Here is a 115,343-nt window from a genome sequence, read left to right on the forward strand (position 1 = left end):
GCGGATAATCTTTAAAGACTAGTTTATGCTTTGTTGTACTCATGCTCTAAGTTACTAATTTTTGAGCTGATTACAATGACTTCAATAGGCATAATAATGAGAGAGGGCATCCTTTTGGGACACCCTCTTTTTTATGGATCAAATCGTCGATCTGAAAGAATATTAATAATTAAGACTAAATCTCAGCACCCCTAAACAGAAAGGACAGGATAGCCCTTACCTTCCGTGAGGACACTAAAAGCTTTTAGTTTTGTAATAAGAGTTCAACAAAAGCATTTGTGCTCCGTCCATCAAAGAAGCCGTGAATGCACTGACAATGCGAATAGATGCAGTAATCATCATAGATGAATAATAAACAGTTTGAACACATAAGAGGAGAAGAAGTTTTATTTAACGGCTAATATTCGTTTGAGAATATCGTTGTCTGATTGTTTTCAACAGTGAAAATATAAATTCATAACCCATCCAACAACTTTTCTGTTTGATTCAAGAAACTCAGCTATTTTACACAAAGTCATAAAAACAAGAAAGTCCGAAAACAAAATGTTTTCGGACTTTCTTGTGTGCCCAGGACGAGACTCGAACTCACACGGGCTAACGCCCACTACCCCCTCAAAGTAGCGTGTCTACCAATTCCACCACCTGGGCAAGGGTATTTTGCTTTTTAATGGTGCCCAGAACAGGACTCGAACCTGCACGTAATTACTTACACTAGTCCCTGAAACTAGCGCGTCTACCAATTCCGCCATCTGGGCAAACATTTCATAAAGCATCTGACAACCACCGTTGTCGCTTTGAGCGAAAGACGGGACTCGAACCCGCGACCCTAACCTTGGCAAGGTTATGCTCTACCAACTGAGCTACTTTCGCGATTTATCTTTTACGATTTCATTATTTGTTTGTCTTAAACTCACCAAGGTTAATTCACCTTTTATCTTTGGGGGGCAAGGTTACGCTCTACCAACTGAATTACTTTCGTATAATATTTTCTTTCAAAGTTCGCTTCACAATTTCCAGCGTGTTACCGTCTCAATTGCGAGTGCAAAGGTAGCGATTGTTTTTTATTCTGCAAATTTTCGGACGAAAAAATTTAACTATACATCCATTTTTTGCACCTGTCAAAATCACGTCCAAAGCCCTCCGGCAGGCTATTCACTGATAATCAACCCATAACATCACAAACTGTTAAAACCATCCCTTTGAAAGAATTTTCAAATTATTTCTTCTCCGATTCTGGTTTCCGGAATAAATCATGCAACGCGTTGAAATCTTTCTTATAAATAATACCTAACCCCTGGGTAGTGAGAGATGATTTCAGATAATAATAACGGTCATTGGAGTGATTATACACTTTTGCCCGCCATTCTCCGGACTTGGTCAGTTTATATTCAAGGTCAAAATCACCGATAAAAGAGGTCTTGGTTGCAATATTATCCCGGTATCCGAAGTTCCCGTTAATCAATAACCGATTATTTAGTAACTGGCTAGAGAGAGCAACCTGCACCTCCATATTATTATAGTTATTGGTATTATCCAGTTTCACGTTAGTTCCGATATTCACCTTATCGGTTACCTGCGACAGCAAATTATTGAGCTGTGAGCCGATTGTTGCCGATGCTATTGACCCAATCTGACTCTGACGGTTAGTCGAGCCGGAGTTAGAGTAATCAAGAGTGTAAAAACGATTCATGAGCATCAAATAGACAATCTGACGGGCCATCATATCCTCAGTGTTTACAATACTCTTCACCCGACGATTAACCTCTTCAGAATTATTCGGGAAATTCAGGTCAAATTTCAAATCCGGTTTATTCATATTACCTGTTGCCTTGAGCAGGCATTGCACCTGGGTACTTGTCCGGCTTAGCTCTTTGTCATTCACGAAGTTTTCATCAAGGTCTGCCAGGTCGGCAGTCGTCGTGTACATCGCATTTATATCCAAATCTGCCGAATAAGGACTTCCATTGAAAGAAACACTACTCCCCTCACTTATCGTAAATTTCTTCTTAAAAACATTCTGCCAATTGAAGCCATAAGTACCACGCTCAATAGTATATAGCCCAAATAATTGTACATCTTTATTGGTACTATATACCAACTTCATATTTCCCAATCCGTGACTTTCAATCATATCTCCCAACACTGGATCCATCAAAAGATTGAGATTCGCCGCCGGATTTATATCAATAAAGAGGTTCAGATTCAGAATTGAAGACGATGCCGGAGGGGCTTTTTCTACAGGTTGGGATTTTACGGCAATATCCGAAACCTCTTCTCTCCGTCTTTGAAGCTCCAGTAATTCCTGTTTCTTATTGCGGAACGTAATAAAGTTATATTCTGTTGCTGACCTTTCATCATTCAGAGAAATAGTGAAATTTGTCCCCGCATTTGTCTGCATATTCACATCAATATCTGTAACTTTTTCGTCCCCTTTAATTGTTACATTTCCGGAGCCATAGACAGGCCCGTAAAACATCGGATTATTTTTACGAGCAGCATCATATACCAACATTTTAGGCGTTGTCATCTGTATAGAATAGCGCCAATTCGATAAATCGTTATGACGAATCATGCCCGATGCAATAGCTACATTCTTTTCTTTATCCAACACGTTGATATTATTGAAATAAATCTGGTTACGTCTCAAATGCAGACTATCGCTGATTGAATAATAGGTATTCAGATAATCAACCTTGAAACGTAACTTGTCTGTCTTGACATCACCGGACAGATTTAGATTACTGAAATGACCAAAGAGTTGCGCATTGCCACTCGCCTGCCCTGACAGGTCTTTTAATATTCCGCCCAGATACGGCTTCAAGAACTCGACATTTAATTGCGAAGCATTGAAGTTCATTGAAATGGAGTCCTTTGTTGGGAAAATATATCCGTTTACCTTCGATTTATTTCCCAAATACCCCATAATACCACCTTGCATTTGGATACCATTATTTTCGGAGTTCCACCGACTAAACAGATTCAGCCTTCCAAAACGAACCTGGTTAAATGAAAAATCCTCGACCTCAAAGTTTTCAGTAAGTAAAACAGGAGTGCGCATAAGATTGGTTAGAATAAAATCTCCGGTAGCCTTACCGCCAAAATTTACATTTTTAATATTCAGCGTATTAAAAACATATTCCAGATTGATATTTTTCAATGAGAGATAAAGCGTATCTTCAGGGTTCTTAGACACACTACCATCAATCTTGACGAATTGGTTCAGCTTCGATAAAGAAAAATCACGAACAGATACCCTGCCGGAATCCACTACAACTGTTGACTGTGCAATATTCCATGTTGAATCATTTAGAATAAACGAACCAGGCATAATGGTAAAATTCATTCCAGGAGCTCCTTTAAAACGCTCTTTAAAAGCTGTTTTAAAGTTTAATTCTCCACTATACGTGTGTTTTGCAGAGTTGCTCCAGTCCAATTTACATTCAGCCATATCACTCTGAGCCATCATATTAAATGAGAAACTGATATTATCTTTCTTTTTATTCTGAAAATAGGTTCCCGCAGACAAATGTAATTGCTGATTCTCATTATCAACAAATAGCTTTACATCATTGTAGGTTTTATTTTTCATCGTAAATGTCGGCACATAGGCTTCAGTAAAAAATTTGTGAGAGAAATCACTGTAAGCCCCTTTTACATAACTGTCATCTGAAAAAGTAACGGGCAGATTAAATACCGAACCAACTTTTTCAGTGTTGGAAATCTGAAATGAAAAATCAAAATCATTTGTCGGCGCAACAGGAAATACCTTATGGGTAAGCGATGGAAAATATTGTGACGCAAAAAACAGTAAACTGTGTGGCAGTGCAGAGATCTGGTATTTCCCCTTCAACTCCCCGTTAATCAAAGGAGACGCGATTCGTAATCGTTGCAATCCCCCCTCTTTCAGAGATTGAACTGTAATGCGCCCTAAGCTAAGGTCATTCCGGCTATCCTGAAAATGCAAACTATCTATGGAGACTTCTCCCAATGCCTGGTCAGGTAATTTTCCATTCAGGTCAGCTTTCATTGTAAAACTCAATCGGGAACCTCTGTACTGCTTCGAAAGATTCAGCGCATTCAAGTCCAGATTACGTACTCTGCTGATTAACTTAAACTTTTGATTGCGAGGATTGCTGTCCACAATTCCTCCAAGATAGAAATAGCCATTCGGGTCATTTAGTTCCAGATTACCTTTGTAAAGACTACCCTGGAAGTCTCCGTTTATCCGGATATTCCGGTACTGGTAGTTATTAAAATCAACCTTAAAAATCTCGCCTTTTACTTTCCCCTGGGGCAATTGTTTCGGATCCTGATACCCATCAAGTTGAAGATTAAGACCAATATTACCCAATGACTGGTTGGCCAGCAATCTTCCCAAAGCAAAATCCTGAGTTACGAGTTTTCCGTTAAAGGTCATACGTTTTGACTCGGTATCCTGGCCTATTTTTAAGTCTGTTTTTAAAACTCCCAGACTACTTTTAATCATTCCAAATGCCACAAGATCCGACAAGAATCCAGATACTTCACCGCTAAATTCAATCACACCTGCACGTTGTGCCCATTCACCCAGATCTGTTCGGCGCGCTGACAAATTACGAACCAGCTCAGTCGTACCGGCTGGATCAATCCGAAGTTTATTGATTTTACCAAACAAATAGGCATTGGCCATATCTGATGTTCCATCAAGCCTCAGTCTTGCACTTAGACTGAGTTTATCGCCCGAGCTAACATTTATCTTACTAATATTCAAATTATTGACAGTTCCTTTTACAGCTGTTTCAAGATGCAATACCGAATAATAGTAACGAAATGTCGGTACAAATGCGGCAATATCATGCGGACATAAGGTTCCGTCCGGAATTTCCACATTAAATCGTGCTACATCATTGAATTTATGTGTAGCATCAACCTTGCTATAATCCAGTGAAACATTATCAAATGCCAGATTAGATTGAGGCATTTCAAGTTTAAAATTATTCAATGACACCTTTTTATGCGTGGAAATCAGGTGCATGGTGAGTTTTTTCACTGTAAAGCCGGAGTTTTCCTCAAAGGCAAGACGCTTAATAACAGCATCAATATTATCTTGTGTAAATGTATGCAGGGAAATATTGGCCAATAAATTTCTCAGACGGACGTGGGTCGCATTAAACCGACCAAATTTGTATGGTTCTGAAAAAACATCGTAGTTTACATTTCCCCGACGGATAACAATGGATTTGATCTGCACCTCAGCCAACGGTTTGGTTTTTTTCGTAGAATCCGACTTAAAAGCGTCAAGAACAAACTGATAATTAGGTTTTGACTTTGGGGTATCTTTGGAAAGATAAAGGTGAAAACTATAAAGCTGAATAGTATTAATAATCAACCGGTTGTACAACAGTTCAATCGGATTTAAACCAACTGCAATTTTATTGGCATCCAGTAATACTCTGTGACGCTGGTCTTCAATATAGACCTCTTTCAAAGCCACTTTATTCATAAATGCAAAATCAACACTTTTGATTCTGACTTCGGTATTCAGCTGTTTTTTAAGTGTCTCGGTTGCAAAAGTTGTAATCTTTCGCTGGATTGACGGGATATTGAGCAATATATAGAGAGATGCATTTATCACAACGATAAATACAAGGATAGATATAAGAGTATATTTGATGAATTTAATCACGATAGCAAAGGGTATATTATTTGACAAATTTACACATATTCGCCCATTCAACCGTCATTTTCTCTCCGAATAATTGTGTACTTTTGCCGAAAATAAAGGACAATGGATACAATCATACTAGGCATAGAATCATCGTGTGACGACACCTCAGCGGCTATTATCCGCAATGGAGTCATGCTTTCAAACGTAATTACCAATCAGGACGTTCACCGTGAATACGGTGGTGTGGTACCCGAGTTAGCTTCGCGTGCCCATGAACGGAACATTATACCTGTAGTGCATGCAGCACTGACTCGTGCCGGAATTGAAAAAGAACAATTGAGTGCTGTCGCGTTTACCCGCGGACCGGGATTAATGGGGTCCCTTTTGGTCGGAACCTCTTTCACCAAAGGGTTTGCTGCCGGATTAAACGTCCCAATGGTAGATGTAAACCACCTTCATGCACACGTATTGGCCCATTTTATCAAAGAGCACGAAGAGGATGACAACCAACCTAAATTCCCTTTTCTATGCCTGTTGGTTTCGGGGGGTAATTCACAGATTATTTTGGTAAAAGCTTACAACAACATGGAAGTTGTGGGACAAACCATTGACGATGCAGCAGGAGAAGCTTTCGATAAATGTGCCAAAGTGATGGGACTCGGTTATCCGGGAGGTCCTGTAGTGGACAAACTGGCAAAAGAGGGCAATCCAAATGCTTTTACTTTGAATAAACCCCATATTCCGGGCTTCAATTACAGCTTTAGCGGACTTAAAACCTCATTTCTCTACCTGTTGCGTGATGAACTGAAGAAAGACCCCGATTTTATAGAGAAAAACAAAGCTGATCTTTGCGCTACTTTACAAGCAACTGTCGTTGATATTCTGATGAATAAACTGCGTAAAGCAACTAAGGAATACGGCGTAAAAGAAGTCGCTGTGGCAGGCGGTGTTTCCGCCAACTCCGGTCTCCGTCAGGCATTTGAGGATCATGCAGTGAAATACGGATGGAAGATCTATATTCCGAAATTTGCATTTACAACCGACAATGCAGCAATGGTAGCTATGGCGGGCTATTTCAAATATCAGGATAAGCAATTTTGTGGCATGGACGCTACTCCTTATTCAAGAGTAGAAATATAAATCACCAATTATAGCTTTGACCTCCGGAGGTAATCTTCCGGAGGTTTTTTATGGCCCATTCCGTCCGTTACAATTTTTCATTTTATACCGGTAAATACGGTAAGTCTTAATTCTCTCTCCTCCCAATTTCTCAAGAATTGCGTTCATCGTTTCGTTGTTCTCCAGTACATAGCAGGCTTCACAACGAAATATACCATTAGCCTTCAGATTTTCCTGAATCTTTTCGTATAGGTAAATATCAATGCCTTTATTTCTGTACTCCTCGAGCACACCAAGAATCAGAATGCGGGAATTATTAACTTTTCGTTTATGCCAAAACATCTGCAATAAGCCAAACAATCCCAGTTTGCCGGATTTAATCCGTATAAGTATCTGATTAATATCAGGAACTGCTACTACAAAACCAATGAATCGGCTATCTTTCTCGGCCACCAGAATCAGCTCTTCAGTTACCAACTGCTTTAGTTGCATTGCTTTTTCATGAAACTCCTTCTCGTCCAGCGGGATAAATCCCCAGTTATCTTGGTTTGCCAGATTATACACCTCTCTTAGCCGACTAATTTCTTCCTCCTGATTTCCAAACTGAATGGGTCTGACGTTAATGCCGGAATCCATCAGATTGCTTTTTATCCTATGGCATAGCGTTTTCAAATAATTATGTTTGAAAGAAAGGTGATTCAGGCTATAAGAATAGAGATCAATCTCTTTCTGAAATCCGTACCGGGTGAGAAATTCCTCATAATAGGGTTTATTATAAGGCATCATCACCACAGGTGGGGTGTCGTATCCGGAAACCAGGATGCCACAGGAATCGTTTGTTGTAAAATTCTCAGGCCCGATCAGGCAATCCAGCTTTTCGTTTTTAAGCCACATAACAGCCTGATCAATGAGGCGTTTGGCAATCTCGTAATCTTCTACAACCTCAAAAAAGCCAAAGAAACCACATTGCTCTCCGGTCTGACGGATATGAATGTTATTGCGGATAACCGCAATTCGTCCCACAACCTTACGATCCTGAACCGCCATAAAAAACTCAGCTTTGGAATGTTCAAGGAATGGATTTTTCTTCCTGTCCAGGATCATTTTCCTTACAATACGCAATTCCGGGACATAGTTAGGATCATCTTTATAAAGCCGGTCAGGAAAACTGATAAAACGGCCCAAATTCCGACATGACCTGACCTTAATGACAGCTATCATCTTTCTGAATATTATCGGTTTGATTTTCAAAAAGTTTGTACTCTTCCAACCCACACGACGGTACCAGTTTCCCGTTATACAGGATTGCATCGGGACATCCGTCACACTCATCGCGCATACCATCAACCAATCCGGGCGGTATGATGTAGCAAAGCAGCTGAACAGTTGCCCGTTGAAACAAATTCAACGGATTACTGATTATTTCTTTGATGAAATTACGGGCAACACCCCGAAAATCAGAAAGGAAAACACTGATTATCAAAATCTGGAAGAAATTCAGATAGCTTCGTCCCTGACCAAATTTATAGGCATATTTACCTTTAAACAGATGGTGCAGCATCTGGAAAGACTCTACGAATTTCGGACCGGTATAACCAAGAATGCGGTTATTCATCACAATCCATGGAGATTGCAGCCACTTCATCGCTGTGTTTTCGACTTTACTTCCCAAATATGAAGCATACCGAATGTTTGGGATTACAGATTGTATCTGATCGCACAAATCCTGTAAATAAATCCATTTAGAGCTGTCTATCACGTCTGTTTTCTGAAAAAGAACCTGCCGCATCGGGATAAAAGTAATGAAATCCACCAACTTAGCATTGGTAATCGACCATTTCACCACCGAATTGATTTCAGCGATATTGTCCTTGTTAACCACACAGAGAAAAGTAAGGTGAATCCCCCCTATTGCATTTACCATTTCCCCGTACTTTTGCCTGACACTATTCAAGGCCTCCTCGGTTGTTGCACGATTGCGGCTCAGTGAATCGACCCGAATGATAAGCCCGGCAAGTCCGGCTCTTTTTAATCTGGTTATCAGTTCCGGGGTCAGCAGCAATCCGTTAGTATGAACAAAGGGGAACATTTGGTTATCACGGATAAACCGGACAATGCTTTCCAGATCGGGATGCAACAGGGGCTCTCCCCCACTCAGAGAGATGATCTGACAATTACGTATTCGTTTCATTTCCAAAACGTTTACTTTCACCTGTTCAAGTGGTACATGAAGAGCAATATTATCGTCTCTGTTGCATCCGCGGTAACACCCGGGGCATCTGAGATTACAATCGGTGGTAATCTCCACCCACCCGTTGGGGTTATCATTCTTGGAAAATGGAAGACGGTAAAGTGTTGAGATATCGGGTATTGCAGAACTGTTTTGCATAGCTTCATGAATTAGGTTCGAAAATCATATAATCAGCGGGGTTTCTCCTCTTTTGACATAAGATCTGTAATGCAGATTTACGAAAAATGCAAACAGGTGCTTCAACGGGTAATGCAGAAATTGCTTGTTCAGCAATGTTCGTGATACGATGCCATTTATCGAAAATATCCTACCATTCAACCAGTTATACATATATGTGAGTTCTTCCGGCGTCATCTTCTCCGGATAATAGACGCATTCTGACGAATTGTAATGACTGAAGTCTTCATGTATCAGTCTTCCTGAATGTTTTAACTCGACATAAAGCTTTGTGGCAGGTGCCGGAGTGAGAAAATAGATGCGCAACAAAGGAATCCTGCACTCTTTGATAAAATCGTAAGTCGCTTTTAATGACTCAATTGTATCACCATCCGTTCCGATAATCATCTCTGCACTAATCATAATCCCGGCATCGTTAAATGCCTTTATCAGCGTCCGGTGATCATCTACCCTAAGCCAGCTTTTATTCAGTTTATCCAGTCCTTCCTGAGAAATACTTTCCAGTCCCAGGCTCAGTATCTCACAACCAGACTTTGCCACCTGTTTGAGTAATGAATCGTTTTTGGCTAAATCCATCGTACATTGGCTTGACCATTTCATCCTTAATGGCTCTATGCGTTGGCACAACTCCTCCAGATAAGCAGGATTATTCATGATGTTGTCATCAATCATATAAAACTTGCGATACCCCAAACTCCGGATATATTCTATATCGCGAATAACTTCATCAATCGGACGCATCATGTGCCGGCCTTTATAGATGCAGGCTATCGAGCAAAAACTGCAACCGTGTGTGCAGCCCCGACCAGCCTGAACAGGCAGCATATCTCCTATCGGTTTTGCTGTTAGCATTTCATATCTCGGTATGGGTAAATGCTTTAACTCTGTCAGTGGATTATCATATATCGGCTTTAGTTGCCCTGTTTTCTCAAAATCATCCACCAGTTGCGGAAAAGAGAGCTCCGAATCACCAATCACCACACTATCTGCATGTTGCAATGCCATCTCTGGCACCATCGAAGCCATATAACCGCCCATAAAAACAATCTTTCCCCGCTTTCTGAATTCATCCGCCAAATCAAACGCCCTGAAAATTGAGTGCCCCATCGCTCCAATACCCACTATATCGGCATCCGCATTGAAATCAATATCATCAATCACCTCCAGCCTGACTTCCACCTCCCAGTGAATAGGAAGCATGGCCGCAAGAAGCGGAAATACCAGTCCCGGCAGGTAAAGTTTCTTTTGTTTGACAATGCCGCCCCGAACCAGGTATTGCGAAGGTTGTATGAAGAGAACTTTAGGCATCTTTTCCGGTCTCCATGATTTTATTTCGATATTGTTGTTGTACCTTTTTTACGCCTACCATCATTCTGAGTTGCAAATAGAGCGGATATTTTGCATGCCTAAGCAAGGTTTTAGGATTCAGGATAATGCGTTGATACAACTTCATAATATTTCGGTAATAATCGGTTACACTCATCTTTTCCGGACGAATGGTTACATGAGCCAGATCCCATTTGGCGTATTCATCACGTGGAATAATCAGGTTTCTATCATCAATCTCAATTCCGGTTCCCCGCAACGGAGTCAGCGGTTGCAGATTGACGAACTTAATTCCCAATTCCAGCATCACATCACCAGCTTTACGAAAATCATTTTCACTCCACGAAGGTGAAACTATTACGGCAGCATAGCAATCCACTTTGTTTTGATTCAAAACCGCCATTGCCTGCATATTTATATTACTATCCGACTCTTTATGAAAACCACTGAGTTCCTGGTCATTAAATGACTCCAGGCCTACAATTACCGTCCTTAGACCAACCTCTCTGAAATCCTTTATCACATCCGGATTACAGACAATAAAGTCGGCTCTTCCGTAGATCAGATACTTTTTACTGATATTGTTTTCTTTGAGTAGTCGGATAAATTCAGCGACACGGTTTCTACTCACGAGGAAATCATCATCCACGATGTAAATTTCCTTTTCCCGAATGCCTGAAAGTTCTTCAATCACCTCCTCCAACGGACGGGTGAAGTAATGGTCGTCGGTTATTTTCCGGCAATAGCAGAATTTGCAATGATAGGGACAACCAAAGGAGGTTTTCACCAGAGCCACCTTATCATGGAAAACGTAAAAGTATTTGCCCCGGTATTTCTGCGTCAAAGAGCGGTCAGGAATAGGAAAGTAGAAATCATAATCGGGCAGGTTCCGACTAATCACTATTTCATTTTTCCTTAATACACCCTGTGGAAAATCAGCCTTTTGAGCTAAAAAGGAGATCAATTGAGGAAACGTCCGCGTGGCATTCCGGATCACCCGGTAATCGACAGCCTGATGCTCTATATCATCCGGGAATTTCTCTATATGCACTCCTCCTACAATCGTTATTATATTGTCGTTAAATAGCTTGGCCTCATGGCAACACTCAATCATGACGGGAATGTGCGTAATGTATCCGGTTACACAAACCGCCTGAGGCACAAACTCTTTCAGAAAATATACAAGCTCTTTTTTCTCCAGAATCAGATCCACAATCCGCACTTCATGCTCAGCCTGTATCAGCGTTGCTAATACTTCAAGTTCCAATGGTTCAACAATCATGACATGTTGTAGTCCAATGGTTTCAGGAGACGGTTTAGGTCGCACAAACAGGACTCTCATAAGGCAGAAATGATCGATTCATTTAAAAACCCGGCATTTTACAGTCTTTGACTTATAGGTAATAAACCGGGATAATAATCTGAATAAAAAGAGAATAACCGGATTCCGATGGTAAACGAACATCCGGCGCAGGCTCAGTTCACCTCCCAAACGGGTTTTGGCGGTTTCTGCAGTCTGACCGAAGTCTACTATTGGAAATTTATATTCAAAAGCAGTTTGTAAAATGCCCAGCAAATTATTGTAATACGAATGATATTTATCGCGCAATTCGTAATTCATCCCTCCAAAATAGAAAAAGAGTACCTTTTTATCTTTACAAATGATATGCCAGCAAATCATTTCATTACCTGAATAATAAGTGGTTAACTGAAACTTTTCTGGAAGTTGGCGAAACGATTCATAGCTCAGTTCCTCCAGTTTGGTGGTGGATCTTTTCATGATCGCCAGATAGAGCTCATAGTGCTTTTGCGTGAAACCGACACATGACGATGTCTCAGCTCTGACGCCGGAGAATTTCTCCCGCGCCTTGCGAATGCGCCGCCGGTATTGATGCCGAAGAGACAAATTATATACCTCAAGGCTATCGTATCTGACAGGAAATATCACCGTAGGCAATGTATTCATATTTAAAGCTTTGCCTGACAAATAATCCCGGAGAAAGTTGAGTCCGAGGATTAATCCCGATTCAATTTTAATGAGTTCCGAGAGCAAAAATTCAAATTCCTCAGATTCGCCAATAATGGGTGGAGTAGCCACCGAAACAGGCAATCCAATTACTTGGACTTTAAGCGGGCTGGGAATATTTGAAAAGGTCAAAGCATTTACAGTCAGCGAATAAACAATCGCGCCTGCCACCAGATGCTCATTGCGATACAGTTCATAATAGCGTTGATTACAGGGATTATGAAAATGCAGATGAGCCAGGAATTCCTGTTTCTGGAAATAAAATTCAGCCAGATTATCCCATCCGGAATTTAGCTCGTCCGGAGTATTGACTCTTTTGATCAATTTTTTCATGGTCAGGCTTATGTTTTTGACCAACCGTTTTTGATATATGGAAAGAATTTAAACCGGATTTCAGAATCAAAAACGGATTCACACATTTATAACAATCATTCATCCGAAAATAACTGAGAATTGAACTATTATTTTAAATTCACTGCATATCAGATGAAATTTCATCCAAGAAAATAACTTCAACCCTAAAGCAGATTACACTTTTCATTTGTTTAAAGTAGAAAGTCAGTGCGTTGTGAACAAGGTGGTGGATTATCTGGCAAACAAAAGGGGACTGAATTTTGCAATTATTCTCCTGCTTATCCTGATTATATCGGGAATGCTTAAGCCTATACCTATCAATGAGGACTTTAAATCTTACTTTATTGAAAACAATCCCTACACTACCGCGTATTACAAAATCAGGCAGTTTGAACCCTACAAAGACAATATACAGATTCAGATTACTCCTCAAAAAGGTTCGATAGAACAGTTTCTGAAAGGCCTCGGCCAACTGGAGCAGTCGCTTAAATCCTCCTTCCCCGATTCAAAGATTGAATCGCTCTATCGGGCCAAAGCCTACATCCAATATAAATACAACGCGACCGATCAAACTCAATCTGTCCTCACCGGGTTAAACCAAATACCGCTTATGCTGCAACTGATCTCGGTAGATTGCAGGCATACACTGACTATTCTATATCTGAACGGCAAGGACTTTAATCCCGATAAGCTCAACTCAATCATTGCCCGCCCTTATCCCGGTATAGAACGGATCAAAGCAATCAGCGAATTACAGGTGGAAAACCAGATTGAAAAGTCGATTGGCAAAGACCTGATGGTGAATTCATTCTATATACTTGTATTTTACCTGTTGGCTATGATTCTATTTTTCAGGAATCCCACTACCCTGCTTGTTGTCTTTAGTAATGCGCTATTTTCCATTATACCTCTGCTCTTCTTTTTCGGACTGTTCAATGTAAAGTTGAATATGGTGACAGTGATTGCCATACCGTTGGTTTTTATTTCCTCATTTACGGATACCATCTATCTACTGGTTGGCTATTATAATGCTCCTAACGGTATGAATAAAACAGATCGAATCCGTTATTCTATCCGCAAATATGTAGTGCCTTCATTCTTTACCTCATTTATTACGGCTATTGCCTTTCTCTCTTTTCTATTCAGTAATTTCGATTACATCCGTAACTTCGGGTTGATCAGCGGTCTCTCCATTATGCTGGAATTTTTCGTCACTTTCCTGACGGTACCTTTCTTTCTCAGTTTCTTTAAAGCGAACCGGATGCCCAATCATTCTCTCCATTTTGTGCTGAGCAAACTACTGAAATTCAACAAATCGCTCGGAACCATAATGATTGCAGTCATGATAGTATCCCTATTTTTTATCAACAAGCTATATTTTCACACTGACTTTGAATCCTTTATTCCTTTAAAGACCGAACTTCGCCCCACTTACAGAGAACTGACTACAAATTTCCATTCGCTCTTCGGAATGGATGTCCTGATTGAAAAGAAAAATAGTAACTCTTCAACCGGCATCAAACAATTTACGTTGGACTGGGTAAAAAAAGCCCAAAAGATTCCGGGAGTCCGCAATATCTATTCATTTAAAGATGAAATAGACTTTTATAGGAAAGAACTCGGAGGAAATCCATTCCTAACCAGACCGAAATCTGACAATGTCTATATCAGAGATAACCTTTCCCGGATCCGTATTGTCATCAAAGATCCGAATCAGATAGAAATCATTAAAAACCAACTGGATAGAATTTCACAGAATTCACAAAACGAGTTCCGGTTTTACTATTACAGCCCTGCATTGATATATGATTACATCAATACGATGCACTCCAAATCGTTGTTGCGCTCTCTGCTGTTTTCAGCTATCATCATCTTTCTGACCTTTATTGTCCTGACCCGGAGCATCCGTAATGCGAGTGTATGTATGCTGGCCAATGCCATACCCCTTGGCGCCCTGGTCATTATGTTTATTGTATTCGGGATAGATGTCAATATGGGTACGGCTATGACGGCTATCGTCTGCCTGGGCCTTATTGTGGATTACGCTATTCAGCTGGTCTATTGCCGCCTGATTCAGAAAGACAATCTGGAAGCATTGAGTTTTAGTCTGCTTATTACCTGCTTCGCATTAGTGGGTAGTTTTATTTGTTTCATTGTCAGTGATTTCAAGCCCAACCGGGTCTTTGGTATATTGAGCGCAGCTGTTTTCCTGATTGCCTTCCTGAGCGATTACATCATTATCAACTGGTTACTCAAAATTCCGGGAGAACCATCTACTGACAAGAAATAACAATTCCTTAAAACCTTAGCCATGAAAATTACCCTGATTATGCCGAATATCAGCCATTTATTCCCCGAAATAAAACTATATGACGGATGTATGGAGCCTTTGCAAATAGCTGTATTAGCCGGATTATGCAAAAGGAATGACCAGGAAGTCGTATTTTACGATGACAGGCTGGAAGAGATTCCTTATGATGAACCCACAGATTTAGTGGGTATTACGGTAGAAACTTTCAGTGCACGCCGTTCCTATGAGATTGCCCGGGAGTACCAAGAACGGGGAGTCAGGGTAATTATGGGAGGAATACACGTTTCGTTACTGCCCGACGAGGCCGAAATGCATGCTGACTCAATAGTCATCGGTGATGTGGAAAGAATATGGGACGAAATCATGGAAGATCTGAAATACAATCGTCTCCAGAAAAGATACTACGGAAATGGAATTCTTCCCCAATACCATTGTTTTCCTGACCGGGAAATATTTAAAGGGAAAAAATACCTGCCCGTAACCCTGATTCAGTTCAGCCGGGGCTGCAAATACAACTGCACTTTTTGCGCTGTATCGCAATACTTTAAACAGACGCATCGTTGCCGGAACAGCGCTGATGTGATCCGGGAAATCGAATCGGATAAGAAGCGTATGTATCTCTTTGTGGACGATAATATCACTGGTGAGAAAGAGATCCTGAAGCATTTCCTCCGGGAGCTTATTCCAATGGGAATCAAATGGGTGAGCCAGGCCAGTATCGAAATGACTGAAGACCGGGAGCTGATGAAACTGATGGCAGAAAGCGGATGTATGGGAAATCTGATCGGCTTTGATTCAATCACAACAGAAGGTCTGCGCAGTTACCATAAAGCGCCCAACCTGATTAATTTCAACAAGTACGAGGAGCCAATCCGGGTATTAAGAGATTACGGGATGCTAAACTGGGCAGCATTTGTCTTTGGCAATGATTGTGACTCCATCGACTCATTAAAACGTACAGTTGATTTTGCGGTATCCAACAGATTTTCCTTAGCCTATTTCAACCTTATGATGCCTTATCCCGGTACTCCCATTTACGAACAACTGAAAAAGGAGAACCGGCTGTTATATGACGGTCAATGGTGGAACCATCCGGATTACCGCTACAACCGGTCAGCATTTGTTCCCGCCCAAATGACTCCGGATGACCTCAGCGAAGCTACGATTAAGGCAAACCGGGATTTCTACTGCTACACCTCTATCGGAAACCGTTTGCTGGATTTAAAAACAAACTTCAGGAATCCGCTGCATGCCGTGGTTTATCTCTATTTCAATCTATTGCTTAAGAAAACGGGAACGAGTAAATAATCCGTTATTTTCTGACACAAAGGCCCAAAAGATAGTTCGCGCAGTTCATTCTCACTTCTGTATCTCCTGCCATACCGGCTATCTTATGCATGAGTTGGTGAAATGCCTCCCGGTCCTGATCGTTTAGAGAGTTTAGATGAACAAAACAATCGTATGGATTCAATCTGAGCGCTCCATTGAGGGAAAAACCGGGAGGTAAATCCAGCTCTTTCAGAGTCACATCTATGGCGTCCTGATCGCGTTCTTCATTAAATCCTCCGTCAGCCGAAGCTATCATCTGCAATATGCAGTGCAGGACGGAAAGTTTTTGTATCATTTCGATATCTTTCATTGTCGTGTCTGTTAATGTGCTGATTTTGTTGAAGAAAAGGTTTGTTTTGATCAGAATAAGGCAAAACAATTATACACTGACAGACCAAAGATAAATGGTCAAACCGTATAAAAACAGAAAAGGTTGTCTCACGACAACCTCAACCTTTTTGTTAACCTTAAATCTAATACCATGAAAAACATGATGCAAATATAACGGGCTTTTCTCACAATTGTTTTATCCATAAACATCATTTATGGCTATTTGACATTTTGTTAACACGAGGCGTATTTTAAGATAATACAAGTATGTATTTAACAAAGCAGTAAGTATAATCAGCCAATGCCATACCTACAAATCTTCATGTTTGACTTAATCTAAGCCCGTAAAGTGTAGATCAACGATCATGATTATCATTCTGACAGCCAAAAAGAGAAACAGGCAACTTTTTATAAGTATATCAACCTCTTTTTCTATTACACCTGTTTTCTATACCATCTCCGGAGGATCCCTGGAGCATCCCTGGAGTATCCCTAGAGGATCAGAAGATAGAAAAACACCTTATTTGGGAAAAATGGAGTAACAAAATGTCAGAAACAGAATTTTTCAGACAATCCGATCAAAAATCAAAGTCCGACACCTGTAAACACACAAATACCCCTACCTCTTTAGATACTTCATGGAATCAAATAAGAAAATCCCAATTTTGTCCTCCGCAGAACCAAACTTACAATCTACTACTTTAAGAAAGCAATAAATTACAGATCAACACAAAGCAACCAAGCAAAACATCTAACTATAAAAAACATCAAATATTCCATGATCGGAGCAGTATCGGAGCAGTATCGGAGGAGTATCGGAGCTAGAACGGAGGAGAATCGAAGCTGATATGTTCCGAGGTCAATTCATCTACAAATAATAAATACTCTCAGGAAACAACCCTAAATAAGTACTTATTATTTTCCACGTTATCTTGTGGTCGTTCATGGAATCTTCAGTTGTAGTTAAGGGGTAATACAGATTCTTCATGTAGTTAAGTGCAAGGCAACTTAAAAATAAGTCAAAGATAAAACCGATCCTTATATATAGGTTTTATCTGGGTTTCATCTGGAAGTTATGAGGAACTTATCTGGGTTTTATCCCTTCATTACTTCTGAATGAGAGTCAAAGGTAAACTAAGCTACGATCGAATTGCCTCCTGTTTTAGCTGATGGACCAGCAAAACTATCACAAGAGACTTTAGCCACTAATACAAATAAATTGGACGAAAGCGCCAGTTAATTCCGTTATTCATCCTGCTAAAAGCTGGAGGCTATTGAGCTATACTTGCAATGAATTAAAATGAGAGGACTGGATTCTGTTTAAATTTTATTGCGATACTTTTTCAGGTCAATTTTGATGTAACTTTTTGCTTTTCTCCTTAATATGAAAATGTTTCGGTAAAAATTAAACAAGCTCTAAGTACCAATAAATCTATACCCCAACCTCCTAAATGTAAAAAATAGCAATATATTGAAATGATTTTTTTTGTAGATTTGTGAGGAGAAACATGGATGGACAATGCAATCTTTGTAAATCAATGTAAATCAACAAGAAGCGTCTATTCAGTAAATCAGCTCATTCCGATGAACACAAATTACTTATCCTGTGGCAAAATTCAACAAAAAGAGCTTAGCGAATCTGATATCTGTGATAATTTCAACACTCCCTTCATGGAAAATAAAGGCCAGAGCATGACGCATTTTATCATATAATCACGCAACATATTGAACAAATAGGAATATGGCAGAAAAATATCAATCCTCCAATCTCAGTATAGAGCAAATCCTGGGATTGATCAAATCGAACGAAATCGCAATACCCGAAATACAACGCCCGTTTGTATGGAAGCCCAAACAGGTTAGGGATTTGATAGACTCCCTCTACACTGGTTATCCTACAGGATATATAATTATCTCGCAAAGTCCGAATATGCGTTTGAAAGACGGTACGTTGTCAGAAGGAAAAAAGATTATGATTGATGGACAGCAGCGTATCACGGCATTAATGACCTCTATTGTCGGTATGGAGGTGATCAATGCTGATTTTGAGAAACAGCGTATTAAGATCGCCTTTCATCCCTTTGCCGAAGATGATGAGGAACAATTCAAAGTACAAGACAATGCCATTAAAAAAGACAAAAGATGGATTCCGGATATTGCAGCCTTGTTTCACCATAACTTTAATATGTGGGAGTTTGTAAATGATTACTGCGTAAAGAATACCGACATCAATGGAGGCGAATTGAACAAAGTACTTATGAATCTTCTGGATATAAAGAACCGGCAAATCGGGGTAATCACACTTAATCGAGAACTTACTATTGATGAGGTTACAGAAATATTCATTCGCATCAACAGCCAGGGTGCTAAACTAAATCAGGCTGACTTCGCCATGTCCAAAATAGCAGCTAATACTATATATGGAGGAAATATGCTGCGTAAGACTATAGACTATTTCTCCCACTTAGCAGTTCAGCCTGACTGGTATCTCGAAATGATAAAGGATAAGGAGTTTATGGCTTCTTCTTTCGCTGCCAAAATCAAATGGCTAAAAGAGGACATTGGTGATATTTATGATCCGGATTATAGCGATATTCTGCGAGTATCATTTATGCATCAGTTTGGCCGGGGAAAAATGAAAGATCTGGTTAGCCTTTTAGGTGGCCGCGATTTTATAACCCGTGATTACAAAGAAGAGATTGCTGAGGGATCTTTTACCAAACTAACACAGGGTGTAAATAACTTCATTAACCAGTACTCTTTCTCAAACTTCGTATTGGCACTTAAATCGGCTGGCTTTATCTCTAATCGGCTGATCAATTCACAGATGACTCTTGACTTTGCCTATACGCTTTATCTATTGCTTAACAACGATCCGTCTATAGAGAAAACAAAAATAAGACATTACGTCATCAAATGGTATGTGCTAAGCACTCTGACCAGCCGTTACATAACCTCACCTGAGACGGTAATGGATATGGATATGCGTCGTATAGCAGAAAAAGGATTTGTCGATTTCTTCAAAGAAGTGGAAGAGGCTCAGCTATCTGAAACATTCTGGAAGGTTGGTCTTGTTCAAAATCTAGAGACTTCGGCGATCAATAGTCCATACTTTAATACATTCCTAGCAGCTCAGGTTTATTTTAAGGATGATTCCTTATTGATGCTCGGCACAAGGGTTAGTGACCTGATTACCATCATGGGAGATATTCATCATATATTTCCGAAAAACTATTTGGAGAAACATGGGGTGAAAGAAAAGTCGAAATATAATCAAATTGCCAACTTTACCTATTTGGACACACAGTCCAATATTGCTATTGGCAATCGAGCTCCCTATGAATATTTTGGCATGGTACACAAACAGTGTATAACTAAGGTACGTGTATTTGGTAACATTGACGATGAAGATGCTTTGTTTATCAACTTAGCCGTCAATTGCATTCCCCAACGGGTTCTAACAATGGATCATAACCACTTTGAAGATTTTCTGAAAGAAAGAAGGAAACTGATGGCTGAAAGAATTAGAAAGTATTACTATACGTTGTAACAAGGTACAGTAAATATGTCAAAAGCATCCCTAAAAAAAGAACTAATCAAACTGACTAAAGAGCAGTTGGTGGAGCAAATTCTGGATTTATACGATAAGAACAAAGCGGTAAAAGAGTTTTACGAATTCTATCTGAATCCACGAAATGAAAAAGAGCTGGCCGAGAAATATAAGAAGCTGATTCGGAAAGAATTTAATGTGGAGAGTCCGGAGCAGGCAGGATTGAAATATTCGGTTGCCAAACGGGCCATTGCCGACTTTAAAGATTTACAGCCTTCACCCGAAGCGCTGGCTGACGTGATGCTCACCTTGCCCGAGTGCGCCTGCGAGTTTACCTCCCGTTATGGCGATATGGATGAGGCCTTCTACACCGGCGCTTACAATAATTTTTTCGAGGCATTGAAATTTATGGCTAAACATAATATCCTGCAAGATTTCAGAATTCGCGTAGAAGATTGCGTGAAATGGGCTTCTTCATGCGGTTATGGTTTTGCAGATGGAATTGCAGATTTGTTTTACGAATACTATTGATCAGAATATCTAAATAGCATACTTATGAACTCAAACAATCAATTAGACGAAATACTCCGAATCATACATGCGGTAAAAGACGATAAACGGGAACTACAAAAAATCCTTGAGTTTCTGCAAGAATACGTCATCATTGAAGAACCGGATGATGATGAATTCACTTTACCGACTCAATACGACAAAATAATCAAAAGTATAGCAGGTAGTATTGATGCCGGACTTGTCTGTTTTTTGAATCCTGAGACCCTTGAAATAGAAGAAATTCCGCAGTGTCTTATTGATGATCCGGAAGAAGCAGAAATGCAAACAGGCCTATCGATTAATGAATTAGAACTGAAATATCCGGAATGGGAAAAGCGCGTTTGCATAGAACCTCTGGAATCGTACGAATCTTTTAAGATTATGGAAAAGTTCGTTCAAACTTTATCCAATGAAAAACTCAGGAATAAACTATCCGATGCTCTCCAAAGCAAAAAACCATTCGCCAAATTCAAACAGATCATAGATAATTCACCTTATCGTCAGGATTGGTTTGACTTTAAAAATAATTGGTTGCAGCGATATGTAAAGTATATTGTCATGGGGTAACACTAACAAGCAAGATGTGTAACAAAGAAAAGGTGAATACATCTGTATTATGCGAAATAAAGTAAGTAAATATATAGCAGGAGGTAAACCGGAAGGTTGGTTCTGGCTGATTGCCATCACTTTGCTTGCCATGACCGATCCGGACCAAAGTGGCCATTTTTCGCTTTGCCTGTTCAGGCACCTGGGCATCGATTTCTGTCCGGGGTGTGGGCTGGGACATGGTATCGCACTGTTATTCCGGGGCCGATTGATTGATTCATTCCATGCACATCCATTAGCACTTCCGGCTGTCGTTATATTATTGCGTCGCAGTTACCAATTACTCTTTGTCCGCAAGATAAAAACCAATCAGAAATGAAACAGAACTTTTAAAAATCAATACTATGAACCGAATCTTATCACAAATGCCTGAGCTTGAGCTCGACGAAGCAATGACCATTGATGCGCTGTTGAAAGACAAAACAGACGAACAAATCCGCAACTTTGCCATCATTTACCGCAGTCGCCGGAGGGATCCGATGATCATTCTGGTAACCACACTGCTTGGTTTTGCCGGTTTTTCGGGTATCCAACGGTTCCTGACAAATCAAATGGGTATGGGAATCCTCTATTTTTTCACCGCCGGACTGTGCCTGATCGGTACCATTATCGATTTGGTCAATTACAAATCGCTGGCGTTGGAATACAACAGAAAGGTAGCACAGGAAGCTGCGATGTTTATTTAGCATTTAGATAAGCCGATGAAACCGGGTTTGCCCCATTTCATCGGCATCGTTTTCAGTATCATCTTTCCCCGGAAAAGGATACGTTAATTCATTCCCTGCAACAACAAGCTACCGTTAAATGATGTTCTCTTTCAAACGATAAAAGTCGATATCACTTTACCCCCTATTCGTAAGTTTGTACTTTTGCAAAAAAACGAGCAATGCCGGTAGAACAGGGTGTTGAGATATCGTCAGTAGGTATTAAGCAGAAGATCGCAGGTTTTGTCTTGCTTACATTTATAGGGTATTTTTGTATAGGATTGCCGTTGGCTGTATTGCCCATATACATCCACAAAACACTGGGATACAGCGAACTTACCACGGGTGTCGTTATCAGCCTGCAATACATTACTACACTTCTGATGCGGGGCTACTCCGGAAAGATTGTTGACACCAGAGGGCCGAAACTGATCGTAAAACTCAGCATGAGCGGATTTGCTCTCAGTGGCCTGCTGTTACTGATCTCGTTTTATTATCAGTCCATCCCCGCTTTAAGCCTGTTAATGCTGATTATTACCCGGCTACTGACCGGTTGCACCGAAGGTATGATTGGGGCCAGTCCCATCAACTGGGCTATGTTAACATTGGGTGATAAGCACACAGCTACCGCCATTTCATTCAATGGAATAGCCAGTTACGGTGCTTTAGCTGTAGGGGCTCCGCTTGGCGTAGTTTGTGTTCAATACGGATCGCTTTACTCAATCGCATTTATCACATTTCTTGTCGGACTTATCGGCTGGCTCTATGCCTCTTCAAAAAAAGCAGTCAGACCCAATAAAAACAAAGGCGACTCAACCTCATTTTTCAATGTGTTGCGAATCGTTGCCCCCTTCGGCATTTGCCTGGGCTTATCCGCAATCGGTTTTGGCGGTATCTCCAATTTCATCACACTCTATTACGACTATTTTCACTGGACGAATGCAGCACTGTGCCTGACCGTCTTCAGTGTATTGTTTATTTTCGGACGGTTGTTTTTTGCAAAATATATAGATATAAAAGGAGGCTTACAGGTCGGGCTAATCTGTTTCATTACAGAACTTGCCGGGCTTATAATCTTATTCATGGCGTCCAATTCAACCCTTGCTTTGCTGGGATCTGGAATTACAGGGTTCGGATTCTCTCTGGTATTTCCCGCACTTGGGGTAGAAGCTGTACGTAGCGCTCCATCTGCCAATGCAGGAGCGGCGCTGGCAGGTTATGGCCTGTTTATCGATTTATCACTGGGGGTAACGGGACCGATGATTGGAGGAGTAATCCATTATGCCGGAATGCCCTGGCTGTTTGCTTTTTGCGCTCTCGCTATGCTGAGCGGGTTGATACTTCTGCTGAGCATCATGAGCAAAAGGGAGTCTGTGTCCACAAGCTTATGTTGATTGCCATTCATTCGAATCTCATCAAGAAACTATCCGAAACAAAAATACCAGATAGGTTTTCAAAACCTGTCTGGTATTTTTGTTTCGGGTAATCGGAAAGAATTTATTTTACCGGTTTTCCATCAAGAGTAACCTCTGCATTAGTTACGGACAGTTTATTCAGACCGTACTTAGTTCGGATTTTACAATTTTCCAAACGTACATTTTTCGCAAAATAGATACCCAAATCATTTTCCGCAGTGATATTTACATTCTGCAAAAGAATATTATCGGCAGGTGATTCCGGCAATCCCCATATCAGACCGGCTCGTTTCCCTTTTTCTACTGTAGCGGTAATATTGCTGAAGGTAATATTACGGAAAGCAGGCGTTTTTTCAGTCACCGTTTCTGACGGATAGGTAGCGGCAATCTCCGGAGTCAGTTTTTGCAGGTTTCTGTACTCCCCTTTCGCATTATAAGCTGCATAGATCAATATAGGAATGCGCACGTTATTCATCTTAAGGTTACGGTAAGTAAGGTTTTGCACAACCCCTCCGCGATCACGGTCTGATTTCAGACGAATACCGCATTCTGTATTGGTAAAAGTACAATTTTCAACAGTAATATTGGATACTCCCTGTGTGTAGCTACCAATGGAAACGCCATGACCGTAACCGTACTTGCAGTTGGTAATCAATACATCCGACGTACCTCCCGCACAGGTGTAATTATCATCACCGGTACTGATATCGCAGTTTTTGATTAAGATATTGTGACCCGTCACGTTACAGGCATCAGTATTGTGGCTTGGGTTTATCGTATCATCAGATGCCGGTGCGCGCACCGTTACTCCACTTACAGTTACATTGGTTGATTTTCCACCAATGGCAATATGAAACATCGGCGAGTTGGTCAGCGTGACATTTTCAACCAACACCTTATCACAATCCCTGAGGACGATCATTCGGGGACGTTTTGCTCCGGCCTCTTTGGCATGAGGCCACCACGGACTTCCCTGACCATCAATGGTACCCTTGCCTGTAATGGCAATATCATGCAGCTTTGTTCCACTGATAAAGCTGTTTCCTTCCGCCAATCCACCCGGGTATCTGTCAATAGGCAAAAAGCGGAGCGTAGCAGCTGAGTCAATCTGAAAATTCAGATTACTGGTAAACTGCAACGGTCCGCACAAATAAGTACCGGCAGGAATCACTACACGACCCCCTCCGGCTTTATCGGCAGCATTGATAGCATTCTGGATGGCCTGGGTATTATCTGTTTTCTTATCGCTAACAGCCCCGAATGACTTAATATCAAATACTTTGTCTGAAATTACGGGCAGCGCCGGAGCTTTATATTCCTGCGCGGTTACACCCTGTAGAGCTGCTACAAACAGGCTCAAAACGGTTAATACATAATAATGTTTTCTCATGTAACTTTGTTATTTTCGTTGCCAATGAAACCTTTATACATACCAGCTTCATAAAAAACGATGTTGGATGATTAGAAAATTTCAATGGCGCAAAATTACAGTCGTGTGGCACCGGCAAGGTGTAGATTTTGTTTAATAATGTGTCTGAATTGGTCAGGTTCATTCATTTTAGCCGACTAAGTCAGCATTTCCGGAATTTACCAGTACATGAGCGTTTAAATAGTAGGGAAACGGGATATCATCGGCTGAATCAAACAAACATTTTTCATTGATGTTGGAAAACAGAAGAGCCGTTGATGAATTAATCAGATTATTTTCCGGTTTCTGTGAATAAAATATTACTTTCGCACGAAATTAACAGGACAAGATAATTAGCATGAAAGAACAACTTCTGTTGGGCGCAGAGGCAGTAGCCGTTGCCGCCATCGATGCCGGTATCTCCGGCGTTTATGCCTATCCGGGCACCCCTTCAACTGAGATCACAGAATATATACAGAAATCGAAAGAAGCGAGAGAGCGTAAAGTTCGTTGCCGTTGGTCTGCCAATGAAAAGACGGCCTACGAAGCTGCTTTGGGTATGTCGTATGCAGGCAAGCGCAGCATGGTGTGTATGAAGCACGTGGGACTGAATGTGGCTGCCGATGCATTTATCAACTCGGCCATTACCGGGATTAACGGCGGCATGGTAGTCGTTGTTGCCGATGACCCGTCGATGCACTCTTCACAAAACGAGCAGGATACCCGTGTGTATGGTAAATTTGCCTTCTTACCATTGATGGAGCCATCTAATCAACAGGAAGTTTACGAGTCGGTACAATATGCTTTCGAGATGTCTGAAACCGTTAAGCTTCCGGTATTGTTGCGCGTAACCACCCGTCTGTCGCACTCTCGCGCCATTGTAAAACGCACCGAAATAAAAGCACAGAATGCGCTTAATCCCGATACAGATAAGAGGAAATGGATTTTGCTTCCGGCTATTGCGCGGATGCGTTATTCCAACCTGTTAAGTGCGCAAAGTGAGCTGGTAAAACTATCCGAAAGTTCAAAATTCAACCGTGTGGTAGAAGGAACCGGCTCCAAAGGAGTGATTGCTTTCGGTATTGCCTTCAACTATGTGATGGAGGTGAAACAGACTCAGAATCTGGACATTCCGGTGCTAAAAGTGTCACAATATCCTTTGCCCGAAAAGCAAATCAAAGAATTTATTGATAAATACGACGAAATACTCATCGCTGAAGAGGGATATCCTGTGTATGAGGAGTTCCTGAGAGGATTCAGTGATAACAAAAAACTGAGAGGTCGTCTGGATGGAACGTTGCCACGAATGGGCGAACTTTCACCCGATGCCATGGCGAAAGCTCTTGGCGTGGCGGGTATTCAACCTAAAGCAATTCCATCAGTAGTGGTAAGCCGCCCACCGGAATTGTGTAAGGGCTGTAGCCACCGTGATTTATTCGAAGAGTTGAATGCGGTATTGAGCGGATATGAGCAGAAACACGTATTCGGTGATATCGGTTGTTACACCCTGGGCGCACTAAAGCCTTATGAAGCAATCAACACCTGCGTGGACATGGGCGCTTCTGTTACCATGGCCAAAGGTGCTGCTGATGCCGGATTGCACCCTGCCGTTGCTGTCATCGGCGACTCCACATTTACCCATTCGGGAATCACCGGTCTGCTGGATTGCGTGAATGATAAATCGGCGGTAACCATTATCATTTCCGATAACTCTACTACAGCGATGACCGGTGGTCAGGATTCTGCAGGTACCAACAAGCTATTTGACATCTGTAAAGGTATCGGGGTGGACGAAAAACATATCCGGACCTTGATTCCATTGAAAAGCAACCTGGAAGAAAATATCGCAGCACTGAAAGAAGAATTTGAATATCAGGGTGTGTCTGTTATTCTGGCTACACGGGAATGTGTGCAGGTAGCAGCTCGTAATAAAAAGGCTAAAAAATAAGACAATGATCAAGAATATCATCATAGCAGGTGTAGGAGGACAAGGTATCCTCACCATTGCATCCATTATAGATTTGGCAGCCATGCACAATGGTTTGTATGTAAAACAGGCAGAGGTTCACGGTATGAGCCAGCGCGGCGGTGAAGTGCAATCGCATTTACGCATCTCGAATCAGGAGATCTATTCAGACCTGATTCCTATGGGAAAAGCCGATTTGATTCTTTCCGTTGAACCGATGGAAGCATTGCGCTACCTCCCCTATTTATCTGAAACCGGAACAATCGTAACAGCAACCGAAGCATTTAAGAATATCCCCAACTATCCCGATGAAGCAGAACTGGCAAAAAGCATTGATCAAAGTGCCAAAACGCTGTTTGTGAACGCTCACAACCTGGCGGTGGAAGTAGGTAATCCCAAGTCATACAACATTGTAATGCTTGGAGCCGCTGCACCATTTATCGGCATTGATGCTCAACAAATAGAATGGGCTATCGGCCAACTATTCGGCGCAAAAGGAGAAGAAGTGGTAACACTGAATGTAGCTGCTTTCCATAAAGGGCTGGCATTAGCAAAAGAATTTATAAAGTAACCTTCAATATCGGGAAGAAGAAGGCCGGTATGCCATGAAAAAGACAATGTACTGACCTGTATAATCTCCCTTGCATAAATATTAACCTATGTACTGGAATGAATCAATCGAGTGCGCCGACCGCCAGACGCTCGTCGAAATTCAAAATGAGCGGTTTCTAAAAATGATCGAACGGATACAGAATGTTCCGTTTTACCGTAATAAGTTTAAAGAACTGGGCATCAACCCGGCCGATATTAAAAGTATCGACCAGTTGAAAGACCTGCCTTTTACCAACAAATATGACCTGCGCGACAACTATCCGTTCGGGTTGTTTGCCGTACCGCAAAGCGAGGTAGTCAGAGTACACGCATCAAGTGGTACGACTGGTCGCCCTACGGTGGTGGGCTACACACAGAACGACATCGATATGTGGCGTGAAGTGGTGGCTCGCTCATTGACCATGGCCGGCGTTTCTAAGAAAGACCTGATTCAGATTGCATACGGTTATGGTCTGTTTACCGGCGGGTTAGGCATTCATTACGGAGCTGAAACAGTAGGCGCTTCAGTAATTCCCATTTCAGGAGGAAATACGATGAAACAGTTGCAACTGATGGAAGACTTCGGCTCAACCGTTATTGCCTGTACCCCGTCTTATGCCGCTTTTTTGGGCGAGAGTATCGAAAAATCAGGCATTGACAAAGACAAAATAAAACTGAAAACCGGTGTTTTTGGGGCAGAGCCCTGGTCTGAAGAGTTACGGGATGTCATTCAGAAATCGTTAGGGATAAAAGCATTCAACATCTACGGACTAAGTGAAGTGATCGGCCCGGGGGTTTCTATGGAATGTGAATGCCAGTGCGGCAGCCACATCCACGAGGATCATTTCATCCCGGAAATCATTAATCCTGAGACCGGAGAAGTATTGCCTTACGGCGAAGTGGGCGAACTGGTATTTACCACCATCACGAAAGAGGCAATGCCTTTGCTGCGCTACCGTACCCGCGACCTGACCCGACTCTTTATTGATAAATGCGATTGTGGCCGCACCCTCGTGCGTATGGACCGCATCATGGGCCGTACCGACGATATGCTGATTATCCGTGGGGTGAATGTATTCCCAACTCAGGTGGAATCGGTATTGCTGGAGATGGAAGAGACCTCGCCAAACTATCAGTTGGTGGTTAAACGCGAAAACAACCTTGATACACTGGAAATTAAAGTCGAAGTGAACGAGCAGTTCTGGACCGATGAAATCAAAGTCATTGAAGGACTGAAGAAGAAGATTCATCACAATATCTCAAGCCTGCTGGGCCTTAGTGCAACAATCAAACTGGTGGAACCACACAGTATTGAGCGTTCGGAAGGAAAAGCCAAGCGGGTGATTGATAACCGAAATCTTTAAGTCAAATATTAGTCAGCAATGAAGTCGAAGGCATAGGAACATTTACTTGTAGATTGTTTTAAGTTTATGTAAATGCAAAATCTTGCCTTTGACTCAAGTTTAAACCATATAATCTGATAAGGTATGAAAATTCAACAACTCTCAGTTTTTCTGGAAGACAGAAAAGGTCGTTTGACTGAACTGACAAAAATATTGGCAGCCAACGATATAAACATTACAGCATTGAGCATTGCCGATGCTACGGATTATGGAATACTACGACTAATTGTAGGACGTCCCGAACTGGCTTATAAAGTACTGAAGGAACAGGGTTTTTCGGTAAATATCACCGAAGTGGCCTGTCTTATTGTACCTAACGAACCAGGCGGATTACATAAGGCTTTGAGTATTTTGTCGGACAATAATATCGATATTGATTACATGTACGCCTTTGCAAACAATGGAAAAGCCCAGGTGGTGATCCGTTCGGCGTCAACGGATGAGTTGATAAAGGTGTTGCAGGAACATAAGGTAGAGTTACTGAAAGCAAGCCAGATCTATCAGGTGTAAAGCAAATCACAGGCATCGTTATGTCAATGCTGGATAAGTTTAAAAGCTATTTCAAAAACGACCGGTTTGCTGCGCACAACGGCATTGAGCTGGTCGATTGCCGACCGGGATTTGCCAAAGTACAGGTGCTCATCCGGCCACATCATCTGAATGCAGCTCATGTGGTGCATGGCGGAATGATCTTTACCCTGGCTGATTTTGCTTGTGGTGCTGCTGCCAATGCTCATGGACTGGTAACCCTGTCAATCAGTTCGGCTATTTCAAATCTGGCCAAAGGGACTATTGGAAAACTTACTGCTGAAGCTATTGAGATTTCACGCAGCAATAAGCTTTGTACTTATGACGTCAATGTTTATGATGATTTCGAAACATTGATCGCCAACTTTAAGGGAACTTGCTACATTACCAAAGCTGAAATCGATTTTGATTCTCCTGTAAAGGAGAAGTCATTTCAGCCTACCAGTGCTGAAATAACACAAGAACGAGACTAAAATAATATTACAGATAAATGACACGATTTGCCAAAGGTGTCGCAAATCTGCGCTCTTCACAGATACGCGACCTGATGAGCCTGGCTACCAGACCAGGCATTATTTCATTTGCCGGGGGAATGCCGGGGAATGATCTTTTCCCGTTACAGGAACTGGATACCATTTACAACAATCTGACCGAAAAAGAGAAACAGGTAGCTATGCAATACGGCCCAACCTGTGGATTACCATCATTACTCGAATCGCTTGCCGCTTTTCTGGAAAAGAAAGGTCTGAAAGTCGGTGATAACCGATTGATGATTACCACCGGTTCGCTTCAGGCTATTAATATCCTGGCACATGCATTTGTGGATGAAGGAGATGACATCATTGTAGAAAACCCGAGCTTTATCGGAGCTATCTCAGCGTTCAAATCTTATCAGGCCAACATCATTAGTGTGCCCCTGAAAAGCGATGGGATCGATATCGAAGCCTTGCGTCAACAGCTGGATTCAATGCCTCGTAAGCCTAAATTCCTCTACATTACACCGAGCTTCCATAATCCTGCCGGGATTGTTTATTCGAAGGAAAACCGTAAGGCACTGATCGAACTGATGGAAGGACGCGATATTCCGGTGATTGAGGATGATGCGTACAGCGATCTTTATTTCTATGAAGAAGACAAAGAGCAGTTGAAAACCATTCAATCCATGGAACGCAAGGATCTGGATGTCTGTTTCACCGGATCATTTTCCAAAATTATCGGACCGGGACTGCGATTGGGCTGGATGCTTGTTCCGCAACACATCTACGAGAAATGCGAACTGATCAAACAGTCGATTGACGCCTGTTCACCAAGTTTCACTCAGGTGATTGCCGATAAATTCCTGCGTACCGACGTGATTCACAGCTACCTCGAAAGAGTACGCGAAGAGTATAAAAAGCGCGGACTGGCTATGATTGAATGCCTGAAGGCAAACTTACCTTCATACGTTACATTTGTGGAGCCACGCGGCGGATTCTACATCTGGCTGCAATTACCGGAAGGAACTGATGCTACCGAGATTCTCAAAAAAGCAATTGACAAAGGTGTGGTGTTTGTATCCGGGGTAACCTTCGATCCACACGAAACACGGAAAAATGCCATCCGGGTATCTTATTGTAACACAGCCGTTGATGTGATCCAGAAAGGAATACCGGTAGTTTGCGAAGCCATTAAAGAAGTTTGCGGACAATAATTGTAATCTCTTCAACCATCTGAATTAGGTTAAGTAAAATACGAAAGCCCGACTGGAACATTTTCCGGTCGGGCTTATTTATTGAATTTGAGTCATTCTCTTATTCGCAGTTTAAAGGATATTCATAGACGCCCTTCCTAACAATATAGCCTCCATTGGAATTATTATTCTTGTAAAAGATATGACCATTGGAACATCTGTAACAGCTAAAATTAAGTTTAGCTAAAGAACAATAGGCGTCGCAATTGTCACAGTTCTCCCCTTTTTCACTGAATAACATTACCCGGACTTGCTTTTTACAATCGGGACACTCCACGTCTAATACTCTAAATTGTTCAGATTCTGACTTTTTCATGATGAATGTATTAGTAAGTTTTAATTCTATCTAATAAAACCCATTACTCTGTTTATCCTTAAAAGACCATCGACCTACTCTTACAAAGATAAACATCTTTTTTGCTTTAAAGCACCGGATTCATAATAAATATGGTCTAAACTAGAACTCTCCTCTCCTTTCAGATAACTCTGTCACCTATAGTTTATCAGAACACAAGCCAGAGTATTAAATATCAATAATTTACGATGGTTTAGCAATACTCTTTTGAAGCAGTTTATAGCATCCGATTGTTATTATATATACTATTTCCTACACCTATATCGCGGATTTGCTCCCGGAATTCGCCGTAAAGGCCTTCTATTCTAAATAGAAATTTTGAAAGGCTCTACGAGGAACTCCGCCCTGTGATTTCGTTACATCTATATTTGCCCATCGAAATACAACAAATATCTGGAGGATAATAAGATGAAAAACTTTGAAAAACTGAACGAAACAGCCAGATTATTGGTAGCCGGGGATAAAGGCTTACTGGCTATGGATGAAAGCACATCAACCTGTAACAAACGCTTTGCAGCTCTTAACATTCCTCAGACATCGGAAATGCGCCGTATGTACAGGGAGATGCTGATTACCACTCCGGGATTGAATCAATGCATCAGCGGAGTAATATTGTACGATGAAACCTTACGGCAGCAACTCGATGACGGGCGCTCTTTTATTCAGGCAGTCAAAGACGCCGGACTTTTGCCGGGTATCAAGGTTGATGCCGGGTTGAAGGACTTTGCCGGACACCCGGGTGAAAAAATATGCGAAGGACTGGACGGGTTAGGCGAACGTCTAGCTGAATATGGTAAAATGGGTGCCCTTTTCAGTAAATGGCGTGCTGTAATTACCATTGGCGAAGGCATCCCCAGCCGCGCCCTGATAGAAGCCAACGCACACATACTGGCTAGATATGCGGCATTGAGTCAGGAAGCCGGACTTGTACCGATTGTAGAACCGGAAGTGCTCATGGACGGAGAACATACCCTCGAACGTTGCGGAGAAGTAACTGAAGAGATGATAAAGAATCTATTCTATCAGCTTCACATCCAGGGTGTATGTCTGGAAGCAATGTTGCTGAAGTGTAACATGGTTGTGCCGGGTCTTGCTTGTCCGGTTCAGAATCCGGTGGATGAAGTGGCCAATGCAACAATCAGGTGTATGTTGCGGGCTGTGCCGGCTGCTGTTCCGGGGATCGTCTTCCTTTCAGGCGGACAAACCAGCGAGCTGGCGTCTGCACGGCTAAATGCCATGAATGCAAAATACAAAAATCAGGTTCCATGGCAATTGTCATTTTCATATGCAAGAGCAATTCAACAACCGGGCATGTCTGTCTGGGCAGGAAATCCGGCAAACATTGAAGCTGCACAAAAGGCGATTTACCACCGGGCAATGTGTAACTATTCTGCCCGAAAAGGAGAATACAATGACGAGATGGAGAAATAGTTATTGGATGTAAGGTATTCTTATGCTCCTGAAATAACGGATACAACTAAGACATTAAGGCGCAAAGGTGTATTTATAAAAACGCCTTTGCGTTTTTGTTTTCAATAAAAACCTACTTTTGCACAAACAAAAACCACATCAATACATGAAGAAGACAATTGTAACTACCTGTGCGTTGTTACTGGCGACAGGTTTTGAAGGATCTGCCCAACAAGCAGTTCAGAAAATTACACCCAAAATAGAGGTGACAGCAGGTGAAAAAACGCTGCAAAGTCAATGGAAAGGCAAGCGGGTAGCTTTTCTGGGAGATTCGATGACCGACAAGCGCCGTGTAGGCACTACCTACCTGTACTGGGAGTACCTGACCGAATTATTAGGTATTGAGCCTTCTGTATATGGCATCAGCGGCAATCAGTGGGACGGTATTTACAAGCAGACACTGAAGCTGCATGACGAAAAAGGAGCTGCAGTGGATGCTATTCTGATTTTTGCCGGCACAAATGACTTTAATCATGGCATACCCATGGGCGAATTCTTCAGTGAAACCACAAAAAAGACCAATCACAATGGAAATCAGGTAACACGAAAATACCGCATACCAATCATGAATGACTCGACTTTTTGCGGTCGCATCAATAAAGTGATGTCATACTTAAAGACAACCTATCCTCAGCAACAGATTGTTATCATGACTCCCATTCACCGCGGTTACGCAAAGTTTAGCGAAAAGAATGTGCAACCTGATGAAAACTTCGCTAACGGACAGGGATTATATATCGACGCTTATGTGAATGCGCTGAAGCAGGCAGCCTCTTATTGGGCTGTTCCGTTGATTGATCTCTATTCACTCAGTGGACTCTATCCGATGTCAGATGCACATGCCCAATATTTCCACGATAAGGATACTGACATGTTACATCCCAATGCAGCAGGTGATTACAGGTTAGCAAAGACTATCCAGTATCAGTTACTGGCACTTCCCGCCTCTTTTGTTCAAAGCCGATAAAATAGAGTCTCCGTCATATAAAGAAGGGCAGAATCAGGAATGATCTGCCCTTTTTATTTAGGATGAAGCTGTTATTGCTTTACTACTTTCTGAAGCAACAAGGTTTTGGACCCCGTCTTAACACGGATTACATAAACGCCGCTTGCACAATCAGCCATATTGACCTTAACCCGGTCTGTGTTACTAATTGTTTTTTGGAAGACTACGGTACCATTGACTGATTCCAACGTCACAACTGCCTGATCATAGCTTTGACCGAGCAATACCTCTGCACTGGACTGTACCGGATTGGGATAAACTTTCACAGAAGAATTTTCTACACGATCAATGCCATTCGCCAGATCGACTTTAAGCACACCGTTGGAGAAAGTCCACTTCAGTCCTGCACCAGGTGTCTCCGGTATTATTTGGGAAAATGCACCGGAAAACGATGAGGCCGTCATAAGGGTGTACTGATCACCGGCCTGAGGTGTTCCGGTAATTGACAGGTTAAGCGTTCCTCCCAGGATAACTGCTCCCGTTGAAGCCACTTTATCATACTGGAACGAAGAACGGTTGATATCCATTTGCAACTCACTGCCACTTAACTGATTCAGCGAACCTACAGTAAGAGTTCCGATATTTGTTGCCGTAACCGAAGGATCTCCCGGTCGCAGTGTAGCGCCTGATTGCACCTCTACAGTTGCAGGAATAGTCCCTTTCCCCGCCAGTGATGCATCAGTCATCACGGTAACTTTTCCGGTTCCGGTTTGAGTGCCGTTTACGATCAATGTTCCACCGGTTACAGTAGTGGTCCCTGAGTAAATGTTGGCTCCTGTAAGCTTCCAGTAACCCTTTCCTTCTTTAACTATGGAAGTGATCCCTTTATAGCTTTTATTAGAACATTCATTATTGATGACCCCGTTGAATGTTTCGTCGGTACCGGCACCTCCGACCACCCAGGTCATAGTCGCCGAATTGTTTATCTTATCTGAACCGGCCAGATAAGTTCCACTTGGACCTGATAATCCGCCCAGATACATAGTGCTTGCATTTTTCCAACAGATAATTTTCGTGTTTCCGGAGGTTATGATACGCGCATTCGGAATTCCGACTGTATTATTGAGCATAAACTGGTTTCCATCGGTAGTAGTACCTGTTCCGTTTGCATAGACCGTTCCACTGAACTGAGTCCAGTCTCCCTGAACGTATTCACGCACATAAGTCAGGTTGAAGTTAAGATTACCATTTCCGCTGAATTTACTGTAGATATAGCAATTACGGAAAGGTTCAAATGACGAGGTGCAACCCGCCGGCACTATGAAATTGCTGTAATAGTTTTCGTAAACGGTGGTAGAACCTCCGCTGGTCTTCAAATATCCACCATTAAGGATGTATGATTTATCGGCAGAAAAAGCATTATTGATCGCATCTGCGCCATTAATTTCAAGCATACCTTCGCTTACGGTCGTTGTACCTTCATAAGTATTTAGTCCTTTGAGCAATAAACTACCGGTTCCGGTTTTCGTGATTCCGCCTGAGCCATTAATAATCCCGGTTGAAGTCAAAACCACGCCAGAAGCGCTTACTCCTATTCCGGCATTTCCTTCGAGCTTAATATTCCGGTCAGTCGATGCTGAAGCTCCGATATAGTTAAGTTTTCCCCCTTTAAGCACCAGATTGAAATCGTAATTTTTGGAGGCTCCGATTGAACTCGCCACGCCGCCATTGGCCAAAGTAGGCACATTCAGGGTTCCGTTATAAAGGACAGTGGCACCTGTATAGGTATTGATGGTTCTGAGAGTAAGTGCCCCAACGCCTGTTTTATTGAGAGAGCCCGTTCCTGTGATAGCTCCGTTTCCTCTAAAGGTAAAGCTACTGTCGGCATTTACAACCATAGCCTTTATACCTACCGCATCGTTCAACGTGATGTTTTTGACTGAAGAATTGGTAAACAGCACTTTAGAACTATCTGTAAATACTACCGGAAGATTGTTTGAAATCCAATTGGCAGAAGTCTTATCCCACAAGGCGCTATTCGCTCCGCTCCAAGTCATATCCGGAATATAGGTTGCCAAATCGAGCACCGGAACGGGAACTGGTTTCGTTTTGAAAACCAATTCATTGGAATAACCGGAATATCCTCCCGCATTGAAAGCTCTTACACGGACAGTATCTTTTTCTTCGGGATTCAGTCCGGTCAGGACAAACGTATTTTCATTCACCCCTGTGCGGGCAATCTCAGTGTAGATTCCGTTTACTTTTCGTTCGACACTATATCCCTGTTCTTTCTCCGTAAAATCAAACCAGGATAAAAAGGCACTATTCTGGGTAACAGAATCAGTTACAAGGCACAAAGGAGCCCGCAGGAAATCCTGTGAATAGGATTTTCCGATGCTGTTGATATAATTCTCGATATTCAGATATCCGTTTGATGCATACGCCACCGCATCGGATGCAAGGTTGGAATTCAGACCGTTTGCAATCTCCCAGGCATCAGGAATCCCATCGTTGTCAGTATCGGCACGTTTTGTTCCAGACCACATATTCCATTGAGCAGGTGATCCCACCGGATTTTCAGTTTCGTTGGTGATAATTTCGCCTTTCTTTCCGAATGATTTAACCTGATCCACCACATAGCAATCAATTAAGTCACGATAGGGCAAGGAAGCCCCAACTGAAGGTAAAAGCGAATCAATCAATGAGATAGCCGGCCATATCGGCAAAAGAGGGTAAGCATAAGGTAAAGCCTGGAAATCCGGGCCACCGCTATACTCTGAATGGGGAACGAGATACCCGTTTAGCAAACCATCGCGATCTTTATCCCACCAGTTATCATCGGCATAGATATGAAAGTTTGAATTAGCACCACTCAATGCCGGCACCGATTTTTCCGGACCATTGATAAAATAATTACTCATGCAGTTGGCATAAGATTGTCCTTCTGACTCTCCCCCCATCAGATAAGCACCCGATGACCAGTTGTAAACAATATTATTTACATACTGATTGACTCCTTTGATTTTGTTGTTGCGGGTATCATTATCAACATAAAGATTTCTGTAAAGAGTCACTCCTCCGTCTGTCTGGATCAGTCCTCCGGCTGAATGGCTCAACAAACCCTGCGCAATCACGGAATTCTGGATTGTCACATTACTTGCAGTTCCGTTTATTGAAAATGTTTCGTCACGCCCCCACGATACAGATACGTGGTCAAAAATAAGATTACTACCGGTCTCAAAACCACAGGCATCTTTGCCGCTGTCACCGATGGCTCCCATTCGGATGCGCAGATAGCGGCAAATAGTATTATTGGCACCGGTAAAAGAGAATCCGTTGCCATAAATGGTAATACCTTCACCCGGAGCAGTCTGTCCGGCAATGTAAATGTTGGATGAAACCACGATCCGGCTGGTTATCTTAATCACACCGGCCACATCAAATACGACAATGCGGTTTGATGCGCTCACGGCATCGCGAAAAGACCCTGTGCCCGTGTCATTGAGGTTGGTAACGTGATAAACTGTTGGAGAGGTAGAAGCTCTCGCTCCTTTTGCATATTTTCCAAAGCCTTCTGCTCCGGGAAATGCAATTAATTGTGCGGCCGAATTGGCATAGGATAAGCATACTACCGCACCCAGTAGAAGTAATTTTCTCATGATTAGATTTATAAAAGATAGGTTCAGTCAAAAATAGACATATTAACAATACCGGTAAGTTTGTTTTTTGATTCAAAAAGTGTAGAATCTGATATTCTGCTTAGGTTCAATCCTTATGAAAGGGAAAAGATAGACCGTTTTTGGATAAATTCAGAAGGAAAAATCAAAAAGGCTTTTTCTGGTAGAAACAGATTGTTTCAATCAACAATGCAACAATTTGAAGTAAATGTATGTTGTTTTTTATGCGGCTGTATTCGTCAGCCGACCTAAAATAACCTAATCCATCACCTTTAAAACAGTATTATGCAAAGCATTGACAATCTCTATCTGGAAGCGACTCACATGCTTATTGAGCCGGGTCCCGTTGTTTTGGTAACAACACATCATCGCGGAAAGTCAAACATCATGACATTAAGTTCACTGATCATGCTGCAACAAAATCCCCCGTTTTTGCTGGGATTGGTATTGGGGCCCTGGAATTACAGTTATAAAGCATTATACAAAACCGGGGAGTGCGTGATTTCCATCCCTACACAAGAGATGGCTTCGAAGGTCGTAAATATTGGAAACTGTTCGGGAGAAGATGAGGATAAATTCAGTAAATTCAACCTTACCCCCTTGCCCGCACTTAAGGTTGGAGCGCCCCTGATTGCCGAATGTTTTGCCAATATCGAATGTAAGGTAACGGACAACACACTGGTGGGTAAATACAGTTTCTTCATTCTGCAATCAGTCAATGTCTGGACTGATCCCGAACATAAAGAACGACGCACATTGCACCATAACGGCGATGGGACTTTTGTTGTTGACGGGGAAATCCTGGACCTGAAAGATAAAATGGTCAAATGGCCGGAATATTTATAAATCAATCCAAATAAGTAACGACGTTGAGATTTTCAACACCGTTACTTATTTTATCTGTCGGGAAAACAAAAACTTCTATTCGGCAAAATGCAACGCTTCTACATCAAACCTTAATGGTAATAATTTCATCAAGATTGGTACTATATCGTGGAGAAAGTCTCTCCTGGTGCATCTTCCAGACACGTCCGGTATCTTGCACCGCCAGACGAATCTTCTGGTATCCGAAGGAGGCGTTGATGTGGTCAATCGCCTTCATCAACGGGGCATGTTTAGGATTAGCCTTTTCAAAAATAGTCAGTTGCTGTGCCTGGTCACCGGTAAAGTCCATAAGGATTACACCGGCTCTCTTGTAGGCGAACCCTTCACGGAAAATCTGTTTCAACCCTATTTCGGCAAACTTTACCAGGTCAATAGTGGAGTTTGTTGCGTATGGCAGTTTTACCACCACATTTTGTTTATATTGCGGTAAATCATCGCGGTGTCCGTTCGTGTAGATAAAGACCATCAGACTCTTACAACAAGAGCCCTGTTTACGAAGCTTCTCGGCGCACGACACGGCAAAGCTGGCCACACGTTCGCGCACCAGTTCATAATCGGCATAATTGCCGTCAAAGGTGCGTGTGGTAGCAATGTTCTTCCGGGACTGTACCTCTTCAAGCTGCAACATGGGAATACCAAGCAGCTCTTTCTTCAGCCGAAGCCCCACCACACTCATGTGCCTCCTCACCCAACTGTCATCCAGGTAGGTAAACTGGAAAGCGGTGAAAATATTCTTCTCCTGAAGACGGCGGGCATGACGGCGTCCTATTCCCCAGACATCTTCAATTCTGAGCCATTTAAGCGCCTTCACGCGTTTCTCTTCATCATCAATCATATAGACGCCACCGGTACGCTCAGGGAACTTCTTAGCAATGCGATTCGCTACTTTGGCAAGCGCTTTGGTCGGTGCAAAACCGATACTGATGGGGATTCCGGTCCATTGCTCCACCTGTTTTTTCATCTTCTCTCCTAACTGCTGAAAATCAAAGAGATCATAGCCGTTAAACTCAAGAAATGCTTCATCGATACTGTATATCTCCATGTCGGGAGTATAGGTACTGAGAATACTCATCACCCGACCGCTCATATCGCCATAAAGAGCAAAATTGGAGGAAAAGACATTCACCTTGCGCTTATCAAAAAGAGGCTGATACTGAAATGCAGGTGCCCCCATCGGGACTCCCAGCGCTTTAGCTTCATTACTTCGTGCAATAACACATCCATCGTTGTTGGATAGAACAACAACAGGTTTCCCTGCCAGGTCTGGACGAAAAACCCGCTCGCAGGAGGCAAAAAAATTATTGCAATCAATAAGGGCAAACATCAGAGCGACTTGATTATATGTGTTACCACTCCCCAGATGCGGAGATCGTTGTCTTTGGTAATAACAATGGGCTTATAGTTTTTATTGGCAGGCATCAGCCACACCTCGTCTTTTTCAATCTTAATCCGTTTCAGGGTAAATTCCCCGTCCACAAAACAGACCGCAATCTTACCGTCCGTTGGTTCAATGCTTTTGTCGATAATCAGCAAATCCCCGTCATCAATGCCTGCGTCTTTCATCGAAAGCCCCTTTACCCGCCCAAAGAAGGTCGCGGAAGGATGTTTAATCAGGTGACGGTTCAGGTCAATGCTGATATCTACGAAATCGGCTGCCGGAGAGGGAAATCCGGCGCTGATTCCCGGAAGTAAAGGCAGCTCCAACTCCGTAGCGGTTTGAGCCGAATAGATATCCAGATGTGCTGAATCGTGTAATTTTAAAGCGGACATAGTTTGAGAATTGTAATTGGCAAACGGATTATTTTTTTACAGAGTAAAGATAGTGCAAAACCGACAAAACGGTATGTCAATTAATGTTGTCCAAACTTAAGCGGCTATGAGGCAAGCCTCTTTTCCGGATAAAGATACACTACTAACAAAAACAGGCTGCCTCAAATGAATGAAGCAGCCTGAAATATTATGCTTGGTTGAATTCAGCTTATTAAGCTTTTTCCAATTGCAAAGTTTTAGTCGGTTGATCGCAAACCTCGGTTGGACCGAAGTACTGGATCGGGCCCGGATAAACGTAGTCAGTGTTAACTGCCCATGCATCACGGTTTTCAACCAGTTTCTTAAACGGTGCACCATCCAGTTTCACCAAAGCTTTCTGGATAACCGGTTTCATTTCTCCGTGACGACGTTCCATGTTCATCATCATGGTTACAGGCACACCACCTGCAATCCACTCAGCTGCAGGAGCAGTAGTGTTGCGGATAGATGACATATAACCGGTTTTGCCTGCACCGATCAGGTTAGCAGCATTGTAACCTAATGAGTAGCAATAGTCTGCATCGAAGTTAGAAGGAGCTGCACAACGTCCTTCGTATCCGAAGAAGTGACCCAGAGCAGCGAATTTACCGTTGTATTTACCTTCAGCTTTCCATTGAGCCAGTTTTTTGCCAACCATTTCGCTCAACAATTTCTCAGTTTCGATCAATGAAACCTGTACGTTACCGTGCGGGTCACGATCCAAAGTCAACTGACGGGCAACGCCTTCGGGAAGAGAAGCGTAAACTTCAGCATTTTCTTTAGAAATATTGTCGATGATGAATTGACGTTGCTCAGCAGCAGGAACTGCTTTGAATGCCTCTTCATGGTGTGCAAGATAGTCGTTCAATTCTGCGATCAGTTTTTTGATAGCAGGGATGAATTCGATCAAACCTTCAGGAATCAATACAGTACCGAAGTTATTTCCGTTTTCAGCACGTTTAGCAACAGCGCTTGCGATTTCGGTAACTACGTCATCCAAAGTCAATTGTTTAGCTTCAACTTCTTCTGAAACCAAACAGATATTAGGCTGAGTCTGAAGACCACACTCCAATGCGATGTGAGAAGCAGAACGACCCATCAGTTTGATGAAGTGCCAGTATTTACGGGCTGAGTTACAGTCACGCTGGATGTTACCGATAACTTCAGAGTAAACTTTACAAGCAGTATCGAAACCGAAAGAAGTCTCGATCATTTCGTTTTTCAAGTCACCGTCGATAGTTTTAGGACAACCGATTACCTGAACGCCAGCGTTAATTGCAGCGTAGTATTCAGCTAAAACACAAGCATTTGTGTTAGAGTCGTCACCACCGATAATAACCAAAGCTTTGATGCCCAACTCTTTCAGGATTACCAATCCTTTGTCGAATTGCGCAGTCTCTTCGAGTTTGGTACGACCAGAACCGATGATATCGAAACCACCTGTATTGCGGTATTCATCGATGATATCAGCAGTCAGTTCCATATATTTGTGATCAACCAAACCACCAGGACCCATCAGGAAACCGAACAAACGGCTGTCTTTGTTCAGGCTTTTGATACCGTCAAAGATACCGGCGATCACGTTGTGACCACCAGGAGCCTGGCCACCGGAAAGGATAACCCCTACGTTTACAGCAGGAAGTTCTTTCGCTTCACCCGGTACGAATGTCAACAGAGGCATTCCGTAAGTATTCGGGAAAAGTTTAGCGATGTCTGCTTGGTCTGCTACTGACTGAGTAGCTGCACCTTCCTGGATTTTTACTGCTCCCTGAAGAGCTTTAGGCAACTTAGGTTGGTAAGCTGCACGTGCGATTTGTAATGCACTTTTTGCCATTGAATTAATGTTTTATAGTGTTAGTGTAGATGTTACTCTATAATCCCTTAAAAAAACAGCACAAATGTCGTGTTTTTTTCGGAAACCCACAAACAGAAACACGAACTAATCAAGGCAAAACTCAGAACAATACCATTCGCGTTCTCCTTTTGATTTGATTTTCAACATTTGCCTTTTGACATGAACTTCACTGTATCAGAAATATTCAATAAATACAAATATAGGGTCACTGCTCTCCTGTGTGAGTTATGGCATTATTTGAAGTAAATTGATAATACACCAGTATTTTTTCATCGGAGCAAATGGAAGGGATCAAACCAGGTCTGAATTTCGTAATTTTGCACTGAAAATCGACTTAAAGCGAAATTATGATCCACCAACCAGTTATCTACTATCTAATCTTTATCAATATTGCAAGCGGAATCATTTTCAGTCATGACAAAAGGGCTGCCATAAAAGGATACCGGAGGGTACCGGAACAAACTTTGCATCTTCTGGAACTGTCGGGCGGGGTATTCCTGATTTGGGCATTGATGTACTCATTGCGACACAAAAACAGGAAATTCAGCTATTATGCCATTACTTACCTGATTTTTGCCGGCTGGATCATTTTTATTTTGTTTAAACTGCCATTATTGCCCTTTTAAAGGGTTATAGAATTAATATTTCGACACACAATACGTTTTAAGGCGCGATACTTTCCCGTTTTACTCCATTTTCCCTATTTTTGGTCTGGAAAAAATTTTCACACGACAATACATCACTTTTTTCCGAAAAAAGGATTGACTATTTATTTATGAAAGAACCATTATCTGACAAAATTCAACTCAAAAGAGAGATTGAAGGCGACAGCCTGCAAAAAATCAGGGAAGACCTCCATGCTCTGATTTCATACTTCGAGCAGGTACTCGTCGATTTGAAAGAGGGAGAGGTTGCGAAGATTCTACATCTGCTGGAAGAGTCTCAGCAAGAGAATCTCGATTCTACCTCTGACATACCCGACGAGAAACTGGTACAGGCATTAAGTATCCTCTTCCAGCTGATGAATCTGGTGGAAGAAAACTCTTCCGTACAAAATCGAAGAAAAATTGAAAACCGCGTTGGAGCCGATGCTATCCGCGGTTCCTGGGGGGAGACTTTCGAAAAATGGAAAAAGCAGGGCATAAGTGAAGACCAGATTGCGGCATTATTGCCTACCCTGCGCGTCATGCCGGTGCTCACAGCCCACCCGACCGAAGCTAAACGCATCTCTATCCTCGAACTTCACCGCGAACTTTACCTCTTGCTCGTTCGTAAGGAAAATATCATCTGGACGATGATGGAAAAAGATACCATCGATGACAGCATCAAGGCTATTCTGGAGCGTTGGTGGCGAAGTGGAGAAGTGTATCTGGAAAAACCGACCATCAGTTCGGAACGTAACAACGTGATGCACTACTTCAGCAAAGTATTTCCCGAAGCGCTCAAGATCAGTGATAAGAGATTGAAATTCACCTGGAAGTCTTATGGTTTCAATCCGAAGAAACTCATTCTTCCCGAACATTATCCGGTTATAGACTTTGGCAGCTGGGTAGGCGGCGACCGCGACGGACACCCTTATGTGACGGCTGAAGTTACAAAGACCACGTTGATGGAGCACCGCCGGGAGGCTCTGCAACTGATTAAGAAACAATTGCTCGATTTGGCGGCTCACTTCAGCTTTTCGGAAGCGAAAAACTACGTGCCGCCTATTCTTGAAATGACCATCGAAGAGCTGGAACAATATTTCGGCGATGCAGGCAAGAAAGCGATTGCCCGGAACCCCCGCGAACCGTGGCGTCAGTTTATCAACCTGATGTTGCTGAAACTTGAACATACCATCAACGGCGACGGACATGCCGACTGGATGTATTACCGCACCGCTGCCGACCTGCAAAAGGATTTACGCCTGATGCGCATCACGCTGACTGAAATAGGCGGCGCGCATGTGGTGGAAGAGTGGCTCTTCCCGCTCGAACGCCAGGTGCAATGTTTCGGATTCCATCTTGCTAAATTAGACATTCGCCAGAATAGCGACTTTCACAATAAGGCATTGGAACAAATGCTGAAAAAAGCGGCCTTCCCTGACGCTAATTTTACCGAATGGGATGAAGAGAAGAAAGTCGCTTTTATCTCGGAGGAGCTGAAAAGCAACCGCCCGTTTGTGGTAAAGGGCGAACCGCTCGAAAATGAAGCCGAACAGGTGCTTGCATGCTTCCGCGTGCTCAAAGATCATATTGATCTCTACGGACATGAAGGAATCGGCTCGCTGATCGTGAGTATGACGCGCGGTCTCAGCGACCTGCTCATCGTATATCTCTTCATGCGTGAGGTGGGTATGCTCAATGTGCCATTGCAGGTGGTACCGTTATTTGAAACCATCGAGGATCTGAAAGAGTCTGAGCGAATTCTCGACGCTTTCCTCTCCCACCCGATGACACTGAAATACAAAAAGCAAATGGCACCAATGCAGGAGGTTATGCTCGGCTACAGTGACAGTAATAAAGACGGAGGAATCCTCGCCAGCCGCTGGAATATTTTCGAGGCGGAGAAGAACCTGACCCACATGGCCGAGAAACACGGCATTCAGTTGCGCTTCTTCCACGGTATCGGAGGAACGATCAGCCGCGGGGGAGGTAAATACCACCGCTTCCTGGAGAGTATGCCACCGGAAAGCGTGAGCGGCGAGCTCAAACTGACCGTTCAGGGAGAAGCCATCGCGCAACAATTCGCCAACCTGCTGAATGCCACCTTCAATCTGGAGATGCTGCTTTCGGGAACAGCATTGCAAGCGGGAGAAAAACGCTTTAAAAACGCCGAACCGGAGTTTCCGCTCAAAGCGTTCGAGCAATTGGCTGAGATTTCACTCACGCATTACCAGAAGCTGATTAATCATCCGCATTTCCTCAAGTTCTTTAGCGAAGCAACCCCGATTGACGTACTGGAACAGAGTAAAATCGGTTCGCGTCCGGCTCGTCGTACCGGAAAACGCAGTCTGGCCGACCTGCGCGCTATTCCATGGGTATTCAGCTGGAACCAATCGCGTTTCAAACTGACCGCATGGTATGGGGTGGGCACTGGATTGAAGTTGTTGCAGGAGCAGCACCCCGAGCTCTTCAACCAGTTGAAGGAGTTTGCACAGAAATGGGCGTTCCTGCACTATACCCTTATCCAGGTGGAGACAAACCTGCTCAATTCCGATCCCGAAATCATGCAGGAGTACGCTACCCTGGTCACTGACGAAGAGGTTCGCAACGAACTGATGGAGATGATTCTTTCCGAATACAAGGAAAGTACCCGTCAGGTGGGCGATTTGCTCGGTGGGAATACCGAATCACGCCGTACCAGCCTGCTTGAAAACGCCAATCGTCGCAAAAAGGCGCTCGACACCCTGCATCAACTACAAATCAGCAAACTCAAAGAGTGGCGTGCCATAAAAGGCACTTCTCCCGAGAAGTCGGAATACCTGCTTACCCTGCTTTTGGTGATTACCACCGCTATTTCTGGTGGATTAAAAAGCACTGGGTGATAACCTCTAAAATACAAAAGCCGAATCATTCAATTTTTGCGAATGATTCGGCTTTTATTTTGACAACAAAGACACCTTATACATTTATTGGTTGAGTAATCCTTCTACCGCCTCAATAAACTTTCGGGATAATGGCAGTAATCTTAATACGACTTCTTCATCATAGTCAAAGAAATCATTGTAATCACTTTTATGCCTTTTTTCAAACAGATCAGCGTAATGCTTAGCCAATGATTTTTCAATCATTCCGGTTTTTACAAACAATTGACCAAATTTCTGACGTGTACCTGAATGACTTGTTGTTTCGATTCCGTTTCTAACCAATAAAGCGCCTACTGCATAAAAACAGGCATAATACATTCGGTTGATTGATGTATTCCAAAACTCGTTTTCAATCAATACATCAACTTCCGCCAATGTTTCTTTAGCTTTACTGATCCGATATTGAGCATATTCCTCCGGGCTATATTCTTCATTCATAACAAGCCCCCTTCTTTCATGACATTGTGATAAAATGGGGTAACGCTGTATTTAGTAAACCATTCTTTCTCAGAATATATCATCGGACTGATTACTTCTCCGGTTTCAAACTCCAGGTCATAGAGAGGATCAGTGATTTCATGTTCCACCTCTGAGGTTATCTTATCTCGATTCAACAATATGAGAATATCCCAGTCCGAATCCTCTCGTGCCGTCCCCCTGGCTCTTGAGCCATAAAGATAAATCTTGGCCGTTGCATCCTTTTCCAGAATCAACCGTTTTATCTCCTGCAATAATTCTTTATTGTATTCTCCCATAACCGTAGTGTTTTACTTGCTCTGAATTACAAATATAATACCTTTTCGGAGTTTCTCTTTTTGCAAGCAGTTATAAACTGCTCTTGTTTGGAGTTCAGGTTTTGAAAACTTGAACCAGAATGGATCTTCTATTCTTGCGATAAAAAGGGTATTAAGACAGTACTTCACGCCAAAGTTGTCAATATATGTTCAACAAGTCTTTTTTCTAATGCCTCTTCCCTATCATAAAATATATTATCGAATTCACTCAACAAAACATCAAATTCCTCTACTGAAAATGTTTCAATAATATCATTTCTTTCATCAATATCAGCTGGTACAATTCCTTTTGGAAAATAATTATTTATCCTTTTTAGTAACGTAGATAAATCTGGAAAACCGAGTGACTCTAAATCTTCTATAGTCTCTGCATTATATGTTGCTCCATTATTATAGTAATGACTAATTATTCCACCATTATCCACATCACCGATTAAGGCTTCAATTGTAAACCAGACCCTCTCGTCTTTTGATAATGCGTTAAAATCTGAAACTGCTTTATCAACTAATTGTTTCCATTGTTCTTGAAAATCCAAAAGCTCCATAAATATAGATTATAAATTCAGAAGGTTATTATATTATCTAACTCACAATAAATGATATACAAACTCAAAATCCGGAGCACAACCACTGTCGCACTCCGGATTCATTTCTCTTTTTAATTATCTCCCGCAGCATCACTACTCGCATCTCCCTTTTTCCCTTCCAACGCATGATACTTCTTGCGAAGCTCATCCATTTTATTGAAAAGAGCAGTGAGGGTGTCGCTTGACGTAAAGTGATGAGCCTGCTCGATAGCGGTACAGAATTGCGAATAGGCGGCAATAGCAGCCGGTTTTACATCACTGGCAGAGGTATCGTGTGCAGCATAATCAGCAGTACGAGTGTGGTAAACGTCATTCAGTTCGTTGTTTTTCGTCTCCAGATTTGCGAACTGGGCGCTGACACCGAGCGTGGTTGCGGCAGCAACAAGCTCCGGAGTTCTTTTGTATTTATCTACCATTTCGGAGATTGAGCCAGTCTCAATGTTGATCGGCTGGGAAGCTACTCCTTTGTAGGGAGTCAGGAAAAGGTGGAGCGTGGAGGCGGCAGACTTTTTCGTTGCATCCGCACTGCGGATATAGGTCCGGACGATGCCTTTGATTTCACCCAATTCGCCATCGCGGGATTTATCCAATCCTTTGATCAGGGATGAAAGTGCGCTTTTCTGCGCCTGGTTCATACTAAGGCCGAGGGCCTGTTGGTTGGTTTCGAGCAGGGAAAGGGCTGCCGCAGCTATCGGCCCTATTACTGCTGAAACCGGTTTTGCAAGTTCGATCGTCGATTTATTCAACGAATAGATTCCTTCAATCGTCAGGTTGTTGACATGAAGCGGTGAAAATGATACAAATTCCATGATAATTCAATTTTTATGGTTCAACAATTAGTTGTTAGTAAATATCATTTCAGAAATAGCAATCATTTGATAATCTTTCAAGCCTCTACAGAATGTAGAAGTTTGAACGGATAGGCAATCAAGGTGCTACATTTTGTAGAAGGTTGATTGAGTATCCAATCGGACTTCTACAAAATGTAGAGACCTGATTAGGTATTTATTCTTGAATCTACATTTTGTAGAAGGTTGAACGAAAACTCTTCCGACCATCTACAAAATGTAGGAAGTTGAACAGGATGTCATTCCGGGTTCTACAAATTGTAGAGGCTTGAATCGGATACTTTTTTGATTTCTACATTTTGTAGAAACTGTTTTTAGATCTCATTACCTCAAATTATCCGTTAAAACAGTTTGTCATTTATGGCATTTTCCAAAAGTAAAAATTTATTTTTGCAAAACAAGAGGAATAACACAAACTTATTGGAATTATTTCACCTAATATAAAATCAAAGGCAATATGTTAGACCTTACTATGGCAACACATTAAATCATTTATACCAAGACATTTATTTACCACAAATTAAAGACGCAAGTATTATGAGAAAAAAGAAAAAACCACAAACGCCTCCACGTCAAGGAGATTACAAACGTTTTTTGAATGATATTCAGGTCTTGATGAACACATTAAAGCTCGATTATAATATATCAAAGATGTCAACTGAAACGAAGCGGTTGTTGTATCATTTTAAAATGCACATTAAATCCCATAAAGCCAGAAATGAGCATATTAGTCCGAAAGAATTGGACCTGATCAACCAAAAAGCGCAACGATATTATCGGGAACGCATCATGGATTTTGACCAATTTAAGTTGTCCAATTATCAGATTCAACTCTTGTATTGTTTTCTCACGGTAAGAGCAAAAGAGATTGAGAAAGAGACAGGAACGAAGTATGATCCGATCGGAATGGCAGTTAAAGAGCAAGCCGAAAATATTTCAACTTCATTCTTAACCAAGTACCTGCTCGATAATTTTAAAATCGTAACCCAACTCTGTCGTCCGGACCACAAATATTATGGAATCGATTTTTACATCGCTCCCTTTTATAAGGAAGAGCGCAAATTAGAATTCAACAATGATCTATATGGATTTCCGGCTCAAAAAAATGTGTTTGATGTAAAAGGGCATAAACGTCCGGCCTATCGACTGGCCAAACCGGTTAGCAAAAAAATAATCGAATGGATATCTGTGGAAAGTAATCTTCTGGGTGATTTTTATAAAGGAGAACACAACGAGCTGAAGGTATTCATCCAGGCACATGCTTTAAAACGCTTATCTGAGCGACTCGATCTACTAGATCAGGAAGCGCTCAATTATGCACTCTGGGAAAATACGCATACTATCCAAAACTTTGAAATCTACAGGAACTATATTCTTATCCCATTTAAAGTCTATGAAATTAAGATTGGGTATCTGGCAGTAAATATTGTTGATGATAAACTTCTTATCAGCACATTCTTATTTATTACCCATAGCTATACCCCTGAAGGAGACCGCCTGACGAAAATTACAGGTTTAGGCAAACAAGATATCAGCTATTGGCACATTGATCGGTTGAGCACCTTTGTCCATTTGCAGGAAGAGAAATACCCCGGTTTGAATCAATTGTTTAATAAAGCAGGATTAGGAGAATTGAAGCAATTAAGAAGCAAAGAATTTAATGTGGATTCGATGCAAACATTCAATCTGGATGGTTTGATGGAACACATCAATAAATCAAAGACGTTCAAACAGAATACTTTCTAAGAGACTTCCCGGGGCGATGCCCCGGGAATAAGAATTACCGGAATGACAATCTCTTGTCCTGATGGATGCGTTCAATCAAATCCGTAATTGGAGAAATCGAATGAGTGTGTTTCTTAAACTCACGTTTCAGCTCAATCATTCTGATACGGATAGCGATTGCATCCTCAATAGCAGAGGCATTCTGAAGTTGTTGTTTCAGGTCTTCGAGGGTTTTCATAATATGGAAATTAAAAGGGTTATATGTCTGTTTAGGTCATGTTCAGAATAAAACCGTTCTCAATGGATTATCCCTGGTACAAAGCTAACTCAAGATCGAAAAAATCATTTTCACCGGATCAGCAAATGCTTTTTCATCAGTAACATGATTTGCCGGAGGATTACATAAAGTTATTCAGCCGTTACATCCGGCAAATACCGGGACTTTTTCGAGTACCTAAGAATCTGATTCCGAGATAAAATTAGTGTCACAGGTGGCGAATTGTATCATTCAAAAGGCTGAAAAGGTTCTCATTTTACAAATTGGGACAACTTATCAGAAACCGGCTGTTTCACTCAAAGTCTCATTTTATAAATTGATACTTTAAGAACCCGAAAGACAAAACCATTCATCTAAATACAAACGAATTAACTAACAGATAAAAGACAAAATGAAGAAATTACTGATTGGCTTATTACTAATAGCTACGACGCCCATGCTTAGGGCGCAGGAAGAACAGCCCGATTTTCAATCCGAAGAAATTGTGGCAGGTAGAAACCTGATTACCGGAGAAAGCATCAAGGGAACAAAGTATATATTCCAGAAAAATATTTCTGATTACGATATTGACAGCACCGCCAACCTGATGACAATAAAAATCAGCAAAGGCTGGATATCATCAGTTGGCTATGACAGTAAATTTATGGTTTACGATACACGGAAAAAGACAATCATCTGGACTAAAAAGTACAATTCTATGAACGATGATATCGTTCCTAATAATGGTACAATAATTTATTGGAAGAAAAACAAAGCGCATAAACTCGATCTGGAAACCGGAGAGGAAAAATTGGAATTAAAATACAGGCTGTATCTATCCGATTTCAAGAACAACGTTGGATTAGGCTATCCGAGCCAGGCGCTTAGCTGGCTCCTCCCAGTTAATCCGACACCTGATCTTAAAGGCATTAACCTCAATACAGGTGAAAAAATATGGGAAAGAAATTTGCCCCGCTATTATGGATGGTATAATATCCGTTTTGATTCCGACTCAACCCTTTTTATAGTATCGGAAGGACTCCATTATATCAATATTTTGAACGGAAAAGGTTGGGATATAACCGATCCGAGCACAGCAACTTATAATGCCCACAACATAAATTCGCCGGTGTTTATTGATTCTCTTCAATATTACTGGGCATCCCGCGACAAGCTATGGTGTTTCAACAAAAAGGGAGAAATCCAATGGTCATCTCCGCTCAATCCTGATCTGACAAGTTCTTCTTTCATTTACAAAAAGGATTCGGCCATTTTACTTATCAATTGTGGAGTGGTACGCGGAATGTATAATTATTCCATCCCTTATGGAAAACCTTATATAGCTAAGATTTCTACCAATGGTAATCAGGAGAATTTCATATTACTGAGCAAAAAGAAAGAACCGTTGGAAGGATTCATCTTTGATAAAGACACTCTGTTGGTCTGTTTTCCAAAGAAACTGATCAAATACAACCTGAAGGATTTTTCAGTCATCAGGGAAAAGGAATTTAAATTCAAATCAGATGAAAAGTTTGAAATGTTCATCGGCTCCCGGGTGTACAAACAAAAAGCCGATCAATCGTTTGTCAGCCTGACTGTATCGGATAGCACCAACCTTTATCTGCTCAATAAAGGAGACAACATCGTAGCCTACGATTATGACTTCAATCAGGTTTCCTCTCAAAAACGGAGTGATTTTTTCATTCTGGTTTACCAGGACAAAAACTATCGAATCATAAAAAACAATGACAAGAGCATCGTCATTGATAAGGAAGGGAAAAGTATCGCTGAAATAAATCTGGGTAAGATCGTTCAAATATTCAACAACGCCCTCTATCAGGTAGATAAAAATATATTGTCAGTTGTGGATCTGAATGCTATCTTAAATGACAAAAAGACTGAGAAAAAATAGTAGCTCCCTGTTATAGAAAAATTAAAGCTCATGGACAACCCTTCCCTGGTTAACCATGAGCTTTTAAATTTACCTATCCGACTATAGCGGGTTATATCAGTCCCAGATAATCTCCCGTGCCACGACTTCCAGTTGATCAATACGCTTACATTTCTTTATTGCCTTGTATTTCTTCTCCATTCCGGGAAAGTTCTGAATAAAATAAGCCCAATGCTCTGTCATTTTCAGAATAGTCTGCATCTCCCCTCCTGTATAAGAAGAGGCATATTCCCCCAGAAGCTCCTGATGAAACACAGCAAAACGGTCACGGTCAAACGGCTTTTGTGAAACAATCATTTCTGCCAGAAAAGGATTGATCGCCACTCCTCTCCCCAACATCCAGGTATTTATCGTCGGGAAACGTTGCTGCATCACTGAGAAATCTTCCACATTTACGATATCGCCATTATAGACCAACGGCGCTTTCACTTGCGCGAGACATTGCTCAAAAGCATCCAGATTGACCTCTCCCTTGTACATCTGCTTTCCGATACGCGGATGAATAATCACTTCATGCAGCGGATATCTGTTCAATACCGGAATGATCTTCTCCACATCGGCCTGCTCCTCCATACCCAAACGCATTTTTACCGAAAAAGCAATATTGAGTTTGGAAAAGATTGCCTCCAGGATGCCATCAATCATCTCCGGGAACGGCAAAATGCCTGCGCCCATTTTTTTTGTTGCCAACATAGGATACGGGCATCCCATATTGAGGTTTATTTCATTAAATCCCATCTCGTGAATACGTTGGCAAAGGGAAACCAGCAATTCCGGATTATTTCCCATTACTTGCGGAATGGTATTAACCGGACTGCCGATGCTTTCCTTAATCTCCCGAAAATCACGGGCTTCATACTGATCCAACCCGTGAGTCTTGACAAATGGAGTAAAGTACTTATCAAAACCGGTGGTTTGTCGGGATAATATTTTACGGAAATGGTAATTAAAGAGGCCCTGTATGGGCGCGAGATAGATCTGTTGAGTCTGATTCATGGTACAAAGATAACGATTCATCATTTTAAGAACGACAGTATATCGAGATCAATCATTTTAAGCCAATCTTAAGGCAAAAATCACTAAACTTTGCTCCTCAATTATTATCTAATTACCAATAACTTCTCTAACTTCACGGAAGTTTATCTGAAAAACCAGCTTTGTACCGACTAAACCAACCATAAAACACAAATACCTTTTATTATGAAGGAGTTAGATTCAATCCTGCAGGAACAACCTGCAACTGAGACTTCCGAGCAGCATCTTTTCCTGGATGAATTATTCGAGTTAACAGCAGAGAAATATGCTAATTCAACTGCTATCGAAGAAGGCCAAACACGTATAAGTTATGATGAAGCCGATCAAAAAGCCAATCGCCTTGCCAATTACCTACAATCCATCGGTATAAAACCCGAAGAAAAAGTGGCGATTCTGCTTCCCCGCTGCGCTCAGGTTTATATTGCCATGCTGGCCGTATTGAAAGCCGGAGGTGCTTATATCCCCCTTGATCCCGAGATTCCGGGCGAACGGGTGAATTTTATCATGCAGGATTCCGGCGCTAAACTTTTGATTACGGCTGATGAGATACTGAAACGAATCGCGATTCAGCTGGAAGAATTTCCGGTTTTTAATATTGACCGGCAATCCACAGAGTTGGAAAAATATCCGGCAACCAAACCTGTTGTAGATAACCGTTCATCCGCGGACCTTTGTTATATCATTTACACGTCCGGAACCAGCGGACAGCCCAAAGGCGTTTTGCTTGAACACAGGAATGTGATGAATTACATCCGGGGCGCACAGCAAATCTACCCGATAGATCATACACACAGAGTTTTGCAGGGATTTTCCGTCTCCTTCGATGCTTCGGTGGAGGAAATATGGGTGCCTTTTTCCATCGGAGCCACAATCATTGTCGGCACATTCGACATTATGCGTTCGGGAGACCGCTTTGCCTCTATTCTGAATCAACTGAATATAACCTTCTTGTCCTGTGCTCCAACTTTGCTTTCTATGGTAAAAGAGGATATTCCGGTGCTGAAAATTCTTATTTTCGGAGGCGAGGTTTGTTCGTCTGATATTGCCCACCGCTGGTGCAAACCGGAACGAAAGGTTTATAATACCTACGGACCTACCGAAGCGGCTGTCATTGCTACATATTCAATTTTGAATCCGGATGAAACCGTAACCATCGGTCGGGCATTGCCTGATTATGAAGTCCTGATTGTGGATGAAGCATTGATGCCAATTAAAAACGATGCAGAAGGTGAAATCCTGATTGGCGGGGAAAGCATTGCCCGTGGTTATCTCAATCGCGAAGAACTGACTACTCATAAGTTTATCACAACAGACCGATACAACGGAAAGCCCACGCGCTATTACCGCACCGGTGACCTTGCGAAATATGCACCCAACGGTGAAATCATCTTTGTAGGACGTGCAGATGCTCAGGTAAAAGTTCGCGGTTTCAGGGTGGAACTGGCAGAGATAGAAGGACTTTTAGTTAAATGTGACGGAATAATGGCAGCTGCTGTCGCGCTTGATGAAAAAACGCAACAACTTGCAGCATTCGTTGTAAAGCAAGATAGTGTTGAGATCGACCGTGAAGGCATCGCCAATCTGTTGCGATTGAAACTGCCCTATTACATGGTTCCGTCCACTCTCGATATGATTGATGAGTTACCAATGACTACCAGTCAAAAGATTGACCGTAAACGTCTGCCAACACCCAAAACGCCACTGGGCTATTCTGCAAAAAAAGAGATCATTTCACCTAAGATGGATCTGGAAAAAGCATTGGTTGCTGTCATTGCCCGAAACATCAACCGGGACGATATTTCCATGGACGACAGCTTTTTTGAGGATCTGGGCGGACATTCGCTTCTGGCGGCTATTGTTGTTTCTGAGCTACGCGAAAATCCGATGTTTAAGAATATGTCGGTGGTGGATGTCTATAAATTCCCGATACTGTCAGACCTGGCAAATGAACTGGAAACCAAACAGCCCAAAACAAAGACACAAAAAGAAAGAGACATCCACACACCTTCACGGCGAAGTTACTATACCTGTTCGTTCTTTCAGGCTGTGTCGATGTTCTTTATCCTGCTGCTCTTCGGGATGGAGTGGTTAGGGCCGTTCTTTGTTTACTCTTACTATTATCAGGCTGAAACCGGTCTGCTTTATTCACTCGGAATGATGTTGCTGATGTATTTTACCCTGATGCCGGTACTTTCCATCTTTGCCATTCTATTTAAATGGATGGTTATCGGTCGCATCAAACCGGGAAAATACAAACTGTGGGGCAGCTACTATTTCCGTTTCTGGATCGTCGATAAAATCATTAATGTTTGTCCGGTAAATTACTTCACCGGTACTCCGCTCATGAATGTTTTCCTGCGCCTGTTAGGTGCAAAAGTGGGCAAAAACGGCTACATCAACACCTCTGCCATTTCCGCATTTGACCTGTTGAAAATTGGGGATAACGTCAGTATTTGTACCGATACACACCTCCGTGGATACAATATTGCGGACGGCTACCTGCATATCGGTTCAATTCAACTGGAAGATGACTGCTTTGTCGGAACCCGATGCTGTCTGGCACATAATACAAAGATGGAACGAAACTCTTCGCTCGGAGATTTATCACTGATTCCCGAAGGCAGTACAATTCCTCAGAATGAAAGCTGGGTAGGCTCACCTGCCGCTAAAACAGGCATTAACCCGAAACAGAGTAGCCGAAATTTATGGTCCGCCCGAAACTTTGTATTATTTACACTTAGCATCTTCATTATCCCATTGATTACTATGGTAGCTTATTTCCCGGGGATGATGCTGATTACCCACCTGGATTATGCATCCGAAAACTACCATTTCCTTTGGTTAACCATCGGGGTCGGCGTTTCATTCGTTGTGCTTCTGACGGTCATTATTACAATCTTAAAATGGTTGATGCTAGGTAATATTAAAGAAGGCAGATATCCGGTCGATTCGCTGTTCTATTACAAGAAATGGTTCTTTGACCAGTTAATGAAACTAAGTCTTCAGGTAATCGGAACGCTTTATACTACACTTTACCTTCAGATTTGGTTCCGTATGCTTGGTGTCAAAATGGGTAAACGGGTTGAGATTTCTACGGTTGAGTTTATTTCTCCCGATTTGCTGGTAACCGGTGATGAATGTTTTCTGGCAGACTCGGTTTCCGTGGGTGCATCACACGTGCGAAACGGATATATTACCATTGCCAAAGCACATATTGGCAATCGTACTTTTGTTGGGAATAGTGCTGTCATCAGCCCCGGAACACAGTTAGGTGACGATGTTTTGGTTGGGGTTTTATCCAAAGTCAATGACGAAAACCTTCCGGCTAAGGATGGAACCTCCTGGTTTGGCTCTCCGGCGGTTTATTTGCCAAAACGGGATATAAACAGAGACTTCTCCGCCAAACAAACCTATAAACCAACCCGAAGCCTGTTCGTACAACGTTATGCCATCGAATTCTTCCGGGTTACACTGCCGGCAACCCTTTTTATCACCTGTGCCGCCCTGATTACAAACGTCGTATCTTATCTTCAGGTGGAGAAAGAGCTTTGGGAATTGTTTCTGGTGTTCCCATTCTTATATTTCGGAGCAGCATTATTGGGAACCATCATCACGGCCTTCCTGAAATGGATTATTATCGGTGAATATAAGCCATCGAAAAAACCGCTATGGAGCAACTATGTATGGCGCAGCGAGTTGATTACCGGTATTTATGAAAACTTCCTGGTCTTATTTTTCCTGAATATGCTTACCGGAACGCCTTTTATCAAATATCCTTTGCGAATGCTGGGGTGTAAAATCGGAAAGAAAGTGTGCATGTACACTACACAAATCACAGAATTTGACCTGATTAAAATGGGGGATTATGCTACCGTCAATGATAACTGCACACTACAAACCCACCTTTTTGAAGACAGGGTAATGAAAATGTCGTACGTTGATATTGGAAAAAGTTGTAGTATCGGCGGTATGTCGGTGGTGCTTTATGACTCAAAAATGGAAGACCAATCGGTACTGGAACCGCTTTCTGTACTGATGAAAAGCGAAACGCTTCCGGGGAACTCGGTTTTCGTCGGTGCTCCGGCTAAAAACGTATAATTAAAAAGACGGACTCAGATCGGAATAATCTGAGCCCGTCTTTTTTCTCAGGCAAGCTTCTTTTTTAGCTTAAACATAAATTCCAAACCTCCTTCCGGCCGGTTCTTGGCCGAAATCTCGCCTTTGTGGAAAAGGACTGCATTTTTCACAATAGCAAGTCCTAAGCCAGTCCCTCCTATTTTCCTTGAACGGCCTTTATCGACACGATAAAAACGTTCAAACAAACGATTCAAATGCTCTTCTGCAACCCCGGTGCCGGTATCGGCAAAGCTGAAATAGTAATATTCGGCATCCTGACGGTAGCAACTGATGGTAATCTTTACATTTTCACCGGCATAGGTACTGGCATTATCAAACAGATTACGGAAAATAGAATAAACCAGCGATGAATTTCCTTCAATGAAAATCTTTTCGGGCCAGTTTTTAAACTCTACACTGATATTCTTCTTGTCCAGCTCGAGCTGAATCTCATTATGAATATCATGTACTATTCTGGAAACCTCCACATGTTCTATATCAAACAGGGTATTTGCTTCGTCCATCCGGTTCAGCATCGAAATATCGCTCAACAAATAGCTTAATCGTTTACTCTGCGCATAACAGCGTTCCAGAAATAGCTGACGTTTGGCAGGGTCAAGGTCAGGCATCGAAAGAATCGTCTCCATGTACCCCTGAATACTACTCACAGGCGTTTTCAACTCATGGGAAATATTCTGTGTCAGCTGTCGTTTCAGACGGTTCTCCTCCTCCTGCTGAGTATTGTTGAATATCGAGATTTCAAAGGTTTTATCTTCAAAAATCACACAGTCAATCTCAAAAGATTTACCACCTTTCATGATTTTCACCTTTTTAGAAACCACCTCTTCCCTTTTTTGACGAAGTGAAAGGCTTGCATCCAGGAAATCGCAGATAGGTGTAAATTCTTTTAATTGAAAAACCTGCTCGGCATTTTCCAGCGGGAAATCTGAAATCAGGTTAATGTGCTGAATAAAAAGGCTGTTGGTGAGAATTTCTTTTTTCTCTTTGGAAAAAATAGCCAATCCCTCACGCGAAAAGCGAAAATGCATAAACAGTTTCTCCCTTTCGATTGAAAGAGCCGTTTTGGTTCGGACAAGACGATGATATATCTTGACCAGTTTCTCCGATATTTCTCCAATATCATCATTCGAAAAAGAAAACATATTCTCCCGCAACTCGTTTTTCTCTGCACTCACTGCAAAGTCACGCAAATGAGATATATTCTTGCCAAGCACATGGGAAAATCGAAACAACGTCAATACCATTAGCAGGAACAGAATTACCAGAAAATAAATAAATTGGTTATCCGGTCGTAGCAACTGAACTGTTTGGGTATTATACGGAAGAGCTGTCCGAATGTAAAGATTGCCGTATTTCTGGGCAGAATAAAAGAAGTCACGATCAACAGACTCGGAATAACGAATGGCATAACCATATCCTTTTTGCCGGGCAGCAATGATTTCCGGGCGGTTAAGGTGGTTGCTCATATTGAAAAAATCATGTCTTTCCGAGTCGAAAAGCACCTTACCTTTTAAATCAATGACGGTAATTCGTATTTCTGAAAGGTCTATAAACCGATGGATTTCATTAAACGCCGCATTACTGATTCCATTCTTTTGTATCTCATACATTATGAGCGTATTGTATTTGGTCAACGTAGTACTCAGCATCTGTTCACGGAAATATTTTTCACGCTGGTACTGAAATACCGATACAATAATCACAAATAGAAAAAAGAGAGAAAAGATGGTAATAAACAACCGTTTATGAAACGGCACGCGCATGGAATTCTTCTTAAAGAATGGTTTCATTTGCCAGTATTAATTGTAGTCAAAAAAGCAACTTAGACTTCGAAACAATAACCAAAACCCAGTCGGGTAACGATATTTTTACCGTATTGTCCGATTTTCTTGCGGAGGCGCGTTATGTTCACGTCAATAGTGCGATCCAGTACAAAGACTTCATCGGTCCAGACTTTTGACAAAATCTCTTCGCGCGAAAAGACCCGTCCCTGTTGCCCCAGTAAAAGTTTCAGGATTTCAAACTCTTTTTTGGTCAGAGAAACCTCTTCACCATCCACGGTCGTCTTCTTCTGACTGATATTCATGACCAGGTTGTCATACTGAACGATTTCCTCTTTGGATTTATCGTTGCCTTTCTCCTTTGAACTTCCCCGTCTGACCACCGCCTTTACACGTGCCACCACTTCCCGTATAGAGAATGGTTTTGAGATATAATCATCGGCACCGATATTGAAGCCGGTGAGCATATCGTTTTCAGCATCCCTTGCCGTCAGGAATATAATGGGAATGGAAGCAGTTTTCTCTTCTTTTTTGAGCATATTTGCCAGCTTAAATCCGGAGATTTCGCCCATCATCACATCCAGTAATAACAACTGGTATTCGGGAAGATTAAGCTTCAGCGCCTCTTCCGCAGAATTGGCAGTATCAACTACATAGCCCTCATTTTCGAGGTTAAACTTCAGAATCTCACACAAATCCTCTTCGTCATCTACGACAAGTATCCTGTTAATATCCATAACTGTAAATATGATTAAGATTATATTGCAAAGCTATTGAAAGTCATGCCGAATGCTGTTTCTATACAATGAAATAAATATTACAAACCTGCTACAAAGCCAGAATCTGAGCAAATATTCATAAATTGCAGCCTCAAAACTGCGCACATGAAACCATTCTTATATAAAGTAGCTGAGGCGAACCTCGAATATTACAAAGATACGATTAGCGAGCAAATATTTGTATTTCCCAACCGACGTGCCGGAATCTTTTTCCAGAAATACCTGGCTATGCTGTCGGAAAAGCCGATGTTTTCACCCCAAATTACAACCGTCAACGATCTCTTTCGTTCATTTACCTCTTTTAGGGTCTGTGACCGTATCAACCTGCTGTTTAAGCTATACCATCTCTACATCTCCATTTCCAAAAGCAGTGAAACATTCGATGAATTTGCCTTTTGGGGAGAGATGATTCTCAATGACTTTGATGATGTGGATAAATATGTGGTAAATGCCCGCCAGCTTTTTTCCAACATCCGTGATTTAAAGGAAATCGATAACGGACTGGATGGATTAACGGAAGAGCAAATTGCCGCAATCAAGGAGTTTTGGTACAATTTCCGCCCCGAGAAGCAAGGTAAAACCAAAGATGACTTCCTGTCAACCTGGGAGATTCTTTACCCGCTTTACCAGGCATTCCGCGAAGAACTGGAAACTGAAAACAACGTTTACGAAGGAATGATTTTCCGGGAAGTGGCAGAACGTATCATTCATAAGGAAGCATTGGACTTACCTAAAGGAAAAATCATATTCGTAGGGTTAAATGCACTTTCCCGCACTGAGGAAATCCTGCTTGAATATTTGCAAAAAGAAGAAGCAGCCGACTTCTACTGGGACATTGAGTCTCCTCAAGTGGTGGATGAAGACAACCGTTCTTCGCTGTTCATCAACCGATACAGCCGTCAGTTTCCCTCATTGCTTACCATTACCAAAGATAAAGAGACTACGACTCCAAACATTGAGCTGATTGGTATTCCATCAGCCACCGGACTGGCCAAACAGGTCTATGAAATCGTGGAAAAGTGGATAAAAGATGGCCATATTGCCGACACGGAAAAGGCAATAAATACGGCCATCGTCCTACCCGACGAACAGTTGTTGCTACCCACGCTCTACGCCATTCCGGAAAGTATTTCCACCATCAATGTCACGATGGGCTATCCCCTCGCCTCCTCTCCGATTGCCGGACTGATGGAGCACCTGTTTGCCATGCAGGAAAACTGGCGAATGGTGCGGAAGCAACCGGCTTTCTACTACCGTTTCTTGCTGCCGGTATTGAACCACCGCTATATTACCAATCTTGCTCCTGAGGCCTGCGAAAAGATTTACCAAAACATACTGTCATTCAACCGGATATTTATCGAAACCTCTGACTTTGAGAAGAATCCTCTTTTGTCAAAAATATTCAAACCGGTTAAGTCGGGAGATGATATTGCCGCTTACCTGATGGAAGTATTGGAACAAATACAAAAGCACTACAAAGCACAATACGATGAGAATGAGGAGGACGAAAGCGAAAAGATGACTATGTCCAACCTGGAGCGGGAGTTTATCTATCATTACTACATCACGGTCAGTCGAATGCGCGAAGTGATGGCCGAGACTGATGTACAAATGTCATCCGATACTTTCTTCCGTTTACTGCGCCAGATGGTGACTGGGGTAAGTATTCCGTTTCAGGGAGAACCTCTTTCGGGGCTTCAAGTGATGGGGGTATTGGAAACACGCGCCCTGGACTTCGAAAACATCATTATTCTTTCGATGAATGAAGGCGTTTTTCCGTTGAGGGGAGCCACAAACTCCTTCATACCCTACAATTTGCGGGTCGGTTTCGGCCTGACCACGTTTGAGCATCAGGACAGCGTTTATGCCTATCACTTCTACCGGATGATTTACCGGGCAAAGAACATTTCACTGCTTTATGATACCCGAAGTGAAGGCATGCAGACCGGAGAAGTCAGTCGCTATCTGCATCAGATGAAATATCATTACCGGATGCCTATAGCAGAAAAGCTTATTACCTACGATATTTCCCTACACCAGAATCGCCCCATTGCCATAGAAAAGAACGAGCGTATCCAGCAACAACTGCAACGTTTTCTCGAAAGTGGCGACCGCGCATTATCTGCCAGTGCGATAAACACTTACCTCGATTGTCCGCTGAAATTCTATTTTCAGGAAATCGAAAAAATCAGCGAAGAGGAAGAGGTCTCTGAAGAGCTGGAAGCCAATCAGTTCGGAAGCATGTTTCACCGCATCATGGAGAACATCTACGAGCCGATGAAAAATCGGGTACTTCAGGCGGAAACGTTGGAAGGCATTCAGAAAAATCATGTTTTACTGGATAAAGAGGTAGAAAATGCGTTTATGGAGTTTGTCTTCAAGACTGACAAACCGCAAGAGCTGACCGGCAATAACTTCCTGATTGGTGCAGTTTTAAAACGTTATGTGCAACAAGTACTTGAAGTCGACCGCAAGCTTACTCCTTTTACCTACCGCGCTTCCGAAGAACGCATCGAAGATATTATTTCGACCGATTCGGACCTGACTGTGAAGTTAAAAGGCTCTATTGACCGCGTGGATGAAGTCAATGAAATTACCCGCATCATCGACTACAAAACCGGAGCCGGAGTCTCCACATTCAATGAACTGAGCGATCTGTTTAACAGCGAACAAAAGAAGCGTCCCAAAGCAGTCATGCAGGTATTCCTCTACGCCTGGCTATACAAGCGCAAGTACAAAACGGCTGATATTTCGCCCGGAATCTACTATCTGCGGGAGATTTTCGGTGATTTTGACCCGATTGTCGCTGTTTCGGCAATAAAAGGAAAAAAAGAAAAAGTGGAAGACTTCAACATATTATATGCCGACTTTGAGCAGGGATTAAAGAATTGTTTGGATGAAATATTCAATTTGGATAAAAAGTTCGTCCAGACGGGAATTGAAGAGCATTGTACGTATTGTTCATTCAAAGAGATTTGCAGAAAATAACAATAGCTTATTTCAGACCAAGGATTTACACAAAACAGCTTATTCCACATTTTGGATATCATTTTGTCAGTCAAACGATTCCAAACGCCAGAATTACTATCAAAAAGACAGAATTCAAGCAAAAAGCCATTTTTTTCGTACCAATTAATTATAAAAATGAGGATTTAGGTCTGTTTTATCACAAAAATCGCTATTTTTGCACGGAATTGAAAAAGCGGCTTCAGTCATGAACGTCCGTCTTTTTTTTGCCCTCTTAGGGATGGGCCTTTTCAGTAAAATTGAATTTTACCTTTATCTAAAAAATATAATTTCAAACTTTATGTGTGGTATTGTAGGAGTTTTTGACTTGAAGACAGATGCACAGTCACTCCGTCATCAGGTGTTAAAGATGGCAAAGAAAATTCGTCATCGCGGGCCCGACTGGTCGGGAATTTATTGTAGCGATAAAGCAATCCTGGCTCACGAGCGCCTGTCAATCGTTGACCCGCAATCGGGAGGCCAACCATTATATACTAAAGACGGTAAACTTGTACTTGCTGTAAATGGTGAGATTTACAACCACCAGGCAATGAGAGATGCAAGACCAGACTATGAATTCCTTACTCACTCTGACTGCGAAATCATTTTAGCTCTTTATCGTGAAAAAGGAATCGACTTCCTGGAAGACCTGAATGGTATCTTTGCTTTTGCCCTTTACGATATTGAAAATGACTGTTACCTGATCGCCCGTGACCACATGGGTATTATACCCTTGTATATCGGTTGGGACGACGCCGGTCAGTTTTACTTCGGTTCTGAGCTGAAATCTCTGGAAGGAGTTTGCTCTAAAATTGAATCATTTCCTCCGGGACACTATATCTACAGCAAAAACGGCTACGAACCGGTTCGTTGGTATAGCCGCGACTGGATGGAATATGACAACGTAAAAGACAACGAAACTAGCATTGACGCAATACGTCAGGGATTGGAGGATGCAGTTCATCGCCAGTTGATGTCTGATGTTCCTTACGGAGTTTTGCTGTCTGGTGGTCTTGACTCATCAGTCATTTCAGCGGTTGCTAAGAAATATGCAGGCAAACGCGTTGAAGACGGACAAACGTCTGACGCATGGTGGCCACAGCTTCACTCATTTGCTGTAGGACTGAAAGGTGCTCCGGACTTAATTGCTGCCAAAAAAGTGGCTGACCACATTGGTACCGTTCACCACGAAATCAACTATACTGTACAGGAAGGTCTTGACGCAGTTCGCGACGTGATCTACTTCCTCGAGACATACGATGTAACAACCGTTCGTGCATCAACCCCGATGTACCTACTTTCCCGTGTAATCAAATCAATGGGTATCAAAATGGTACTTTCAGGTGAAGGTGCAGACGAACTCTTTGGTGGCTACCTCTATTTCCACAAAGCACCGAATGCGAAAGAATTCCACGAAGAGACTGTACGTAAGTTGAGCAAACTGCACCTGTACGACTGTCTTCGTGCCAATAAATCACTTTCAGCATGGGGTGTTGAAGGCCGCGTTCCATTCTTAGACAAAGAGTTCATGGATATAGCGATGCGCATCAACCCGGATGACAAGATGATCAAAAACGGTCGTATGGAGAAATGGGTGGTTCGTAAAGCATTCGAAGATATGTTGCCTGAAAGCATCGTATGGCGCCAGAAAGAGCAATTCTCTGACGGTGTAGGTTACAGCTGGATTGATTCATTGAAACAAATCACTTCTGAGCGTGTAAGCGATGAAGATATGGTTCACGCAGCAGAACGCTTCCCGATCAATCCACCAATGAACAAAGAAGAGTATTATTACCGCAGTATTTTCGAAGAGCACTTCCCTTCTGAAACTGCAGCAAAAACCGTACCTTCTGTACCTTCAGTAGCTTGTAGTACTCCTATCGCTCTCGAATGGGACGAATCATTCAAAAAACTGAACGACCCTTCAGGACGCGCAGTGAAAAACGTTCACAACGAAAGCTACGAGAAATAATAAATACCACAATCTCAAAATAGAATCCCTCTGCTTTCCGGCAGGGGGATTTTTTTGCTTATGTATTCAAAAGAAGAACTTAGACAACTGAAGACCGAATTCTGGGAAAGTTTTGCCACTTTCTGTGAAGTTCAACCCTTTCTACGTGGACGTAAACCGATGTGGATGCTCTACGACACTAAGGTAAAAGACGTAGAGCTTAAATTTGATATTTCCCGTCGGGGAGCTATTGTTGCTCTGGAAATCAACCACCGTAACGAAAGCGACCGGATGGAAATGTTTGAGCGAATCGGTTGGTACAAAGAGGCGCTGGAAAAGGATTTCCCTGAAGGAGAACTTATATGGGAACTGGTTTATGAACTTGACTATGGAAAACAGGTTGCCCGTATTTTTGTTGAAAAGACAGGGATTGATTTCCACCGCAGAAATCACTGGGGTGAATATTTCCGTTTTATGGCAGACAACATGTTCCTGCTTGAGCGGAACTTCCGGGAATTCTGCGAATACCTCAGAGATTAAAAAGAAATTTTGCCGATATTTTAAATGCGCAAATCAAGCTTGAAACAAAGTTTGATTTGCGCAATTTCATTTACACCTAAAAAGAAAGATAGCCACGTTTCACAACGCAGCTATCCATGAATGTCTGACTATATTTCTTGAAAAAGCAGCATTTCAAGATCAAGTCGTACCTACCATAAAAAATCACTTCTTTATCTATTAGAGCCGAAACTCCATCGAATTCATTAGAATGAGATTGTATTCACAGTACTTGAGGAGGACAAGGTCGTTGTAGATTTCAACGTTGCACCTGAAGTTGAATACACTCCTCCGGCATACATTCCGTAACCGCTTGTACCACCTACAAAACTTCCACCTGTATAAGTACCTCCAGTATAGATTTTATAAGAGGTTCCTTTTGCCAGGCTTGGACAAGAGAAGTGGAAATAATAACCTCCATTTTTCGGCTTAAAGGTAATCATTTCTGTCCCACTAGCATTCTCAATATGCAATAAAGATGATGATGAAATCAAAGAACTTGATTTTATATACATCCCCGACTGTGTTGATGTTGTACTCATCGCCTTTGTCATATTTGAGTTCGATCCGCAAGATATAATAGTACCGCCATTAACATTAAATGTTCCATTGAAATCTATACCTTCTTCCACACCTGAGGATGGTCCATTCACAATCAAACAACCACCAGAAACAACTACATTACCATTACTATCGACTGCATCACTACCATTCACAACCATAATACCACCTTTCATGTAGAAATAACTGCCATCATTTGATTCCGTTCCACCACTCACCGTTCCATAAGTAGCATTGATGCCATCATTAGAAGCATTGATGGTAGTTGTACCGCTATTACATGTAATCAAAGGGGATTCAACACCCTCTCCGACTCCGGCTGTTGTTGACGAAGCTGTAACATTGTTATTACCACCATTTATAGTAATCGATGTTCCGGAGTGAATGCCGTCATCACTAGATGTAAAGGTATTCGTTCCATTATTGATAGTAATTGCCCCAGTCGCTACAAGAGTCTTTGGATGGCAATAATCTGTACCTGAAACCAGGAATCTTGTGCCGGTTGTTGTGATATTCAGTGTTGGAGAGTTATTGGTATCACCAATTGTAACTATACCATCAGCTTTCAATCCTTTACCTCCTAATCCTGAACTTGTAGTAGTAACCGACCCGCCCAAAATACTGAGATTTACATCTGCCGACAACGCTGCCGCACTATAAGAATCAGCTGTTCCAGAAGAATTTGTAAAAGTAGCACCTGTACCCGACATAGTCGCTTTTACTACACCTGATGTCATGATGATATTTTTGTCTCCTGAAACACCTTTTCCGGCTGCACCTGAACTTGTAAGAGTAATATTACTGCCACATATCGCGATATCTTCATCACCTTTGACAGCAGCACAATATGCGGGGTCTTTACCGGAACCGGATGTCTCTAGCTCAACCCCACCGGTTGCATTAACAATAATAGTACCACCGCTCAAAGTCATAGCCCGGGTCGCCTTAATTCCTTTTGACTGGTTTCCACCCAAAGTAATTGTAGCGTTACCACCTTTGAAATACAATGTACTGTCACTATCAAATGCGCTACTACCTGGGTTAGCTGTTGAGAGCGTAAAAGTACCATTATTTATTATCATTACACCATCACTTTTAATACATTTTGGTTTTGCGTAGTTTGCAGTTGCGTAACCGGTAGTACCTGAAATCAGGAATCTCGAACCTGTAGAGGTTACTTTTACAGTCGGAGAGTTTGTAACATCGCCGAATGTCAGATTGCCATCAGCTGAAATGCCCTTACTTCCTGTGCCCGAGCATGTTGCTGTAAGACTACCTCCGATAACGCTTATATTACCATCCGCATCCATACAGGAGGCAGCATAACCGTCTGTTATACCCAGAGGATTTGTATATGTCGCTCCATTACCGGAAGTAGTAACATTTACAGTTCCGGCAGTCATATAAATATCTTTATTTGAAGAAATACCTTTTCCACCTACCCCTGTTGCGGTGATCGTGATATTTGCCCCATTCAAGGTAATTGTGCTATCACTCTTGATAGCGGTACAATATGAAGGATCAGTTCCCAGACCGGATGTTTCAAGCACGGCTACACCACTTGTATTTACAGTAATGGTACCGCCACTTAAAGTCATTTTATCAGAAGACTTTATACCTTTTGCCATTGCTCCGCCAACAGTCATATTGATAGTTCCTCCGGTAATCGATAAAGTGCTGTCACATTTAATACCATCCACATCAACAGCAGTATTGGTTGTAGTAATCGCACCACCAGAGATTTGCATATAACCTTCGGACTCAATCGCATCACCGGTAGCTGTAATATTCAGTGTACCACCACTCATTTTGAAATAGTCTTTAGCGTGGATACCGTCTTTCTTCGCACTTGAAACAGTGATTGAACCATTTGTTATGCTGATGTAATCATCACTACAAATCGCATGCTTGGCTTTACTAACCACTGTCAATGTTCCGGTTCCGTCAAATTCCAGCTGACCTTCACTGAAGAATGTTGATTTTTCATCTTCGGTACTTGTTGCATACGTAGAACCATCTGTCAGTGAGTTGGTGGTTCCGGCATCCAGAGTCACCTTTATATGTTTACTTGACTGAATATTTATTGCAGCGCCATCGTTATTGGTAATATTGGCATTATTCAATATCAGGTCAAATTTGTAATCACTGTAGATTTTCAAAGAACCGTCAGTTGTGGTACCTTTTACCAAATAATCGACTTTATTATTTTGCAAAGTCGATTTCACAACCACATCAGCGCCAGTAGACAGAACAGATATTCCATATTTAGCCATTGGATTATCCACTGAAACAGAGCTTCCTGAATAGGTAATCGTAATCGTATCCGACACCGCATCAGCAAAAGTTATGCTATCTATACCGGCGACGGCAACTGAAGTTATCGTCTGATCCGTATTATGAATATCAAGCAACGTCTGATCTGCACTGAATTTCAGGCTGTCAATAGCTGCAATGGTTGCTTCAAGTATTGATTTATCCGATTTAAAAATGTAAAGTTTCTTCTGCGCAAAGAGTGTAATAAGACACACAACACTCAGCAGTATTAATCCTGATTTTTTCATTGCTTCGTGAATTTAAGTGCCTTGTTATTAACCTTGAGAATATAAAAACCTTTAGCTAAACCGCTTACAGCTATCTTATCCGATGAAGAGGAAAGCTGTACATTAATGACTTCAGCACCGTCCATCCTATACACCATGGCATTTAACTGACCTTCTGGTGCATTTTTCAACAGAATATAATCAGTGGCTGGATTAGGACAAACCGACATTGTCAGATTATCAGCCAGTATATTATTTGTTCCGGCCAGTGTACTGAAAGTTATTTTCTGAATTGAACCAAGCGAATATGAATCACTATTTCCACTTAGATAATTCAAAGCCAGATTACTTTCCGACAGAATCATTTTGTTTACAGTACTGATGGCTGTGTTTTTTTCAGTCCCATCCTGAAACCTCAGGGTCATCGTAGTCTGTCCATGTGCTGAACAGACTCCCCCGCCCCAAAGGCCGCAGAGAAAAATCAATGAGTAAAGTTTTTGTTTCATCATTATTAAATTTAGGGTTCTAATAATCCAAACCGGTAACCACGATCTTATTATAAGTGCCCTATGTTTATAGGGCAGGATTATACCGGCTGACATTACACATACCGAGTCAATTTATTTATACCCTAATTGTAATGACAAAAAACTCAATCCGAATCAGTAAAACAGAACTGAAGAAACCTTTTTCAGGCTCAAATCGAGAATGTTAATTAGTTTCTTCAATGAAACTATTTGAAACCATCCTGTGTTCTTTATTTGTTTAAAGCCATATTAGCCCCAGAAAACTTGCTTAAATTTGCAGGGTCTATGAGAAAACTAATACTCTTCATTACTTTTTCGATAATCTCCTTCGCCGGACATTCTCAAACAAAAGGCTGTACTGATCCGAGAGCAACAAACTACAACAGTTTTGCCACTGAAAATGACGGATCATGTGTTTATTCACAAACCAGCTATACTCTCACAACATTAACCAACCTGAGCGATACGGTAAAGGAAACCTCCGGTCTCGTTGTTTTTGATGGCCAGTACTGGACATTCAACGATAGTGGAAATACCAACCAGATTTTCTCCATAAGTCCTGTCAACGGCAGAATATTACGGACTATTACTGTAAAAAATTCTGTAAATATCGACTGGGAAGCAATAACCCAAAGTGACACGCATCTGTTTATCGGAGATTTCGGGAATAACGCGAATGGAGCGAGAAGTGATCTTCGTATTTATAAAATCAGCAAAGAGCAAATTCGTAATACATTAAATGATACAGTAACTGCGGAAATTATCAATTTTTCCTATGCGGATCAGTCGTCTCTGACTCCAGTTGCGGCCAATACGACAAATTACGATGCTGAAGCTATGATCTTTGCACATGATTCACTACATATTTTCAGCAAAGACTGGAATGATCTGATGACACGCCACTACACCCTCTCAGCCAATGCCGGTACCTGGCAAGCTCAATCCAAAGAAACTTATGATTCGGGCTTTTTGATTACTGATGCCAGCTACTCTCCCGTAACAGGAAATATCGTGCTCCTCGGATATAATACATCTGGTGCATATCCCTGCTATTGTTTACTTTTATTTGATTACAAAGGCAGTCAGTTCTTCAGTGGAAATAAAAGATTAATTGATCTGGGATCTGCAATGGTAAATGGTCAAACCGAAGGAATACATCTACAAAGTGATAATACCGGATATATTACAAATGAATCTGTTTCTTATCTTTTCCTCAAGATCAAGGCGAAATTACAATACTTTGATTTCAGCGCATACATGAATGGAGCTTCCACCGGAGAAAATATATCGAATGAAGACCAGAAAATTAAAATTTCCCCCAATCCATTCAAAGACTATATTTCATTGCGCCTGCTCCCCAATATGGACAATGCAACTTATACAATCAGAAACAGTACGGGAAAGACCGTACAAGAAGGAAATCTTTACGGAGGTGACAATCCCATCTGTACCTCTTCTCTAAATAACGGAATATATCTGATTACAGTAGAAAAAGAGAATTTTAAGACGATCAAGGCTATTAAAATTGAGAAATGAGGATTTATCACTCAGTGTCAATTATTAATTGACACACAATGATTTAACCTAAACTTTAGCTACCCTTTTTCAACTTTGTTTTTATTGAAAAGACCTATTCATTCATAGTTTTCAACCCGGCATATTGATATGTCGGGTTGTTTTTTACTATAACATTGTAGTCAACTCTATCGCGAAACCATTATTGACAAATCTCGTGAATCAAATCATAAGCTTTCGCCTGTTCCTCTGGCGTTTCGCAATAAGTAACAACCGACAGCTTCATCCCGGGTGTCCATAAACGGCGAATTTGTTGTTCGATCGTTTTAAGGTCGCCCACAATTCGGGCATTCAGTACCACGCCGGTTCCGGCAAACTGATGATAAGCCTCCAGATCGGTTATTGCTCCGGGGTCTGTTTCGGGAGAGAAAGCTCCGTCAGCCATACAAATATCTTTCAGACCTAACACGGCATCAATCCATCCGCGCCAATTTCCGCAAGAGTGAAAAACCGGTCCGCCGAAAGGAGCACAAATCTTTTCAACAGAAGGAGCAGCCAGTTCTGTGTAAAGTTCAGGTGAAATCATAATTGCGTTATCATCACTCACTCCCAATCCTCTCCATGTTGTGGATGAGGCAAATCCATGTCCCGGATAGGCCAATGCAGATCCTATCCGCTTCATCTGCTCGTGATTAAAAGAGATGGAAAGATCGGCTAGTATATCAAATAGACGAACAACCTTCTCCGGTTCCAGAATCATCGCCATAAATATCTGATCGAGCGACAACAAATGTCCGACCATATTGAGCGGAGATTGTGTATCGGTGAGCGAAACAGGAATTTTGCCCTTTGTCTTCTCCATAAAATAGTCGATCATATCGAGGGTATACCTTCCTATACCGGTTTCCGCCACCGGCTTTGGAGTATAGGCAAGAACATCGTCGATCGTGTTGAATGATGCCTTGAGAGCCGGAGCATTTCCTTCCTCCCAAATGTATTCACCACCAAAAGCACTGGCAATGGTTCCGATCCCGTACCACGGTTCCAGAAAGTTTGGGACATCAGCCTTATACAACATACTTTTATGCAGGGCGCCCAACTGGTTTTCGAGCGAACGCTTCATGTCACGACAACCATACGAAAAACACTCTGCCACACGCATTCTGCGGTAAACAACCACACCAGACTGGGCAACCCAAAATTTGGCACACTTTTGATTCAGAGTCTCCGCATATGCAGCATATTCATCAAGATTAAAGTCTTCAGGTTTTATAGGCGTTACAGTAGTTGCCTGGGCATCGGCAATCTGGTTATTGAATTGTTTCATATTAAAATCGCTGGGTCTAAAGTGAGATTTAACAGATCAAAATTACAGCAAATATCACCTTCTTCTCTTTTCGAATTATTGGAAAACCGCTACTAATTATCAAATTCCGGCCTTAATCCGGAAAAAGACCGGACAAAGATTGATTTTATATATCAGCAATAACTCATATGTGGCTATCGCACTGCGACGAATGCTTCCAACATAAAAATCCCATCAATTTGATTAGATATAAATCATTTGACTCACCTTTCCAGTTCAGGAATTATCGTAATATTGCAAAACTATTGACCGAACAAATAAAATCATGCAAACCTACACTACCAAAGCCTTTAATTTCTGCTCTTTAAATGCAATAGAATCACCCGGAAAACATGCCGGAAAAATGTCTTTCCGAAAAGCAAGATTAATGCTTCTGCTATTTTTTCTGGTAAACATTTATTCCATTTCTTATGCAGCAACTGGCAACTGGACCAGTAGTGTTACAGGAGGGAATATCACTTACACCACAACGGAATCTCCGTCTCCCGCCAAAGATTATAATGGCAATTACATGACTGTGGTCTATCTTGAGAACCTCGGCTTTCATAAAATCGGAGGAAACAGTAATGCTACAGATGTGGCCTGGCTGCTTTCAAAAGGCTACCGTGTCATTGAACTAAACTATGCCAACAGTACTAAAGCTGTTACACCGGCCATCAATGCAGACATTATCGCAATCAATGATGCAATATTCAACGGATCGTTTTGCGGGCTTACCAACTGCTCCAAATACAGAGCGTATGTGTTGTTTGAAGGATACCGGATTTCGCGTGATGTTCCTTACTTCGTGGATGACCCCGCCGTTTATAACTATTCATCAACCTATACTGTCGGAGATTCGTTGCGCATGGATATCATTTATCCGGCAAATGCATCCGTGACTGTGCCTGTTGTTTTATCTTTCTCTTATTCCAATAGCTATCCCGGAGATGCCAACAAAAACCAGCGGTTAAATCTGGGCAATTCACTGGCCGGTTTTAAGGATTCGTTTCTGGAAGGCGCTCCCGCCAATGGTATTGCCTGGGCGATGGCCGACCATCCCAAATATTGTCCCTGGGGAAACGGAAAACCGGCTAATGCGACAAATAATAAAGCGTATGGATCATACGAGACAAACCCCGATGCCGCACGAAAGGTGAAATCAGCCGTCCGTACCCTTCGCGCATTGGGGGCAGGACTTGGACTCTCGGGGAAGATCGGAATCTATGGATTTTCACGCGGTTCAACAGCCGGATCAATGGCTGTCGGAAACCGTACGGTTCCCGAATTTGAGAATGCAGGGTTTAACACCGGTATTTCTGATGATGTGCAGGCTGCGGCACTCGGTTCGGGCGTTTTTGATTATATACAGATTTACAATGCGTCGGAAAGTGATGCTGGTAATCTTCTGACCAATTGTCCTTTGGTCTGGGGGCCTTTGGCTAGTAATTATGCTCTATGGCAATCTCAGGGGTCAGCATATCTGGCACAAACGGCTGCTACAGCTCCGGTACTTTTCTTCTACAATACAAACGATGCTCTTTATTATCAGGATCAAATCAAGCGTTTCAAGGCCAAACTGGATTCACTTGGCGTACCCACAGCCACACTGGTCAACTACGGCACTGGTCATGCAGTTCCACAAACCGGAGCCACTCTATCGACTCTTTACTGTTTCTTCAACCGGTACCTGACACCTCCGTCAGTGCGGCAGGAATCCAGGGTATAAAAGCGGATGACAGTAAAGACAAGTTGTCGCTTTCATTATCCCCTAACCCGGCTACTGATGAGGTGAAGATAATATTCAGCCTTAGAAATTCCGGCAAAGCGCAGATCGAATTGTGCAATCCCTCCGGAACGGTTTTATATAAAGCCGAAAAACAATATGACTATGCCGGGCTGCAAAAAGAAACGATTTCCCTGAATAAATTAAATCTCCCGCAGAGCATTTACATTATCAGGGTTTCAGCAGATGGGATGCAGGGGATTACGAAGCTGATCAGAGGAAAAATGCTAATCTAAAAACGGACAATATTACAAGGGATGTAATAATGTTTTTTTCATCACCATAATATTCCAACAACAAAAAACACTATGCTATTCCTCTCTGATTCTCAACAAAAAAGACAACCCATCGGTTGTCTTTATGAGCGGCAAACGGGACTCGAACCCGCGACCTTCAGCTTGGGAAGCTAAAGCTCTACCAACTGAGCTATTGCCGCAATTTCGCTTTCAATGCAAATATAAATGTTTTTCGTTCGTATAACCGAAGGAAACCCGAAATCTTTTTTGAAAAGAATTATTACTCGGATCATTCAGATAAATCCAACACGACTCACATAAACGTCAACGTCATGTCGCAAAACCTCATAAAACCATCACCACGGGATGTGATAGTAAGGTCAAACCGCGAGTTTGCATCTCTTAAACCCGAAGCTGATGCTAATGTCCGCAAACGTACCCTGCAAATGCTGCACTCGTCACACGCTGCGGAATTACATTCAATGATTAATGTGTTTACAAAAGGGAGTTACGTCTGCCCGCACATCCATTGGGTGGAAAAAGCAGACGGTAGCCTTGTCAAAAAAGGGGAATCATTCGTTGCACTTGAAGGAGAAGGCAAGATAGTCCTTTTCGATGAAGAGGGGACAATCGAAAGAGTAATCGTGATGACGGATAAAGAACAAACAATGGTGTGGATTCCCGCAGGAGTATGGCATACTGTGGTCAGCCTCACGCCTTATTTCATCGTATTTGAAAATAAGACGGGACCGTGGACTGAAGGTGGAGATAAGAGATTTCATCCGGGGTTTCCAACAGAAGGCGAGACACTGGGAGATGAGATTGTCAAACTGTGGGAATCGTTGTGATTAGATATAATTGTAGAGACGTGGCCTGCCGCGTCTCTACGTACCCTACCCGTAACTATTTCCTACGGTGTGGTTCGGCATGAATGAATACCTCACACCGTTCAATATTTTTTTTAATTTCTTCCTCCAGTTCATCACAGATTTCGTGTACCTGCTGAAATTCAAGGGTTGGATCGAGGTGAATATTGAATTTGATAAAGGTATCGGCTCCGGCAGTTCTGACTTTCAGGTTATGAAAGAATTTTACGTTGCTGTTTTTGCTCAGTATCTTTTCCACTTTATCCATTAAGTCCAGCGGAGCGGCATCCAGCAACACATCGATAGCTTTTCTGCCCAATTGAATGGATACATATATAATTATCCCGGCCACAATAAGCGCGGCAATGGCGTCGGCAATGAAATAGCCGAACTGAGCGCAAACTAATCCGATCAAGACTACCGCCGAACTCCATATATCAGTTGAGAAATGCAAAGCATCGGCCTCCAGGGCCTGGCTGTTGTGCTTTTTTGCGACCTTCTTCAGCGCTCTTGAACGCGTAAAATCAATTACAATCGAGCTTATAACCACCACATAAGCCCACACACTCACTTCGATTTCCATTTTCCCCGTCGAAAGGCGGTGAATCGCTTCGTATATGACCCATACGCAGGTAATCAACAGCAATAGGGTCTCAATCAGCGCTGAAAGATTTTCTACCTTTCCGTGTCCGTAATGGTGGTTTCGGTCTGAGGGTTTATCCGAAATATTTACCGAAAAATAGGTGATAATTGCGGCCACAAGGTCAAGGCCTGAGTGTAATGCCTCCGATAAAATACCCAGACTGCCGGTCAGGACACCAATGATAAATTTAAATCCGGTCAAAAATATAGCAGCAAACACAGATAAAAGGGCAACTTTTTTCTTTTCTTTTTCCATTATAATTCAGGTTTTGTGAATAGAGAATAGTCGTTTGCGTCATTAATAAGATACAAACGGTTAAAAACAAGAAGTAGAATAAAAAGATTAGCTGTACCTGGGCGGTTGCCAGAGAGTATTGATAATATCGCGTTCGGGAAATGTTATCTCCCTGATTTGAACCCCCTTTACACTGAAACATTCAAAGGCGATTTTCTTAGAGGAATGAAAATAGACCAGATTATCGAAGTGTAACGAATGAATATGCTGCAATTCTCCTGCCGGATGTCCCGCATCATGATGAGTAACCGGATAATCATCCAGTTCATCGGGATTTACGGAAACTGCCAATACAGCTCCTCCCAAAAGGAAAGAGGACAATATAAACAGAATGAAAGTCCGGAGAATTTGTTTCATGGCTGCAAAGGTAATGAAAAACGGATTTGTTCAATAATCCACTATTATACCCATTCAAGGAGTATATAGAGTCTTCTTACGTAACAAAAGAAACTTGCAAACTTTTTACTGTTAAATCCAGTCAGTTATGAACAATCGAAACGTATATCTACTATCTTTGTTTCGTATTTTCCCGAAATGACTCGATTTACCCACTTATGAAGAAGCAATATTATACTGATGAACAGGAAAAAATAGCCCTTTATGCCAAAGCATTAGGAAACCCCGTACGCGTATTTATCCTTGATTTTCTGATTAAAAATGCACATAAGTGTTGTTATAGTGGGGATATGGCTGAGGAGTTGCCTATAGCACGTTCTACCCTTTCCGAACATTTGAAAGAACTCAAGAAAGCGGGTCTTATCCAGGGAGAAATCAATCCGCCTTACATTAAATATTGCATCAACAGGGAGAACTGGGAAGAAGCCAAAATCTTGCTGGAACGATTCTTTACACGATAAAAAAATTTGCCCGGGCATTTCGGGATATTACGAAACAACTAAAATATAATCTATTATGGAAATCAAAGTATTGGGTACAGGCTGTACAAAGTGTAAAACACTGGAGAAAGTTGTCAAAGATGTAGTTGAGCAAAACAGCATCGATGCAACAGTGGTAAAAGTGGAAAATATCATGGAAATCATGAAATACGGGGTAATTACCACTCCTGCGCTGGTTATTGATGGAGTGGTAATGGTAAAAGGCCGGGTACCATCAGCTGACGAAATTAAAAACCTTCTAACAAGATAAAACTTCATTGCTATGAAAACGATTAAAACGTTTCTTTTGCTATTTTCGATTATATCCATTCCGCTGTCAGCTCAAACGACAAAAAGAGTTGTAAAATCATCCGGGACAGTAAATAAGATCGAAGCCTACTATTTTCATTATACCTCCCGTTGTGTAACCTGTAAAACGGTGGAAGCGGAAGCAAAAAAGAACCTGGAAACCCTTTATCCCCAACTGGTAAAAAAAGGATTGCTCTCCTTTCGTTCGCTTAATCTGGAAGAATCCGCTGGTGAGGCTCTGGCAAAGAAGCTGGAAGTTTCGGGTCAGACTTTACTTCTGGTCAAAGGAAACAATAAGATAAATATCACTAATGAAGGATTTCTCTATGCCCGTTCCAATCCGGAAAAATTCAAGTCGGTCATCAAAGAAAAAGTGGACGAACTCCTGAAAAACAAGTAAGATGGATTTTCTGAATTCATTACTCGAAAACAGTACGATGCCCTGGCTCTCTGCATTGGCTTTGGGATTGATGACGGCCATCAGTCCATGTCCATTGGCAACCAATATCACTGCAGTCGGATTTATCAGCAAAGACCTGCAAAACCGAAACCGGGTATTTATCAACGGATTGTTCTATACCCTCGGGCGCGCAATCAGTTATTGGGGAATTGCCATAATAATTTACCTGGGAGCCAATCAATTCCGCTTTTCGGGATTTCTCCAGCAATACGGAGAGCGGCTGCTGGGACCGTTACTGATTGTCATCGGACTTTTTATGCTTGGAGTTTTCAGGATCGCTTTTCCTGGGTTACAAAATTTACAAGCCCGTATGGAGCAGAAGAAACGATGGAACTACTACGATGCCCTGTTATTAGGAATGATATTTGCATTGGCATTCTGCCCTTACAGTGGAGTCCTTTATTTCGGGATGTTGATTCCAATGACAATCGCCAATAGCTCCGGGCTTTATCTGCCGGTTGTGTTTGCAATAGCAACTGGTATTCCGGTTATTCTGTTTTCCTGGGTATTGGCCTATGCCGTATCAGGACTTAGCCGGTTTTATGACAAAGTGAAGGTTTTTGAAATATGGTTTCGCCGGGTAATTGCCATCCTGTTTATGATTGTCGGTTTTTACTCTATCATACGGGGATACCTCTGATCTTTTTTCACACTGACAATTCGGATTTTATCGAAATGACTATGATTACAACAACATTGAAAAATAAAGTCTGGCTACCGGTCATACTTTTACCTATCTGGGGACTGGTTTATCATTACCTGCAACCGATGGCTGATTTTCTGGTAGATAACATGTTAAAATTGGAGGCCGGCAACCGTTTTACCGAAGCGGTTCGTTTCTTTGTTTTTGAAGTTCCCAAGGTGCTGCTGCTATTGATATTAATTGTCTTTGTGGTTGGGATTGTCCGGTCCTGGTTCTCACCGGAGCGAACGCGCAAAATGCTGACCGGCAAAAAGACTTTCACCGGTAATGTTATGGCGGCATTGCTGGGGATTGTTACCCCATTCTGCTCCTGTTCGGCCATTCCGCTGTTTCTGGGCTTTGTGGAATCGGGTGTACCACTGGGAATCACCTTTTCATTTCTGATTGCAGCGCCGATGATTAACGAGGTGGCGGTAATCCTGCTATTCGGACTCTTTGGATGGAAAACGGCTTTCATTTATGTCATTACAGGACTTACAATTGCAATTCTGGCGGGATATATCATTGGCCGTTTAAAATTGGAGAAATGGGTGGAGGAATGGGTTTACCAGGCTCACTTTGGAAATCCGGACGAAGAAAATCATAGAATCCCATTTTCCGCCCGGCTTTCCTTCGGTTACACAGCCGTAAGGGAGATTGTGGGCAAGGTGTGGATTTATATACTACTCGGAATAGCTGTCGGAGCCGGAGCGCACGGATATGTACCGGAAGACTTTATGGCGGCATTGATGGGAAAATCCGCATGGTACAGCGTGCCGCTTTCCGTGTTAATCGGTGTTCCGCTTTATTCCAATGCGGCGGGAATTATTCCGATTGTCTCTGTTTTACTGGAAAAAGGAGCTTCATTGGGGACAGCACTGGCATTTATGATGTCGGTCATTGCACTTTCATTGCCGGAGGTCATTATACTTAAGAAGGTGCTAAAACTGCCATTAATCCTGACCTTCGTCTCCATCGTTGCCATAGGCATTATGCTTGTGGGATATCTGTTCAATATCATAATTTAAAAGGTAAATACATGATAACCACAATAGTAATAGTTGTCTTTATTATCGGATATATTACAATCGCTTTCGAACATTCAGTAAAGATCAACAAAGCAGCACCGGCACTAATCATGGCGGTAATTTGCTGGCTTTTTACCTTCATGCAGGCAACTTCTGTCGAAATGAAGACTGAAGAACTGCTGCATCATTTAGGTGAAATATCGTCCATACTATTCTTTCTTCTGGGAGCAATGACCATCGTCGAATTGATCGATTTGCATGGTGGATTTGACTTGATTACCGAAAGAATTAATACGACCAACAAAAGCAGGTTAGTCCTGATCGTATCCGTATTTACTTTTTTCCTTTCTGCCCTGTTGGATAATCTGACGACTGCCATTGTTATGGTATCATTGGTTTCCAGAATCATACATGACAATACAAGCAAACTATATTTCTCCGGGTTGATTGTGATTGCAGCCAATGCAGGAGGTGCCTGGTCTCCGATTGGAGATGTTACAACTACAATGCTATGGATCGGAAATCAGGTTACGGCATTTAATATTATCAAAGTCTTGATTCTGCCCAGCATAATTGTAGCCTCAGTACCCACTGCATTATTAATGTACAGATTCAGGGGACAGACTTTTGAAAAAAAAAGCAAACAGACCGAGGGCCACTCGACTGAAGGCCGGATTGTGCTGGGAATGGGATTGTTACTACTGATGTTCATTCCTGTTTTTAAGACACTGACACACCTGCCACCTTTTATGGGAATGTTGCTTTCGCTGGGGATAATGTGGGCTATCACCTCTACGTTACATACCCAAAAGCAACCTGAAATAAGGGAACGTTTATCTGTTGCCCATGCTTTACAGAAAATAGACTCTCAAGGGATACTTTTCTTTCTCGGTATATTGCTATCGGTAGCGGCGTTGCAATCACTTGATATTTTAAAGTCGCTGGCAACTGTTCTGGCAAATATCCTGCATAACGATTTTTTAATCGGCACTGTGCTTGGATTGCTTTCATCAGTCGTGGATAATGTTCCGCTTGTAGCGGCGACACAGGGAATGTACGATTTATCGACTTATCCAACGGATCACTATTTTTGGGAATTTCTGGCATTGACCACCGGAACCGGAGGAAGTGCCATTATTATTGGCTCAGCTGCCGGCGTCGCTGTTATGGGGATTCAGAAAATTGACTTCATGTGGTACCTGAGGAAAATCAGCTTTATCGCATTGCTTGGGTTTTTCGCGGGAATAATTACATATATACTTCAAAATATGCTCCAATCATGACTTTCTCTTCCAGAGTAAAGTCGATCTCTTTATTATTGATTATCAGAATATCTTTAATAATTAAATAAGTCTGTCTATGAAAGTTCTAATTCTTTGTACCGGCAATAGTTGTCGCAGCCAGATGGCTCACGGATGGTTACAATCCTTTGATAAAAACATCACGGTATGTTCCGCCGGGACCAAAGCGGCCGGTAAGTTAAATGAAAAAGCTGTGGCTATCATGAAAGAGTCCGGTATCGACATCAGCAACCATACTTCTGATCCGGTGGAAAAATACCTGGGTGAAGAGTGGGATTATGTAATCACCGTTTGCGGTGGAGCCAATGAGGTATGCCCCGCATTTATCGGGAAGGTAAAACACCGCCTGCACATGGGATACGACGATCCCTCACACGTGGAAGGTACTGAGGAATACATCTGGAGTGAATTCCGTCGTGTACGAGATGAGATCAAACAAGGATTCTACAAACTTTACATAGAACAAATAAAACCTCAGCTATGAAACCACATGATCTGAAAAAGATCGTTAAGGATAAATATAGCCTGATCGCAAAGCAAAGCGACAAAACGGGTGCAGCCTCGTGCTGTAGTCCAAGTTGCTGTTCAACCGAAGCAGACTATTCAACCTTTAGCGACAATTATGAGAACCTGTCCGGTTATGCGCCTGATGCCGATTTGGGATTGGGTTGCGGATTGCCGACTGAGTTTGCGCAAATCAAGGAAGGAGATACCGTTGTCGATCTGGGCTCCGGCGCAGGAAACGATTGCTTTGTCGCGCGGGCAATAGCCGGTGAGCAGGGTCGTATAATCGGTATCGACATGACCGATGCGATGATCGAAAAGGCCCGTCAGAATGCCCAAAAGCTGGGCTATACCAATGTTGAATTTACTCTGGGAGATATCGAGGAAATACCGCTGGCTGACAATCTGGCCGATGTAGTGGTCAGCAATTGTGTCCTTAACCTGGTTCCGGATAAAGCAAAAGCTTTTAGTGAAATCTACCGTATTCTGAAACCGGGAGGGCACTTATCCGTTTCCGACGTGGTACTGTGGGGAGAGCTTCCGGAGAAACTCCAACATGCGGCTGAAATGTATGCCGGGTGCGTATCAGGAGCTATTCAGATAGCAGAGTATTTACAAATAATTGAAAAGGCGGGGCTTGAAGATATTAAGGTACAGAAAGAAAAGGTTATCGAAATTCCGGATTCTGTTTACCTCGAATATCTGAATAATCAGGAACTGGCTGAATTTAAACAGTCCGGAGCTGGAATCTACAGTATTACCGTGTATGCAATAAAACCGATATAACGAGATGGAATCACAAATACTATTGTTGAATAATTTAAAATACAATACAATATGGGTATAACAAAAAACCTTTCCTTTTTCGATCGCTTCTTAACCCTTTGGATTTTCCTTGTTATGTTTGCCGGCGTTATTATTGGTTATTTATTTCCAAACATTTCCGGTTTTTGGAATTCTATGAGCTCTGGAACAACAAATATTCCAATCGCGATTGGCCTTATCCTTATGATGTTCCCCCCCTTGGCAAAAGTGAGATATGAGAAGCTTCCATTGGTATTCAAGAACTTGAAATTGCTCACATTATCGCTTACTCAGAACTGGATTGTAGGACCGTTGGTTATGTTTTTACTAGCCATTCTTTTCCTTCACAACCATCCGGGCTTGATGGTTGGCGTAATACTTGTGGGTCTGGCGCGATGTATTGCTATGGTTCTCGTTTGGAACGATCTGGCGAAAGGGGATCCTGAACTTGCAGCCGGATTGGTCGCTTTCAATGCTATTTTCCAGGTGTTTCTTTATTCTGTTTACGCTTATGTTTTTATCACTCTTTTGCCACCCTTGTTTGGACTAAAAGGTGCAGTTGTGGAGGTGTCGATTTCCGAGATAGCCGTTACGGTATTGATCTTTTTAGGCATCCCTTTTGCAGCAGGCTTGCTGACCAACCTAATACTTCGACGCATAAAGGGAAGTATCTGGTATTTTGAGAAATTTATTCCGAAAGCATCCTGGGTAACTCCGATAGCCTTGTTGTTTACTATATTCGTTATGTTTTCACTGAAAGGTGAAAAGATTATCGAATTGCCAATGGATGTGGTTAGAGTCGCTATCCCATATACCATTTATTTTGTCTTCATGTTTTTCAGCACATTCGTTGCAGCCAAATGGATGGGAGAAGGATATGAAAAATCGACGACACTGGCATTTACAGCTGGGAGCAACGATTTTGAATTGGCTATTGCTGTGGCTATTGCAGTATTTGGGATCAATTCGGGAGAAGCTTTTGCTACAGTGATTGGCCCGTTGGTGGAAGTACCGGTGATGATTGCGCTGGTGAATGTGGCCTTTGCATTCAAAAGGAACTATTTTGCGGCTTAGTGTGTTTCAAATATTTCACAGCAAACCCATTAATCTTAAATCACGATGAAAGTCAGAGACAGCGGCATGCCTGATGAATCCATGTGGTCAACCTTTTTCAATCCGGAAAGCATCCTGCGGCTAATGGGATTGACAGCAGATATGGCCCGGGTAGTTGATTTGGGAAGTGGCTTCGGTACATTTAGTTTACCGGCCTCGCAAATGATAAAAGGGGAAGTGCATGCGTTTGATATAGAAGAGTCAATGATTCAGGTTTTGAAAGAAAAATCGGAGCAGCTTGGAATTTCAAATATTGTACCTCACCTGAAAGACTTTATAGCTGAAGGTACCGGGCTTCCGGACGATTCGGAAGACTATGTCATGCTGTTTAATATCCTGCATCATGACAATCCGCTACATATACTGCGGGAAGTACACCGTATCATAAGACCCGGAGGCAAGGCAGGCATAATTCATTGGCGAAGCGACATTGTCACTCCCCGCGGGCCAGCCCTGGATATCCGGCCCACACCGGTTCAGTGCCACCAATGGGCTACCGCAGCCGGATTCACGAGCGCCAAAGAGCTCATTCTCGAACCTTATCATTTTGGATTAATCATTGTAAAACCATAAAAACGAAAACTATGAAAGTAGGAATTATTCGTTGTCAACAGACTGAGGATATGTGTCCGGGGACAACTTGTTTTAAAGTAGCGACTGAGGGAAAACTTGCATTTAAAGAAGCCGGTGCATCAGAAGTTGTCGGATTTGTTACTTGTGGCGGCTGTCCTGGAAAGAAGGCTGTCTCCCGTGCTAAAATGATGGTCGAACGTGGTGCAGAGGTCATTGCTTTTGCTTCCTGCATATTTAAAGGAACACCGATTGGCTTTGCTTGTCCGCATGCTGAACAAATAAGAAGCGCTGTCTCAAAGAAAGTCGGTGAGGAAATTCAAATATTAGATTATACACATTGATGTTCCACCTCTTTAAATTCATATTTTATGAAAATCGGAATTATTATCGAAACCAAAGAGTATGAAAAAGCGTGGAATGCTTTTCGTTTTGCAGTAACTGCTAAGAAGCAGGGGCACGAGGTGAAGGTTTTTCTGATGGGAGAAGCGGTCGAATGCGAAGGACTGACTCATGAAAAATACAACGTCGATGAACAGTTAAAGGCGTTTGTCCATATTGGCGGGGAAATACTGGCGTGCGGCACCTGCCTCAAATCGAGACACCTGGAGAGTACGGAAGCCTGCCCCATTTCGACCATGATTGATTGTGTCAATCTGGTGGTCTGGGCGGATAAGACGGTTACATTTTAATATTGTGATTTCCAGATAATCGAAAAAGCGTTGTTTTTGTTCCAAAGGGACAAAAACAACGCTTTCTTGTTGATGAAGGTAAGAGCATCCTAGATTATTTTTTCCGGTTAAAAACCTTGTTAGAGCCTCAAAACCTATAACAGACAACCGCCCCCGAAAAGAAAATCACTTCCCGGGGGCGGTCCGTTATAATACCTTTACGCCTTCTCCATTTCAATAACAAGCGTTGTCATTTCTCCTTTCACTACAGTAAAAGGCACCAAAGCATCTTTATATCCGATTTTTGAGGCGGTTGCAATGAAATGTCCTTCTTTAAAATTGAGAATACTAAAACCAGCCGTTTTATTCTTCTTCACCAAAGCAGCTTCCGCGCTTCCGGCATCGGAAATGGTCAGCGTTACCCCGATAATGTCAGAACCATCATGCTTATCGGTAGTCTTGCCCTTGATCGCCATAGTAGTCGATCCCGATGATATTATTTTACGCGCTGCAAAGTATTGGTTATAGAAGTCCGGATTCGAATTTTTCAAAAGTTCAATATCTTTATCCAGACGATTGGCCAGAATGCCGTCTTCTTTTGCAAAAAGAGGAACCATGCCTTCAGTATCGTTTTTCTGCTCTACGATGGCGAGTTTAGGTGCGAAGATTACATCGTTATCTGCATTTGCCTGTCTTAACTGAGCCAACAGTTCTGCAGAAAAGCCATATTCAGTGATTTGGGGCAGGTTTTCTTCCGCGATATCTGCTACATTGCTACAAACACCACCCACAGCAGTTTCTCTTAGTTTCCGAACGTCTCTCTCCGTGTAAATCAGTTTTGCCAATAATACGCTTTCCCCCACAGTACTTGCGTAAGACCAAAGGCGATTGATCGCAAACATAGTTTGTGCAATCATCGCTTCATACTTCTCTTGTTTGGCTGTGGCCGGAGAGGCGTTGCGACCCAATTGCACGTTACGCAACCTCAGCAATGAGGCAGCGACTCATCAGATGCTGTTTCTCGACCGGGAGATGCAGTTTTTTAGTCGAGCAATGCAAAAGTCACAGCTGGAGACGGTTCTAAAGTGACCAAAACAAATAAAATATGGGAAAGGAGAAGAGTAAAAAGGAAATTACCTTTTTCAGGTTCATATAACAAAACAGGCTGCCTCTTTCGAAGCAGCCTGTTTCAGTATTTATCAAAGGAAAACTTATTACGCTTGTTTCATCTTCACATTACCTGTACGTTTGAGTACGCCCCATGACATCACTCCACCGCGGATAGCTTTATTAAGCGACTTGATAGCCACGTAATACATAATCTGTCGGTAATAGAAGCGTTGGGGGATCAGCCAGACAAGGCGTTTTTTGTTTTCTCCTTCGAATGAGAAGGCTACTGCTGCCGAAAGCATCTCTACCGATAGGAAGAGCAGATAGTACCACAACACATTTTCGGCATTCCCCATGAATATACCAATGATGGTGATCAAGTCGGCCAGCGGCGCAATAATCGGCAGCAATAACTGGAAGAAGAGCAGGTTTGGCAATGCCGCCCATCCGAGCCACTGGTATTTGGTTTTAAAGAGGACATCTTTATGTTTCCAGAAACATTGCATGATACCGTAGTTCCAACGGAAACGCTGGCGCAGGAACATATTTACTGATTCCGGTGCTTCGGTATAGGCTTTGGCTTTCGGGTCATTTACCACGCGGTATCCTTCACGAAGCAGACGGATAGTCAGGTCACAGTCTTCGGCCAGGGTATCGGTCGTGTACAAACCAACTTCTTCTAATGCAGTCTTGCGGAATGCACCGTTAGCTCCCGGCACCACGGTTATGCTGTTTAGTAAGTCGAAAGCGCGACGATCAAAGTTCTGGCTGGTGATATACTCAATCGACTGCCAGCGGGTAAGCAGGTTCACCTCGTTACCGACCTTCACATTTCCGGCAACAGCTGCCACATCTTCGTCGATGAAATGCGGAATCAGGTAGCTGACAGCATCGGAACAAAGCTGGGTATCGGCATCTATGCAGACCATGATCTCACCGTTTGCATGATCGATACCAAAGTTAAGCGCAGATGCTTTACCGCCGTTCGGTTTATCGTAAAGGCGCACTTTAGGATTTCCTTCAAATGCCGCTTTTGCCACTTCAAAGGTATTGTCTTTCGAACCGTCATTTACAAATACGATTTCGAAGTCTGGGTAATCAGCTTTCAGCAGGTTATTCATACTACTGACAATATTCACCTCTTCGTTATATGCGGGAACGATAATACTTACCTTCGGACAGAACTCAGCGGTAGTAGGCAGGTTCTCGTGATACTTCTTCTCTTTGCGTTTTTTGATATAGGCCAAAACGGCTAAAAGAATCAAACGTAAAACCGAGAGAATAGTCGCCACAATAAACAGGGCGAAAATCACCTGGATAAAGAGGAAAATACCGTTGGCAATGTACCAGTCGGAACGCGACAGAAACAAATCATCAGCATCCAGCTTCGGCATCACGAAATCTTTATCCTGGTGAATCAGGTCAGCAACAGTCGTGAATGTATATCCCTGGGCTTTGAAGTATTTGATAATCCGGGGCAATGCTTCGATGGTTGCCTTACGGTTACCACCGGCGTCGTGCATCAGGATAATATTACCGTTTTGGATTTGACGACGCACACGTTCGAAGATTGAATCGGCTGAAACGCCTTTTTCCCAGTCACGGGTGTCGATAGACTCGGCTACGGTGATGTAGTTCTCTTTTTTGGCACGGATTACAGGAAGAAGCTCATGATAATCACGTGGCTCCACGTCAGCATCATAAGGCGGACGGAACAGAATGGTAGAGCGTTTGGTGATACACTCAAGCAAACGACGCGTTGCATTCAGCTCCAGGTCGGTCTTTTCATTACTGATCTCGGCAATGTTCGGGTGAGAGAATGTGTGGTTACCAATCTCATATCCGGCCTTGTATATACGCTCTACAATAGGCAGATTCACCTCTATATTCTCCCCCTGCATAAAGAATGTGGCAGGAACGTGTTCTCGTTGCAGAATCTCGAGAATTTTAGGCGTATATTCATTACTTGGACCGTCGTCGAATGACAGGACAAGTTTCTTATCGGCAATACCTATGCGGCGAACCACATACGAAGAAGGAAGAGTTACATATTCCTCTTTGTCAAATACCGCATAATCATCATTCAGATTGAGCTTCACGATTCCGGGATGAGGCTCGGAAACCACATCAAGAATATCACCATCCCCAACATAATTGATATTTTGAGTAGGCTTAATCGTGTTCAGGCGGCTATAATCGAAGGGTTTTCCTTCCAGTTCCTGATAAGAAAGATTTTTATTATAGAAATGCCAGATGCGTGGATCTTCCGAACCAAGACGCCATAACGAAGTACCGGCCAGACCATATTCCACAGCAAGACGCATCGCGTTGAAGTTGGAGATAGCATCAGTAAAGAAAACTTTGTGAGGCTCATTCTGATTGTCGGTATATTCAAAGCTAAGGTTATAATTGATGGAATCAAACCGAACCTTCGCCTCCGCGGCCTGTGCTTTATTGATGGCTCCCTGATAGGTAACGGGACGTCCCTGACGGCCTTTGGCCCAGTCGTATCCATAAGCTGCCAAACAGAGAATGGTTTTCTCAGCCGGGAGATCTTTACCGTATGAGTCAAGGACTCCTTCTATCCAGTTTTGCTCAGCAATGGGACCTGGCTGCGTCATCATAGAATTCTGGTCATACGCCATGAGCAGCAGATAGTCATTGTACTTTTTCAGCTCCGTCAAGTTGTAGTCCATGTTGCCCGGAATGATATCCTGAGTAACAATCATCTTGTTCTTATGGAGCTCCGTGTAAAGCTCGCGTTGGAAAGCAATCAGATATTCGTCTGTAGTTTCGGTCAGGTCCTCAAAGTCAATATTCACTCCTTTGAAGCCATAACGTTTGAGCTTCGTTACGATTTCGGTAATCAGAGCTTTCCTTTTGGCAGGATTGGTAATGATGCGGTGTACGCGCTCTCCATTAAACTGACCGTTAACAAAGTTGGAAAGAATAGGAACAATATCGGTTTTGTAGTAACGCATCACCAATAATGCCTTATTATCAATCCTGGTCTGAATGGTATCTTTGGTCGGACTAAGGAAGAACCACTCTGGGAAAACCATATTAAACTGCGTAATATGCTCTTTCAGCGAGTAGAAAGATTGTTTATCCCAGTTTACATAGAAAGCTGCACGAATCTGGTTCTTGTTGATACGCTTTTTGTAAAACTGAGAACGGTTCAGATACCCGAGCGCGGGCTTTCGCTTAATCGCTTTACGGGTCGCTTTATCCTTCTTACTTAACAGCGGCGAATCTTCGGCTTTTACTAAATGCTGAAGATATGAAAACCTGTCAAAAGCTTTGGGAAACTCCGTCTGTGAATTCTTCAATACCGAATAAAGAATAATAACCACCGATAAAAACACGACTGCTAATGCAGACCATAAAATCGCCGCAAAACGTCTGGCACGTTTAGGCGAATCTGCTTGAAAAACCTGACGATGATGACTCATTGATTTAGAGTAGGATTGTAATTAGATTTAGAGAGCGAGGGACAGAAAGCACAACCAACAAATACTGTTGTCACATATATTGATTCACAAGACTCAAGAAGCATTTTTTCCCGCTTAATTTGACTATCGAATACCACTTTATTATTAGTTCAGGGACTATCTGTTTTCGAAATTAAGTGCAATAGTACATATTTCCTCAAATATGGCAAAATATCTAATATAGTTTAATCTTAATAGGCTTTTCAAGTAACTGATTTGATGTTATTTAATTCTGAAAGAATAATGACCTGAGATTTCGTTATTAATCGTCTAAAGATCCTTTGAAACCCATCACTTCAGATAGTGATAGGTCTAACTCTTCACAGAGATTTCAAAGGTCAGTGAAAATTGGACATTCAAATCAAAAACTATAAAATTATATAGGTTCTAACTCTTCCAAAGGTTGAACCTTTGGAAGAGTTTATTACTTGATATTATTCAATTATTTCATGTTTTTCCCGATTGAAAATCCAGAAGATAATCGGGAAAATCAACAGGGTAAGAATGGTAGCGGTCACCAATCCCCCGATAATCACCACAGCCAGCGGCTTTTGGGACTCCGACCCAATACCGGTAGAGATTGCAGCCGGCATCAAGCCGATGGAGGCCATCAGTGCGGTCATCACCACTGGTCGGGTACGTACTTTGACAGCTTCAATGATAGAGGTATCAATATGCAATCCGCTCTTAATATTCTTGTGGAATTGCGAGGTTAGTAACACCCCGTTTTGAATACAAATACCAAACAATGCAATGAAACCTACCCCTGCCGAGATACCAAAGTTAATCCCTGTAAGATGCAGCGCCAAAATTCCTCCGATGAGGGCGAATGGCACATTGGCAATCACCAGTGCAGCATCTTTGATATTACCAAACATGATAAACAATAGCACGAAGATGGCTACTAAACTGATGGGAACTACCTGTGCTAATCGAGCGGAGGCTCGTACCTGGTTTTCAAATTCTCCAGCCCAACCGATGCTGTACCCTTCTGGTAATTTGATTTTAGCAACACGATTTTGCGCATCCTTTATCGTACTTCCCAAATCTCTATCACGGACAGAAAACTTCACACCGACAAAGCGTTTTGTATTATCCCGATAAATAAATGCAGGACCCGTATGTTTCTCAATCGTACAAATCTCTTTCAACGGAATCTTAGCCCCACTCAATGTAGGTACTTTCAGATTAGCGATATCGTTTTCATCTTTCCGGTACTCTTTTTCGAAGCGTACACGAATGTCAAACTTACGTTCGCCTTCGTATTTCTCGGTAGCCGTCTTTCCGCCGAATGCCATTTCAAGCACGGCCTGTGCATCGGAAGCCGTGACCCCGTAAGTTGCCATTTTTTCTTTATCAAGAACTACACTCACCTCGGGTTGTCCCAGATTCCGCATAATTCCCAGATCTTTCACACCAGGCACATTCGACATTTTGGCCATCACCTGATTTGCGATATCATCCAGTTTATCGAGGTCATCACCATATATTTTCACTCCGTTATCAGCGTTAAAACCAGCTACAGCTTCGGCTACGTTATCGATAATCGGTTGCGAATAGTTGTAATTAATACCCTGATATTTCTCCAGTTTCTTATCCATTTCGTCCACCAATTCATCGTAAGTAATCTTACGCTTCCATTCATCGCGGGGTTTTAGGTTCACCTGCATTTGCACGTAATAAAATCCACTGGGGTCGGTACCGTCGTTACTCCGTCCGGTCTGCGAAAGCACACCATTTACTTCAGGAAACTTCTCCAGTTCCTTGCGTAATACTGCGACTTTTTTGACAGTCTGCGAAAGGCTTTGACTCATCGGAAATTTCGCTTCCACCCAAAGTGCACCTTCGTTTAACTGAGGCATAAACTCTGAACCAAGGTATTTAAAGGAAAGCAACGAAAGCACTAATATGGCCAAAGCAACCGAAAGGCTTTTCCGCTTGTGACGGAAGGTAAACATAAAGGCTTTTTCAATTATATTGTTCCAGAAATTGACAAACGGATTATGTTTTTCCCTTACATCTTTATTTAGTAAAACATGGGACAATACCGGCACCAGAGTCAGCGTGAAAATCAGTGCTCCCAGCAATGCAAATCCGAGTGTCCAGGCCAGTGGCGAAAACATCTTACCTTCCACTTTCTCGAAGGAGAAAATCGGCAACAAGGCCATGATAATGATCATCTTGGAAAAGAAGATCGCTTTTCCAAGTTCGGCGCCTTCCTTCTTGATCAGGCTTCCTTTAGCCAGCTTATTGAACTTTTCGACACCTAATTTCTCCCGTTTATGGTCGAGCATGACAAAGAGCCCCTCGACCATCACGACCGCCCCATCTATGATTATACCAAAGTCAACAGCCCCTAATGAAAGGAGGTTAGCACTCATTCCCTTGAGTTGCAGACAGAGGAAGGCAAAAAGTAAAGCCAACGGAACAATGATCGACACAATCACCGTCGTTCGCCAGTTGGCCATAAAGAGAAAGACAATCACCGTAACCAGGATAATACCTTCCAACACATTATGCATCACCGTATGGGTGGTATAGTCCATCAGATTGTCGCGATCGTAAAAGGTCTCTATTTTCACATCAGAAGGAAGAATCTTCGTGTTTAGTTCTTTTACTTTATCTTTCACTCGAGCCAATACATCTCGTGCGTTTTCGCCCTTTCGCATCACGACTATCCCTTCAACGACATCACTGTTGTTATTCAACCCGGCTTGTCCGACCCGTGGCAAAGCGCCTTCACGAACTGTGGCTAAATGTTTTACTAAAACAGGATTTCCATTCACGTAGGAGACAATTACATTCTCAATATCCTGCTTTGTCTTGAGCAGCCCTACACCACGCACCACGAAGGCCTGACCGTTCTTCTCAATTACATCGCCGCCCACATTGAGGTTGCTTTTGCTTACAGCATCATATACATCGATTGGGGTAATGTCGTAACCCGACAGACGATTGGGATCGACACAGATCTCGTAAATTTTCTGTTCTCCCCCAAAAGCATTCAGGTCGGCAACGCCCGGAATTGCACGCAATTGACGATCAACAACCCAGGTTTGCAATGTCAGCAGGTCACGAGTATCGCGCTTATCACTCTTCAGTACATATCGGAAAATCTCCCCTGTCGGTCCATAAGGAGGCTGAACATCAGGTTCAGCCCCATCAGGAAGCTCCACGTTCCGCAATTGGTTATTAATTTGCTGCCGGGCAAAAAAGTCTTCTACATTATCTTCAAATATGATTTTCACTACAGATAGTCCAAACATAGTGGTACTACGTACACTGGTTTTGTGTTGGACTGAGTTCATAGCAATCTCAATCGGGGTAGTCACAAATCGTTCGACCTCCTCGGCGCTTCGTCCGTTCCATTGAGTAATAATGATAATTTGCGTATTGGTTACGTCGGGAAATGCCTCAATAGGCATCTGCCGAAAGGCAAACACTCCGGAAATCACCAGAATGGCCACCCAGAAGAAGGTGAATGCCCTGTTTTTGAGCGAGAAAGCTATAATATTCTTAATAAACTTGTTCATGTGCTGATTCTTAACTTTTTAACACTAAGTTCTTTCTAAAACCCCAGAGAAGAAACGGGCTTCTAACCCCGAAATTTCTTTCCGGCTTAGTCATTCAACGCATCGTAAACCTGCAATTGATTAGTCGTAATTACTTTTTCGCCTGCACTTACACCTGAACTAATATATGTCACATTTCCCACCTGACGAAAAACTTCCACCTTGCGGGTTTCAATATCAGAACGACTCTTATACACCATTACAAAGTTTTTACTCTTGTCGAAAATTACAGCTGACGAAGGAACGGCCAACATTCGTTCACTCTCTTCATGGCTTAATTTGATGGTTGCTTTCATCTCCGGTTTCAAAAGGAAGTCCGGATTTTTTAGTCTAATGCGCACTTTCATCGCTTTAGTATCAGGGTCAATGATATTAAAGATCTTATCCACTTTTCCATGAAAAGCTTTATCGGGATAACTAAGCGTCGTAATATCGGCATCTGATCCCAAGACAACATCGCGGATGTCCGGTTCGCTTACGTTGGCAATGGCCCATACTTCGTCGATTTCAGCAATGTCGAAAATATTATTAGTGTGATCATCACGCAACAACATGTCCTGATTGATATCTTTCTGGATAATAAATCCGCTGATCGGAGAACGGACCTCGTAAATAGCACCCGGCTTGAGACTATATATTTTATAGGTCTCGCGAATACGGCTCAATTGTGATTGGGCTTTATCCAGTTCGCTTTTGGCCGTAAGGACATCACGTTCGGTATTCAGTTTTCCTTCGTAAAGTTCTTTCGTTGCCTTTAGATTGTTTTTAGCAACAACCACATCATTCAGCGCATCGCTTAGATCTTTCTCATAACCGGCTACCTGCGTACTTCGAATGGTTGCCAGCAATTGTCCTTTCTTCACAAAATCCCCGAGTTCAACATAGACTTTAATCACGTTTCCACCAACAACAGGATAGATTTCAATGAGCTTATCGTTATCTGCGGAAATTTTCCCGTAAAACTCCTGTTCAGTTTTGAGAGGTTTAGTCTCTACATTCGCAAAAGTTGTCGTCTTTAGCATGACATCACTCAGGACAAACTTTGGTTTTTCTTCAGTTCCAGATTCTGCTTTCTTTTTACAAGAGGAGAATAGAATGACCGATAAAGTAACACATATCAACAAAATACGTTTCATAATTAAAACTGGGTTGAATTGGTAATATAATTTATTTCTTCGCAGGAGTTGACAAGCTCCTTCGCAAACTTATGGTATTGCTGGAGCGTCTGGTTGTAGTTTTCCATAAAGTCGGTAAACTCGATCAGGGAGAGGTTTCCGTGGCGGAAGTTTCTTAAAACGCCATTTTCCACTTCCCTGAACTTATTGATCTTATCCTGATTCAGTAGTTTGTGGTTATCCAGCGCATCTTTCCATTTCTTATAGGCAAGAATCACTTCATTTTCAATCTTTTGCTGTTGTTGGGCTTTATTGGCGTCGGCTATTTTGACCTGAGCCGCAGCCTGTTTAATGTTTCCCTGGTTGCGATTCCATAGAGGAAGTGGAATTCCGAGGCTTAAAGAAGTAGAGTTATTAAATGCAGAAGCCTGTTGGTCCCAGGAGACTCCGACAGAGAGGTCAGGCACATTTTGCGCTTTCTGCCATTTCAGATTCCATTTGGCAGCATCTACCTGTTTGGATAACGAGAGAAAATCCGAACGGTTATCTATTGCAGTAGTGGTTAAGGATTGAAGGTTGGGCAAGTCTTGTTTTTCATAAGCAGCCAGTTCCTGCACAGTCGGTTGTGGTACAAGTTCCTGAATACCTGTCAATACTGCCAAATCATTCTGAGCTTCCAAAATGCTTTTATACAGCTCCGATTTTTCCTGTTTAAAGTTCAGATAGAGACCTTGCAGACGCACCAGATCCTTCTCCGGCAAATTGCCTTTTTCCACCTGATTATTATAAGATTCAATTAAGGAATCAACGCTACTCATCTGGCGGGTGAGCGCCTGATAGGAAAGGTTATCGTAGTATGCTTCAAAGTAGCTTTGACGGAGTTGCAGCTTGAGATTGCGCAGCAGGTCGGAAAGTTCGTATTCGGCCACCTGCTGATTGGAACGGGCCAGCGCGATTTCATCGTGCTTCTTACCCCCCAAATGAATCAGTTGTTCGATAGAAAACGATTTTTCACCGTTCGGGCCAATGTCGAAATACTTCTTCCGGTCGGGATTATAGGCATTAAAGCCAACCTGAAAATTGGGATTTTCCCATAATTTAGCCTGAATGACCGCGGCATGAGCCGCATCGACATTAAACTTTGCAGCCAGAAGGCTGAGATTGTTCTTGAGGAACAGGTTTTCGGTTTCGGATAAGGTGAGGTTTGTGCCCGTCTGGGCGAATACCGAAAGCGATAAAGCAGAGAATAAAACAGCAAAAAACTTCTTCATAAGTGCGGATTTTTGACGGACGCAAATATCCGAAGCATTTGCTTAAAAAGGACTTAAGCGTAGATTAAAAAGACATTAAAGACGTCTCTAATTAAGATGTTTTGTCATTAATACGCAAGATATGGTGACGTTTATCTGTAATCAAGCGGCATACCGGCCAGTTTCAATACGAAAACAGGAGCCACAGGCAAACCAGCATAAAGATTGCCTTTGATATCCATTGACATCGCCCACCGGATAAGCCACGATGCCCCCCAGTCTCCGAAGTTGGTAATCTTTGAAAGATAAGCTTTATCCCTGAGGCTCTTTTCAATGGAGACAAACTTATAGTTATTGCGTTTGCACATCTGAGCTAACTGTGGAAGATAATCGCGGTTTATGGCATTGGAATGCAACAGCAAAATCTGGCAGATATTCCGCCGAAAAACTTTAACAGAAAGCATTTCATTATACTTAATCTGTTTTTCAGTGAATTCAATATAGCTTTGGCCAATCTGACGCATGAGTACGCTGTCTTTTTTTACAAAAGCGCTATCATAAGCATCATCGAAAATCCAGTCATCATTTTCGATGGTAATGGGGGCCACAATATATTTATGAGCCGCCAAAAACTGTTCCAGCGAATCGTACTTGGCCTGTGAATCGCCAATACTCAGGAAAGGATGGCGGAAATATTGCAATTTCTTATGATGTTTCTTCATCAACGGGCGGGTTATCTTTTCTCCGTTCAGAATATCTTCGCCGAAATTCACACAGGAAGTTTTATTATAATCCGGGTGAGAAAAAGTATGGTTTCCCAGTTCCAGTTTCGCTTTCAGCCAGGATTGAAGTAATGCGACCTGTACTGAATCCATCCGTTTATCCTTCCGGTACATTTTCCCTTCGTTGACAAAGCCAATAGCGGGAATATGATATTGCTTACAGGTATGCACCAGACCTGTAATTACACTCCGCTGAAAACTCACGCTTTTATCACTGTGTGTGTCAACCGGCAGATCATCAAATGTAAAACAAATGCTGCTTTTTGCGCCATTTGACGTAAGGGTAAACAGGATTAGCAAAAAGGAAACGGCTAATATTCTTGGCTTTATCATAAACTTTCAGTTAATACAGCATGAATCTGATCATCCATAGCTGAAAATCGAACTGCAAACATACTGACTAAAAACCAAATTAGTCCGATATGATAATGTTTTTAAGCCTAAATTAATATGATTAGAACAGATTCAATTTTCCCAAAACATTCCGGAAAACAGATTCTGAATGCTACAATTGTACTTATCTTTGTGTCCTGAATGTTTCTTTAACCACCTATTAAAATGAAAAACAGTCTTTTATACTTCAAAGCAGGAAGTCTTCTTTTGGGGCTTTGCATTTCCAGCCAGATATTCGCCGGGAATAACAGCACACCCAAAAGCAAAACCAAATGGAAACTGGTATGGTCAGATGAGTTTAACAAACCGGGCAAACCCGATTCACGAAACTGGAATTTCGAACACGGATTTGCCCGAAACGAAGAGTATCAGTGGTATCAGGCCGATAATGCTTTTTGCGAAAATGGACTGTTGATCATTGAAGGAAGAAAAGAGGAGATCAAGAATCCTAATTATATCCCCGGCTCAAACAACTGGAAAACCAACCGTGAATTTGCCCATTACAGTGCTGCCAGTATGGTCAGTGAAGGCTTGCGGGAATTCCAGTACGGTCGTTTCGAGATTCGCGCCCGCATTGACACCTCGATGGGACTGTGGCCCGCGATCTGGACTCTGGGTATTAAGGGAGAATGGCCATCTAACGGCGAAATCGACCTGATGGAGTCTTATCCTATTAATGGAGAGCACTGCATCTTGGCCAACGTGGCTTCAGGGACAACCAGAAGATACAACGCAAAGTGGCATTCACAAAAAACTTTGTTGAAGCATTTCCTGGAAAAAGACCCTCAATGGCCGAGCAAGTTTCACATCTGGCGGATGGATTGGGACGAAAACACCATCAAGCTCTACCTCGACAATGAATTACTCAATGAAACTAAACAAAGTGACACGGTCAATCCCGACGGCTCCTACCCTTTCCGTCAACCACAATACATCCTGCTCAACCTGGCTATTGGCGGACAAAACGGCGGTGACCCTTCGAAAACGAAATTCCCCAACCGTTACGAGGTGGATTATGTAAGGGTTTATCAAAAGAAATAGTTGAAACATTTCTGTTAAAAAAGCGGAGGTCCGGAATCAAACCGGGTCTCCGCTTTTTTATACGACCTGTAAAATGCGTGATGGTTACCGAAAGCCCTTCAATACCGGTCCTCTCCGGATATTTCTTCTTGCACAACGGTATTCATTAATCCCCTCCGCTACATTTCCTTGGTCAGTTGGGTTATTATTGCATTCTCAGCAGTCAAATTGACGAGTTACTCTAAACTATTTTATTTCGAATAGAAATCTATTACTTTCAGATAAAATTCTCTATATATCGCCTATAATATTCTATGTTTTTAACAAAATCTTTTAGCTATCTGATAGAAATCTCTTACTTTCGGATAAAAGTATCTATCTATCATCTATAATACTCTATGTTTTAAATAAAATCCTTTAGCTATCTGATAGAAATCTCTTACTTTCGGATAAAAGCCTCTATCTATCGCATACAATACTCTATATTTTAAATGAACGACTCTATCTGTCAGATAATAACTAATAGGCTTTAAATATAATTCTCTGATTATATAAAGAAAACTTTTTCATATTTACTATATAAGAATATAGATATACTCATCAAAATGACTATCTTAGCTACATCATAAAGCTCCGATAATGTATCTGGAGAGGAACGAAACTATTTACCTGAAAACAAACAACAACTATGGAAAAGATTAATCCCAGCAAATTGATCAACCGCGAGATGACCCAAAGACGGATTTCCAAATCCGAGCTGGCCCGTATGCTTCACATGAAGCCGTCATCCATCCATTTTATGCTTGACAGTGAGTTTATGCAGGTGCAACGTCTGCTTGACCTCTCAAATGTGTTTCAATACAACTTCTTCCGCGAAATTGCCGATCAACTGCCTCACGCCGAACCAGCAACAGCAAACCCGGCCACTGCAGAAATCACGACGCTCAACGAACGCATCAAAGAGCTGGAAATGGAGGTACGGATTCTGCAGGATACGCTGGAGAGGCTTATCAGGAAATAAAGACAAGCTCTTCGGATTACTCATTGCCGTCTGCCTTTAGCTCACGGCAAGGAAAATATTGCCGTTTCTCTCCCCCTTAAAAGATGTTCCCCAAATCCGCCTTTTCCCCTGCCGGTCAAAGCTAAATGGAAATAATGGTGTAAATTTGCGGTTCAAATTTTGGTAAACTCATCATGACCGATAATAAATCCATTTTTATAAAAGGTGCCCGCGTCAATAACCTCAAGAATATCGACGTGGAAATCCCCCGCAACAAGCTGGTGGTGATTACCGGACTCTCGGGTTCTGGTAAATCGTCGCTCGCCTTCGATACCCTTTACGCCGAAGGACAACGCCGCTACGTGGAGAGTCTCTCCTCCTACGCGCGTCAGTTCCTGGGTCGCATGAGCAAGCCCGAATGTGACTACATCAAAGGCATCCCTCCAGCGATTGCCATCGAGCAAAAGGTGAATACCCGAAATCCGCGCTCTACGGTGGGTACTTCTACCGAGATTTACGATTACCTGCGGCTGCTTTTTGCCCGCATCGGCAAGACCTATTCGCCTGTCACCGGTGAAATCGTCAAAAAACATTCGGCAGAAGATGTAGTGGAGAAAATGCTTTCCTATCCCGAAGGAACCCGTCTGGCTGTCTTCTGTGAAATTCACGTTCCCGAAGATCGCGAGATGGTACAGCACCTGGATGTGCTGATGAAGCAGGGATTCAACCGTCTGGAGCTCAATGGCAGCTTCCTCCGCATAGAGGATGCGCTGAAAGATCCGGAGGCTCTCCGGTCCGAAGGCCTGTTGCTGCTGATCGACCGACTCTCAGCATCATCAGACAAAGATACCATCAGCCGCCTGACTGATTCGGTGGAGACTGCCTTCTTTGAAGGACACGGCAGCTGCCTGGTGAAGTTTTACGGGGAAAATGGCGAAGAGCAGATACAATTCTCCAAACGCTTCGAGGCCGACGGTGTCACTTTCGAAGAACCCAACGATATGATGTTTAGCTTCAACAGTCCGGCAGGTGCCTGTCCGCGCTGTGAAGGGTTTGGCAAAGTAATTGGTATCGACGAAGACCTCGTGATACCCAACAAAGCCCTGTCTGTATATGAAGATGCCGTGGTGTGCTGGAAGGGTGAAAAGATGAGCGAATGGAAAAACGAACTGATCTTTCACGCCAATGCATTCAACTTCCCGATCCACCGCCCTTATTACCAGCTTTCGGATTCGGAAAAAGAGTTGCTGTGGAACGGCAACAATTACTTTGGTGGCATTCACAGCTTCTTCAAAATGCTGGAAGAAAACCAGTACAAGATCCAATACCGCGTGATGCTCGCTCGCTACCGCGGTAAAACCACCTGCCCCGACTGCAAAGGCAGCCGCCTGAAACCTCAGGCGATGTATGTCAAAATCGGAGGGAAAACGATTACCGATCTGGTGCAACTGCCCATCTCTGAACTGAAACTGTTTTTCGACCAACTGCAACTGGACGAGCACGACCAGATCGTTGCCAAACGACTGCTTACGGAGATCAATAACCGCATCCAGTTCCTATTGGATGTCGGACTGAGCTACCTCACGCTCAATCGCCTTTCGGCCACACTGTCCGGTGGTGAAAGCCAGCGTATCAACCTGGCAACTTCTCTCGGCAGCGGACTGGTCGGATCACTTTATATCCTCGACGAGCCAAGTATCGGCCTGCATTCCCGCGACACCGATCTACTCATCATTGTATTGCGGAAACTGCAAAAACTGGGAAATACCGTTGTCGTGGTGGAGCACGACGAAGAAATCATCCGTGCCGCCGATTACATCATCGACATCGGCCCCGATGCGGGACGTTTGGGTGGTGAAGTCGTTTATCAGGGCGATGTCAACGATCTGCAAAAGGCCTCCAACAGCTACACCGTACGCTACCTGACCGGCGAGGATCAAATAGAAGTACCCAAATACCGCCGCAAGTGGAATAACTTTATCCAACTGAAAGGCGTTGCCCAAAATAACCTGAAAGGGATTGACGTAAAATTCCCGCTCAATGTCATGACGCTCGTTACCGGGGTGAGCGGTTCGGGTAAATCATCGCTGATCCGTGATGTATTCTCCAAAGCGGTGCAAAATTACTTTGAGCCGAGCGGTGAAAAGAGCGGCATCTTCGCCGAGATGTCGGGCGACCTGCATTTACTCAAGGGAATAGAATTCGTGGATCAAAATCCGATCGGTAAATCCTCCCGTTCCAATCCCGCCACCTATCTGAAGGCTTACGACGAAATCCGGAAGCTTTACGCCGAACAACCTTTGGCCAAACAGATGGGTTATACACCGGCGCACTTCTCCTTCAATGTGGAAGGTGGCCGATGCGAGGAGTGTAAAGGCGATGGAACAATTACCGTGGAGATGCAGTTTATGGCCGACCTCACGTTGGAATGTGATGCCTGTCACGGCAAACGTTTCAAGCAGGACACGCTCGACGTGGAGTACCGCAACAAAAACATCTTTGACATTCTCGAACTGACCGTTGCCGAAGCGGTAGAATTCTTCAGCCAGGGAACCAGTTCTACTGAAAAGAAGATCGTCAAACGCCTGCAACCGTTATTGGATGTCGGCCTCAGCTATGTAAAGATGGGGCAATCCTCTTCTACCCTTTCGGGTGGGGAAAACCAACGGGTGAAGCTGGCCCTCTTCCTGAGCGGGGAGAAAAGTGACCCGACACTGTTTGTCTTTGACGAACCAACCACCGGGCTTCACTTCCACGACATCAAGACGCTGCTCAAAGCCTTCAATGCCCTGATCGAAAAAGGTCATACGGTGATCATCATCGAGCACAACATGGACGTGATCAAATGTGCCGATCACATCATTGACCTGGGCCCGGAAGGAGGAGACAAAGGCGGTCACCTCGTTTGCGCCGGTACCCCGGAAGAGTTAGCGGCTTGCAAGGAATCCTATACGGGTTATTATTTGAAGGAAAAACTGAAATAATAACCACCACTAAAACACAAAGGGCACTTAGACTCACAGAGTAGCATGATAAGAATCCTGATCAAAATCATCATAACCGCACTTCTGGTCACAGGCATTTCAGAAGTAGGAAAACGATTCAGCACGGCAGGAGCCATACTGGCTTCCCTGCCGCTGACCTCTCTGCTGGCAATAATATGGATGTATCTCGATACGAAAGACACGGTGGCGATTGGACAGTTTTCGTGGTCCATCTTTTGGATTGTGACACCCTCGCTGGTCTTCTTCATTGCCCTACCCTTATTACTCAAAAGCGGACTGAATTTCTGGCTTTCGCTGGGGCTGACCTGTGTGATTACGGCACTATTCTATTTCCTGTTTATCTATATTATCCGAAAGGTCGGTATTCAGGTATGACACAAAGACATTCAAATACAGATAGCAAAAAAGGCGTGACCGCGGTCACGCCTTTTGTTATATATCGGTGATTTAGAATTAAATCTCTTCAGTATATCTTTCAATTGTCTGATCACGATCAGGTCCAACTGAAACAATGGTGATAGGCACTTCAAGCTCCTCTTCGAGGAAGGCAAGATAGTTATTGAATTCTTCAGGGAATTCGTCTTCACTCTGCATTTTGGTCATATCAGTTTTCCAACCCGGAAGCTCTGAGTAAATCGGCTCAACTTCACCATCCAGGCTGTAAGGGAATACTGAAGTCTCTTCTCCATTTACTTTATAAGCCACACAAGCTTTAATCACCTCGAATTGATCCAGAACATCGCTCTTCATCATGATCAGCTTGGTTACACCGTTTACCATGATCGCATATTTAAGCGCTACAAGGTCAATCCATCCGCAACGACGTGCACGACCGGTAGTAGAACCGAATTCATGTCCGCGCTGACGAAGCTCTTCACCCGTCTCGTCAAACAATTCTGTTGGGAACGGACCACTACCTACACGGGTACAATATGCTTTGAAAATACCGAAAACATCTCCGATTTTATTAGGTGCAATACCCAATCCGGTACAAGCTCCTGCACAAACTGTGTTTGAAGAAGTAACGAAAGGATATGAACCGAAGTCGATGTCAAGCATAGTTCCCTGAGCTCCTTCTGCCAATACCGAACGGCCACCTTTCAGGGCATCGTTCACAAATTGTTCTGAATCGATGAAAGTAAAACGTTTCAACACTTCAAGACCTTCGAACCACTCTTTTTCAACCTCAGCAAGGTTGTATTCGAAGTTATATTGTTTCAGGATGGTTTCGTGACGTTCAACTGCCGCCTTGTATTTTGCGTCGAAATTTTCGAGGATATCACCGACACGCACACCGTTACGGCTTACTTTATCCGTATAAGTCGGGCCGATACCTTTTAAAGTAGAACCGATCTTAGAGGCTCCTTTAGCCGCTTCATAAGCAGCATCAAGCAAACGGTGAGTTGGCAGAATCAGGTGAGCTTTTTTGGAAATCAATAGCTTCTTGGTCAGGTCATAACCGGTAGTTTCCAGTTTTTCAATCTCTTTTTTGAAAATGGCAGGATCAAGCACAACACCATTACCAATCACATTTACTTTGTCTCCCTGAAAAATTCCTGACGGTATAGTGTGAAGAACAAACTTACTGCCATTAAATTCAAGCGTGTGACCGGCATTCGGGCCTCCCTGAAAACGGGAAATCACATCATATTGAGGTGTAAGAACGTCAACAACTTTACCTTTACCTTCGTCTCCCCATTGCAGGCCTAATAAGACATCTACTTTCATTTCTATTTGATTATATATTTATTTCATTAAGTCATTGCATATTATGCTCAGGCAATTCCATTTCACGTTTTATTCACATATGAGCATAAAATAAGCCGCCCGATAGGTGCGACTTAACCGGAGACCGACCGAAACGTTTATTTCTTTGCCGGACTCGTCCTTTTCTTTGTCGTTAGCTTAGCACATTTGTTACAAACCCCATATATATAGAGACTGTAATGCGAAAGTGCAAATTTGCTGAGCTTCTTACTTTGAATTACATCCTTAATATTGTGGTCTTTGATCTCTTTGATATCACCACAGATTGTACATATTAGATGTAAATGGTTGTCATTGTTATATGCCTTCTCGTAGTGCGACATATTGGCACCAAAGCTGTGCTTGATTACCAGGTTGCTATCGACCAACAGCTCCATCGTATTGTAGAGTGTAGCCCGGCTTACCACAGGGCGTTCAGAGTTGATCGAGTTATACAAAAAGTCTATATCAAAATGGTCATTAAGCGTATAGATGTGCTTCAATATCATGTAGCGTTCGGGTGTTTTACGGTGCCCTTTGGCTATCAGATATGCAGTAAACTCTTGCTTAACCTTTTCAAATATATCTTCCTGAGACATTGTATCTACTTGTTTTTACACGCCAAAATTAGAGATTTTTATTGGATTTACAAAGTGGTTTGAAGCTTATATTCAAATTCAAACCGCAGATCATCCAATATCTGTTGCTTCCTTTCCAATTCTAAATCAGGAATATCACCAACATTTTCCAATATCGTTCTGGCTAGATTAATATTATTAGCGCCCACACGTTTTAACCCAAGCAAAGCCCCGTTAAAGAGGAAAATCTGGTTGGATTGAATATCTTTTACAGCTTCGACCAAAACAGAAACCAGAGTAGTTTCCTTAAAATGAAAATCTTTGACTGCTATCCGGGCCAAGAGTTGCCATGCTATATAACGAAGCATCACCTCAGATTGTTTTAGCCAGTCAAGAACTAAATCAGGGGCGAATGTCAGATGCTGAAACAGGTTCATCGCACATTGTTCGGCCATTTCGGGTTGCTGGATATCTGCCGCCCACTCTTGAGCCATAGCCGGAGTAAAAGACTCGACTGGTTGTATCAATGTGGCCAGTATCCGAAGCTCCCGAACGTTTTCCAACCAAAGCTTCTGCGCCAGATCATGGTTCTTACCATATTTCGCGGCCATCTTTCTCAACGTTATCAATGCCACACCGTAATTGACCCGGTATCCAAGTCCACGCTCCTGCATACTCTCGGAAGTGATACCATTCATTGCAAGCCGGAGCTGCTTTTTGATTTGCTGTATCTGCTCCAGAATGGCTTCCGGCATGAAAACTATTTTAGCTGGTTTAGACATCTCTATTCTATGGCTTTTTAATCGTTTATATTCGGCAAAGTGCTGTATTCTTTTGAATAGCGCAACATTTGTTCAACATATCCTTCATCATAAGATACGCGGATATCAGTAATTTCACCCTGAACATTTTTCATCGGAAAAAGGACTGGATTTACAAAACCTTTAAACGGAGCAATATTCAGTTTTTCATAACGCGACAAAATCTCCTTATGCAGCTCCGGATTAACCTTAACGGCGTAAGCTTCAATCATCTGACGGGCTGCCTCATAGTCACCTTCAGATTTGATGCGCTGTACTTCTGCCAATAGTTTACCGATCAGTTCCCGCATTTTCCGGAAATCATTAATCACAACAAATGTTTTGGCATCCCGTTGCTTAAGTTCAATGACCTTATCGTCAGCACCCTTTTCCAAAAGCCAACTGCCAATAAGCGCACGGTTACGCATGTGAGCCTGCTCGATATTCTTGCCCGGCTGCACACGGATTAGCTGAGTCAGGATTCCATTCATCACATAACGGTAATATTCAGCCTTATAAGCTTCTGCATCGGGCAACAAGCCCAGTTCTACCGTCCTTGGATCGGCAATATAATAAAGCGCGAACAAGTCGGCACGCGCCTCTTCCATCGGTGAACCGTAAGCTTTCAGGGCATCGGGATCAACTCCGGGAAGCAACTTTCCAGAACCGTGTCCAAGACATTCATGCAAATCGGTGTGCAGATTATCTGCCTGAAAACCATACTTTTTAATGCGTTCTCTATTTTCATCATCCCAGACAAATTCTTCCAGAAAACCATTACCCTGAGAAGCTTTGTCATAGGCTTCAGTGATATTTTCGATAGTTACTGATTTCGAGCCGTGATCTCGGCGAATCCAGTTGGAGTTCGGCAAATTAATACCAATCGGGGTGGACGGATAACAATCGCCACCTAATGCTGCCACGGTGATAACTTTGGCTGAAACGCCTTTTACGGTCTCTTTTTTGAAACGGGCATCAATCGGGGAATGATCTTCAAACCATTGAGCATTATCACTGATTGATTCGGTTCGTTTGGTTGCCTCTCTATTTTTGAAATTTACGATAGCTTCCCAACTGGCTTTCAAACCCAGGGGATCACCGTAAGACTCGGTAAATCCATTGACAAAATCCACATCAGAATTCAAGTCTTTCAACCAAAGGATAGCATATTCGTCAAACTCCTTCAGAGAGCCAGATTTATAGTAGGAAATCAACCTTTCGATCACCGCTTTTTGCTCTGCATTTTCAGTATAAGGCAACGCGTTATTTAGCCAATAAATGATCTTTTCAATAGCCAGTGAATAAAGACCTCCAACCTTCCATATTTTTTCTAATATCCGGCCATTTTCTTTCACCAAACGACTATTTAGTCCTAAAGAGACCGGGGTTAGATCATTGGTATCTTTCAGTTTATTGTAGAAATCTTCTGCTTCCGCCTGTGTTACGCCGGCGTAATAATTATTGGCAGACGTTTTAAGCAAATCCTCCCCTTCAGCCTGATTTGCCCGTTTAGGCAAAACGGCAGGGTCAAAAATAACGGGAACTATTTTTTTCAACAAGCCCTCTTTGGTTTGCTCTTTATCCAGATGCAATTGCTTTTCAGATAATTTCTTTACCTGAGAAACAAAAAAATCCTGAGAGAAGCGGGGTTTAAGCTTATCGGAAGAATAATCCTGGTGAATGCCGTTGTTGTACCAAACCTCTTTCAGATATTCGGTCAGGGCTATAAATTCAGCACTGTTTTTATCCCCTGAAGAGTTTTTGTAAATAGCCTCAAGAGTACGGCGGACAGTAAGATTCCAGCGGCAATTCTGATCAAACAGAATATCACGACCGGCATGGGCAGCTTCAGAAAGGTAATACACCAGTTTCTTCTGATCCAGGCTCAAAGCTTCAAAGCCGGGAACCTTATAACGAAGAATTTCAACATTGGCAAAACGATCAACCGTATATTTAAAAGTATTGGCAACCTCTTCACCGGCCATAACCGGAGAAGATGACAAACTTGCAGAAATTATCATGAGAGCAACTATTTTTTTCATCCTGACGGCAATCCGGATAAATATTCGAATTAATAAATCAATTCCCCTTTTCCCTGACGGACAATTTCCGCCTCACCTTCACTACAATCCACAACGGTAGAAGCTGTAAGCCCTCCGTAACCACCGTCAATCACGAGATCTACGTCGTATTGATATTTCTCCTCAAGCAATTCCGGATCAGTCATGTATTCGATAATAGTATCGTCACTGTGAACTGATGTGGTTAGCAACGGATTTCCTAATTGACGGATAATCTCGCGTGCGATGCTGTGATCGGGCACACGGATTCCTACCGTCTTGCGGTTACGGAAAATCTTGGGTAAGCTACTGTGTGTGTTAAGAATAAAGGTAAACGGACCGGGTAGATTCTTTTTCATCAGCTTAAAAGTGATATTGTCCACTTTGGCAAATTCGCTGATGTTGCTAAGGTCGTAGCAAATGATGGAAAGATTTTCTTTTCGGGGATCTATCCCCTTGAGTTTGCATATCTTCTCTACCGCCCTCACATTGAGCGCATCACAACCAATTGCGTAAACAGTATCGGTAGGATAAATAATCAGGCCTCCGTCTCTCAGGATGTCCACCACCTTATCAATCTCACGCTGATTGGGATTTTCAGGATAGATTTTTATCAGCATAACTCCCGTTTATTTTTAAAATCAAGTCTTTCCTGCTACTATTATATAACAGGAAAGACCGGATAAAGTATTAGAAAACCCTAAATTCTTTCAGGAATATTGTTATTTGAAGTAAATCGCTTACTTCTCGAAGCTTTGCAGATACTGTGTCATCGCGCTTTCGCTCATCGCCATGCTGGAGAATCCACCATCGTGGAAAAGATTTTGCATGGTTACTTTGCGGGTAAGATCGGAGAACATCACGATACAGTAATTTGCACATTCATCAGCAGTTGCATTACCCAGTGGAGATACACGTTCAGAGAAGTCCATCAGGTTACCCATCACTCCTACCCCGCTACCGGCAGTAGTCATAGTCGGTGACTGAGAAATAGTATTGATACGGATGCCTTTTTCGCGACCGTAGATGTAACCGAAACTACGGGTAATAGATTCGAGCAACGCTTTTGCATCAGCCATATCATTATATCCGAACAATACACGTTGAGCCGCTATGTAAGAAAGAGCAATAACAGAACCGCCTTCAGCGATAGCATCCATTTTCTTAGCAACCTGGAGCATTTTATGGAAAGAGACAGCTGAAATATCGAGCGTTTTGTGCATCATATCATAGTCCAGGTCATCGTATTCACGCTTCTTACGAACGTTCATAGACATCCCGATTGAGTGAAGTACAAAGTCAATTTTACCACCCAGCAGCTCCTGAGATTTAGCAAAAACATTCTCCAAATCAGCGACACTGGTAGCGTCAGCAGCAATTACCGGAGCATTCAGTTTCTCGCTCAAAGCGTTCACTTCTCCCATGCGCACCGCCATTGGAGTATTTGACAAGGTAATAATAGCGCCTTCAGCAACAGCTTGTTCAGCTACTTTCCAGGCAATCGACATCTCATTCAATGCACCGAATATAATGCCTCTTTTTCCTTTTAATAAACCGTAACTCATTTGATTTCAATTAAATGTTTAACATTGCCTTTATTCATCACCCGACTTACGCATGCACACAAAGGCAAAATTTGCGCAAAGGTAATGTTTTTGAGGAACGCTTCAAAAAAAATGTTTATCAAAATGGAAGGAAAGCACATCTTTACATCTTATCTTACTTATTATAAATATGACCTAGTGATTAAAAGGAAGGGATAACAAGAAACAGCAAAGCCGAAGTCTTATGACTCCGGCTCTCCTATAATATTATTCGGAATGCGACTCAAAGCCGCCCTCTAAATAGACAGTTAATTAGTCCTGAAGCAAAATCTCAAGGATTTGAACTGCAGCTTTCGATACAGAAGTACCAGGACCGAAGATAGCAGCAACACCTGCTTTGTACAGGTAGTCATAGTCCTGTGCAGGGATTACACCACCGGCAATCACAACGATATCTTCACGACCCAGTTTTTTCAGTTCTTCGATGATCTGAGGAACCAAAGTTTTGTGTCCTGCTGCCAGTGAAGATACACCTACTACATGTACGTCGTTTTCTACAGCCTGACGGGCAGCTTCAGCAGGAGTTTGGAACAATGGTCCCATATCCACGTCGAATCCACAGTCAGCGTAACCTGTAGCAACTACTTTTGCACCACGGTCGTGACCATCCTGACCCATTTTAGCGATCATGATACGAGGTTGACGACCTTCTTTTTTCGAGAATTCCTCAGCCAGTTTGCAAGCTTGTTGGAAGTCTGAATCGTTTTTGGTTTCTGATGAATACACGCCTGAAATTGTTCTGATTACAGCTTTATAACGACCTACGATTTTCTCACAAGCATATGATATTTCACCTAATGAAGCACGTACACGAGCAGCTTCTACAGCCAGTTCGAGCAAGTTGCCTTCTTTAGTTTCCACACATTTAGTGATTGCTTCAAGAGCAGCCTGAACTGCTTTCTCATCACGTGCAGCTTTCAATTCACCCAGGCGTTCAACCTGCTGGATACGAACAGCTGTGTTGTCTACTTCGAGGATATCGATCGGATCTTCTTTTTCAAGACGGTAACGGTTTACACCTACGATTACCTGGTTGCCAGAGTCGATACGAGCCTGAGTACGTGCAGCAGCCTCTTCGATACGAAGTTTAGGAATACCGGTTTCGATAGCTTTTGCCATACCTCCCAGTTTCTCAACTTCTTCGATCAATGCCCATGCTTTGTGAGCCAGTTCGTTAGTCAGAGTTTCGACATAGTAAGAACCTGCCCATGGGTCAACCTCTTTACAGATGAATGTTTCTTCCTGAATGTAGATCTGAGTATTACGAGCGATACGAGCAGAGAAGTCTGTCGGCAATGCGATAGCTTCGTCAAGCGCATTGGTGTGAAGTGACTGAGTGTGACCCAGTGCAGCACCCATCGCTTCGATACAGGTACGACCTACGTTGTTGAAAGGATCCTGCTCAGTCAATGACCAACCTGAAGTTTGTGAGTGGGTACGAAGAGCAAGAGATTTTGGGTTTTTAGGGTTGAACTGTTTCACGATTTTCGCCCACAACATACGTGCTGCACGCATTTTAGCGATTTCCATGAAGTGGTTCATACCGATTGCCCAGAAGAATGACAAGCGTGGAGCGAATGCATCGATGTCCATACCTGCATTTACACCGGCACGAAGGTACTCAAGACCGTCAGCAAGTGTATAAGCCAACTCGATGTCTGCAGTTGCACCAGCTTCTTGCATGTGGTAACCAGAGATAGAGATAGAGTTGAACTTAGGCATTTTTTGTGAAGTATATTCGAAGATATCAGCAATAATCTTCATTGAGAACTCCGGTGGGTAGATGTAAGTATTACGCACCATGAACTCTTTAAGAATGTCATTCTGGATAGTACCTGCCATCTCTTCCAGTTTAGCGCCTTGCTCCAAACCAGCGTTGATGTAGAATGCAAGAACTGGTAATACAGCACCGTTCATAGTCATTGATACAGACATCTTGTTCAATGGAATTCCGTCGAACAAAACTTTCATGTCTTCCAAAGAACAGATAGATACACCCGCTTTACCTACGTCACCAACTACACGTTCGTGGTCAGCATCGTATCCGCGGTGTGTAGCAAGGTCAAATGCTACAGAAAGACCTTTCTGACCAGCAGCAAGGTTACGACGGTAGAATGCGTTAGACTCTTCCGCTGTAGAGAAACCTGCATACTGACGGATAGTCCAGGGTTGCATAGCGTACATACCACTGTACGGACCACGCAAGTAAGGAGGAAGACCAGCAACATAGTTCAGGTGCTCCATTCCTTCGAGGTCTTGCTGAGTGTAGATTGACTTAACTGGAATTTGTTCCGGAGTCAACCATGAAGCCTCGCTGCTTACCGGTGCAGACGCTGCAAAACCGGCAGTTATATCAATTTGATCGAATTTTAATCTCATTTTCTGTTCCTCCTTCTTATTTCAAAATTCCTAACTGTTTGCTGAATGCAGTGAGTGTACCCAATACATTAGTACGAACATTAATAAACTCAGTAATGCCTTGAGCTTTCAAGTCTTCAGCACAAGCAGGAGCACCCGCAACCACCAAAATAGCAGCACCACCAATAGCTGCTTTAGCTTTAGGAGCCAATTCTGCATATTCGTCATCGCTTGAGCAAAGAACGATAATGTCAGCACCGGCAGCTTTTGCAGCTTCTACGCCAGCTTCTACTGTTTCGAAGCCAAGGTTGTCCACTACTTCATAACCAGCACAAGCCAGGAAGTTGCAAGAGAACTGAGCACGTGCCAAACGCATAGCCAGGTTACCGATAGTCAACATGAATGCTTTAGGACGTTTAGCTGCTTTTTCAGTAGCCAGACGAAGAGCTTCAAATTCACTTGCACCACGAGTAAAGTCAAGAACTTTTGCAGCTGGAGCATCACATCCGCAATCCTGAGCCAAAGTTTTGATTTTAGCAGCAGCTTTTTCGTTGAAGTTAGGGAATTGGTTAGAACCGAGGAGAACTTCTTTACGTGCAGCGATTGCAGCACGACGAGCTGTACCTGCATTATTAACTGTATCTTGTACAGTTCCTGCTTTTACAGCTGCAAGGAAACCACCTTTTTCTTCTACATCAAGGAACAAAGTCCATGCCTGTTTCGCGATAGACGCAGTCAGGTGTTCGATATAGTAAGAACCCGCTGAAGGGTCAACGATTTTCTCGAAATGAGACTCTTCTTTCAATAATAATTGTTGGTTGCGAGCAATTCTTTCAGAGAATTCGTCTGACTCCTGATATGTTTTATCGAAAGGATTAACAGTGATTGAATCAACACCGGCAAGAGCTGCTGACATTGCTTCAGTTTGAGTACGAAGCATATTTACATGAGCATCGAAGATAGTCATGTTCCAGTCAGAAGTCACAGCATGAGCAGCCATTTTAGCAGCATCTGCATCTTCAGTGTATGCTTTTACGATATTAGCCCACAACATACGTGCTGCACGGAATTTTGCAATTTCCATGAAGTAATTAGAGCCTACACCGAAGTTGAATTTGATATTTTTTGCAACAGTAGCAACATCCAATCCAGCTGCCTGAGCCTGAGCCAACACTTCGTTACCCCATGCCAATGCGAAACCAAGTTCCTGATAGCTGTATGCACCTGCATTGTTCAGATAAGCAGCATTTACTGCCAATACGCGGAAGTTAGGCAGAGCTTTAGTTGCATCGATCATCTCAGCATAAGCTTTAGCAGCATCTTCAAACTGTTTTCCACGAGCCAGTTCACGACCAGTCGGGTCAAAGTTCAAAGAACCTTTTACTTTTGCCAAATCAACATTTGCAGAAGCAAAGTAAGCTGCTAAGATTTTAGCCAACTCAACTGATGCACAAGCACATGTTTTGAAGTTAACCTCGATGCACTCTACACAGATGTCTTTGAGCAATTTAGCGATATTTTCAGCAGAAACATCCTCGCGATCAATAACAAAGCCCAGAGAATCCACACCTTTGTTGAGGATATCCAGGGCTTTAGCATTAGCAGCTTCGATGTTTTCCACTTCAATTTCCTGACAAACAAACCATTTGTTGTCGGCTTTAGTTCCGCGAACATATGGGAATTCACCCGGAAGTGAAGTAGTTTGTGCCATACCTTCGATATCTTCGGCACGGTACATAGGTTTCACAGAAAAGCCTTCATTGGTTTTCCAAACGAGCTTCTTGTCAAAATCAGCTCCTTTCAGATCAGCCGTTACCTTGTTCATCCACGCTTCAGTAGAAACGGGAGCAAACTCGGTAAAGAGCTTTTGTTTACTATCTGCCATAAATAGTTAATTATTAAGTTGTTATAAATAAAAGATAAGTCTACCTATTCAATAGCTTTCATCTTAACCTCGTGTTTTTCTTTTAAGGTAAATGAGATAAGAAGAAGGCCTTTAAAAACGTTGCAAAGGTAAGCAAATGCCCTGATTAAAGAAATTTTTCCGTTAATAAAAATTCATCGCCAAGTTTCTTTTTGTGGATTCCCGCCATTTCACACGCAAAAAACCCGGCATCGCGATCCAAAACACGATGCCGGGCTACAAAATATCACATTTTCAATATATCTCACATCTATTTGTCATTTCAGTACCAAAACTGGTGTATCAGTATGAAACAGAACCTGATTAGCCATACTCGGATAAAACAGCGAAGCAAAAATATTACGTTTATGCGCCGTAATGGCCATCATATCAATATCAAACTTGCGGATATACTCTTCCATACTATTGAACACATCACTGCCGTTGATTATGCCATAAGTGGCTTTCAGGTTAGGATACATCTTTTGCAGATAATCCTGCATACCGGTCAGTGAAACTTCATCCCACACATCAATCTTATCCGATATGTGCAGGAAATGCACCTCAAATTGCAAATCACCTTTCAACCGCATCAGCTTATCAAACGAAATCAGGTCTTTCTGATTGAAATTGGCTATAAAGGCGACATTTTTTATTGCATCCATATCCAACAATTCTGTTTTTTGTGGAATGGCAAAAACAGGAATTTTGCTTCTGTCAATTACCTCTGCTGTAACACTACCCAGGTAATCTATCGTTTTGGGTGTTTTGCCGCGAGTTCCCATGACTATAATTGCCGGTTTGTATTCCTTTGAAAACCGGATGATCTCTTCTTCCGGGATCCCTTCCTGAATCACATGATCATATTTTACTCTGGGTAGCTCCTGACGGGCTATTTTCTGTTTCAAATCGTCCAGAAAATGCGCCATATCTTTATTCACCTTTTCCTGCACCGCCATGAGGGTTTCTCCGCTAAATAATTCACCGGTAAAGGTTACTTCAATAGGTAAAACACCGGAAGCAATCGGCACGTAGTAAGAGTGGATAAACATAACCTCAGCGTTAAAACGTCCCGCCAGCTTTACAGCAATCTCTGCTGCTTTGACTGAATAGGGTGAAAAATCAATCGGAGCCAGAATCCGGTTAATGGCAAACTGATCCGGATCTGACACAGGCCACGTTTCCGATTCATCAGTAAGCTTAGCCATTTCTACAATACGCAGTGCGCGAGGCAAATCCGATTCCTTGATGCGAACGCGTACACCTGCCGCTACCATCGGTTCTATAAGACCTACATTGTGAATATAGACTTCTATGCCTTCATTTTCGAGCAATGATTTTAGTATCAGCGCCTTTTCGTAGGTATGAATAGCAAGAGTGATCAATTTATCTTCCATAATAATTCAATTTTCGGGTTATTTGAATTCGAGGCTATTTCTATTGTAAATACAGGAATGATAAGAGTTGGAATGTTATCTGTATTTAAAACAATCCAGGATTGTTAATGGTTTAGAAAATCCCTCCTATTCCAGATATAAAAAACCCTGACGCTCTGTTACTTTATGTAAGCGTCAGGGTTGAAATAAGCTCTTTTATTGGTTAATTACTCTACCTCCTGTAGTTCGAGCGTTTCTCCCAGAATTGAGAGCGCTTTTTCCAGAATTGTAGTATCATCTAAAGCGACTATACCGCCGTCAGGACCTGGTTCGATATGAATACCGACACTGTTGCCTTCTTTGTAGTGATCACCTCCGAAATAGTTGCGAACTGTGTCAGCGCATATCCCAAGTTCATCTGCGATTCTTTGAGTGCTTCCCGGAGGCAACTGCATTTTAATCCGACGAAGCTCATTGAAAGAAATTGTCTTAGTCATATCTCTTTAGATTTGTGGGTTAATAAAATCAGGTTTTAATCACGTTATAAATTTATGACATAAAAATCTGATTTCCAAACTTTACATCCTCTTTTTTACAACCATGTTATCAAACACTAACTATCAACATAACCGCACAAGTAGCCACATAGACCCAAACAGAGACATATATGTGCTTTTCTGAAAATGAAGGTATTTGCATTACATCACCAGACGTTTGACCATAACGTTTATACAGGTACTTAAGTAAAGAATATGCAATCAATGCAGCAATGCTACCTAAAACCATCCCCCCCAGGGTGTCCCCCAGGAAATGAACCCCCAGATAAATCCGTGAATAAGAGGTTAACAGCGTCCAGCAAATCAACATGATCGTATTTAAGCGGTTCCGGATGATCAAGGATAGCAAAATAGCAAGCCCGGTAGTATTTGCGGCGTGAGAAGAGACAAAGCCGTAATTCCCACCCCTGTAATTATTAATAATGTGAAGGCTATTTTGAAGAAGTGGATCGTGAGAAGGCCTGAACCGGGCAACCAAAGGCTTGATTATATCAGCAGAGACATGGTTTGCAATCAGGAAACAAAGAATCATCGACACGATAAACATCCACGCTTGTTTTTTTTCCTGTCTGATAAAAATGTAGATGTATGAGATATATAAGGGGAACCATACCCAGACTTTTGAATAATCGAAAAAGAAGTTATCCCAAAAGGGAGCATGCCAGCTATTGATTAGAAAAGTAAGATTATGGTCAAGTTCGTTGATCTGAGTCATATTGTTAAGTTGTTATAGCTAGAAAAATGAAACGCGTTATTTCTGCAAGGTGGACTGCAAAGATATAACGCGCTTCTGTATTTAACGTGAATGTAATTCTATATTTGCTTGAAGGTATCTTCTTTGACCCACCCGTTGTTGCCATCTTCAAGTTGAATGCGGGTCCAGTCCCCTACCTTGTCCTTCAAAGATACTTTGGTCCCCTGATGCACAACAAAAAGGTCTGTCCCTGAATTATCCGGGGTACTTTTCACCACCACAGAAGGGGAAAACACAATGGCCTGATCCCGGTCTGTGAGCCGTTTCTTTTGTGCATAGGCAAAGTAATTCGTCAGAATACACATGAAAAAGACTGCAATACCAGCAAAGAAAGAGATTTTCTTCAACCAGACACGTCCGGCAAAGAAATAGAGTGACAACGCGCCAATAAACAGTAGGAATAATGCGACAGATGTTTTAGCCCATCCGTTTGATCCGGCCTGCATTTGAATAGAGCGCACCCATTCGCCCAACAGGAAACGGTCAATGGGAGTTATTTTATCAACTGTTTTCATTCGTGCAATTTCCAGATTGCGACGAATGTCGTCATCTCCGGGTGAAAGCAGGAGCGCCCGTTCGTAGTTCAACAGAGCCGAAGGAATCATATCCGCTTTATAATAAGCATTTCCCAGGTTGTAATACAATTCGGCAGATTCACCCTGTTCACTCAAAAGTTTTTCATAAAGCTGAGCTGCAGTCTGATAATTCTTTCTGATGTAAGCGCTTGCAGCCTCTTTCTGTAAATCTTCCGCTTTCAGGCTGACAGTAGCCATCAAAACCAGACATATAATCAATATCTTCTTCATTTTCTTACAAATAAATGGATTGAGAGACTATTACTTTTTGATTATTTTCTCCATTGCGCCGATGACATCTACTGTCTTTTCATAAGTTTGATGCATCTCTCCCGAGCTTTGTACCGGTGCGTAACGGGCAAATTCACAGGTATCCAGTATCTCATGGAA

At 42.5% G+C, this 115,343-nt stretch carries 90 protein-coding genes and 4 tRNA genes (1 of these 94 running past the window's edge); 46 read left to right on the plus strand and 48 right to left on the minus strand.

The annotated features are described in order from the left end of the window. Positions 1–564: 564 nt before the first annotated feature. The 4 genes from MLE17_RS00005 to MLE17_RS00020 all read right to left on the minus strand — a co-directional run bounded on the left by MLE17_RS00005 (position 565) and on the right by MLE17_RS00020 (position 5,692). Positions 565–648 (minus strand) — tRNA-Leu (locus MLE17_RS00005). Between the two features lie 20 nt (positions 649–668). Further along, positions 669–755 (minus strand) — tRNA-Leu (locus MLE17_RS00010). Between the two features lie 42 nt (positions 756–797). Then, a tRNA-Gly gene (locus MLE17_RS00015) sits at positions 798–870 on the minus strand. 346 nt (positions 871–1,216) lie between these two features. Then, positions 1,217–5,692, minus strand: a complete 4,476-nt coding sequence (locus tag MLE17_RS00020) for a translocation/assembly module TamB (protein WP_243345342.1) — start codon at positions 5,690–5,692, stop codon at positions 1,217–1,219. Positions 5,693–5,767: 75 nt separating this feature from the next. Here MLE17_RS00020 and tsaD point away from each other — a divergent pair, with 75 nt between their 5' ends. Beyond that, positions 5,768–6,787, plus strand: a complete 1,020-nt coding sequence (tsaD, locus tag MLE17_RS00025; protein WP_243345343.1) for a tRNA (adenosine(37)-N6)-threonylcarbamoyltransferase complex transferase subunit TsaD — start codon at positions 5,768–5,770, stop codon at positions 6,785–6,787. Positions 6,788–6,835: 48 nt separating this feature from the next. Here the strand turns inward: tsaD and MLE17_RS00030 are convergent, their stop codons facing one another. Genes MLE17_RS00030 through MLE17_RS00050 form a run of 5 tightly spaced genes read right to left on the minus strand, consistent with a single transcriptional unit; the run spans position 6,836 to position 12,879 of the window. Continuing rightward, a complete protein-coding gene (locus MLE17_RS00030) occupies positions 6,836–7,987 on the minus strand; it encodes a GNAT family N-acetyltransferase (protein ID WP_243345344.1) in 1,152 nt (383 codons plus the stop codon). Continuing rightward, a complete protein-coding gene (locus tag MLE17_RS00035; RefSeq protein WP_243345345.1) occupies positions 7,971–9,155 on the minus strand; it encodes a radical SAM protein in 1,185 nt (394 codons plus the stop codon). Before MLE17_RS00035 ends, MLE17_RS00030 begins: the two co-directional genes overlap by 17 nt. Positions 9,156–9,179: 24 nt before the next feature. Next, a complete protein-coding gene (locus tag MLE17_RS00040) occupies positions 9,180–10,502 on the minus strand; it encodes a B12-binding domain-containing radical SAM protein (protein WP_243345346.1) in 1,323 nt (440 codons plus the stop codon). Next, positions 10,495–11,862 carry a B12-binding domain-containing radical SAM protein gene (locus tag MLE17_RS00045; RefSeq protein ID WP_243345347.1) on the minus strand — a complete coding sequence of 456 codons (1,368 nt, stop codon included), beginning with the start codon at positions 11,860–11,862 and terminating at the stop codon, positions 10,495–10,497. The genes MLE17_RS00040 and MLE17_RS00045 overlap by 8 nt, the downstream gene beginning before the upstream one ends. Before the next feature lie 18 nt (positions 11,863–11,880). After that, positions 11,881–12,879 (minus strand): GNAT family N-acetyltransferase, encoded by a 999-nt coding sequence (locus tag MLE17_RS00050; RefSeq protein ID WP_243345348.1) that lies wholly within the window; start codon positions 12,877–12,879, stop codon positions 11,881–11,883. A gap of 208 nt (positions 12,880–13,087) precedes the next feature. On the opposite strand from MLE17_RS00050, the gene MLE17_RS00055 reads away from it, so the two are divergent. Further along, the gene (locus MLE17_RS00055; RefSeq protein ID WP_243345349.1) at positions 13,088–15,190 is read left to right on the plus strand and encodes an efflux RND transporter permease subunit; all 2,103 of its coding nucleotides are present in this window, start codon (positions 13,088–13,090) and stop codon (positions 15,188–15,190) included. 21 nt (positions 15,191–15,211) lie between these two features. Next, on the plus strand, positions 15,212–16,519 hold the full coding sequence (locus tag MLE17_RS00060; protein ID WP_243345350.1) for a B12-binding domain-containing radical SAM protein: 1,308 nt from the start codon (positions 15,212–15,214) through the stop codon (positions 16,517–16,519). A gap of 4 nt (positions 16,520–16,523) precedes the next feature. Here the strand turns inward: MLE17_RS00060 and MLE17_RS00065 are convergent, their stop codons facing one another. Next, positions 16,524–16,850, minus strand: coding sequence for a hypothetical protein (locus MLE17_RS00065; RefSeq protein WP_243345351.1), 327 nt, complete (start codon positions 16,848–16,850; stop codon positions 16,524–16,526). 1,761 nt (positions 16,851–18,611) lie between these two features. On the opposite strand from MLE17_RS00065, the gene MLE17_RS00070 reads away from it, so the two are divergent. The 6 genes from MLE17_RS00070 (at position 18,612) to MLE17_RS00095 (ending at position 23,676) form a co-directional block, all read left to right on the plus strand. Next, on the plus strand, positions 18,612–20,420 hold the full coding sequence (locus tag MLE17_RS00070; protein ID WP_243345352.1) for a DUF262 domain-containing protein: 1,809 nt from the start codon (positions 18,612–18,614) through the stop codon (positions 20,418–20,420). A gap of 15 nt (positions 20,421–20,435) precedes the next feature. Beyond that, positions 20,436–20,951: a DUF6155 family protein gene (locus tag MLE17_RS00075; protein ID WP_243345353.1), complete on the plus strand. Its 516-nt coding sequence runs from the start codon at positions 20,436–20,438 to the stop codon at positions 20,949–20,951. 24 nt (positions 20,952–20,975) lie between these two features. Beyond that, complete coding sequence (locus MLE17_RS00080) at positions 20,976–21,539, plus strand: UPF0158 family protein (protein ID WP_243345354.1); 564 nt, start codon at positions 20,976–20,978, stop codon at positions 21,537–21,539. 49 nt (positions 21,540–21,588) lie between these two features. Beyond that, complete coding sequence (locus MLE17_RS00085; RefSeq protein WP_243345355.1) at positions 21,589–21,897, plus strand: DUF2752 domain-containing protein; 309 nt, start codon at positions 21,589–21,591, stop codon at positions 21,895–21,897. Between the two features lie 25 nt (positions 21,898–21,922). Further along, positions 21,923–22,264, plus strand: a complete 342-nt coding sequence (locus tag MLE17_RS00090; RefSeq protein ID WP_243345356.1) for a TM2 domain-containing protein — start codon at positions 21,923–21,925, stop codon at positions 22,262–22,264. Between the two features lie 200 nt (positions 22,265–22,464). After that, positions 22,465–23,676 (plus strand): MFS transporter, encoded by a 1,212-nt coding sequence (locus tag MLE17_RS00095; protein ID WP_243345357.1) that lies wholly within the window; start codon positions 22,465–22,467, stop codon positions 23,674–23,676. 103 nt (positions 23,677–23,779) lie between these two features. On the opposite strand, the gene MLE17_RS00100 is transcribed toward MLE17_RS00095, so the two are convergent. Further along, complete coding sequence (locus MLE17_RS00100) at positions 23,780–25,087, minus strand: glycoside hydrolase family 28 protein (RefSeq protein ID WP_243345358.1); 1,308 nt, start codon at positions 25,085–25,087, stop codon at positions 23,780–23,782. A 376-nt stretch (positions 25,088–25,463) separates the two neighbouring features. Between MLE17_RS00100 and MLE17_RS00105 the strand changes: the two genes are divergently transcribed. The 8 genes from MLE17_RS00105 to MLE17_RS00140 all read left to right on the plus strand — a co-directional run bounded on the left by MLE17_RS00105 (position 25,464) and on the right by MLE17_RS00140 (position 34,114). Continuing rightward, positions 25,464–27,053, plus strand: a complete 1,590-nt coding sequence (locus MLE17_RS00105) for a thiamine pyrophosphate-dependent enzyme (RefSeq protein ID WP_243345359.1) — start codon at positions 25,464–25,466, stop codon at positions 27,051–27,053. A gap of 4 nt (positions 27,054–27,057) precedes the next feature. After that, entirely contained in the window at positions 27,058–27,642 is a 585-nt protein-coding gene (locus MLE17_RS00110; protein WP_243345360.1) for an indolepyruvate oxidoreductase subunit beta, read from the plus strand. An 88-nt stretch (positions 27,643–27,730) separates the two neighbouring features. Further along, on the plus strand, positions 27,731–29,026 hold the full coding sequence (locus tag MLE17_RS00115) for a phenylacetate--CoA ligase family protein (RefSeq protein ID WP_243345361.1): 1,296 nt from the start codon (positions 27,731–27,733) through the stop codon (positions 29,024–29,026). Between the two features lie 123 nt (positions 29,027–29,149). Beyond that, positions 29,150–29,575, plus strand: a complete 426-nt coding sequence (locus MLE17_RS00120; RefSeq protein WP_243345362.1) for an ACT domain-containing protein — start codon at positions 29,150–29,152, stop codon at positions 29,573–29,575. 20 nt (positions 29,576–29,595) lie between these two features. Next, positions 29,596–30,066 (plus strand): PaaI family thioesterase, encoded by a 471-nt coding sequence (locus MLE17_RS00125; protein ID WP_243345363.1) that lies wholly within the window; start codon positions 29,596–29,598, stop codon positions 30,064–30,066. A gap of 17 nt (positions 30,067–30,083) precedes the next feature. Next, a complete protein-coding gene (locus tag MLE17_RS00130) occupies positions 30,084–31,283 on the plus strand; it encodes a PLP-dependent aminotransferase family protein (RefSeq protein ID WP_243345364.1) in 1,200 nt (399 codons plus the stop codon). 802 nt (positions 31,284–32,085) lie between these two features. Continuing rightward, on the plus strand, positions 32,086–33,108 hold the full coding sequence (locus MLE17_RS00135; RefSeq protein WP_243345365.1) for a class I fructose-bisphosphate aldolase: 1,023 nt from the start codon (positions 32,086–32,088) through the stop codon (positions 33,106–33,108). Positions 33,109–33,253: 145 nt separating this feature from the next. Then, positions 33,254–34,114 carry an SGNH/GDSL hydrolase family protein gene (locus MLE17_RS00140; protein ID WP_243345366.1) on the plus strand — a complete coding sequence of 287 codons (861 nt, stop codon included), beginning with the start codon at positions 33,254–33,256 and terminating at the stop codon, positions 34,112–34,114. Between the two features lie 71 nt (positions 34,115–34,185). On the opposite strand, the gene MLE17_RS00145 is transcribed toward MLE17_RS00140, so the two are convergent. Beyond that, the gene (locus tag MLE17_RS00145) at positions 34,186–37,752 is read right to left on the minus strand and encodes an autotransporter-associated beta strand repeat-containing protein (protein ID WP_243345367.1); all 3,567 of its coding nucleotides are present in this window, start codon (positions 37,750–37,752) and stop codon (positions 34,186–34,188) included. Positions 37,753–38,055: 303 nt separating this feature from the next. On the opposite strand from MLE17_RS00145, the gene MLE17_RS00150 reads away from it, so the two are divergent. Then, the gene (locus tag MLE17_RS00150; protein ID WP_243345368.1) at positions 38,056–38,616 is read left to right on the plus strand and encodes a flavin reductase family protein; all 561 of its coding nucleotides are present in this window, start codon (positions 38,056–38,058) and stop codon (positions 38,614–38,616) included. Between the two features lie 103 nt (positions 38,617–38,719). Here MLE17_RS00150 and MLE17_RS00155 read toward each other — a convergent pair whose 3' ends face one another. From MLE17_RS00155 to MLE17_RS00165, 3 genes are all read right to left on the minus strand, one after another. Beyond that, positions 38,720–39,979, minus strand: coding sequence for a Y-family DNA polymerase (locus tag MLE17_RS00155; RefSeq protein WP_243345369.1), 1,260 nt, complete (start codon positions 39,977–39,979; stop codon positions 38,720–38,722). After that, the gene (locus MLE17_RS00160; protein WP_243345370.1) at positions 39,979–40,425 is read right to left on the minus strand and encodes a LexA family protein; all 447 of its coding nucleotides are present in this window, start codon (positions 40,423–40,425) and stop codon (positions 39,979–39,981) included. The genes MLE17_RS00155 and MLE17_RS00160 overlap by 1 nt, the downstream gene beginning before the upstream one ends. A 211-nt stretch (positions 40,426–40,636) precedes the next feature. Further along, complete coding sequence (locus MLE17_RS00165) at positions 40,637–42,277, minus strand: diphosphate--fructose-6-phosphate 1-phosphotransferase (RefSeq protein WP_243345371.1); 1,641 nt, start codon at positions 42,275–42,277, stop codon at positions 40,637–40,639. Between the two features lie 368 nt (positions 42,278–42,645). Between MLE17_RS00165 and MLE17_RS00170 the strand changes: the two genes are divergently transcribed. Further along, entirely contained in the window at positions 42,646–42,924 is a 279-nt protein-coding gene (locus MLE17_RS00170; protein WP_243345372.1) for a DUF1294 domain-containing protein, read from the plus strand. A 149-nt stretch (positions 42,925–43,073) separates the two neighbouring features. Beyond that, positions 43,074–45,824: a phosphoenolpyruvate carboxylase gene (locus MLE17_RS00175; protein ID WP_243345373.1), complete on the plus strand. Its 2,751-nt coding sequence runs from the start codon at positions 43,074–43,076 to the stop codon at positions 45,822–45,824. 84 nt (positions 45,825–45,908) lie between these two features. Here MLE17_RS00175 and MLE17_RS00180 read toward each other — a convergent pair whose 3' ends face one another. The 4 genes from MLE17_RS00180 to MLE17_RS00195 form a co-directional block, all read right to left on the minus strand. After that, complete coding sequence (locus tag MLE17_RS00180; protein WP_243345374.1) at positions 45,909–46,304, minus strand: HEPN domain-containing protein; 396 nt, start codon at positions 46,302–46,304, stop codon at positions 45,909–45,911. Continuing rightward, positions 46,301–46,621, minus strand: coding sequence for a nucleotidyltransferase domain-containing protein (locus tag MLE17_RS00185; RefSeq protein ID WP_243345375.1), 321 nt, complete (start codon positions 46,619–46,621; stop codon positions 46,301–46,303). The genes MLE17_RS00180 and MLE17_RS00185 overlap by 4 nt, the downstream gene beginning before the upstream one ends. A gap of 164 nt (positions 46,622–46,785) precedes the next feature. Continuing rightward, positions 46,786–47,205 carry a DUF4375 domain-containing protein gene (locus tag MLE17_RS00190; protein WP_243345376.1) on the minus strand — a complete coding sequence of 140 codons (420 nt, stop codon included), beginning with the start codon at positions 47,203–47,205 and terminating at the stop codon, positions 46,786–46,788. Between the two features lie 113 nt (positions 47,206–47,318). Further along, complete coding sequence (locus MLE17_RS00195; protein WP_243345377.1) at positions 47,319–48,056, minus strand: DUF6261 family protein; 738 nt, start codon at positions 48,054–48,056, stop codon at positions 47,319–47,321. A gap of 576 nt (positions 48,057–48,632) precedes the next feature. Between MLE17_RS00195 and MLE17_RS00200 the strand changes: the two genes are divergently transcribed. Next, positions 48,633–49,841 (plus strand): hypothetical protein, encoded by a 1,209-nt coding sequence (locus tag MLE17_RS00200; RefSeq protein ID WP_243345378.1) that lies wholly within the window; start codon positions 48,633–48,635, stop codon positions 49,839–49,841. 34 nt (positions 49,842–49,875) lie between these two features. Here the strand turns inward: MLE17_RS00200 and MLE17_RS00205 are convergent, their stop codons facing one another. Beyond that, positions 49,876–50,058, minus strand: a complete 183-nt coding sequence (locus tag MLE17_RS00205) for a hypothetical protein (protein WP_243345379.1) — start codon at positions 50,056–50,058, stop codon at positions 49,876–49,878. A gap of 430 nt (positions 50,059–50,488) precedes the next feature. Here MLE17_RS00205 and MLE17_RS00210 point away from each other — a divergent pair, with 430 nt between their 5' ends. Then, positions 50,489–51,988, plus strand: a complete 1,500-nt coding sequence (locus MLE17_RS00210) for a PQQ-like beta-propeller repeat protein (RefSeq protein WP_243345380.1) — start codon at positions 50,489–50,491, stop codon at positions 51,986–51,988. Positions 51,989–52,084: 96 nt separating this feature from the next. On the opposite strand, the gene MLE17_RS00215 is transcribed toward MLE17_RS00210, so the two are convergent. Further along, positions 52,085–53,023: a tRNA dihydrouridine synthase gene (locus MLE17_RS00215; RefSeq protein ID WP_243345381.1), complete on the minus strand. Its 939-nt coding sequence runs from the start codon at positions 53,021–53,023 to the stop codon at positions 52,085–52,087. A gap of 204 nt (positions 53,024–53,227) precedes the next feature. On the opposite strand from MLE17_RS00215, the gene MLE17_RS00220 reads away from it, so the two are divergent. Then, positions 53,228–57,160, plus strand: coding sequence for a Pls/PosA family non-ribosomal peptide synthetase (locus tag MLE17_RS00220; protein WP_243345382.1), 3,933 nt, complete (start codon positions 53,228–53,230; stop codon positions 57,158–57,160). 47 nt (positions 57,161–57,207) lie between these two features. Here MLE17_RS00220 and MLE17_RS00225 read toward each other — a convergent pair whose 3' ends face one another. Beyond that, on the minus strand, positions 57,208–58,989 hold the full coding sequence (locus tag MLE17_RS00225; RefSeq protein WP_243345383.1) for an ATP-binding protein: 1,782 nt from the start codon (positions 58,987–58,989) through the stop codon (positions 57,208–57,210). Between the two features lie 32 nt (positions 58,990–59,021). Next, positions 59,022–59,717 (minus strand): response regulator transcription factor, encoded by a 696-nt coding sequence (locus tag MLE17_RS00230; RefSeq protein ID WP_243345384.1) that lies wholly within the window; start codon positions 59,715–59,717, stop codon positions 59,022–59,024. Positions 59,718–59,864: 147 nt separating this feature from the next. Here MLE17_RS00230 and MLE17_RS00235 point away from each other — a divergent pair, with 147 nt between their 5' ends. The 3 genes from MLE17_RS00235 (at position 59,865) to MLE17_RS00245 (ending at position 65,256) form a co-directional block, all read left to right on the plus strand. Next, positions 59,865–62,747 (plus strand): PD-(D/E)XK nuclease family protein, encoded by a 2,883-nt coding sequence (locus MLE17_RS00235; protein WP_243345385.1) that lies wholly within the window; start codon positions 59,865–59,867, stop codon positions 62,745–62,747. A gap of 319 nt (positions 62,748–63,066) precedes the next feature. Then, positions 63,067–64,737, plus strand: coding sequence for an asparagine synthase B (gene asnB / locus MLE17_RS00240; RefSeq protein WP_243345386.1), 1,671 nt, complete (start codon positions 63,067–63,069; stop codon positions 64,735–64,737). Between the two features lie 60 nt (positions 64,738–64,797). Then, positions 64,798–65,256, plus strand: a complete 459-nt coding sequence (locus tag MLE17_RS00245) for a DUF4268 domain-containing protein (protein ID WP_243345387.1) — start codon at positions 64,798–64,800, stop codon at positions 65,254–65,256. A 224-nt stretch (positions 65,257–65,480) separates the two neighbouring features. Here the strand turns inward: MLE17_RS00245 and MLE17_RS00250 are convergent, their stop codons facing one another. Both MLE17_RS00250 and MLE17_RS00255 read right to left on the minus strand, forming a co-directional pair. Further along, positions 65,481–68,396 carry a carbohydrate-binding domain-containing protein gene (locus MLE17_RS00250; protein WP_243345388.1) on the minus strand — a complete coding sequence of 972 codons (2,916 nt, stop codon included), beginning with the start codon at positions 68,394–68,396 and terminating at the stop codon, positions 65,481–65,483. After that, positions 68,393–68,881 carry a T9SS type A sorting domain-containing protein gene (locus MLE17_RS00255; RefSeq protein WP_243345389.1) on the minus strand — a complete coding sequence of 163 codons (489 nt, stop codon included), beginning with the start codon at positions 68,879–68,881 and terminating at the stop codon, positions 68,393–68,395. Before MLE17_RS00255 ends, MLE17_RS00250 begins: the two co-directional genes overlap by 4 nt. A gap of 306 nt (positions 68,882–69,187) precedes the next feature. On the opposite strand from MLE17_RS00255, the gene MLE17_RS00260 reads away from it, so the two are divergent. After that, the gene (locus MLE17_RS00260) at positions 69,188–70,438 is read left to right on the plus strand and encodes a T9SS type A sorting domain-containing protein (protein WP_243345390.1); all 1,251 of its coding nucleotides are present in this window, start codon (positions 69,188–69,190) and stop codon (positions 70,436–70,438) included. A 181-nt stretch (positions 70,439–70,619) separates the two neighbouring features. Here MLE17_RS00260 and MLE17_RS00265 read toward each other — a convergent pair whose 3' ends face one another. Continuing rightward, the gene (locus tag MLE17_RS00265) at positions 70,620–71,744 is read right to left on the minus strand and encodes a uroporphyrinogen decarboxylase family protein (RefSeq protein ID WP_243345391.1); all 1,125 of its coding nucleotides are present in this window, start codon (positions 71,742–71,744) and stop codon (positions 70,620–70,622) included. Between the two features lie 304 nt (positions 71,745–72,048). Here MLE17_RS00265 and MLE17_RS00270 point away from each other — a divergent pair, with 304 nt between their 5' ends. Together MLE17_RS00270 and MLE17_RS00275 are read left to right on the plus strand one after the other, a co-directional pair. Next, positions 72,049–73,491 carry an alpha/beta hydrolase family protein gene (locus MLE17_RS00270; protein ID WP_243345392.1) on the plus strand — a complete coding sequence of 481 codons (1,443 nt, stop codon included), beginning with the start codon at positions 72,049–72,051 and terminating at the stop codon, positions 73,489–73,491. Positions 73,492–73,514: 23 nt separating this feature from the next. Then, positions 73,515–73,784 (plus strand): T9SS type A sorting domain-containing protein, encoded by a 270-nt coding sequence (locus MLE17_RS00275; RefSeq protein WP_243345393.1) that lies wholly within the window; start codon positions 73,515–73,517, stop codon positions 73,782–73,784. A 127-nt stretch (positions 73,785–73,911) separates the two neighbouring features. Here the strand turns inward: MLE17_RS00275 and MLE17_RS00280 are convergent. Continuing rightward, positions 73,912–73,984, minus strand: a tRNA-Gly gene (locus MLE17_RS00280). A 132-nt stretch (positions 73,985–74,116) separates the two neighbouring features. On the opposite strand from MLE17_RS00280, the gene MLE17_RS00285 reads away from it, so the two are divergent. Continuing rightward, positions 74,117–74,632: a WbuC family cupin fold metalloprotein gene (locus tag MLE17_RS00285; protein ID WP_243345394.1), complete on the plus strand. Its 516-nt coding sequence runs from the start codon at positions 74,117–74,119 to the stop codon at positions 74,630–74,632. Positions 74,633–74,687: 55 nt separating this feature from the next. Here the strand turns inward: MLE17_RS00285 and MLE17_RS00290 are convergent, their stop codons facing one another. Beyond that, positions 74,688–75,548, minus strand: a complete 861-nt coding sequence (locus MLE17_RS00290; protein ID WP_243345395.1) for a cation diffusion facilitator family transporter — start codon at positions 75,546–75,548, stop codon at positions 74,688–74,690. A gap of 87 nt (positions 75,549–75,635) precedes the next feature. Further along, complete coding sequence (locus MLE17_RS00295; protein ID WP_243345396.1) at positions 75,636–75,944, minus strand: hypothetical protein; 309 nt, start codon at positions 75,942–75,944, stop codon at positions 75,636–75,638. A 197-nt stretch (positions 75,945–76,141) separates the two neighbouring features. On the opposite strand from MLE17_RS00295, the gene MLE17_RS00300 reads away from it, so the two are divergent. The 12 genes from MLE17_RS00300 (at position 76,142) to MLE17_RS00355 (ending at position 83,925) form a co-directional block, all read left to right on the plus strand. After that, complete coding sequence (locus tag MLE17_RS00300; protein WP_243345397.1) at positions 76,142–76,444, plus strand: ArsR/SmtB family transcription factor; 303 nt, start codon at positions 76,142–76,144, stop codon at positions 76,442–76,444. A gap of 55 nt (positions 76,445–76,499) precedes the next feature. Continuing rightward, positions 76,500–76,733 (plus strand): thioredoxin family protein, encoded by a 234-nt coding sequence (locus MLE17_RS00305; protein ID WP_243345398.1) that lies wholly within the window; start codon positions 76,500–76,502, stop codon positions 76,731–76,733. A 12-nt stretch (positions 76,734–76,745) separates the two neighbouring features. Further along, complete coding sequence (locus tag MLE17_RS00310) at positions 76,746–77,171, plus strand: nitrophenyl compound nitroreductase subunit ArsF family protein (RefSeq protein WP_243345399.1); 426 nt, start codon at positions 76,746–76,748, stop codon at positions 77,169–77,171. A 1-nt stretch (position 77,172) separates the two neighbouring features. Beyond that, entirely contained in the window at positions 77,173–77,871 is a 699-nt protein-coding gene (locus MLE17_RS00315; protein ID WP_243345400.1) for an aromatic aminobenezylarsenical efflux permease ArsG family transporter, read from the plus strand. A gap of 41 nt (positions 77,872–77,912) precedes the next feature. Beyond that, on the plus strand, positions 77,913–78,941 hold the full coding sequence (locus MLE17_RS00320; RefSeq protein WP_243345401.1) for a permease: 1,029 nt from the start codon (positions 77,913–77,915) through the stop codon (positions 78,939–78,941). Positions 78,942–78,952: 11 nt separating this feature from the next. Beyond that, complete coding sequence (gene nhaD, locus MLE17_RS00325; RefSeq protein WP_243345402.1) at positions 78,953–80,224, plus strand: sodium:proton antiporter NhaD; 1,272 nt, start codon at positions 78,953–78,955, stop codon at positions 80,222–80,224. Positions 80,225–80,300: 76 nt separating this feature from the next. Further along, positions 80,301–80,726, plus strand: coding sequence for an arsenate reductase ArsC (locus tag MLE17_RS00330; RefSeq protein WP_243345403.1), 426 nt, complete (start codon positions 80,301–80,303; stop codon positions 80,724–80,726). Continuing rightward, positions 80,723–81,532: an arsenite methyltransferase gene (locus MLE17_RS00335; protein WP_243345404.1), complete on the plus strand. Its 810-nt coding sequence runs from the start codon at positions 80,723–80,725 to the stop codon at positions 81,530–81,532. The genes MLE17_RS00330 and MLE17_RS00335 overlap by 4 nt, the downstream gene beginning before the upstream one ends. Positions 81,533–81,583: 51 nt before the next feature. Continuing rightward, positions 81,584–82,624 (plus strand): ACR3 family arsenite efflux transporter, encoded by a 1,041-nt coding sequence (gene arsB, locus MLE17_RS00340; protein WP_243345405.1) that lies wholly within the window; start codon positions 81,584–81,586, stop codon positions 82,622–82,624. Between the two features lie 45 nt (positions 82,625–82,669). Then, positions 82,670–83,236, plus strand: coding sequence for a class I SAM-dependent methyltransferase (locus MLE17_RS00345; RefSeq protein WP_243345406.1), 567 nt, complete (start codon positions 82,670–82,672; stop codon positions 83,234–83,236). An 11-nt stretch (positions 83,237–83,247) separates the two neighbouring features. Further along, a complete protein-coding gene (locus MLE17_RS00350) occupies positions 83,248–83,577 on the plus strand; it encodes a CGGC domain-containing protein (protein WP_243345407.1) in 330 nt (109 codons plus the stop codon). Positions 83,578–83,604: 27 nt separating this feature from the next. After that, positions 83,605–83,925, plus strand: a complete 321-nt coding sequence (locus tag MLE17_RS00355) for a DsrE/DsrF/TusD sulfur relay family protein (RefSeq protein ID WP_243345408.1) — start codon at positions 83,605–83,607, stop codon at positions 83,923–83,925. 197 nt (positions 83,926–84,122) lie between these two features. Here MLE17_RS00355 and MLE17_RS00360 read toward each other — a convergent pair whose 3' ends face one another. The 6 genes from MLE17_RS00360 to MLE17_RS00385 all read right to left on the minus strand — a co-directional run bounded on the left by MLE17_RS00360 (position 84,123) and on the right by MLE17_RS00385 (position 95,557). Beyond that, entirely contained in the window at positions 84,123–84,896 is a 774-nt protein-coding gene (locus MLE17_RS00360) for a carboxypeptidase-like regulatory domain-containing protein (RefSeq protein ID WP_243345409.1), read from the minus strand. 222 nt (positions 84,897–85,118) lie between these two features. Then, on the minus strand, positions 85,119–88,466 hold the full coding sequence (locus tag MLE17_RS00365; protein WP_243345410.1) for a glycosyltransferase: 3,348 nt from the start codon (positions 88,464–88,466) through the stop codon (positions 85,119–85,121). Positions 88,467–88,939: 473 nt separating this feature from the next. Next, on the minus strand, positions 88,940–92,038 hold the full coding sequence (locus tag MLE17_RS00370; RefSeq protein WP_243345411.1) for an efflux RND transporter permease subunit: 3,099 nt from the start codon (positions 92,036–92,038) through the stop codon (positions 88,940–88,942). 86 nt (positions 92,039–92,124) lie between these two features. Continuing rightward, the gene (locus tag MLE17_RS00375; RefSeq protein ID WP_243345412.1) at positions 92,125–93,213 is read right to left on the minus strand and encodes an efflux RND transporter periplasmic adaptor subunit; all 1,089 of its coding nucleotides are present in this window, start codon (positions 93,211–93,213) and stop codon (positions 92,125–92,127) included. Between the two features lie 2 nt (positions 93,214–93,215). Next, a complete protein-coding gene (locus MLE17_RS00380) occupies positions 93,216–94,463 on the minus strand; it encodes a TolC family protein (RefSeq protein WP_243345413.1) in 1,248 nt (415 codons plus the stop codon). A gap of 131 nt (positions 94,464–94,594) precedes the next feature. Further along, positions 94,595–95,557 carry a polysaccharide deacetylase family protein gene (locus MLE17_RS00385; protein ID WP_243345414.1) on the minus strand — a complete coding sequence of 321 codons (963 nt, stop codon included), beginning with the start codon at positions 95,555–95,557 and terminating at the stop codon, positions 94,595–94,597. A gap of 225 nt (positions 95,558–95,782) precedes the next feature. Between MLE17_RS00385 and MLE17_RS00390 the strand changes: the two genes are divergently transcribed. The 4 genes from MLE17_RS00390 to MLE17_RS00405 all read left to right on the plus strand — a co-directional run bounded on the left by MLE17_RS00390 (position 95,783) and on the right by MLE17_RS00405 (position 101,017). Continuing rightward, positions 95,783–96,658, plus strand: a complete 876-nt coding sequence (locus tag MLE17_RS00390; protein WP_243345415.1) for a family 16 glycosylhydrolase — start codon at positions 95,783–95,785, stop codon at positions 96,656–96,658. Positions 96,659–97,325: 667 nt separating this feature from the next. Then, the gene (locus tag MLE17_RS00395; RefSeq protein WP_243345416.1) at positions 97,326–97,658 is read left to right on the plus strand and encodes a hypothetical protein; all 333 of its coding nucleotides are present in this window, start codon (positions 97,326–97,328) and stop codon (positions 97,656–97,658) included. Positions 97,659–97,831: 173 nt separating this feature from the next. Continuing rightward, complete coding sequence (uvrA, locus tag MLE17_RS00400; protein WP_243345417.1) at positions 97,832–100,621, plus strand: excinuclease ABC subunit UvrA; 2,790 nt, start codon at positions 97,832–97,834, stop codon at positions 100,619–100,621. Positions 100,622–100,666: 45 nt separating this feature from the next. Continuing rightward, entirely contained in the window at positions 100,667–101,017 is a 351-nt protein-coding gene (locus MLE17_RS00405) for a DUF3147 family protein (RefSeq protein ID WP_243345418.1), read from the plus strand. A gap of 78 nt (positions 101,018–101,095) precedes the next feature. On the opposite strand, the gene MLE17_RS00410 is transcribed toward MLE17_RS00405, so the two are convergent. The 13 genes from MLE17_RS00410 to MLE17_RS00470 form a co-directional block, all read right to left on the minus strand. After that, a complete protein-coding gene (locus tag MLE17_RS00410) occupies positions 101,096–102,370 on the minus strand; it encodes an adenylosuccinate synthase (RefSeq protein ID WP_243345419.1) in 1,275 nt (424 codons plus the stop codon). 137 nt (positions 102,371–102,507) lie between these two features. Continuing rightward, positions 102,508–102,987, minus strand: coding sequence for a Fur family transcriptional regulator (locus tag MLE17_RS00415; RefSeq protein ID WP_243345420.1), 480 nt, complete (start codon positions 102,985–102,987; stop codon positions 102,508–102,510). Between the two features lie 47 nt (positions 102,988–103,034). Further along, entirely contained in the window at positions 103,035–103,721 is a 687-nt protein-coding gene (locus tag MLE17_RS00420; protein WP_243345421.1) for a DNA alkylation repair protein, read from the minus strand. Positions 103,722–103,765: 44 nt separating this feature from the next. Next, a complete protein-coding gene (locus MLE17_RS00425) occupies positions 103,766–105,787 on the minus strand; it encodes a dipeptidyl-peptidase 3 family protein (RefSeq protein ID WP_410795591.1) in 2,022 nt (673 codons plus the stop codon). A gap of 50 nt (positions 105,788–105,837) precedes the next feature. Continuing rightward, positions 105,838–106,446, minus strand: coding sequence for an L-threonylcarbamoyladenylate synthase (locus tag MLE17_RS00430; RefSeq protein WP_243345423.1), 609 nt, complete (start codon positions 106,444–106,446; stop codon positions 105,838–105,840). Between the two features lie 120 nt (positions 106,447–106,566). Next, positions 106,567–107,391, minus strand: coding sequence for an enoyl-ACP reductase (locus MLE17_RS00435; RefSeq protein ID WP_243345424.1), 825 nt, complete (start codon positions 107,389–107,391; stop codon positions 106,567–106,569). Between the two features lie 291 nt (positions 107,392–107,682). Further along, entirely contained in the window at positions 107,683–109,809 is a 2,127-nt protein-coding gene (gene scpA / locus MLE17_RS00440; RefSeq protein ID WP_243345425.1) for a methylmalonyl-CoA mutase, read from the minus strand. 16 nt (positions 109,810–109,825) lie between these two features. Continuing rightward, positions 109,826–111,673, minus strand: a complete 1,848-nt coding sequence (gene mutA, locus MLE17_RS00445) for a methylmalonyl-CoA mutase small subunit (protein WP_243345426.1) — start codon at positions 111,671–111,673, stop codon at positions 109,826–109,828. 296 nt (positions 111,674–111,969) lie between these two features. Next, positions 111,970–113,088, minus strand: a complete 1,119-nt coding sequence (locus tag MLE17_RS00450) for a universal stress protein (RefSeq protein ID WP_243345427.1) — start codon at positions 113,086–113,088, stop codon at positions 111,970–111,972. Between the two features lie 206 nt (positions 113,089–113,294). Then, complete coding sequence (locus tag MLE17_RS00455) at positions 113,295–113,564, minus strand: DNA-binding protein (RefSeq protein WP_243345428.1); 270 nt, start codon at positions 113,562–113,564, stop codon at positions 113,295–113,297. 109 nt (positions 113,565–113,673) lie between these two features. Then, the gene (locus tag MLE17_RS00460; RefSeq protein WP_243345429.1) at positions 113,674–114,339 is read right to left on the minus strand and encodes a phosphatase PAP2 family protein; all 666 of its coding nucleotides are present in this window, start codon (positions 114,337–114,339) and stop codon (positions 113,674–113,676) included. A 98-nt stretch (positions 114,340–114,437) separates the two neighbouring features. Further along, the gene (locus MLE17_RS00465) at positions 114,438–115,184 is read right to left on the minus strand and encodes a tetratricopeptide repeat protein (protein ID WP_243345430.1); all 747 of its coding nucleotides are present in this window, start codon (positions 115,182–115,184) and stop codon (positions 114,438–114,440) included. Positions 115,185–115,214: 30 nt separating this feature from the next. After that, positions 115,215–115,343, minus strand: partial view of a BatD family protein gene (locus MLE17_RS00470; RefSeq protein WP_243345431.1) — the 3' portion only. 1,707 nt of this gene lie beyond the right edge of the window; the window shows 129 of its 1,836 coding nt (coding positions 1,708–1,836); its start codon lies beyond the right edge, outside the window; its stop codon occupies positions 115,215–115,217.

Origin of the sequence: Parabacteroides sp. FAFU027 (genome assembly GCF_022808675.1) — a bacterium.
Classification (GTDB): domain Bacteria; phylum Bacteroidota; class Bacteroidia; order Bacteroidales; family UBA7332; genus CAXXIC01.

Excerpts from the sequence above, each read along its gene's own strand:
- tsaD (WP_243345343.1), top strand. The coding sequence starts at position 5,768 with ATGGATACAATCATACTAGGCATAGAATCATCGTGTGACGACACCTCA.
- MLE17_RS00030 (WP_243345344.1), bottom strand. The coding sequence starts at position 7,987 with ATGATAGCTGTCATTAAGGTCAGGTCATGTCGGAATTTGGGCCGTTTT.
- MLE17_RS00035 (WP_243345345.1), bottom strand. The coding sequence starts at position 9,155 with ATGCAAAACAGTTCTGCAATACCCGATATCTCAACACTTTACCGTCTT.
- MLE17_RS00040 (WP_243345346.1), bottom strand. The coding sequence starts at position 10,502 with ATGCCTAAAGTTCTCTTCATACAACCTTCGCAATACCTGGTTCGGGGC.
- MLE17_RS00045 (WP_243345347.1), bottom strand. The coding sequence starts at position 11,862 with ATGAGAGTCCTGTTTGTGCGACCTAAACCGTCTCCTGAAACCATTGGA.
- MLE17_RS00050 (WP_243345348.1), bottom strand. The coding sequence starts at position 12,879 with ATGAAAAAATTGATCAAAAGAGTCAATACTCCGGACGAGCTAAATTCC.
- MLE17_RS00060 (WP_243345350.1), top strand. The coding sequence starts at position 15,212 with ATGAAAATTACCCTGATTATGCCGAATATCAGCCATTTATTCCCCGAA.
- MLE17_RS00065 (WP_243345351.1), bottom strand. The coding sequence starts at position 16,850 with ATGAAAGATATCGAAATGATACAAAAACTTTCCGTCCTGCACTGCATA.
- MLE17_RS00070 (WP_243345352.1), top strand. The coding sequence starts at position 18,612 with ATGGCAGAAAAATATCAATCCTCCAATCTCAGTATAGAGCAAATCCTG.
- MLE17_RS00075 (WP_243345353.1), top strand. The coding sequence starts at position 20,436 with ATGTCAAAAGCATCCCTAAAAAAAGAACTAATCAAACTGACTAAAGAG.
- MLE17_RS00080 (WP_243345354.1), top strand. The coding sequence starts at position 20,976 with ATGAACTCAAACAATCAATTAGACGAAATACTCCGAATCATACATGCG.
- MLE17_RS00085 (WP_243345355.1), top strand. The coding sequence starts at position 21,589 with ATGCGAAATAAAGTAAGTAAATATATAGCAGGAGGTAAACCGGAAGGT.
- MLE17_RS00090 (WP_243345356.1), top strand. The coding sequence starts at position 21,923 with ATGAACCGAATCTTATCACAAATGCCTGAGCTTGAGCTCGACGAAGCA.
- MLE17_RS00095 (WP_243345357.1), top strand. The coding sequence starts at position 22,465 with ATGCCGGTAGAACAGGGTGTTGAGATATCGTCAGTAGGTATTAAGCAG.
- MLE17_RS00100 (WP_243345358.1), bottom strand. The coding sequence starts at position 25,087 with ATGAGAAAACATTATTATGTATTAACCGTTTTGAGCCTGTTTGTAGCA.
- MLE17_RS00105 (WP_243345359.1), top strand. The coding sequence starts at position 25,464 with ATGAAAGAACAACTTCTGTTGGGCGCAGAGGCAGTAGCCGTTGCCGCC.
- MLE17_RS00110 (WP_243345360.1), top strand. The coding sequence starts at position 27,058 with ATGATCAAGAATATCATCATAGCAGGTGTAGGAGGACAAGGTATCCTC.
- MLE17_RS00115 (WP_243345361.1), top strand. The coding sequence starts at position 27,731 with ATGTACTGGAATGAATCAATCGAGTGCGCCGACCGCCAGACGCTCGTC.
- MLE17_RS00120 (WP_243345362.1), top strand. The coding sequence starts at position 29,150 with ATGAAAATTCAACAACTCTCAGTTTTTCTGGAAGACAGAAAAGGTCGT.
- MLE17_RS00125 (WP_243345363.1), top strand. The coding sequence starts at position 29,596 with ATGTCAATGCTGGATAAGTTTAAAAGCTATTTCAAAAACGACCGGTTT.
- MLE17_RS00130 (WP_243345364.1), top strand. The coding sequence starts at position 30,084 with ATGACACGATTTGCCAAAGGTGTCGCAAATCTGCGCTCTTCACAGATA.
- MLE17_RS00135 (WP_243345365.1), top strand. The coding sequence starts at position 32,086 with ATGAAAAACTTTGAAAAACTGAACGAAACAGCCAGATTATTGGTAGCC.
- MLE17_RS00140 (WP_243345366.1), top strand. The coding sequence starts at position 33,254 with ATGAAGAAGACAATTGTAACTACCTGTGCGTTGTTACTGGCGACAGGT.
- MLE17_RS00145 (WP_243345367.1), bottom strand. The coding sequence starts at position 37,752 with ATGAGAAAATTACTTCTACTGGGTGCGGTAGTATGCTTATCCTATGCC.
- MLE17_RS00150 (WP_243345368.1), top strand. The coding sequence starts at position 38,056 with ATGCAAAGCATTGACAATCTCTATCTGGAAGCGACTCACATGCTTATT.
- MLE17_RS00155 (WP_243345369.1), bottom strand. The coding sequence starts at position 39,979 with ATGTTTGCCCTTATTGATTGCAATAATTTTTTTGCCTCCTGCGAGCGG.
- MLE17_RS00160 (WP_243345370.1), bottom strand. The coding sequence starts at position 40,425 with ATGTCCGCTTTAAAATTACACGATTCAGCACATCTGGATATCTATTCG.
- MLE17_RS00165 (WP_243345371.1), bottom strand. The coding sequence starts at position 42,277 with ATGGCAAAAAGTGCATTACAAATCGCACGTGCAGCTTACCAACCTAAG.
- MLE17_RS00170 (WP_243345372.1), top strand. The coding sequence starts at position 42,646 with ATGATCCACCAACCAGTTATCTACTATCTAATCTTTATCAATATTGCA.
- MLE17_RS00175 (WP_243345373.1), top strand. The coding sequence starts at position 43,074 with ATGAAAGAACCATTATCTGACAAAATTCAACTCAAAAGAGAGATTGAA.
- MLE17_RS00180 (WP_243345374.1), bottom strand. The coding sequence starts at position 46,304 with ATGAATGAAGAATATAGCCCGGAGGAATATGCTCAATATCGGATCAGT.
- MLE17_RS00185 (WP_243345375.1), bottom strand. The coding sequence starts at position 46,621 with ATGGGAGAATACAATAAAGAATTATTGCAGGAGATAAAACGGTTGATT.
- MLE17_RS00190 (WP_243345376.1), bottom strand. The coding sequence starts at position 47,205 with ATGGAGCTTTTGGATTTTCAAGAACAATGGAAACAATTAGTTGATAAA.
- MLE17_RS00195 (WP_243345377.1), bottom strand. The coding sequence starts at position 48,056 with ATGGAATTTGTATCATTTTCACCGCTTCATGTCAACAACCTGACGATT.
- MLE17_RS00200 (WP_243345378.1), top strand. The coding sequence starts at position 48,633 with ATGAGAAAAAAGAAAAAACCACAAACGCCTCCACGTCAAGGAGATTAC.
- MLE17_RS00205 (WP_243345379.1), bottom strand. The coding sequence starts at position 50,058 with ATGAAAACCCTCGAAGACCTGAAACAACAACTTCAGAATGCCTCTGCT.
- MLE17_RS00210 (WP_243345380.1), top strand. The coding sequence starts at position 50,489 with ATGAAGAAATTACTGATTGGCTTATTACTAATAGCTACGACGCCCATG.
- MLE17_RS00215 (WP_243345381.1), bottom strand. The coding sequence starts at position 53,023 with ATGAATCAGACTCAACAGATCTATCTCGCGCCCATACAGGGCCTCTTT.
- MLE17_RS00220 (WP_243345382.1), top strand. The coding sequence starts at position 53,228 with ATGAAGGAGTTAGATTCAATCCTGCAGGAACAACCTGCAACTGAGACT.
- MLE17_RS00225 (WP_243345383.1), bottom strand. The coding sequence starts at position 58,989 with ATGAAACCATTCTTTAAGAAGAATTCCATGCGCGTGCCGTTTCATAAA.
- MLE17_RS00230 (WP_243345384.1), bottom strand. The coding sequence starts at position 59,717 with ATGGATATTAACAGGATACTTGTCGTAGATGACGAAGAGGATTTGTGT.
- MLE17_RS00235 (WP_243345385.1), top strand. The coding sequence starts at position 59,865 with ATGAAACCATTCTTATATAAAGTAGCTGAGGCGAACCTCGAATATTAC.
- asnB (WP_243345386.1), top strand. The coding sequence starts at position 63,067 with ATGTGTGGTATTGTAGGAGTTTTTGACTTGAAGACAGATGCACAGTCA.
- MLE17_RS00245 (WP_243345387.1), top strand. The coding sequence starts at position 64,798 with ATGTATTCAAAAGAAGAACTTAGACAACTGAAGACCGAATTCTGGGAA.
- MLE17_RS00250 (WP_243345388.1), bottom strand. The coding sequence starts at position 68,396 with ATGAAAAAATCAGGATTAATACTGCTGAGTGTTGTGTGTCTTATTACA.
- MLE17_RS00255 (WP_243345389.1), bottom strand. The coding sequence starts at position 68,881 with ATGAAACAAAAACTTTACTCATTGATTTTTCTCTGCGGCCTTTGGGGC.
- MLE17_RS00260 (WP_243345390.1), top strand. The coding sequence starts at position 69,188 with ATGAGAAAACTAATACTCTTCATTACTTTTTCGATAATCTCCTTCGCC.
- MLE17_RS00265 (WP_243345391.1), bottom strand. The coding sequence starts at position 71,744 with ATGAAACAATTCAATAACCAGATTGCCGATGCCCAGGCAACTACTGTA.
- MLE17_RS00270 (WP_243345392.1), top strand. The coding sequence starts at position 72,049 with ATGCAAACCTACACTACCAAAGCCTTTAATTTCTGCTCTTTAAATGCA.
- MLE17_RS00285 (WP_243345394.1), top strand. The coding sequence starts at position 74,117 with ATGTCGCAAAACCTCATAAAACCATCACCACGGGATGTGATAGTAAGG.
- MLE17_RS00290 (WP_243345395.1), bottom strand. The coding sequence starts at position 75,548 with ATGGAAAAAGAAAAGAAAAAAGTTGCCCTTTTATCTGTGTTTGCTGCT.
- MLE17_RS00295 (WP_243345396.1), bottom strand. The coding sequence starts at position 75,944 with ATGAAACAAATTCTCCGGACTTTCATTCTGTTTATATTGTCCTCTTTC.
- MLE17_RS00300 (WP_243345397.1), top strand. The coding sequence starts at position 76,142 with ATGAAGAAGCAATATTATACTGATGAACAGGAAAAAATAGCCCTTTAT.
- MLE17_RS00305 (WP_243345398.1), top strand. The coding sequence starts at position 76,500 with ATGGAAATCAAAGTATTGGGTACAGGCTGTACAAAGTGTAAAACACTG.
- MLE17_RS00310 (WP_243345399.1), top strand. The coding sequence starts at position 76,746 with ATGAAAACGATTAAAACGTTTCTTTTGCTATTTTCGATTATATCCATT.
- MLE17_RS00315 (WP_243345400.1), top strand. The coding sequence starts at position 77,173 with ATGGATTTTCTGAATTCATTACTCGAAAACAGTACGATGCCCTGGCTC.
- MLE17_RS00320 (WP_243345401.1), top strand. The coding sequence starts at position 77,913 with ATGATTACAACAACATTGAAAAATAAAGTCTGGCTACCGGTCATACTT.
- nhaD (WP_243345402.1), top strand. The coding sequence starts at position 78,953 with ATGATAACCACAATAGTAATAGTTGTCTTTATTATCGGATATATTACA.
- MLE17_RS00330 (WP_243345403.1), top strand. The coding sequence starts at position 80,301 with ATGAAAGTTCTAATTCTTTGTACCGGCAATAGTTGTCGCAGCCAGATG.
- MLE17_RS00335 (WP_243345404.1), top strand. The coding sequence starts at position 80,723 with ATGAAACCACATGATCTGAAAAAGATCGTTAAGGATAAATATAGCCTG.
- arsB (WP_243345405.1), top strand. The coding sequence starts at position 81,584 with ATGGGTATAACAAAAAACCTTTCCTTTTTCGATCGCTTCTTAACCCTT.
- MLE17_RS00345 (WP_243345406.1), top strand. The coding sequence starts at position 82,670 with ATGAAAGTCAGAGACAGCGGCATGCCTGATGAATCCATGTGGTCAACC.
- MLE17_RS00350 (WP_243345407.1), top strand. The coding sequence starts at position 83,248 with ATGAAAGTAGGAATTATTCGTTGTCAACAGACTGAGGATATGTGTCCG.
- MLE17_RS00355 (WP_243345408.1), top strand. The coding sequence starts at position 83,605 with ATGAAAATCGGAATTATTATCGAAACCAAAGAGTATGAAAAAGCGTGG.
- MLE17_RS00365 (WP_243345410.1), bottom strand. The coding sequence starts at position 88,466 with ATGAGTCATCATCGTCAGGTTTTTCAAGCAGATTCGCCTAAACGTGCC.
- MLE17_RS00370 (WP_243345411.1), bottom strand. The coding sequence starts at position 92,038 with ATGAACAAGTTTATTAAGAATATTATAGCTTTCTCGCTCAAAAACAGG.
- MLE17_RS00375 (WP_243345412.1), bottom strand. The coding sequence starts at position 93,213 with ATGAAACGTATTTTGTTGATATGTGTTACTTTATCGGTCATTCTATTC.
- MLE17_RS00380 (WP_243345413.1), bottom strand. The coding sequence starts at position 94,463 with ATGAAGAAGTTTTTTGCTGTTTTATTCTCTGCTTTATCGCTTTCGGTA.
- MLE17_RS00385 (WP_243345414.1), bottom strand. The coding sequence starts at position 95,557 with ATGATAAAGCCAAGAATATTAGCCGTTTCCTTTTTGCTAATCCTGTTT.
- MLE17_RS00390 (WP_243345415.1), top strand. The coding sequence starts at position 95,783 with ATGAAAAACAGTCTTTTATACTTCAAAGCAGGAAGTCTTCTTTTGGGG.
- MLE17_RS00395 (WP_243345416.1), top strand. The coding sequence starts at position 97,326 with ATGGAAAAGATTAATCCCAGCAAATTGATCAACCGCGAGATGACCCAA.
- uvrA (WP_243345417.1), top strand. The coding sequence starts at position 97,832 with ATGACCGATAATAAATCCATTTTTATAAAAGGTGCCCGCGTCAATAAC.
- MLE17_RS00405 (WP_243345418.1), top strand. The coding sequence starts at position 100,667 with ATGATAAGAATCCTGATCAAAATCATCATAACCGCACTTCTGGTCACA.
- MLE17_RS00410 (WP_243345419.1), bottom strand. The coding sequence starts at position 102,370 with ATGAAAGTAGATGTCTTATTAGGCCTGCAATGGGGAGACGAAGGTAAA.
- MLE17_RS00415 (WP_243345420.1), bottom strand. The coding sequence starts at position 102,987 with ATGTCTCAGGAAGATATATTTGAAAAGGTTAAGCAAGAGTTTACTGCA.
- MLE17_RS00420 (WP_243345421.1), bottom strand. The coding sequence starts at position 103,721 with ATGCCGGAAGCCATTCTGGAGCAGATACAGCAAATCAAAAAGCAGCTC.
- MLE17_RS00425 (WP_410795591.1), bottom strand. The coding sequence starts at position 105,787 with ATGATAATTTCTGCAAGTTTGTCATCTTCTCCGGTTATGGCCGGTGAA.
- MLE17_RS00430 (WP_243345423.1), bottom strand. The coding sequence starts at position 106,446 with ATGCTGATAAAAATCTATCCTGAAAATCCCAATCAGCGTGAGATTGAT.
- MLE17_RS00435 (WP_243345424.1), bottom strand. The coding sequence starts at position 107,391 with ATGAGTTACGGTTTATTAAAAGGAAAAAGAGGCATTATATTCGGTGCA.
- scpA (WP_243345425.1), bottom strand. The coding sequence starts at position 109,809 with ATGAGATTAAAATTCGATCAAATTGATATAACTGCCGGTTTTGCAGCG.
- mutA (WP_243345426.1), bottom strand. The coding sequence starts at position 111,673 with ATGGCAGATAGTAAACAAAAGCTCTTTACCGAGTTTGCTCCCGTTTCT.
- MLE17_RS00450 (WP_243345427.1), bottom strand. The coding sequence starts at position 113,088 with ATGGAAGATAAATTGATCACTCTTGCTATTCATACCTACGAAAAGGCG.
- MLE17_RS00455 (WP_243345428.1), bottom strand. The coding sequence starts at position 113,564 with ATGACTAAGACAATTTCTTTCAATGAGCTTCGTCGGATTAAAATGCAG.
- MLE17_RS00460 (WP_243345429.1), bottom strand. The coding sequence starts at position 114,339 with ATGACTCAGATCAACGAACTTGACCATAATCTTACTTTTCTAATCAAT.
- MLE17_RS00465 (WP_243345430.1), bottom strand. The coding sequence starts at position 115,184 with ATGAAGAAGATATTGATTATATGTCTGGTTTTGATGGCTACTGTCAGC.